The organism is gamma proteobacterium symbiont of Lampromicra miyakona, assembly GCF_059730895.1.
Genome location: NZ_AP035932.1, coordinates 56853 through 172195 on the forward strand (window position 1 = coordinate 56853; position 115343 = coordinate 172195).

At 56.8% G+C, this 115343-nt stretch carries 97 protein-coding genes, 5 tRNA genes, 3 rRNA genes, 1 pseudogene and 1 riboswitch (2 of these 107 cut by a window edge); of the genes and pseudogenes, 53 read left to right on the forward strand and 53 right to left on the reverse strand.

Annotation, left to right across the window (positions count from 1 at the left end; genetic code table 11):
• The 9 genes from AC6I8P_RS00285 to AC6I8P_RS00325 all read right to left on the reverse strand — a co-directional run.
• Window positions 1-549 carry the beginning of a valine--pyruvate transaminase gene (locus AC6I8P_RS00285; protein WP_159377261.1) on the reverse strand. It extends 699 nt beyond the left edge of the window, so the window shows 549 of its 1248 coding nt (coding positions 1-549); it begins with the start codon at window positions 547-549; its stop codon lies off the left edge, out of view.
• Between the two features lie 80 nt (window positions 550-629).
• Complete coding sequence (ghrB, locus tag AC6I8P_RS00290) at window positions 630-1604, reverse strand: glyoxylate/hydroxypyruvate reductase GhrB (protein WP_058758185.1); 975 nt, start codon at window positions 1602-1604, stop codon at window positions 630-632.
• A gap of 66 nt (window positions 1605-1670) precedes the next feature.
• Complete coding sequence (locus tag AC6I8P_RS00295) at window positions 1671-2954, reverse strand: MFS transporter (protein WP_021506893.1); 1284 nt, start codon at window positions 2952-2954, stop codon at window positions 1671-1673.
• A 175-nt stretch (window positions 2955-3129) separates the two neighbouring features.
• Entirely contained in the window at window positions 3130-4077 is a 948-nt protein-coding gene (locus tag AC6I8P_RS00300) for a sugar kinase (protein WP_058758183.1), read from the reverse strand.
• A gap of 10 nt (window positions 4078-4087) precedes the next feature.
• Window positions 4088-4837: a sugar phosphate isomerase/epimerase family protein gene (locus AC6I8P_RS00305; protein ID WP_498027495.1), complete on the reverse strand. Its 750-nt coding sequence runs from the start codon at window positions 4835-4837 to the stop codon at window positions 4088-4090.
• A 158-nt stretch (window positions 4838-4995) separates the two neighbouring features.
• On the reverse strand, window positions 4996-6021 hold the full coding sequence (locus AC6I8P_RS00310) for a LacI family DNA-binding transcriptional regulator (protein ID WP_058770743.1): 1026 nt from the start codon (window positions 6019-6021) through the stop codon (window positions 4996-4998).
• Between the two features lie 58 nt (window positions 6022-6079).
• Entirely contained in the window at window positions 6080-7084 is a 1005-nt protein-coding gene (locus tag AC6I8P_RS00315; protein WP_262264847.1) for a LacI family DNA-binding transcriptional regulator, read from the reverse strand.
• Window positions 7085-7241: 157 nt separating this feature from the next.
• Window positions 7242-7904: an OmpA family lipoprotein gene (locus AC6I8P_RS00320; RefSeq protein WP_498027496.1), complete on the reverse strand. Its 663-nt coding sequence runs from the start codon at window positions 7902-7904 to the stop codon at window positions 7242-7244.
• 109 nt (window positions 7905-8013) lie between these two features.
• Window positions 8014-8574, reverse strand: a complete 561-nt coding sequence (locus tag AC6I8P_RS00325) for a DNA-3-methyladenine glycosylase I (RefSeq protein ID WP_058781878.1) — start codon at window positions 8572-8574, stop codon at window positions 8014-8016.
• A 187-nt stretch (window positions 8575-8761) separates the two neighbouring features.
• Here AC6I8P_RS00325 and AC6I8P_RS00330 point away from each other — a divergent pair, with 187 nt between their 5' ends.
• From AC6I8P_RS00330 to AC6I8P_RS00355, 6 genes are all read left to right on the forward strand, one after another.
• Window positions 8762-9451, forward strand: coding sequence for an autotransporter (locus tag AC6I8P_RS00330; protein ID WP_498027497.1), 690 nt, complete (start codon window positions 8762-8764; stop codon window positions 9449-9451).
• Between the two features lie 78 nt (window positions 9452-9529).
• Window positions 9530-10207, forward strand: coding sequence for a hypothetical protein (locus AC6I8P_RS00335; protein ID WP_498027498.1), 678 nt, complete (start codon window positions 9530-9532; stop codon window positions 10205-10207).
• Between the two features lie 101 nt (window positions 10208-10308).
• Window positions 10309-10845, forward strand: coding sequence for a primosomal protein DnaT (dnaT, locus tag AC6I8P_RS00340; protein ID WP_021506884.1), 537 nt, complete (start codon window positions 10309-10311; stop codon window positions 10843-10845).
• Entirely contained in the window at window positions 10845-11585 is a 741-nt protein-coding gene (gene dnaC / locus AC6I8P_RS00345) for a replicative helicase loader DnaC (protein WP_021506883.1), read from the forward strand. Before dnaT ends, dnaC begins: the two co-directional genes overlap by 1 nt.
• Window positions 11586-11684: 99 nt before the next feature.
• A complete protein-coding gene (locus tag AC6I8P_RS00350; protein ID WP_021506882.1) occupies window positions 11685-12815 on the forward strand; it encodes an ROK family protein in 1131 nt (376 codons plus the stop codon).
• A 79-nt stretch (window positions 12816-12894) separates the two neighbouring features.
• Window positions 12895-13887, forward strand: a complete 993-nt coding sequence (locus AC6I8P_RS00355; RefSeq protein WP_058775602.1) for a LacI family DNA-binding transcriptional regulator — start codon at window positions 12895-12897, stop codon at window positions 13885-13887.
• 48 nt (window positions 13888-13935) lie between these two features.
• Here AC6I8P_RS00355 and AC6I8P_RS00360 read toward each other — a convergent pair whose 3' ends face one another.
• Entirely contained in the window at window positions 13936-14973 is a 1038-nt protein-coding gene (locus tag AC6I8P_RS00360; RefSeq protein ID WP_058758174.1) for an acyltransferase family protein, read from the reverse strand.
• On the opposite strand from AC6I8P_RS00360, the gene AC6I8P_RS00365 reads away from it, so the two are divergent.
• Window positions 14863-15192, forward strand: a complete 330-nt coding sequence (locus tag AC6I8P_RS00365) for a hypothetical protein (RefSeq protein ID WP_498027748.1) — start codon at window positions 14863-14865, stop codon at window positions 15190-15192. The two genes, AC6I8P_RS00360 and AC6I8P_RS00365, sit on opposite strands and share 111 nt — an antisense overlap.
• Window positions 15193-15218: 26 nt before the next feature.
• Here AC6I8P_RS00365 and AC6I8P_RS00370 read toward each other — a convergent pair whose 3' ends face one another.
• Window positions 15219-16295: an EpsG family protein gene (locus AC6I8P_RS00370; protein ID WP_223815726.1), complete on the reverse strand. Its 1077-nt coding sequence runs from the start codon at window positions 16293-16295 to the stop codon at window positions 15219-15221.
• A gap of 490 nt (window positions 16296-16785) precedes the next feature.
• On the opposite strand from AC6I8P_RS00370, the gene AC6I8P_RS00375 reads away from it, so the two are divergent.
• On the forward strand, window positions 16786-17529 hold the full coding sequence (locus AC6I8P_RS00375; protein ID WP_369597188.1) for an alpha/beta hydrolase: 744 nt from the start codon (window positions 16786-16788) through the stop codon (window positions 17527-17529).
• A gap of 222 nt (window positions 17530-17751) precedes the next feature.
• Here the strand turns inward: AC6I8P_RS00375 and AC6I8P_RS00380 are convergent, their stop codons facing one another.
• The gene (locus AC6I8P_RS00380) at window positions 17752-18384 is read right to left on the reverse strand and encodes a response regulator (protein ID WP_058781884.1); all 633 of its coding nucleotides are present in this window, start codon (window positions 18382-18384) and stop codon (window positions 17752-17754) included.
• Window positions 18385-18782: 398 nt separating this feature from the next.
• On the opposite strand from AC6I8P_RS00380, the gene AC6I8P_RS00385 reads away from it, so the two are divergent.
• Window positions 18783-19247 carry an RrF2 family transcriptional regulator gene (locus AC6I8P_RS00385; protein ID WP_498027499.1) on the forward strand — a complete coding sequence of 155 codons (465 nt, stop codon included), beginning with the start codon at window positions 18783-18785 and terminating at the stop codon, window positions 19245-19247.
• Between the two features lie 12 nt (window positions 19248-19259).
• Here the strand turns inward: AC6I8P_RS00385 and AC6I8P_RS00390 are convergent, their stop codons facing one another.
• Window positions 19260-19637 (reverse strand): hypothetical protein, encoded by a 378-nt coding sequence (locus AC6I8P_RS00390; protein ID WP_021506874.1) that lies wholly within the window; start codon window positions 19635-19637, stop codon window positions 19260-19262.
• Between the two features lie 233 nt (window positions 19638-19870).
• Here AC6I8P_RS00390 and AC6I8P_RS00395 point away from each other — a divergent pair, with 233 nt between their 5' ends.
• Window positions 19871-20269: a helix-turn-helix domain-containing protein gene (locus AC6I8P_RS00395; RefSeq protein ID WP_058775597.1), complete on the forward strand. Its 399-nt coding sequence runs from the start codon at window positions 19871-19873 to the stop codon at window positions 20267-20269.
• Here AC6I8P_RS00395 and AC6I8P_RS00400 read toward each other — a convergent pair.
• Window positions 20226-21074, reverse strand: a complete 849-nt coding sequence (locus AC6I8P_RS00400; protein ID WP_498027500.1) for an AraC family transcriptional regulator — start codon at window positions 21072-21074, stop codon at window positions 20226-20228. The two genes, AC6I8P_RS00395 and AC6I8P_RS00400, sit on opposite strands and share 44 nt — an antisense overlap.
• A 653-nt stretch (window positions 21075-21727) precedes the next feature.
• Between AC6I8P_RS00400 and AC6I8P_RS00405 the strand changes: the two genes are divergently transcribed.
• The gene (locus tag AC6I8P_RS00405) at window positions 21728-22054 is read left to right on the forward strand and encodes a hypothetical protein (RefSeq protein ID WP_136546269.1); all 327 of its coding nucleotides are present in this window, start codon (window positions 21728-21730) and stop codon (window positions 22052-22054) included.
• On the opposite strand, the gene AC6I8P_RS00410 is transcribed toward AC6I8P_RS00405, so the two are convergent.
• Complete coding sequence (locus AC6I8P_RS00410) at window positions 22051-22869, reverse strand: DUF4225 domain-containing protein (protein ID WP_150059699.1); 819 nt, start codon at window positions 22867-22869, stop codon at window positions 22051-22053. The genes AC6I8P_RS00405 and AC6I8P_RS00410 overlap by 4 nt on opposite strands.
• 82 nt (window positions 22870-22951) lie before the next feature.
• Here AC6I8P_RS00410 and AC6I8P_RS00415 point away from each other — a divergent pair, with 82 nt between their 5' ends.
• Complete coding sequence (locus tag AC6I8P_RS00415; protein WP_150059700.1) at window positions 22952-23434, forward strand: Hcp family type VI secretion system effector; 483 nt, start codon at window positions 22952-22954, stop codon at window positions 23432-23434.
• 365 nt (window positions 23435-23799) lie between these two features.
• Here AC6I8P_RS00415 and AC6I8P_RS00420 read toward each other — a convergent pair whose 3' ends face one another.
• From AC6I8P_RS00420 to xylF, 8 genes and pseudogenes are all read right to left on the reverse strand, one after another.
• Window positions 23800-24642 carry a hypothetical protein gene (locus AC6I8P_RS00420; RefSeq protein ID WP_498027501.1) on the reverse strand — a complete coding sequence of 281 codons (843 nt, stop codon included), beginning with the start codon at window positions 24640-24642 and terminating at the stop codon, window positions 23800-23802.
• The gene (locus AC6I8P_RS00425) at window positions 24642-26336 is read right to left on the reverse strand and encodes an ORC-CDC6 family AAA ATPase (RefSeq protein ID WP_498027502.1); all 1695 of its coding nucleotides are present in this window, start codon (window positions 26334-26336) and stop codon (window positions 24642-24644) included. The genes AC6I8P_RS00420 and AC6I8P_RS00425 overlap by 1 nt, the downstream gene beginning before the upstream one ends.
• An 883-nt stretch (window positions 26337-27219) precedes the next feature.
• A pseudogene (locus AC6I8P_RS00430) lies at window positions 27220-27727 on the reverse strand (tyrosine-type recombinase/integrase); the annotation flags it as partial.
• 174 nt (window positions 27728-27901) lie between these two features.
• Window positions 27902-27996: transfer RNA gene (locus AC6I8P_RS00435), tRNA-Sec, on the reverse strand.
• Window positions 27997-28056: 60 nt separating this feature from the next.
• Entirely contained in the window at window positions 28057-29235 is a 1179-nt protein-coding gene (xylR, locus tag AC6I8P_RS00440; RefSeq protein ID WP_021506871.1) for a D-xylose utilization transcriptional activator XylR, read from the reverse strand.
• Window positions 29236-29328: 93 nt separating this feature from the next.
• The gene (gene xylH, locus AC6I8P_RS00445) at window positions 29329-30510 is read right to left on the reverse strand and encodes a xylose ABC transporter permease XylH (RefSeq protein ID WP_058758166.1); all 1182 of its coding nucleotides are present in this window, start codon (window positions 30508-30510) and stop codon (window positions 29329-29331) included.
• Window positions 30503-32023 (reverse strand): xylose ABC transporter ATP-binding protein, encoded by a 1521-nt coding sequence (locus tag AC6I8P_RS00450; protein ID WP_058758165.1) that lies wholly within the window; start codon window positions 32021-32023, stop codon window positions 30503-30505. Before AC6I8P_RS00450 ends, xylH begins: the two co-directional genes overlap by 8 nt.
• A gap of 27 nt (window positions 32024-32050) precedes the next feature.
• Window positions 32051-33043: a D-xylose ABC transporter substrate-binding protein gene (xylF, locus tag AC6I8P_RS00455; RefSeq protein ID WP_058758164.1), complete on the reverse strand. Its 993-nt coding sequence runs from the start codon at window positions 33041-33043 to the stop codon at window positions 32051-32053.
• 358 nt (window positions 33044-33401) lie between these two features.
• On the opposite strand from xylF, the gene xylA reads away from it, so the two are divergent.
• The 3 genes from xylA to AC6I8P_RS00470 all read left to right on the forward strand — a co-directional run bounded on the left by xylA (window position 33402) and on the right by AC6I8P_RS00470 (window position 37256).
• Window positions 33402-34724, forward strand: coding sequence for a xylose isomerase (xylA, locus tag AC6I8P_RS00460; protein ID WP_058775593.1), 1323 nt, complete (start codon window positions 33402-33404; stop codon window positions 34722-34724).
• 17 nt (window positions 34725-34741) lie between these two features.
• Window positions 34742-36184: a xylulokinase gene (gene xylB / locus AC6I8P_RS00465; RefSeq protein WP_498027513.1), complete on the forward strand. Its 1443-nt coding sequence runs from the start codon at window positions 34742-34744 to the stop codon at window positions 36182-36184.
• Window positions 36185-36323: 139 nt separating this feature from the next.
• Window positions 36324-37256: a GlxA family transcriptional regulator gene (locus tag AC6I8P_RS00470; protein WP_058770764.1), complete on the forward strand. Its 933-nt coding sequence runs from the start codon at window positions 36324-36326 to the stop codon at window positions 37254-37256.
• Here AC6I8P_RS00470 and AC6I8P_RS00475 read toward each other — a convergent pair.
• On the reverse strand, window positions 37241-38236 hold the full coding sequence (locus tag AC6I8P_RS00475) for an acyltransferase (RefSeq protein ID WP_278707481.1): 996 nt from the start codon (window positions 38234-38236) through the stop codon (window positions 37241-37243). The genes AC6I8P_RS00470 and AC6I8P_RS00475 overlap by 16 nt on opposite strands.
• A 204-nt stretch (window positions 38237-38440) precedes the next feature.
• On the opposite strand from AC6I8P_RS00475, the gene glyQ reads away from it, so the two are divergent.
• Window positions 38441-39352 (forward strand): glycine--tRNA ligase subunit alpha, encoded by a 912-nt coding sequence (gene glyQ, locus AC6I8P_RS00480; RefSeq protein ID WP_021506863.1) that lies wholly within the window; start codon window positions 38441-38443, stop codon window positions 39350-39352.
• Between the two features lie 9 nt (window positions 39353-39361).
• Window positions 39362-41431 (forward strand): glycine--tRNA ligase subunit beta, encoded by a 2070-nt coding sequence (gene glyS, locus AC6I8P_RS00485; RefSeq protein ID WP_241798567.1) that lies wholly within the window; start codon window positions 39362-39364, stop codon window positions 41429-41431.
• Between the two features lie 48 nt (window positions 41432-41479).
• On the opposite strand, the gene selB is transcribed toward glyS, so the two are convergent.
• The 7 genes from selB to fdnG all read right to left on the reverse strand — a co-directional run bounded on the left by selB (window position 41480) and on the right by fdnG (window position 50987).
• On the reverse strand, window positions 41480-43333 hold the full coding sequence (gene selB, locus AC6I8P_RS00490; RefSeq protein WP_241798568.1) for a selenocysteine-specific translation elongation factor: 1854 nt from the start codon (window positions 43331-43333) through the stop codon (window positions 41480-41482).
• Window positions 43330-44709, reverse strand: a complete 1380-nt coding sequence (gene selA / locus AC6I8P_RS00495) for an L-seryl-tRNA(Sec) selenium transferase (RefSeq protein ID WP_498027514.1) — start codon at window positions 44707-44709, stop codon at window positions 43330-43332. Before selA ends, selB begins: the two co-directional genes overlap by 4 nt.
• A gap of 8 nt (window positions 44710-44717) precedes the next feature.
• Window positions 44718-45329 (reverse strand): glutathione S-transferase, encoded by a 612-nt coding sequence (locus tag AC6I8P_RS00500; RefSeq protein WP_021506859.1) that lies wholly within the window; start codon window positions 45327-45329, stop codon window positions 44718-44720.
• A gap of 131 nt (window positions 45330-45460) precedes the next feature.
• Complete coding sequence (gene fdhE, locus AC6I8P_RS00505) at window positions 45461-46387, reverse strand: formate dehydrogenase accessory protein FdhE (RefSeq protein WP_058770768.1); 927 nt, start codon at window positions 46385-46387, stop codon at window positions 45461-45463.
• Window positions 46387-47028 carry a formate dehydrogenase cytochrome b556 subunit gene (fdoI, locus tag AC6I8P_RS00510; RefSeq protein WP_031279592.1) on the reverse strand — a complete coding sequence of 214 codons (642 nt, stop codon included), beginning with the start codon at window positions 47026-47028 and terminating at the stop codon, window positions 46387-46389. The genes fdhE and fdoI overlap by 1 nt, the downstream gene beginning before the upstream one ends.
• Window positions 47028-47927, reverse strand: coding sequence for a formate dehydrogenase subunit beta (gene fdxH / locus AC6I8P_RS00515; RefSeq protein WP_021506856.1), 900 nt, complete (start codon window positions 47925-47927; stop codon window positions 47028-47030). The genes fdoI and fdxH overlap by 1 nt, the downstream gene beginning before the upstream one ends.
• A 12-nt stretch (window positions 47928-47939) precedes the next feature.
• Window positions 47940-50987: a formate dehydrogenase-N subunit alpha gene (fdnG, locus tag AC6I8P_RS00520; protein WP_081049407.1), complete on the reverse strand. Its 3048-nt coding sequence runs from the start codon at window positions 50985-50987 to the stop codon at window positions 47940-47942.
• A gap of 143 nt (window positions 50988-51130) precedes the next feature.
• Between fdnG and fdhD the strand changes: the two genes are divergently transcribed.
• Both fdhD and AC6I8P_RS00530 read left to right on the forward strand, forming a co-directional pair.
• Window positions 51131-51961, forward strand: coding sequence for a formate dehydrogenase accessory sulfurtransferase FdhD (fdhD, locus tag AC6I8P_RS00525; protein ID WP_058758153.1), 831 nt, complete (start codon window positions 51131-51133; stop codon window positions 51959-51961).
• Window positions 51962-52166: 205 nt separating this feature from the next.
• Entirely contained in the window at window positions 52167-53282 is a 1116-nt protein-coding gene (locus AC6I8P_RS00530; RefSeq protein ID WP_159377249.1) for a glycosyltransferase family 9 protein, read from the forward strand.
• Between the two features lie 51 nt (window positions 53283-53333).
• Here AC6I8P_RS00530 and AC6I8P_RS00535 read toward each other — a convergent pair whose 3' ends face one another.
• A complete protein-coding gene (locus tag AC6I8P_RS00535; RefSeq protein WP_498030903.1) occupies window positions 53334-54107 on the reverse strand; it encodes a DeoR/GlpR family DNA-binding transcription regulator in 774 nt (257 codons plus the stop codon).
• Between the two features lie 174 nt (window positions 54108-54281).
• On the opposite strand from AC6I8P_RS00535, the gene AC6I8P_RS00540 reads away from it, so the two are divergent.
• A complete protein-coding gene (locus AC6I8P_RS00540; RefSeq protein ID WP_132466968.1) occupies window positions 54282-55622 on the forward strand; it encodes an aspartate aminotransferase family protein in 1341 nt (446 codons plus the stop codon).
• Window positions 55623-55714: 92 nt separating this feature from the next.
• Here the strand turns inward: AC6I8P_RS00540 and alsE are convergent, their stop codons facing one another.
• From alsE to AC6I8P_RS00560, 4 genes are read right to left on the reverse strand one after another with little or no spacing between them, the layout of a single operon-like run.
• Window positions 55715-56395, reverse strand: a complete 681-nt coding sequence (gene alsE / locus AC6I8P_RS00545) for a D-allulose 6-phosphate 3-epimerase (protein ID WP_021506849.1) — start codon at window positions 56393-56395, stop codon at window positions 55715-55717.
• 49 nt (window positions 56396-56444) lie between these two features.
• Window positions 56445-57707: a PTS ascorbate transporter subunit IIC gene (gene ulaA, locus AC6I8P_RS00550; protein ID WP_150361695.1), complete on the reverse strand. Its 1263-nt coding sequence runs from the start codon at window positions 57705-57707 to the stop codon at window positions 56445-56447.
• A 35-nt stretch (window positions 57708-57742) separates the two neighbouring features.
• Window positions 57743-58009 carry a PTS sugar transporter subunit IIB gene (locus AC6I8P_RS00555; RefSeq protein ID WP_021313417.1) on the reverse strand — a complete coding sequence of 89 codons (267 nt, stop codon included), beginning with the start codon at window positions 58007-58009 and terminating at the stop codon, window positions 57743-57745.
• A 19-nt stretch (window positions 58010-58028) separates the two neighbouring features.
• Complete coding sequence (locus AC6I8P_RS00560; RefSeq protein WP_159377247.1) at window positions 58029-58469, reverse strand: PTS sugar transporter subunit IIA; 441 nt, start codon at window positions 58467-58469, stop codon at window positions 58029-58031.
• A 312-nt stretch (window positions 58470-58781) separates the two neighbouring features.
• On the opposite strand from AC6I8P_RS00560, the gene AC6I8P_RS00565 reads away from it, so the two are divergent.
• The 3 genes from AC6I8P_RS00565 to AC6I8P_RS00575 all read left to right on the forward strand — a co-directional run bounded on the left by AC6I8P_RS00565 (window position 58782) and on the right by AC6I8P_RS00575 (window position 61723).
• Window positions 58782-59807, forward strand: a complete 1026-nt coding sequence (locus tag AC6I8P_RS00565) for a LacI family DNA-binding transcriptional regulator (RefSeq protein WP_021506846.1) — start codon at window positions 58782-58784, stop codon at window positions 59805-59807.
• 158 nt (window positions 59808-59965) lie between these two features.
• The gene (gene sodA / locus AC6I8P_RS00570) at window positions 59966-60583 is read left to right on the forward strand and encodes a superoxide dismutase [Mn] (RefSeq protein WP_021506845.1); all 618 of its coding nucleotides are present in this window, start codon (window positions 59966-59968) and stop codon (window positions 60581-60583) included.
• Between the two features lie 177 nt (window positions 60584-60760).
• Entirely contained in the window at window positions 60761-61723 is a 963-nt protein-coding gene (locus AC6I8P_RS00575; protein WP_159377246.1) for a VirK/YbjX family protein, read from the forward strand.
• A gap of 6 nt (window positions 61724-61729) precedes the next feature.
• Here AC6I8P_RS00575 and AC6I8P_RS00580 read toward each other — a convergent pair whose 3' ends face one another.
• The 6 genes from AC6I8P_RS00580 to priA all read right to left on the reverse strand — a co-directional run bounded on the left by AC6I8P_RS00580 (window position 61730) and on the right by priA (window position 68718).
• Complete coding sequence (locus AC6I8P_RS00580) at window positions 61730-62092, reverse strand: YibL family ribosome-associated protein (protein ID WP_021506843.1); 363 nt, start codon at window positions 62090-62092, stop codon at window positions 61730-61732.
• A 148-nt stretch (window positions 62093-62240) separates the two neighbouring features.
• Entirely contained in the window at window positions 62241-63575 is a 1335-nt protein-coding gene (gene hslU / locus AC6I8P_RS00585; RefSeq protein ID WP_021506842.1) for an ATP-dependent protease ATPase subunit HslU, read from the reverse strand.
• 11 nt (window positions 63576-63586) lie between these two features.
• On the reverse strand, window positions 63587-64117 hold the full coding sequence (hslV, locus tag AC6I8P_RS00590) for an ATP-dependent protease subunit HslV (protein WP_125310719.1): 531 nt from the start codon (window positions 64115-64117) through the stop codon (window positions 63587-63589).
• 142 nt (window positions 64118-64259) lie between these two features.
• Complete coding sequence (gene ftsN, locus AC6I8P_RS00595; protein ID WP_238561379.1) at window positions 64260-65162, reverse strand: cell division protein FtsN; 903 nt, start codon at window positions 65160-65162, stop codon at window positions 64260-64262.
• Between the two features lie 153 nt (window positions 65163-65315).
• Window positions 65316-66353 (reverse strand): DNA-binding transcriptional regulator CytR, encoded by a 1038-nt coding sequence (gene cytR / locus AC6I8P_RS00600; protein ID WP_021506839.1) that lies wholly within the window; start codon window positions 66351-66353, stop codon window positions 65316-65318.
• Window positions 66354-66519: 166 nt separating this feature from the next.
• Window positions 66520-68718 (reverse strand): primosomal protein N', encoded by a 2199-nt coding sequence (priA, locus tag AC6I8P_RS00605; protein WP_058770775.1) that lies wholly within the window; start codon window positions 68716-68718, stop codon window positions 66520-66522.
• A gap of 276 nt (window positions 68719-68994) precedes the next feature.
• Between priA and rpmE the strand changes: the two genes are divergently transcribed.
• The gene (gene rpmE, locus AC6I8P_RS00610) at window positions 68995-69210 is read left to right on the forward strand and encodes a 50S ribosomal protein L31 (protein ID WP_021506837.1); all 216 of its coding nucleotides are present in this window, start codon (window positions 68995-68997) and stop codon (window positions 69208-69210) included.
• A gap of 77 nt (window positions 69211-69287) precedes the next feature.
• Here the strand turns inward: rpmE and metJ are convergent, their stop codons facing one another.
• Window positions 69288-69605 carry a met regulon transcriptional regulator MetJ gene (gene metJ, locus AC6I8P_RS00615; protein WP_007885403.1) on the reverse strand — a complete coding sequence of 106 codons (318 nt, stop codon included), beginning with the start codon at window positions 69603-69605 and terminating at the stop codon, window positions 69288-69290.
• 279 nt (window positions 69606-69884) lie between these two features.
• Between metJ and metB the strand changes: the two genes are divergently transcribed.
• From metB to metF, 3 genes are all read left to right on the forward strand, one after another.
• Window positions 69885-71045 carry a cystathionine gamma-synthase gene (metB, locus tag AC6I8P_RS00620; protein WP_021506836.1) on the forward strand — a complete coding sequence of 387 codons (1161 nt, stop codon included), beginning with the start codon at window positions 69885-69887 and terminating at the stop codon, window positions 71043-71045.
• A gap of 2 nt (window positions 71046-71047) precedes the next feature.
• On the forward strand, window positions 71048-73480 hold the full coding sequence (locus AC6I8P_RS00625; RefSeq protein ID WP_477530345.1) for a bifunctional aspartate kinase/homoserine dehydrogenase II: 2433 nt from the start codon (window positions 71048-71050) through the stop codon (window positions 73478-73480).
• A 214-nt stretch (window positions 73481-73694) separates the two neighbouring features.
• Complete coding sequence (gene metF, locus AC6I8P_RS00630) at window positions 73695-74591, forward strand: methylenetetrahydrofolate reductase (protein ID WP_021506834.1); 897 nt, start codon at window positions 73695-73697, stop codon at window positions 74589-74591.
• 76 nt (window positions 74592-74667) lie between these two features.
• Here metF and ppc read toward each other — a convergent pair whose 3' ends face one another.
• Both ppc and argE read right to left on the reverse strand, forming a co-directional pair.
• Window positions 74668-77319 (reverse strand): phosphoenolpyruvate carboxylase, encoded by a 2652-nt coding sequence (gene ppc, locus AC6I8P_RS00635; protein ID WP_031279588.1) that lies wholly within the window; start codon window positions 77317-77319, stop codon window positions 74668-74670.
• 249 nt (window positions 77320-77568) lie between these two features.
• The gene (argE, locus tag AC6I8P_RS00640) at window positions 77569-78717 is read right to left on the reverse strand and encodes an acetylornithine deacetylase (RefSeq protein ID WP_021506832.1); all 1149 of its coding nucleotides are present in this window, start codon (window positions 78715-78717) and stop codon (window positions 77569-77571) included.
• A 167-nt stretch (window positions 78718-78884) separates the two neighbouring features.
• On the opposite strand from argE, the gene argC reads away from it, so the two are divergent.
• From argC to oxyR, 6 genes are all read left to right on the forward strand, one after another.
• Window positions 78885-79889 (forward strand): N-acetyl-gamma-glutamyl-phosphate reductase, encoded by a 1005-nt coding sequence (gene argC / locus AC6I8P_RS00645; protein WP_282996698.1) that lies wholly within the window; start codon window positions 78885-78887, stop codon window positions 79887-79889.
• Between the two features lie 18 nt (window positions 79890-79907).
• Window positions 79908-80684 carry an acetylglutamate kinase gene (argB, locus tag AC6I8P_RS00650; protein WP_125310725.1) on the forward strand — a complete coding sequence of 259 codons (777 nt, stop codon included), beginning with the start codon at window positions 79908-79910 and terminating at the stop codon, window positions 80682-80684.
• Between the two features lie 14 nt (window positions 80685-80698).
• On the forward strand, window positions 80699-81916 hold the full coding sequence (locus AC6I8P_RS00655; protein WP_021506829.1) for an argininosuccinate synthase: 1218 nt from the start codon (window positions 80699-80701) through the stop codon (window positions 81914-81916).
• A gap of 75 nt (window positions 81917-81991) precedes the next feature.
• The gene (gene argH, locus AC6I8P_RS00660; protein ID WP_104094280.1) at window positions 81992-83371 is read left to right on the forward strand and encodes an argininosuccinate lyase; all 1380 of its coding nucleotides are present in this window, start codon (window positions 81992-81994) and stop codon (window positions 83369-83371) included.
• A gap of 100 nt (window positions 83372-83471) precedes the next feature.
• Window positions 83472-84347: an Ig-like domain-containing protein gene (locus tag AC6I8P_RS00665; RefSeq protein ID WP_481657217.1), complete on the forward strand. Its 876-nt coding sequence runs from the start codon at window positions 83472-83474 to the stop codon at window positions 84345-84347.
• Window positions 84348-84641: 294 nt separating this feature from the next.
• A complete protein-coding gene (gene oxyR / locus AC6I8P_RS00670; protein ID WP_021506826.1) occupies window positions 84642-85559 on the forward strand; it encodes a DNA-binding transcriptional regulator OxyR in 918 nt (305 codons plus the stop codon).
• Here oxyR and sthA read toward each other — a convergent pair.
• Complete coding sequence (sthA, locus tag AC6I8P_RS00675) at window positions 85542-86942, reverse strand: Si-specific NAD(P)(+) transhydrogenase (RefSeq protein ID WP_021506825.1); 1401 nt, start codon at window positions 86940-86942, stop codon at window positions 85542-85544. The two genes, oxyR and sthA, sit on opposite strands and share 18 nt — an antisense overlap.
• Before the next feature lie 193 nt (window positions 86943-87135).
• Here sthA and fabR point away from each other — a divergent pair, with 193 nt between their 5' ends.
• On the forward strand, window positions 87136-87780 hold the full coding sequence (gene fabR, locus AC6I8P_RS00680; RefSeq protein WP_031279587.1) for an HTH-type transcriptional repressor FabR: 645 nt from the start codon (window positions 87136-87138) through the stop codon (window positions 87778-87780).
• Between the two features lie 18 nt (window positions 87781-87798).
• On the forward strand, window positions 87799-88155 hold the full coding sequence (locus AC6I8P_RS00685) for a YijD family membrane protein (RefSeq protein WP_021506823.1): 357 nt from the start codon (window positions 87799-87801) through the stop codon (window positions 88153-88155).
• A gap of 34 nt (window positions 88156-88189) precedes the next feature.
• Here AC6I8P_RS00685 and trmA read toward each other — a convergent pair whose 3' ends face one another.
• A complete protein-coding gene (gene trmA / locus AC6I8P_RS00690; protein ID WP_136547370.1) occupies window positions 88190-89293 on the reverse strand; it encodes a tRNA (uridine(54)-C5)-methyltransferase TrmA in 1104 nt (367 codons plus the stop codon).
• A 112-nt stretch (window positions 89294-89405) separates the two neighbouring features.
• Window positions 89406-89587, forward strand: a riboswitch (cobalamin riboswitch).
• 68 nt (window positions 89588-89655) lie between these two features.
• Here trmA and btuB point away from each other — a divergent pair.
• The 9 genes from btuB (at window position 89656) to AC6I8P_RS00735 (ending at window position 98327) form a co-directional block, all read left to right on the forward strand.
• Window positions 89656-91536: a TonB-dependent vitamin B12 receptor BtuB gene (gene btuB / locus AC6I8P_RS00695; protein WP_150059713.1), complete on the forward strand. Its 1881-nt coding sequence runs from the start codon at window positions 89656-89658 to the stop codon at window positions 91534-91536.
• Window positions 91481-92332, forward strand: coding sequence for a glutamate racemase (gene murI, locus AC6I8P_RS00700; RefSeq protein WP_040679621.1), 852 nt, complete (start codon window positions 91481-91483; stop codon window positions 92330-92332). Before btuB ends, murI begins: the two co-directional genes overlap by 56 nt.
• Before the next feature lie 394 nt (window positions 92333-92726).
• A 16S ribosomal RNA gene (locus AC6I8P_RS00705) occupies window positions 92727-94268 on the forward strand.
• Between the two features lie 74 nt (window positions 94269-94342).
• Window positions 94343-94419, forward strand: a tRNA-Ile gene (locus AC6I8P_RS00710).
• A gap of 149 nt (window positions 94420-94568) precedes the next feature.
• Window positions 94569-94644, forward strand: a tRNA-Ala gene (locus AC6I8P_RS00715).
• A 198-nt stretch (window positions 94645-94842) separates the two neighbouring features.
• Window positions 94843-97747 (forward strand): 23S ribosomal RNA (locus AC6I8P_RS00720).
• A gap of 203 nt (window positions 97748-97950) precedes the next feature.
• Window positions 97951-98066 (forward strand): 5S ribosomal RNA (gene rrf, locus AC6I8P_RS00725).
• Together the 16S, 23S and 5S rRNA genes with 4 tRNA genes alongside form the textbook arrangement of a ribosomal RNA operon.
• Before the next feature lie 100 nt (window positions 98067-98166).
• Window positions 98167-98243: transfer RNA gene (locus AC6I8P_RS00730), tRNA-Asp, on the forward strand.
• A gap of 8 nt (window positions 98244-98251) precedes the next feature.
• Window positions 98252-98327: transfer RNA gene (locus AC6I8P_RS00735), tRNA-Trp, on the forward strand.
• 104 nt (window positions 98328-98431) lie between these two features.
• On the opposite strand, the gene hdfR is transcribed toward AC6I8P_RS00735, so the two are convergent.
• Window positions 98432-99253, reverse strand: a complete 822-nt coding sequence (gene hdfR, locus AC6I8P_RS00740) for an HTH-type transcriptional regulator HdfR (protein WP_031279770.1) — start codon at window positions 99251-99253, stop codon at window positions 98432-98434.
• 121 nt (window positions 99254-99374) lie between these two features.
• Between hdfR and AC6I8P_RS00745 the strand changes: the two genes are divergently transcribed.
• The gene (locus tag AC6I8P_RS00745) at window positions 99375-99713 is read left to right on the forward strand and encodes a MaoP family protein (protein ID WP_021507919.1); all 339 of its coding nucleotides are present in this window, start codon (window positions 99375-99377) and stop codon (window positions 99711-99713) included.
• 28 nt (window positions 99714-99741) lie between these two features.
• On the opposite strand, the gene AC6I8P_RS00750 is transcribed toward AC6I8P_RS00745, so the two are convergent.
• On the reverse strand, window positions 99742-101262 hold the full coding sequence (locus AC6I8P_RS00750; protein WP_481657218.1) for a YifB family Mg chelatase-like AAA ATPase: 1521 nt from the start codon (window positions 101260-101262) through the stop codon (window positions 99742-99744).
• 328 nt (window positions 101263-101590) lie between these two features.
• Between AC6I8P_RS00750 and ilvL the strand changes: the two genes are divergently transcribed.
• The 6 genes from ilvL (at window position 101591) to ilvA (ending at window position 108150) form a co-directional block, all read left to right on the forward strand.
• A complete protein-coding gene (gene ilvL / locus AC6I8P_RS00755; protein ID WP_071813600.1) occupies window positions 101591-101689 on the forward strand; it encodes an ilv operon leader peptide in 99 nt (32 codons plus the stop codon).
• Window positions 101690-101838: 149 nt separating this feature from the next.
• Window positions 101839-103485 carry an acetolactate synthase 2 catalytic subunit gene (ilvG, locus tag AC6I8P_RS00760; RefSeq protein WP_021507917.1) on the forward strand — a complete coding sequence of 549 codons (1647 nt, stop codon included), beginning with the start codon at window positions 101839-101841 and terminating at the stop codon, window positions 103483-103485.
• Complete coding sequence (gene ilvM / locus AC6I8P_RS00765) at window positions 103482-103739, forward strand: acetolactate synthase 2 small subunit (RefSeq protein WP_008106624.1); 258 nt, start codon at window positions 103482-103484, stop codon at window positions 103737-103739. The genes ilvG and ilvM overlap by 4 nt, the downstream gene beginning before the upstream one ends.
• 18 nt (window positions 103740-103757) lie before the next feature.
• The gene (locus AC6I8P_RS00770) at window positions 103758-104687 is read left to right on the forward strand and encodes a branched-chain amino acid transaminase (RefSeq protein WP_021507916.1); all 930 of its coding nucleotides are present in this window, start codon (window positions 103758-103760) and stop codon (window positions 104685-104687) included.
• 61 nt (window positions 104688-104748) lie between these two features.
• Complete coding sequence (gene ilvD / locus AC6I8P_RS00775; protein ID WP_021507915.1) at window positions 104749-106599, forward strand: dihydroxy-acid dehydratase; 1851 nt, start codon at window positions 104749-104751, stop codon at window positions 106597-106599.
• Between the two features lie 6 nt (window positions 106600-106605).
• Window positions 106606-108150, forward strand: coding sequence for a threonine ammonia-lyase, biosynthetic (gene ilvA / locus AC6I8P_RS00780; protein ID WP_058775138.1), 1545 nt, complete (start codon window positions 106606-106608; stop codon window positions 108148-108150).
• Window position 108151: 1 nt separating this feature from the next.
• Here ilvA and ilvY read toward each other — a convergent pair whose 3' ends face one another.
• On the reverse strand, window positions 108152-109033 hold the full coding sequence (ilvY, locus tag AC6I8P_RS00785) for an HTH-type transcriptional activator IlvY (RefSeq protein ID WP_021507913.1): 882 nt from the start codon (window positions 109031-109033) through the stop codon (window positions 108152-108154).
• A gap of 162 nt (window positions 109034-109195) precedes the next feature.
• Between ilvY and ilvC the strand changes: the two genes are divergently transcribed.
• The gene (gene ilvC / locus AC6I8P_RS00790; RefSeq protein ID WP_021507912.1) at window positions 109196-110671 is read left to right on the forward strand and encodes a ketol-acid reductoisomerase; all 1476 of its coding nucleotides are present in this window, start codon (window positions 109196-109198) and stop codon (window positions 110669-110671) included.
• A gap of 385 nt (window positions 110672-111056) precedes the next feature.
• Here the strand turns inward: ilvC and AC6I8P_RS00795 are convergent, their stop codons facing one another.
• The 3 genes from AC6I8P_RS00795 to AC6I8P_RS00805 all read right to left on the reverse strand — a co-directional run bounded on the left by AC6I8P_RS00795 (window position 111057) and on the right by AC6I8P_RS00805 (window position 114632).
• Window positions 111057-112391 (reverse strand): MFS transporter, encoded by a 1335-nt coding sequence (locus tag AC6I8P_RS00795; protein WP_136547211.1) that lies wholly within the window; start codon window positions 112389-112391, stop codon window positions 111057-111059.
• 289 nt (window positions 112392-112680) lie between these two features.
• The gene (yhjD, locus tag AC6I8P_RS00800) at window positions 112681-113682 is read right to left on the reverse strand and encodes an inner membrane protein YhjD (RefSeq protein ID WP_166720081.1); all 1002 of its coding nucleotides are present in this window, start codon (window positions 113680-113682) and stop codon (window positions 112681-112683) included.
• 50 nt (window positions 113683-113732) lie between these two features.
• Window positions 113733-114632, reverse strand: a complete 900-nt coding sequence (locus tag AC6I8P_RS00805) for a LysR family transcriptional regulator (RefSeq protein ID WP_031279769.1) — start codon at window positions 114630-114632, stop codon at window positions 113733-113735.
• Between the two features lie 115 nt (window positions 114633-114747).
• Between AC6I8P_RS00805 and AC6I8P_RS00810 the strand changes: the two genes are divergently transcribed.
• Window positions 114748-115343: the 5' portion of an SDR family NAD(P)-dependent oxidoreductase gene (locus AC6I8P_RS00810; protein WP_264441865.1), read on the forward strand. It continues 163 nt past the right edge of the window; 596 of the gene's 759 nt are visible here — the first part of the coding sequence; it begins with the start codon at window positions 114748-114750; its stop codon lies off the right edge, out of view.

The following is a 115343-nucleotide window of genomic DNA, read 5'->3' on the forward strand; positions in this document are numbered from 1 at the left end:
AATCAGGCCAATCTCATCATTCAGCGGCAGATGGTCGAAATCGACGTGGTATTTGAACTGGCCTTCCGGCAGCAGTTCAATGTTGGGTTTGGCGGAGATGAACAGATCCTCCTCCAGCCCGGCATCGGCATAGCCGAGGTATTCCGGTGCCAGCGGGAACAGCACGCGCTTTTTGCTGCCGTCGGCGCGGCGGCCGGCAAACAGATTAAACAGGTAAAAGAACGCGCTCTGGCTGCCGTTGGTGAGCGCGATATTTTGTGGCGTCACCGGCCAGCCGAGTTCCTCGCGCAGTAGCGTAGCCAGCGCCTCCAGCAGCAGCGCTTTGCCGCGCGGGCCGTCGTAGTTGCACAGCGCTTCGTTCAGCTTGCCGTCCTGATGCATCTGCAGCAGCAGCTGACTGAAATAATCATTGATGGCCGGAATCTGCGCCGGATTACCGCCGCCCAGCATGATCGTGCCAGGCGTGCGCAGCCCTTCGCCCATATCTTCCATCAGACGAGAGATGCCGGAATGTTGCGTAAATTTGTCGCCGAACTGAGAAAAAGCCATAGGAGGTAAAAACATTGTTATCAGGGGGAAGACCACCATAGCGCCCGCAACCGGCAGGCGCAATGGCTAAAGCCGTGGGATCAAGCCTGGACCTGCGGGTTAACGCAGTTTTTCTCCACTTTACCGCTCAGTGCGGCGATCAGGTTGTCGACCGCATCGCGCGCCATGCCGTAGCGCGTTTCATGCGTGGCGGAGCCGATGTGCGGCAGCGCGACCACGTTCGGCAGCGTGAGGATTTCCGCATCGGCCGGCACCGGCTCGACTTCAAACACATCCAGCCCGGCGGCGTGAATAGTGCCGTCTTTCAGTGCGGCGGTCAGCGCCTGCTCATCGACCACCGGACCGCGTCCGGCGTTGATCAGAATCGCGCTCGGCTTCATCAGTTTCAGCTGTTCCGCACCGATCATATGGTGCGTCTGCTCGGTCAGCGGCAGGCTGATGCAGACAAAATCGCTCTCTTTCAGCAGCGTTTCCAGATCGCAGGCGCGTGCGCCAAAGCGGGTTTCCGCCTCTTCATGCTGGCGGCGGGCGTTGTACAGAATGTTCATGCCGAAGCCAAAGTGCGCGCGCTGCGCCAGTGCCAGACCAATGCGGCCCATGCCGAGAATGCCCAGCGTCTTGTGGTGTACGTCGATACCGAAGTGCTCAGCGTCGATACTCTTTTTCCACTCACCGGCTTTGACCCACTTATCCAGCTCGGTGACGCGACGCGCGGTGCTCAGCACCAGCGCCATCATGGTATCGGCCACGGTTTCGGTCAGTACGGTGGGCGTGTGCATCAGCAGAACGTTGCGCTGGTTGAGCGCATCAACGTCAAAGTTGTCATAGCCGACGGAGACGGTAGAACAGGCACGCAGTGCCGGCATGCTGGCCAGCAGCTCATCATTCACTTTGCCGCCGGAGCCCAGCAGACCCTGCGCTGCGGCGAACTGCGCCGCATGTTGTTTCACCGTCTCCGGCGAGACATCTTTCACTTCCGTGACGCTGAAGTGCTGATCCAGCTTGGCACGCAGGTCATCGGGCAGGCTCTTATACAGAATCACAGCAGGTTTCATTATTTGCTCCCTGTAGAACGTGTGACGGGCGACCTGAGTCGCCCGGAAAAGTCATCGCTTACGCTTTCAGGCGTGCTTCGCCCCGTGAATCGGCGGCGGCGTTTTGTTGGCCGCCGGTTTAACAATCAGCGTCAGCCACACCGACGCCAGTAGCGCAGCACCCATAAAGACATAGGAGGCGGCAGGACTGCCGGTCGCCCCATTAAGATAGCCTACGATCCATGAACCGATGAAGGAACCCAGTGCGCCCATACTGTTAATCAGCGCCATGGCACCGCCGGAAACATTGCGCGGCAGCATCTCCGGAATGATGGCGAAGAACGGGCCATACGGGGCGTACATGGCCCCGCCGGCAATCACCAGCAGCGCATACGACAGCCAGAAGTTACTGGAGCCCACCATCCACGAGCCGAGGAACGCCAGTGCGCCAATCAGCAGCAGCGGCCAGACAAACAGCTTACGGTTTTGCGTCTTGTCCGACGCCCACGACACCACCAGCATGGCGATGGTCGCCACCAGATACGGTACCGCCGACAGCCAGCCCGCTTCGACCATGCCCATCTGCGTGCCGTTACGCAGAATCGACGGCAGCCACAGCACGAAACCGTACACGCCGATGCTCCAGGCAAAATATTGCAGGCACAGCAGGATAACGTTGCGGTTGCGGAAGGCTTCGCTGTAGTTGCGCACCGCTTTAATGTTCTCCTGCTCCTTCTGCAGCTGCGCCTGCAGCGCCGCTTTCTCTTCGTCGCTCATCCATTTGGCCTGGGCCGGTTTATCCTGCACCATAAACCACCAGGCAATCGCCCAGATCACCGCCGGGAAGCCCTCGATGATGAACATCTCGCGCCAGCCAAAGGAGTTAATCAGGTAGCCGGACACCACCGACATCCACAGCACCGTCACCGGGTTGCCGAGGATCAGGAAGGTATTGGCGCGTGAGCGCTCAGATTTGGTAAACCAGTTGCTGATGTAGATCAGCATCGCCGGCATCACCGCCGCTTCCACCACGCCGAGGACAAAGCGGATGGCGGCCAGCATCGGAATATTGCTGACGATACCGGTCAGCGAGGCGCAGCCGCCCCACAGAATCAGACACCAGAAAATCAGTTTTTTTACGCTGCGGCGCTCGGCATAGACCGCGCCGGGGATCTGAAAGAAGAAGTAGCCAAGGAAGAACAGGGCACCGAGCAGCGATGACATGCCTTTGGTGATACCGAGATCCTCATTTATCCCTGCGGCAGAGGCGAAGCTAAAGTTCGCCCGGTCCAGATACGCCAGACTGTAGGTGATAAACACGATGGGCATGATATACCACCAGCGTTTTGGCGCGATTGTCTGCGATTTCATGGGTGACTCCTCTGGTTGAGGCGGGCGCATTCTGTGGATGCGTCTCGAAATTAGGGTGTAGAGACAGTTTTAGCGTATTGGCACGGCATCGTAGCGGCGCGATTCATCGCGCGTTGTTGACGTTGCGTCCTGCATGTGCGCAATAAATTGCGCCGCTACGGGTCCGTGCGTTTGTTTAATAATCGCCTAGCGCTGCGCGCGTCGGCAGACCTTCGCTGTCGCCGGCAACCTGAATCGCCAGCGAACCAATTTTGTTACCGCGCAGAATCGCCTGCGGCAGCGATTTCCCTTCCAGCAGCGCGCTGATCAGCCCGACTGCAAAGCCATCGCCCGCGCCGACGGTATCCACCACATTCTCCACGTGGATCGGCGCAATCTGGCCCTGCTCGCCCGCGGCGGTTTTATACCAGGCACCGTCGCTGCCGGTTTTGATCACCACCGCCCGCACGCCTTTATCGAGGTAGAAATCCGCGATCGCTTCAGGCTGACGGTAGCCGGTCAGAATCAGCCCCTCTTTTTCACCTGGCAGCACCCAGTCGGCGTATTCTGCCAGCAAATTCAGCTGCTTACGCATCTCTTCTTCACTGCGCCACAGCACCGGACGCAGATTAGGATCAAAGGAGATGGTTTTGCCGCGGGCGCGCATCTCTTTCGCCGCATGTTTAGCCAGCGCCAGCGAACTATCGGAAAGCGCGGCGGCCACGCCGCTCAGATGCAGATGGCGCGCGCTGCCGAAATAGCTTTCGTCGAAATCATCCGGTGACAGGTGGCTGGCGGCGGAGCCTTTACGGAAATACTCCACTTCCGGATCGGAGCCGTCGTCCACGCGCGCTTTAAGCTGAAAACCGGTGCGATAGCGGTTATCAATGGTCACGCAGCGGTGGTCAACGTGCTCTTTCGCCAGCTGCTGCAGGGTAAAACGGCCGAAGCTGTCGTCGCCGACGCGGCTGACCCAGCCAACCTGCAAACCGAGGCGCGCCAGACCAATCGCCACATTAAGTTCGGCACCGGCAATGCGCTTCGTGAACTGATCGGCTGCGGCGAGATCGCCGGTTTGCCCGGCGATAAACATCGCCATCGCTTCACCAATGGTGACGACATCCAGCTGAGAGGTGTGTGTCATGCTCAACTCCTTACACCGCGCGCAGCAGATCGACGTAGTGGCGGGTCACCGCCAGTAAATCTGCGCCGGCTAATGGGAACTCAATACCGCGCGGTGCATCGGCCGGCAGCGCCTGCAACAGCGTGCGCCAGCTGTCGTCGGCGTCATCCAGCGCAATGGCGCGGAAGCTGTCACCGTGCGGCACCGCCGCCTTAACATGAATGTAGCTCACGTAGCGACTGAGCTGCGCCGCTGCCTGCAGGGCGTCTTCGCCGGTCCAGCGCCAGTTGCCCATGTCGAAAGTCATATCCAGCGGCAGCGCGGCATCGCAGGCGTGATGGAAGAAGTGCAGCATCGGCGTCAGCTTACTGTCCGGCGTCTGATCGTTTTCGATGACCAGCGTGACGCGCGAGCCGGCCAGCACCTCAACCAGCTGGCGATCGGCCAGCGAGACATAGTGACCCAATGCCAGCTTGAGGCGCTGAGCGCCCAGCAGCTCAGCTTCCTGCAGAAACTGCGCCAGACGCGGATTGAGCGCACCATCCGCCTGCCACAGCGCTTCCGGCACTGAATAGCTGACGCTGAGCTGATGCAGACGCAGCGCGTCGCCGAGCGTATGCAGCTGGCACAATTCGTCGTCGCTGAACAGCTCGCGGCGGATCTCGACGCCATCGGCACCGGCCGCTTTAATCAGCGGCAGCAGCGCTGCCTGGCCGCCCAGTTCTGCCACCTTGCGCGCGCCGTAGGCGGCCGTGACCACAATAATTTCCGCTTTCGACATCTTTCCTCCAGCCTGTCTCGCTGTGCTGCCCGCCGCACCGTTATGCGTCGGACAGCACGTTAATGTGCTGTAAAAAGCTTAATGGAACCGGTTCCAAAGGAAAGTAGCAGAGTGCGGAATTATGATCCTGCTCACGAAGTGAGCCGTGAAAAGCGGGATTAGCGCAGCGGCTGGCTGGAGCCGCGCACAATCAGTTCGCCGGAGAAAACCTGCTCGCGAATCGGCTGTTCGCTGCCTTCGATACGCGCGATCACCTGCTCCAGCGCGGCATAGCCGATCTGCCAGGTGGGCTGCTTCAGCGTGGTGATACCGACGCCAGCCAGCGCCGCCCACTCCAGTTCGTCGAAGCCCAGCAGGCCAATGCTCTCGCCCCAGCGCAGCGTCAGGCGCTGTAACGCCCGCGCCACCTGTAGCGTCAGCGCACCGTTGGCCGCCATCACCGCGCAGCGTTTGCCCGGATGGCGCTGATGAAACGCCTGCAGCACCTGTTCCAGCTGCGCCGGCTGATGCAACACCACTTCGGCATTCTCTGCCACCACCTGTGGCGCGCTGCTGATGGTGTCAAAGAAGGCGGCGAGACGTTCGCGGCGGGTGTTGACGCTGCCGAGCGGCTCACTGAGAAACAGCAGCGCTTCGTAGCCATTATCCAGCAGATGCCGGGTGGCGATGCGGGCGGCCTCCGGGTTGTTGAGCCCGACCACGTCGCAGGCGAAGTCGGGAATTTTGCGGTCAATCAGCACCATCGGCAGCATCGACTGCTGCAGACGGTTGAGCACCTCTTCGTGCATCCCAACCGCGTTGACCACGATGCCTTCCACCTGATAGCTGCTGAGCAGCTGCAGGTAGTGCTGTTCGAGATCCACTTCGTTGTTGGTGTTACACATCAGCAGCGTGAAGCCGCGCGCGCGGCAGGCGGCTTCAATGCCGCTCAGCACATCCACCGAGTAGGGATTGGTGATATCGGCAATGATCAGGCCTATCAGCCGGGTGCGGCCGCGTTTGAGTCCGCGCGCCATCTGGCTGGGGCGGTAGTTGAGGTCGGCAATCGCCTGTTCGATACGGGCTTTCAGATCCGGCGAAAGCAGATGTACTTCGCCATTCAGATAGCGGGAAACGCTGGTTTTACCGGTTTTTGCCGTGCGGGCAACGTCACTGATTGTGGCTCGTGGCGGCCTGGTTTTCATCACATACACCTGATTAATTGCATCAGGCGAAGACTATCACAGCGCGGCACCCGCGCAATCACTGTGCGTCAGAAGTGAGGCGCAGCATTGGCTGCCACAGCGTCTGTAACTGCGCGGGCGGCGCGCCTTCCAGCAGCAGCAGCACCATTTCGGCGACGCGTTCGCCAATCCGCTGCTGTGATGATTGCAGAATCGCGTTGACCGGTTGCGTGATAATCGAGTCGTGCGGCAGACCATCGTACACGTACAGGGGAATTGCCTGCGCGCCGCTCAGACGCCCGGCCTGCTGCAGGGCAATCGCTGCGCCTTCGCCGAGCGGGCTGCAGTCGGTGATGATGGCGTCAGGCTGGATAACGTGCGCCAGCCAGGCACGGGTTTGCTGATAGCCCGCTCGGCGCGAGGGCGGCAGCGCGGCCATCCAGCCAGCCTGCTGCGCGCATGGCGTGGCGGGCAGCGCGTCGATAAACCCCTGCCGGCGGTCAAGAATGTAGGTGCTGGGCTCGTTACCACCGAGATAAGCGATGCGCGTATAGCCCTGCTGCTGGCAGTGCTGCGCCGCCAGTAGCGTTCCGGCATGGTTATCATAATCAAACCAGGCGTAAGGCTGCGGCAGCTGACTGCGCCCCAGCGTAAGAAAGCGAAAACCCTTCTGCTGCAGGCGCTGCAATCGCACATCCTGCGGCGTGGTATGGGTGACAATCAGCGCGTCCAGCATGCCGCTGCGCAGCATGCGCAGCAAATTGCGCTGCTGATCCTGCGGTTTGTCGGGGAGCAACAGCAGATCGATCTCGTGCAGGGCGAGACGCTGATCGAGCGTCAGCAGCATTTCACTGTAGTAGCTGTCGTTGAGTGAGGCATTGCTGACCGGAAACACCAGCCCGACCGCATTGGCACGGCCGGTCTTCAGGCGACGCGCGGCGGCATTCGGGCGATAACCGCGCCGGTCGGCTTCCTCTTCGATGCGTTTGCGGGTAGCAGCGGCGACATCATCAAACCCATTCAGCGCGCGGCTCACGGTGGTCACAGAGAGGCCAAGGGCGGAGGCGATAGCTTTGAGTGACATGATGGCTTTCCACTGATCAAATTTTGATCACGCTAGCATAAAGTCATCGCTGGCTCTATCGTGCTGCGACGTTTACGCGTTATCTGCTGCTTTGCGCGTCAATAAGCGCGTAAAAACGCGTCAAAAGCCGGCCTGCAGCGGCAGACCGGCCTGTGCCTTAGCCCAGCGGACTCAGGGTAATTTCGACGCGACGGTTTTGTGCTTTACCGGCTTCGGTGCTGTTGCTGGCGACCGGGTTATCCGGGCCCATACCCTGGGTACGCAGGCGGTTCTTCGCCACGCCCTGCACGATCAGCGCGCTGGCAACGCTTTCTGCTCGCTGCTGCGACAGGCGCATGTTCAGCGCGCGCGTGCCGGTGCTGTCGGTAAAGCCGACCACGTTGACGGCGGTTTTCGGATACTCTTTCAGCACCATCGCCACACCGGTCAGCGTATTTGCGCCGGCCGGTTTCAGGTTGGCGCTGCTCGAGTCAAAGGTCACGTTGTTCGGCATGTTCAGCACGATGTTATCGCCCTGACGCGTTACGCTGACGCCGGTGCCGCGCATCTTGTCGCGCAGTTTGGCTTCCTGCACATCCATGTAATAGCCGACGCCGCCGCCCAGTGCCGCACCGGACGCTGCGCCAATCAGCGCACCTTTACCGCGATCTTTCTTCGACGAAGAGAGCACGCCCACGCCAGCGCCCAGCACCGCGCCCAGACCCGCGCCGATGCCCGATTTCCCGGCCTGCGATTCGCCGGTATAAGGATTGGTGGTACAACCCGACAGCGCCACGCTGCCGCTCATTAACAAGGCCAGCGCCAGTACACGCTTTTTCATGAAAAAGTCCCTCATACGGAAACGGGGAAAATGCCCCAAAACGGCACTATTATGCCGCTCAATGATGGGGAAATTCGTGAGGCGCAGTCTTAATTTGTAAACTTTTGCCTTAAAGATTATCGGGATGGCAGAAACAGCTGGTTTGATGATCGTTTATCAGCCCGCAGGCCTGTAAAAAAGAGTGGCAGGTTGTAGGCCCGACGAATTTAAAACCACGCTTCTTAAGCGCTTTAGACAGCGCAATGGCCGGTTCGGAGGTGGTGGGCGCCAGTTTATAATCCGCATAACGGTGCAAAATCGGCTGGTTATCGACAAATGACCAGATAAAGCGGGAAAAGTCTTCGCCGGTGGCCTCCAGTGCCAGCAGCGCTTTGGCATTATTGATGATGGCTTCCAGCTTGCCGCGATGGCGGATCAAACCGCTGTTCTGCAGCAGGCGCAGCAGATCGGCCTCATCCATCAGCGCCACCGCCTGCGGATCAAAATCATGAAACGCCTGGCGGTAGTTCTCGCGCTTTTTCAGCACGGTGATCCATGACAGGCCAGCCTGTTGCCCCTCCAGACACAGCATCTCAAATAAGGCGCGCTTATCGGTCTGCGGCACGCCCCATTCCGTGTCGTGGTACGCCAGATAAAGCGCATCCTGTGTTACCCAGCCACATCGCTGCATTGCATCACTCCCTAAGCATGAGGAAAAAGCGGTCAGTCGCTTGACGTTTGAAAGAATCGATTAATAGTTAATCAATGGGTGCCGATAATAACGTCATGGACGTTCGCGCTGCAACCGGGTGAACGCTTCAGGATCATCATCAATTTCAAGGCCAACCCGATCCCTTCCGGCTCGTCAGGAGTCTTTCATGTGGCAGAACAGTCAGCGGACCGGCCAGTGTCTCTTTGCGCTGGCCTTTAGCGGTGGGTGGCTACTGGTGGCGGCCCTGCCGGCGCACGCCTGGGATCAGGCCAGCGAGAGCAGCGCGCCGGATTACAATGCGATACTTGCCGAAAAAATTTCCAGTAATCATTTGATGTTGACAGAAAACCGCGACAGCGATCTGCTTGATGCCGCGCTCAATCCGCCCGGCGGCGGCATGGCGCTGCACAGCGAAACGGCCAGCGTCGGCAACTCGCCGCTGGTGAACCGCTACTCGGCAGGCTGGAACCTGCCGATGAATGACCGCCTGCGCACCGGTCCGGTGGCGCAGTTTGCCGTCGATGATTCCACCCTGAGCTGCGCCGCCTGCGCGCCGGTCGATCGTAACAACGCCGAACACATCGCTTCACTGGGCTGGCGCGTGGATTCCAGTTTTGGCTGGATATCGCCGTGGGCACAGGTGAGTTACAGCCATCAGCTCAGCTTTGACGGCACGGCCGCGCCACGCGATCGGCCGGAAGAGATGAACCGGGAAACGAACTGGATGGATGTCAGCGTCGGTGCCCGTCTGCCGCTCGGCCAGAACATGGCGGCGTTCGCCTCCTTCGCCCAGACCGGTGCGGTCAGCAGTGGCGAACAGTTCATTTACAACCTCGGCGTCAGCGCCAGCTTCTGAAGCGGCATGAAATGAGAAGTGGTGCCAGCCAGCGGAAATATAATAAGCGCGCTAATTATTTTCTGATTTGGTATCACAATGCGCGAAAACATTATTCTTATTAGCCGCGAACTGGCGGCCTTTATCATCAGTGGATTGGTGCTGGTCTTTTGTATGGCGATGGTCTACATCGACGTCAACTGGATGAACGATGCACTGCACGAAACCTCTTTCACCGAAGCGACACAGGAGCTGATGCTGGCGGCCATTGCCGCACTGTTCTTCTTCGCCGCCTGGCAGCGACCGCAGCAGCGCAGCGCGCTGATTCTGGTCGGTGGCTTCTTCAGCTGCATGCTGATTCGTGAAATGGATTTTCTGTTCGACGTGGTGCAACACGGCGCATGGCTGTGGTTTGCGCTGGCAACGACCGCGGCCTCGCTGGCGATGGCGCTGCGTCAGCCGCGGCAAATCCTGCCGGGCCTGGCGGCACTGCTGCAGCATCGCAGCTGGCAAATGATGGCCGCCGGGCTGCTGGCGGTGCTGGTGTTCTCGCGGCTGTTTGGCATGCATGAGCTGTGGCAGCAACTGATGCTGGATGGCTATAACCGCGTGGTGAAGAACATGGCGGAAGAGGGCAGCGAGCTGTTTGGCTACAGCCTGTGTCTGGTGGCATCGCTACGCTATCTGTGGCAAACCCGCCCGGCGCTGGCAACGGCCCGCGCCAGCCGTCGCGTGGTCAGCATTGAGGCGGCTGAAGCGCACTTCGCCTCGCGCTAAATCCGCGCGGTTTTATGGCGATCCCCGGTGCTAAAACAGGTACACTGACCGCTTAGCACCGGGTCGCCGGTGCACCGGGTGAGTCAACGTCAGGTTTCTTCATGTCAGTCAAAATCTTATCTTCAACGCTGGTGGGGCTGGACGGCTTTTGCCACGATCCCCTCACCACGCTGCAGCAGGCCGATAACGGCACGCTGGCGGTGCTGCACAACAATGTTCCGGCGTTTTACGCGATCACGCCGCAGCGCCTCGCGCACCTGCTGGCGCTGGAAGCAGCGGCGCAGCAGCCGAATGATGTCACGCTGGACGACAGCCTGTTTCACAGCGACGCCGCGCCAATCGCCGTGCCGGTGGGCAAGTTCGCCATGTATCCGGGCTGGCAGCCGGACAGCGACTTCCAGCGCCAGGCGGCGATCTGGGGCGTGGCGCTGAGCGAGCCGGTGACCGCCGCAGAGCTGGCGGCTTTCGTCGCCTACTGGCAGGCGGAAGGCCGGCTGTTTCACCATGTACAGTGGCAGCAGAAACTGGCGCGCAGCGTGCAGATGAACCGCGCCGCCAACGGCGGTCAGCCAAAGCGCGATATCACTCAGATCAGCAATACTGATTATGATATTCCCGATGGATTCCGAGGTGAGTAATGAAAACGCCGAACGATCTTTTCAGTCGCCTGAAAAAAATTATGCCCGCGGATGTGCAGCCAAAGTTTAAAAACGGCGCCGAGCTGCTGGCGTGGAATCAGGAGCAGGGCCGGCTGCGCTCAGAAGCGATTGTGCGCGAAAACCGCGCCATGAAGATGCAGCGCATCATGGGCCGCTCCGGCATCCGTGAGTTGCACATGAACTGCTCGTTCGACAACTACCGCGTCGAAAATGACGGCCAGCGCAAGGCGCTCAGTCTGGCGCGTGAATACGCCGCCGGGTTCGAGAACAGCATCGCCAGCTTTGTCTTCTCCGGCCGTCCCGGTACCGGTAAAAACCATCTGGCGGCGGCGATTGGTAACGATCTGATTCTGCGCGGTAAAAGCGTGCTGATTGTCACGGTGGCCGATCTGATGTCGAGCATGAAAGGCACCTTCAGCGGCGGCAGCGACCTGACCGAAGAGCGGCTGCTGCAGGATCTCAGCCATGTCGATCTGCTGGTGATCGATGAGATCGGCATGCAGAGCGAATCGCGCTACGAGAAAGTGATCATCAATCAGATTGTTGATCGCCGTTCGTCGTCAAAGCGGCCGACCGGCATGCTCTCCAACCTCGATCCGGCCGGCATGAATACGCTGCTTGGCGAACGGGTGATGGATCGCATGCGCCTCGGTAATAGCCTGTGGGTGCGTTTTGACTGGGAAAGTTACCGCAGCCGCGTGCGCGGCGACGAGTACTGATACGCGGCAGAAGCGCTAAAAACCCGGTTTTACCGGCGATTAACCGCCGGTGCGGGCTGCTAAACTTACACCTATTACTCTTTGTCAGGTGAGGGTGCGATGAAAGCAGCCGGGAAAGGACCAGCGGTACTTCGACTGAACAACCTCAAACGGGTGATGACGCAGCTGCGTACCACCCGCATCACTTCCCGCCAGGATCTGGCGCTGGCGCTCGACCTGAGCAAAAACACCGTTTCCCTGATTATCGATGACCTGCTGGCGCAGGGGCTGATTCACGAGCTTGGCCCGGTCAGCGTGGCGGCGGCCGGCCGGCCCAAAATTGAGATCGAACTGCGCGCGGGTCAGCTGAAAAGCGCGGGCATCATGGTGGAGCGCCAGGCAATTCACTGGCGCGTGTGCGACTACTTTTCGCGCGTGGTGGCCGAGCAAACCTGGCGCACCGAAACGGCCGATGCCGACGGGCTGCTGCACGAGCTGACGGAAGTGTGTCAGACGCTGCGCGCGGCGCATCCGGCGCTGCTGGGCGTCGCCATCGGTTTTCCCGGCATCATTGATTCTCAGCGCGGGCGGGTGCACTTTTCTGCGCCGCTCGGCTGGCAGGATGTCGATGTGCTGACGCCGCTGCGGCGTGGCGTTGAGCTGCCGCTGCGCATCATGAATAACGTCAAAGCGGCCGCGCTGCTGGCGGTGCAGCAGCTGGAGCTCAATAAAGCGCAAAGCCACTTCTATCTGCGCATCGCCGACGGCGTGGGCGGCGCGCTGGTGGAGCGCGGCGAGGTGTTCAGCGGCAGCAGCTGGACCGCCGGTGAGATTGGCCATCTGAGCGTGCAGCCCAACGGCGCGCGCTGCAGCTGCGGGCGACAGGGTTGTCTGGAGACGCTGGTCAGCCTGCCGGCGATCCAGCAGCAGCTGGCCCGGCGTAAGCCCGGCTTACGCTGGCAGTCCGGCGACAGCGAGCCAGAGATCGTGTATGAGCTGATGGCGCAGACCGGCCGCTATCTCGGCCATGCGCTGAGCCAGGTGATGCAGCTGGTCAATCCGGCCAGCATCATCATTGACGGCCCGTGGAATGCGCAACCGGCGTTTGTGCAGGCGGTACAGCAGGCGGCACAGGCCGGCACGCTGGCGTTTACCTTTGCCCATACCGCGCTGCACTTTCTGCCGCAGCGCATCGATCCGGCCAACGGTCTGGCGCTGGCGGTGATTGAGCACTACGAACGAGCGGTATGACCGGCGGAGCAGCGTTTCTTTTTTGACTCGCCAGCGGGCATAATACGTTGATTGACAGGCTCTCTTTGCGGACCGCGCAATGAAAACGCAGCGCATCACTCTGGACGATATTGCGACTCTCGCAGGGGTCACCAAGATGACGGTGAGCCGCTATCTGCGCACGCCGGAAAAGGTCAGGGCGGAAACGGCGGCGAAAATCGCCAGCGTCATGGCCGAAATCGGCTACGTCGCCGAACAGGAAAACACCGCGGCGTCGCGGCACCCACCGCCGCGCATCGGCGTACTCATCCCCTCATTCAATAATCAAATCTTTGCCGATCTGCTGGCCGGTATCGAATCGGTCACCAGCGCCCACGGCTATCAGACGCTGGTGGTCAACTACGACTACAATCCGCAGCGCGAAGAGGAGCAGATTGCCACGGTACTGGCTTTTAACGTGCAGGGATTGATCCTGACCGAGTCGGTGCACACCGTGCGCGCGGAAAAGTATCTTAACGCGGCCACCATTCCGGTCGCCGAAGTAATGGGACTGAGCGAGACGCGCGGGCGCATTAACGTCGGCTTTGATAATTACCGCGCCGGCTACGACATGACCGCGATGCTGCTGGCCAGCGGTAAACAGCGGGTGATTTATTTTGGCTCGATGTCCGATCGCCGTGACCAGCAGCGCTACGCCGGCTATTGCGATGCCGTGGCGGCGGCCGGATTGCCGGCCGGACGCATCGTACCGAACAAAGTCTCTTCGGTGTCGATTGGCACTGGCATGATGACGCTGGCGCGCCAGCTCTATCCGCAGATGGATGCCATTCTCTGTACCAACGATGATCTGGCGGTCGGCGTGCTGCAGGAGTGTCAGGCGGCAGGCATTGCAGTGCCGCAGGCGCTGGCGATTGCCGGATTCCACGGACTGGAGATTGGTCAGGCGACAACGCCGCGGCTGGCCAGTGTGATTACACCGCGCTTCGAGATGGGCAAAGTGGCAACGGAAATTGTGCTGAAGAAGATTAACCAGCAGCCCACCATTGAACAGGTGGATTTGCATTATCAGCTGTCGATGGGCGCCACCATTTGAGCGGTGGCGCTTTGGTGCAGGCGCGACGTGCGCCTGCATAATTAACGCTTAGTCGCGTGCAGCGGTGGGCGGCACAATCGACGGCTGAGCGTGATGGGTGCGCTTCAGGAAACGGCTCTCCAGCAAATTCCACGAGGTGTAAGCCAGCGCCAGCGTCATTACAATTGTCAGCCCCAGTCCAGCAAACGCGTTGGCATCGAACACACCGAAATGCTGCAGCACCTGAATAATCGGCCAGTGATAGAGGTACATGCCGTAAGAGAGATCGCCGTACTGGCTGATTTTAATCTCTTTACACAGGCTGGTGCAGAACAGAATCACTACCGCCGAAAACGCCACCGGCTCAACGATAAACGCATAATCCGTGCTCTTGAACAGCAGGAACACCACCAGCGACACAATAGTGATCTCTTTCAGACGGTCAAAGGTTGGCTGATGCACCGCCAGCAGGCTGCCAAAGAAGAAGTAGGACGACAGCGCAATAAACTGCTTGGCCAGCGTATCGGCTTTCGGCCCGCTGTACAGCGCGGTGAAGTAGAAGTACCAGGCGCAGGAGATAATAAAAATCACGCTCCACACTTTCAGCGGGCTTCGTTTCAGCAACGGCACGATAAAGGGCAGCAGCACGTAGAGCGTCAGCTCGGCTTTGATGGTCCACAGGGAACCATCCAGCGGCTGATTGGGGTTGTTGGTAAACACGCCCGGCAGCGACGGCTGAATAAAGTTAAGAAACGAGAAGTTGGCGACCAGATATTTAAGGGTTTCTTTATTTTTCAGGAAATCCATCAGCGGCAGGGTAGTAAGACACATGCCAATCACAAAACACATGATGATGGTGAAAATATAAGCCGGCAATATACGTTGTGCGCGCTTAATAAAATAGGACGTCAGCGATTTACTTCTTAAGTAACTTTTTGCAATAAGAAAACCACTTATTGCGAAAAATCCTTTGACGGCAAAATCACTATTGAGAAAATGCGCCAGAAAACGGATATCGGCGTTTCTCGTCACCTCAGCGGAATGCACCAGCATTACGATAAAGGCGAGGGAAAGTCGTACGATGTCAAAATTGTTTTTTTCGTTCATGTCAGCATTCTTTCATTGAGTGACGACGTGCCAGGAAAAGCCATGAAAGACTTTGCATGGTTGCTTCGGAATATTCTTATCACAGGTGTTCTGCGTGAGCAGATGCAATCTATTAGAATTTTAATCCACATAAAAAGCAAGCAATGTTCAGGACCAGTAAAATATTCGGATTTTCCCTGGATGACGATGAGAAAGGGCTTATTAATGAAAAAACGCTAACCAGTTGGCTAGCGTTATTTCTGGACCTAACGGAACAGCTGGAAAGTGCGTGACACCTCATAGCCGACAATCGACTGCTTGCTCGATACGGTGTTGTAGTAGAGATAGTACAGCACCATCAGAATGGTGACAGCCACGGCAAGTACCTTCTTCAGCTTTCTGGTTTCCCAGATACACAGCGAAATAAGCACCGGCTCAACCTGCAGCAAATAGTTCGCCAGACGACCACCAGAAGCGTAATCCTGTAGCGCCATCCTCAGGCCACTGCCGATGGCAAAAGTGATCACCAGAATGTAATAGGTATTAAACTTTTCCGGGTCGAAATTTTTAATTTTATCGCTCAGCAACATGTAGCTGAAGATAAAGACGAAGCCGATATTCTTCAGGTTCGACAGGGTCAGAATACCCTGTTCCTGGCGAGAATCGGCATCGGCATAGCCCATGGCCCTGTCGCCCAGCGCACCGAGGTGGCTGGAGAGCGCGGCGATCAGCGCTGAACTGCCGAGAAACGCCAGCGGCAGGCTGGCGACCACGATGGCAATTGGGATATATTTGTTTTTACGCACAATCATCGCCAGCGGAATCAGCAGCGCGACAATCGCGGTGGCGTGGCTGATAAACGACAGGATGAAGGTGGTGATCATGCCAGACTTGCTGCGCCGCGACATGTGCCAGACGAAGCCCATTAAAAACGCCGAACATAAACCGAAGCGAATCTGGTTCATGTCTTTGTTGATAAACAGGTGCGCAGAGTAGACGGCGAGGGCCACCAGCGGCAGCGGTGTCAGCTTACGGAAGTAGTGCGCGTTGACACCAACAGCGATGACCGCGAAGACAAAGATGAAAATGTCCGGATTAGCGGTAAAGATGCGTGTCGCACCGGCTATGGCGTAAATGGCTGGTTCATAACGGAATTCCACGACCGCGCGCCAGAAACCTTCGATAATAATTTTATCGATAAACTGGGCATAGAAGTCGCGATACTGGAAGTCATCAAGGCCGGTTCCCAGGCCACGAATACCGCCAAAAGTAAAAAGTACTACAACGGCAACAAAATAAAGCCACGTCCTGATTTGCGCTGTGTTTTCATTTTTACTTAACATGATTTCGACAATAGCGACGAAAGTCAGGCTAAGACTTATGATCCAGTAAATTCCCATGGTCACAGATTCTTATAGTTTAAAATTCACTTATAACATACGGCCTTGTTAACGTAAACATGAGAAAAGTCTAATTTTTCCTGGTCCGATATTATATTGAATAGGTTTTGCCATATTTATTTGCTACCGTTTCCACAGACATTTTTCGATGAGTATGTTTTTTTCATTATCTCGCGGGGAGCCGGAGCGTCACTGAGCGATTTTATCCGCTCAGTTTGACTTTTGTTACTGTTTTTATTAAGGATTTGGAGCCAGTGCGATGAGAGGGTTGCGGATATTTAGCCTGTTTTTTTTACTGTATCTTCCGGCCGCGTTTGCCAATAAGGAAATTCCGATCTGGCCAGATGAAGTGTCAGCAAATAATAAATTTATTAATTTTAGTAAAAACCCGGCCATTAATAACCGGGCTGTTACCCACGTCGATGCGCCACAAATGATTTATGTTCCGGCAACGGGAAAAAATAATCATGCGGCGGTGCTAATCATTCCCGGTGGGGGTTTTTCTTATATTATGAAAGATCTTGAAGGGCTGGACGTGGCCAATGTGCTCAGCAAGCAGGGCTACGCTTCATTTGTGTTAATTTATCGTCTGCCACACGACGGTTCAGCGCAGTATCGCCAGCAGGCTTTTGCCGATACCCAGCGAGCGCTGCGGCTGATTCGGGCCAATGCGCAGCAGTACCAGGTGGCGCCTGACCGCATTGGCGTGATGGGCTTTTCCGCCGGCGCCTTTCTCGCCGCCAATCTGAGCAACACTCCCGATGAAGCTAACTATCAGGCCGTCGATGCGCAGGATAAGGTGTCGGCGCGCCCGGATTTCAGCGCGCTGATCTATCCGGTGCTGTCGCTGAAACAGGGCGTGACCCACCCGGGCACGCGCGCGGCGCTGTACGGAAAAGATCTCAGTGCGCAGCAAATGGCGCAGCTTTCGCAGGAAGATCGCGTCAGCGCGCACACGCCGCCGACTTTTCTGGTGCAGGCGCTGAATGATGGCACCGCCTCACCGCAAAACGCGCTGGGCATGTTCAGCGCACTGCGGCAGAACAAGGTCAATGTGGAACTGCATCTGTTCCAGCAGGGCGGTCACGGCTTTGGCACCGGCCAGAAGCAACATCTGCCGGTGCAAAACTGGCTCACCCTGTTCCACGCCTGGCAAAGCAGCCTGGTGAAGCGGTAAGCGGGATGCGCCGCGGTAACGTAGATGCCGCAGAGGAAACGGAATTCCTCCCTGGGCAGTTATACGGTATCTGCCAGCTCACCGTCGGTTAGCCTGGCAAGGATTTGATGATAACTGCTGCACGGCAACTTACCGATCAACACACGGTTATGGTTACCGGCCTGAGCGAGAGGGTGAGCGCTACATCAAACGGCTGTGTCTCAATAACTCTTTGCGGACGATTTATGAGGCTTCCATTTGATTGCGGTGCACGAAAGCAAATAAATCACTCATGGTTTTGCAGTGCAGTTTATCCATTAACCGGCTTTTATAAGTGCTGACGGTTTTATTACTGACGCCCATCCGCGCCGCGATGCGCATATTATTCAGGCCCTTAATAATGTGATGGAAAACCTGAAACTCCTGTGGTGACAATGATTCAATCATTTTTTTCTCCGCCAGCGTGCTATCCTGCTCCATTTGCTGCATAAAACCGCCCAGCGGGAAATAACCGTAACCACGTTGTGTCACCTGAATAGCACTGACGATCTCTGGCATATCGGTTTTTTTACTGACAAAGCCATTGGCACCGCTGCGCAGGCTCTGCACGGCATACACGTTTTCATTTTTTCCGGAGATAACAATGATTTTTCCTGGAAAACTCTGCTCGCGCAATGACTTAACCACTTCAATTCCGTCCAGCGACGGCAGGTCGATATCAATGATGACGATATCCGGCTGCTGCTGCTGAATCAGCGTTACCGCTTCCCGGCCATCGGCGCTTTCGGCCAGCACCGTATGTCCATTTTGTTCCAGCAAATAACGAACGGCCATCCGCGCGATCGGATGGTCATCAACCACAACGACCTGAGCCATAGTTAACCTTTTCCTGATGAGTGAATGACAGGTCAAACTTTAGCCGCTCGTTTAATTTTATATATTGCGTATGATCAAGAACAATAAAGTAATTATTTGTAGTCCATGTCCTACAAGATAAATTTAATTTTAAAAGGGAAGGGTTTATTCCGCTCTGGGGCGTTGTCTTTCCTTCTGGGAAATAAATTTTCCCTTTCTGTCACTCAGTTATTTAATTAATTAACCGATGCCCAATCGCCTTTTCACCGTAATTTCTTTTACTGTGGCGGTTTGCCTTTTCCTATTGGCAGCATGATTAACACGAATGTCTGGTCAGGGCGTCATCCACGCTCAGCCGGGATAAATTGTTGCCGCCAGCGTGGTTTGCTACAGTAGCGGGAATTTCAGAGGAAACGTCCATGCCACGCGATAACCGCCTGTCCCGCTCGCTGCACGCGCTCATTCATCTTGATCGTCACGTTAAACGCGCTACTTCCGATGCCATGGCAAAAATGCTCGGCACCAATCCGGTGGTGGTGCGTCGCATGATGTCAGGGCTGCGTGAAAAGGGATATCTGGTGTCGGAAAAGGGGCACGGCGGCGGCTGGGAGCTGCGTGCGGACCTGCACGATATCACGCTGCTGGATGTGTACCAGGCCATCGGCTCACCGGCGCTGTTCAGTATTGGCCCGGCGGCCGATCCTTCGCCCTGCCTGGTGGAACATGCGGTGGACGCCCGGCTTGACCAGGCGCTGGGTGAAGCCGAAGCGTTACTGCTGCAGCGCTTTAGCCAGATTACCGTGGCGGACATCGCCGAAGACTACCTGCAAAAAATGGCCAGCCTTGGGCTGGATCCGCACACCTTTCCGCGCTGCAGCGACTAGCCGGCGCGGCCGTTAATCCTGCTTCTGCAATTTGATCTGCGCGTCATGCTTCATCACATGCGTGGTGACGGCGGCCTGAAACACTTTAAACATCATACCGCTGACAAACGTGGTCAGCGTCAGCGTGATGAAGGCTGTCATGATCCAGTCGACCAGCGGCCAACCGCTGTTCAGCAGCGTCGGGTGGTAAATCAGCATCGCGGCAAACACCACCCAATGGCTCAGGCAATAGAAACAGTGAAACAGATGACCGAGCAAGGCGTGTTTGCGTGCGGTCCAGGCGCGCAAACCGGCAAACAGTTCGGTCTGCGTCATGGTCATCGCGATGCTGGCTGAGGCCAGCGCAATCGCCAGGCACACACCCGTGTCAGAGAGTAAAAAGGCATGCATAGATTTTCTCCTTTGTGACGATTGGCGCAGCGGAAAGAACGGCGGCTTATCTGTCATGTAACTTACAATATTACATGATGTGCGCTGGCGCAACAGCGTCTTCTCCTCGCCAGAGTAGTGATATGTAAATTGGCGAGTTATCGCTATTTATTGGCTTTATGCGCAAACACAGCCAGTCGTCCTGTTTTTACAATGTCGCAGATTGAGTCGCACCACGGCATCAGGAGGAGAGGATGGATATTCACGCAGCCTTTATGCATCAGCTGATGATGTGGATAGAGGCGAATATTGAACAAAAGCTCATGCTGGAGACGGTCGCGCGGCGGGCCGGTTATTCGCAGTGGCATTTGCAGCGGCTGTTCCGCAGCTATACTGGCGTGGCGCTGGGAGCCTATATCCGTGAACGGAAGCTAACGGCTTCCGTCATCACCCTGCTCAGCAGTAACACGTCGCTGATGCAGATTGCGCTGCAGTTTGGCTTCGATTCACAGCAAACCTACTGCCGCACCTTTCGGCGCATGTTTGACCTGCCGCCGGGCGCTTTTCGCCGCAAATACCGGCACAGCCTGCCACCGATTGACGGTCCGGCTAGCCTGCTGATGCTGCATTCGCAGAGTCGGCTGGCGTCGTAAAGTATTTGCCTGGCGTTGAGCCGAAGGCGGCGCGAAACGCGCTGATATAGCTGCTGACGCTGTCGAAGCCCACCTGCCAGGCAACCTGCTGCACGCTGTGGCCTGCCGCCAGCCCTTCCAGCGATTTCAGCAGGCGCGACACCTGACGATATTTACTCAGGCTCATGCCAACCGCGCTGGACCAGTGGCGACTCAGGCTGCGCGCGCTCAGACCAGCCCACTGCGCCAGCTCCGGCCCGGTGCGTGTATCAGCCGGATCGTCCATCAGCAGGCGTGCAATCTGCCGCAGCCGCGGCTCATCCGGCAGCGGCAGGGTGAGTTCCTGCGGCGTGGATTCGTACAGTTCATCAAGAAACACCTGACCCAGTCGGGTATAGCGCGCGCTGCTCCACAGTTCAGGCTCCAGCACCGCCAGCCGTTCTGCCAGCGGCTCCAGCACGGTCGGGCAGGAGAGCAGCACCGGCCGATCCGGCAGCGGCGCAGCCAGCGCTTCGTCAATCAGTACCGTCCAGCCCAGCACGCGCCCCGGCCCGACAAGGGCATGGTCAAACCACGGCGGAATCCAGCCAACCAGCCGCGGCGGATTAGCAAAAATGCCCGACGAGGTGTTCACCGTCATCAATCCCTGGCGCAGACAAAACAGCTGACCGGCGGCATGACGATGCGTGCGTCGCTCGCGATCCAGCTCCTTCGACAGTGACACGGCAATGACTTTGGGCGCATCCGGCCGCAGCAGCCGCTGGCGCAGTTCTTCCTTACGCGGATCGCCAGAGAACGGAAGATTGTCGGATGGATGGATGAGCATGGCTGGGCCTGAGTGGTGAGTGGCGGAAGATCACCGATGTAGGGTGATGTTTTTAAATTATGAATTTAAGAGATTCATAGCTACTGGTTTTGACCGGAGAGTTGAACCTGATACAAGAACCGGGCAGCTCTCACATTCATACTACCGATCAAGTCATTCAGCACAAGCCGGTTTACTGAATCTGGCAGCAGATCGCAGCAATAACTAAAAACCTGAAAAATTATGAGCGTTCCGAGCAAAGACAGTGTTGCCCTTTTGGTCTGATGACTTTATGAATTTGAGGGTGGTGATTCCGGTTTCATTTATGCTTAATTGATACCGGATTTGCAGGCAGCACATCAAACTTGAGTTTCGTGCAAGTTTTCTAATGATTCATATCTAACGAGTCTGAGTGAGAGCGTATAAGCCAGAAGCTACTTTAAATCCTCAGGCTTGGTTGTTAATATCAAAACTTATTAATTCATTGATTTATATGACGAAGAGTGGATTGATGTATTTTTTATTTTATAAATTGAGATGGGTATTGGAGCCATGCCACTTTGTATTCATATTTCAATCAAACTGGCGTGGCATACCTGGATTTCATGTGGCTTTTCATCATTGGATTGTGATATATTTGATTCGGAACAGGATGTCTAATCGGGATGATTTATATGAACGAATATGAGAAAAAGCTGTTTGATAATGGTTTCACTACTAAAGATATCGGCAAGCTCAGGAGTATCGTAAAAAAGGATGAGTCCCAATCTGATACCCTTAAAACTCTGGTTATTGATTTAAGCAAACGTTTTTGGGGAGGTGTTATCGGAGTATCTATATTGATCCTCATAGGATTATATGGTGCCCTTAATGCCGATAAATCAGATTTCCTCTCTTATGTGATTGTCCTTGGCTTCGCTTTTTTGATTATCTATTTCGTTACTCCATTGAGATTATCCTGGAAAGCCTATAGGTTTATTAAGAAGAACGATAATAGTTAATTATTTGCAGGGTTGTTTTGCATTTGATAAAGATTCAAACCTATTCCAGTCCCTTTGATCGCCGCTCCTGCACCTTTTATAGCAAGGGCGGGCTTGCTCATAGTCTGAACTTTGCGATAATAATCAGCAGGAAGATATTTGTATAATCTCCAGGCTTCCGGCTTTAATGTAAGTTTGAAAATACCATAATAAGAGGTGGTTAAATCAACTACCTGATATGCAAGTAATCCCAGCCTTTGGTCAAATCCAAAAAACTCAGCTATATCCTCATATGCGTCTCTGACCGGATTTGAAGGGTTAGGTACACCTCTCAGCTTTCCAATTCCTTCAATACCTGAACCTACACCATTCATAATGAGTGTTGAACCGGCGATTACGCCTAGCACATTGCCTGTTGCTGCAGACCCGACTAATACACCCGCCCCTGCCACAATTTGTAAGCCACTTAGGACAACGCTTATACCGTCAATAACATAACCGATGACCTTTTCATTATCATGGTAGAACTTTACTGATGAGGATATCGTCGCCTGGCCGGTTCTGAGCATTCTGTCCTGAATTGAAAGGTTATGAGACTCTTTCTTAAGATTCTGAATGCACTCCTGACATTGTTCATCGCTGGTAGCAGAACGGATGGTATTAAGTTGAAGATTAATGAAGTCCCGTACTTCATCATGAAATCGCATCCTAAGCATTCCATCTTTCAGATGAATGAGAGAAAGATTGTTAGCTAAGCTTACTAGTTGATTTGCCTGAAGATTACCCATTGTGAGGAAGTAATCTGAAAATCTGTTCTTATTCCAGTAGTTGTCCATAACGATACCTTTGTGTAAACATAGCTTTCAATTAACAGGGCTAATCAGATCCTAAAATAACTGGAGTCGAAAAGGAAGACAAATGAGCATTGATATTTTTCTCAAAATTGAAGGCATCACAGGCGAATCTCAAGACTCGAATCATAAGGGATGGATTAATGTTGATTCTTTTACCTGGGGTGCCAGTCAGCCAGGCAACATGAGTGTGGGTGGCGGTGGTGGTGCAGGAAAAGTGCAGTACCGGGACCTAACAGTTCAGACTCATATCGACAAAGCCACACCAGCAGTGATGAAGTATGTCTCGAACGGCAACCATATTAGTAAGGTGGAACTTTCCGCCTGTAAGGCAGGGGGCAGCCAAACTGAATATTGCAGGATAACATTGGAAGATGTCCTTATTACCAACGTTCTCTTCAATGGAGCAAACCATTCAGAGCTTTTAGCCTTATCTTATCAGTTTCAGGCTTCAAAAGTTAAGATTCAGTATTGGGAACAGTCTTCCTCTGGCGGTAAAGGTGCTGAGTCGCAGTCGGGATGGGATATTAAAAGTAATAAGGAAGCTTGAATGAGTACGTATCTGAAAGGCACCCTGTAAATATTTAAGGTAGTTCTGTCAGATGCGTTCATTAGCGTTAACGAAAGATTAGAGTTAGCGCTAATTACAGGTTGTAAAAATGATCACCTGAAGCGGTGGAATTCAGAAAAAGCAAATTGGCGGAAGATAACATGAGTGTCAATTTGTTAAAGTCCATTATTTTGTAAGGGCTTCTGGGGTTGGGTGTAAAAATATACCTCCAAAAATATTCCAAAAAAATAATATTGTGTGAATCAGTGCTTTAATTTCCTAACCTAGCTTATTTAAGGAAGCATGCCTAGGTACTGATATGTACCCAGACTCTTATCAATTTATGTAAATAATATTCTATTTTATTATGTCAGCCCATATGTCTTTTTAACAAGATTTCGACATTTTATCATGCTCATATTTTCAGGTATTCTGCCTTGAGTTTCATCAACATTTGAATGTAGTAAATTCCATATCTTTTTGAACTTTTCATGTTGATGCTCTGATCTCCAAGAAGGTAGGCGTCTCCACTCAATAGCCCACCTATAGCATAATTGTTCAAATAGGTAAGTATTTACCGAGCTAACTAAACTATTACATATCGCTAATATTTCTTGAAGTTCGTCAAAGTTTATTACGATGCAGCTCTTATTAACTGAACTGTTAATCCCTAATTTTATTGCATTTTTCCCAGCTATTATCCTGCTAGAGTGCACAATGCCATGTCTTAATTCGCAAATGTTGTCAAAGTTTTCAAATACAGTGTTCAGCTCGGGGGTGTTAAAATCAACTTTAATATATTTTTTAGCTGTATTTTTTATCACGTTAGCATCAGCGAATGAGAAGTTTTCAAAAGCTCCGCGAGGATAGTCAGTGGTTGGATGCCATAAAAGAGATCCTAGATTTATTTGTGATTCGGCTGCTGACTTTTGAGATGATGGGCATAAGAATAATATTTCTGAAAACATTTCTCTAAAGTAGTTTTCTGTAGATGAGAAAATTCCTAGACTTAAAAAGGAGCCTAACCACTCACAGTCATCATATTCGCGGGGAAGAAACTTACCCTGGATAGCTCGTGTTTCACTATAAAAAGTGTCAATTGGTGCTTCTCCATTACGAGCTTTATGAACAATACAATTTTGTATCAGTGTCGGTGTTATGGTGCCAGCAGAGCCATTAACGCTCTTTTTCCATCTAACTAAAGACATTATACAATTACCTCTTCAGCATAGGATTTTATCTTCTTACACCAGAAAGGGCCAATCATTGTTACGCTTTGCAACTCACTGTTGTCATAGTCCATCAATATATCTTTTATTGTTCTTATTTTGCTGTGTTTCTTAATCGTAGCTGCTCGTTCCTTCGTGATAGGTAATACCTCAATATCCTGTTGTACTATTCCCTCAAATACTGAGGCTTCTGTTAAAAATGCACCACAGTGCGAGCAAAACTTAGCATTTTCAGAAACTCGTGGAGTTTTACAAACAGTGCAAGGGGGGAGTGATAGATGAAACATTTTGGGAATATCATCCCCACCTACTAATGCTTCAACAGAATGTTGAGGTGTTTGACGCGTTGTTTTATTACTGAAGGCTTGGCAGTAATCTTCTTTATTTATTGATGTTCTGCTGAAAAATACATTTCTATCAATAATCGCAGCGCTATGAATTTCAAAGTATTCGTATATTCCTTTCTCGCCTCTATTATTTGGATTCATAGGGGAAATAAGACCTGCGTACTGGAAAAAACCAAAAACTTTTTCAAGTTCAGACGGTATATGCCGACGGATAGCAATTATAGAGGATTGTTTTTGAGGTGATCCTCGATGATTTCTATTGAAGTCTTTTAGTATGGATAACATTTTTTCAAAAACCTTATCCCCCACATCTATAAATTTTGAATACATAGGGAGTTTCACACGAAGCGATTCATATACATTGTAGGTGTTTCTAAATGAATCCTTTATAGATCTAATTACTTTTTGGCTATTAAAATCAGTTATCTTGATATCTTCCTCACCATCTCCAGTATCTTTACACAAACGTGATATCATATTTAAGAGAAGACGCGGGGAACCATATGATGAGTAGCATACAAGATTTAATAAACTTAAATCACTGGTTAGTTTCTCATAAATCTTTTGGCTAAACCTTGCTTTAAGTATTGAGTGCATGAAGTCAATATAGCCATCGCTATTAGGACGCATCCATACATCAATTTCTTCTGCATCATGCCCAATATGAAATGAAGGTGAATAGTTAGTTACACCAGGGTAAACTGCAGCTTTCGGCGAAATATTTTTTCTTCTTATTTGCCTAAAGAATTCAAAAAAATCTTGCTGTTGTTGATTAGAAAATGCATGAGCGGCGTCATCTAATAAGATAACGCATCTTTTTCTTTTAGTCTGCTCAAGAGAAAATTCGATTTCAGTTACGATATCTTCAATAGTAATTATACTTTCACTTTTGAATAAGTCTATTCTACCCATTTCAAGTAAATTTAAGGATCGAGAAACTAACTTTTGTGAAAACTTGCCTTTCCATCCTCTCCTCTTATTTATACTATCTAAAGTCTCATGTAAGCCTTCAATAACTTTTAATAACATCCATTGATTGAACCAGAATTGAGCACTCGATTCTTTTTTATAGAGCGGTTCAAGCTTAAGTGATGATTTAAAGTTAACGTAAATTCCAAGGGTCGCTTTAGTCTTTAAACAACTGTAATATGTTTTAAGCATCAAAGTTGTTTTGCCACAGCCCCTTGGGCCAACAATTAACTTAGCCCCACCTTGACTTAATTTTTTTATGTAAAGTTCTTCGTCAATATGAGTAGTTGTCCACTTTTCGAAAGCATCCTTTTCTATATACTCAGCCTGCTCAGTAAAAAGATCAAGTTCTTGCATAAAGAGTTACCATTGAGATCTGTTTAAGTTACTTGTGAAAGATTGCTGCATCTATTTAATCATAATTTTCTTCATTACCGCACCAAAATCTAGTTTTAGCCTGCGCGCAATGCTATCCCCACCACGCCTGTCCGCTTTATGCATAGCTTTTCATGCAGGTGCATGATGGCATTTAGGCCGTGCCATATGGGCTTCTAAGTATGCTGCTACCGAGCGAAATCTGCATGCAAATCCATGCACCCTATGTATGCATTCCTCTTTATACTCGCCAATGTCCAGAAAATCTTTAGAGTTGAGACAAAAAAATCCCCGCCAATTGGCAGGGATTGCAGAGTATTTGTTATCAATGTCGGAAGGCAGAGCCGTGCGCCCCAGCGTCTGCGGTTGCCGTTGCGGAGTTAGTTGCGGCGGGGCGGTAATCTGTTCTGGCTCGGGTAGGCAGGTGATCATCTTCACGATGTTCTTATTAGTTTTGAACGTGTTGGAACACACCAGATTCGTGCATTGATGATAAGCTTACTTCACCTGTTTAGACAGATAGTAGCTGCTTTTAACGTGCGACGAATGGCGGCAGAACGGGCAGCGCATCATTGTTTATTCTCCTTCTGCGCGCACTTTTCTTTCAGCTCATGTCGTAGCTTATGAACGACTACCGGGCTGTTATAGAGACCCATATCAACGCCGGTCAGCGCAAGGCGATGAAGTCCTATTTGTGCTAACACTGGCTCACCCTCCATATCAAATCGCACGCCAGCAGCCGCTTTTGTCAGCGTTTCACCTGTTAGGCGACTCAATATCACCTCTGGTTTTTCGTGCGTTAGTGACGAGTATTCTCACAGATCACTGAGTTTTAGCGCCATAAGCTTGAGCTTGATAATCCGCAGCAGCGTTGGCGCACTTTACGTATCTTTTCTAATGAACCATGCTTTTCCATTCTTTTAAGTGTTTCAGCAGTTCCAGCGGCTCGATGTCAGCAATCAATTTCATGTCTATAAAGGTAAAGATATCCTCTTTGAACGTGCTTAGAATCTCCTCACGATAACGAAGTGACCAGCGGTCAGCTTTAGCTTTGTGCCATTCTCGCGCAATTGCCTCGAAAGTTTTTGCGGTAGCGATTTTCCTAGCTTGCCTTTGTACCTTCTTAATCGCGCCGGATCATCTTCGGCTGTAAAGCTGTGTCCGGCTTCATCTCGTTTCTGACGTGCCATAGCAAGCGGCATCAGGATAAACACCGATAGACAGTAACTTTCACGTCCTAAAACGCGTTACTTCATTCGCCAATAGCGAGAACCGTTGGGATTTATCAGCAAGTACAGACTACCGCCATAAGCGAGCTTGTAAGGTTTATCGAGGGGCTTTGCAGTGCGCACCTTGACGTCAGTTAAGTGCATTCCATCCCCTCTAGGGGGATCAATTTTGTGGGATAATTTTAAACCCCCCTTAAATACCCCGTTATGGGAGTTGAATTGAGTAGATTTAGAGTGACATCAGGAGAGTACGAGTTGAACCTAACTTGCAGATTTTAAGATTTTTATTGATGTAGCTTGAATTGAAAGGAGTAAGAGTGGCGGAAGATCACAGGAGTCGAACCTGCCCGGGACCGCTGGCGGCCCCAACCGGATTTGAAATCCGGCCGCCTCACCGGAGACGACGATCTTCCTTTGAAGATGCCGCGCAGTATAGCGGCAATTGGCGGCAAAATCTTGATCGCAGCGGGGCGTTACTGCACCTTCTCGCCGTGATGCTGTCGATACTCCTTTGGCGTGGTGGCGTAGCTTTTCTTAAACACCGAATAGAAGTACTGCAGGGAAGGATAGCCGCACATCTGCGAAATTTCATTAATATTCAATGAAGAGCAGGCCAGCAGTTCACGCGCTTTCTCCAGCTTTTCGCGGTGAATCATGGCGTGAATGGTGTCGCCGGTCTCATCGCGAAAACGCTTTTCCAGATTGGAGCGCGACATGCCAATCGCATCCAGCACCTGTTCGACCTTGATGCCTTTACAGGCGTTAAAGCGGATGTAATGCATCGCCTGAATCACCGCCGGATCGCGCAGCGAGCGAAAATCGGTAGAACGGCGGGCAATGACTTTCACCGGCGGCACCAGAATGCGTTGCAGCGGCAACGTTTGCCGATCGAGCAGACGATGCAGCAGTTTGGCGGCCTGATAACCCATCTGGCGCGTGCCCTGGGCTACCGAAGAGAGCGCCACGCGGGACAGATAGCGCGTCAGCTCTTCGTTATCGATACCGATTACGCTGAGCTTCTCCGGCACCGGAATTTTCAGGTGTTCACAGGCCTGTAGCAAATGACGCGCACGCGCGTCGGTCACCGCGATAATGCCGGTCTGCGGCGGCAGCGTTTGTAGCCAGTCGGCGAGGCGGTTTTGCGCGTGCTGCCAGTTTTCCGGCGCGGTTTCCATTCCCTGATACACTACGCCCTGATAGCGCTCGCGCATCACCAGCTGGCGAAACGCCTGCTCGCGCTCCTGCGCCCAGCGTTTGCCGCTGGCGGCGGGCAGGCCGTAAAACGCAAAGCGATGAATGCCTTTCTCTTTCAGGTGCAGAAAGGCACTCTCCACCAGCGCAGCGTTGTCGGTGGCGATATAGTGCACCGGCGGATAATCCTGCTGCCGGTGATAAGAGCCACCAACGCCGACAATCGGCACCGGCACATTGCTGAGCAGGCTCTCGATCGAGCTGTCGTCGTAATCCGCAATGACGCCGTCCCCCAGCCATTCGCGGATGTTGTCGATGCGGCAGCGGAAATCCTCTTCAATGAAGATATCCCAGTCGGTTTGTGAAGCCTGCAGATACTCGCCGACCCCTTCCACTACCTGGCGGTCATACACCTTGTTGGCGTTAAACAGCAGCGTAATACGGTAACGTTTTTCGTGCATCGTGGCGCGCTCCCTTAAACCTGTTGCGCATTGCATAGCACGGCGGAAAAGGCAGCAGAAATTGTTTGCGCCACATTGTGATCGCCCACGCGATTACACCCGGCGGCGCGTGGCCGTATCCATCCACACCGCCAGCAGTAAAATCGCCCCTTTGACGATGTACTGCCAGAAGGTCGGCACGTCCATCATGCTCATGCCGTTATCCAGAGACGCCATGATGAAGGCGCCCATCACCGCGCCGGCCACCGAACCGACGCCGCCGGCCAGACTGGTGCCGCCAATCACGCAGGCAGCGATGGCGTCCAGTTCGGCAATATTACCCGCTGAGGGCGAGCCAGCACCAAGACGTGAACTGAGGATCAGGCCGGCAATAGCCACCATGACGCCGTTGATGGCGAACACTGCCAGCTTGGTGCGCGCCACATTGATGCCCGACAGGCGCGCTGCATCAATGTTGCCGCCGATGGCGTAAATCCGCCGTCCGAAGGCGGTGCGCGTGGCCATAAACATGCCGCCGAGCAGCAGCAGTGCCAGCAGCAGGACCGGTGTCGGCACCCCGCGGTAATCGTTCAGTAACCAGATGGCACCCAGCACCAGAACGGCGGTAATCGCCTGGCGTGCCACCGTGCCGCTGGCGGCTGGTTGTGATAACCCCAGCTGCTGGCGACGCAGCCGCAGCCGCCATTGCCAGAGAATAAACAGTGCCAGACCGGCGAAGCCGAAGCCAAAGCCAACACCGCCCGGCAAATAGCTTTGCCCGATCTGCGACATCGCCGGCGTCGTTGGCGCTACGGTGGTGCCATCGGTAATACCAACCAGAATGCCGCGAAACGCCAGCATGCCCGCCAGCGTAACGATGAACGAGGGCACTTTACGGTACGCGACCCACCAGCCATTCCAGGTGCCCAGCAGCAGGCCAAGCACCAGCGTTACCACGATGGTCAGCGGCAGCGGCCAGCCGAGCCAGACGTCAAAGATGGCCGCGGCACCGCCCAGCAGGCCCATCATCGAACCGACGGAAAGGTCGATTTCCGCCGAGATAATGACAAACACCATGCCCACCGCGAGGATGCCCGTGATGGCGGTCTGGCGCAGCAGGTTAGAGACGTTGCGTGGGCTAAGCCAGGCACCGTCGGTGGTCCAGGTGAAGAACAGAGCGATAAGCACAATCGCTCCCAGCATCACCAGCACCTGCAGATTGAAGCGCGGAAACTTGCCCGGCGCTGGCTTGCCCGGGGTACCGGACAGGCTCTGGCTACTTTCAGTTTTAAGCATAATGTTCGCTCCGCAGGGCAGCTTCCATGACCTGCTCCTGAGTCAGGTTGTCGTTAATCAGATCGGCTTTGATTTGCCCTTCGTGCATCACCAATACGCGGTCACTCAGACCCAGCACTTCAGGCAGTTCGGAGGAGATAACAATCACCGCGATGCCCTGCTGCACCAGCGCGTTAATCAGCAGATAGATCTCCTGGCGAGCGCCGACGTCGATGCCGCGCGTCGGTTCGTCCAGAATCAAAATGCGCGGATTGAGCAGCAGGCATTTGGCGAGGATCGCTTTTTGCTGATTGCCACCGCTGAGGCGGCCAATCGCCAGCTCGGGTGAGGAGGTTTTGACACGCAGACGGCGGATAGCATCGTTGATCGCCTGCTGCTCCTGGGCTTCATCCAGCGTGGAGAAGCGATGGCTGTATTGATCCAGCGCGGCCAGCGTGATGTTTTTCCCCACGCCCATCAGTGGCACGATGCCATCTTTTTTCCGGTCCTCCGGCACCATGGCGATGCCGTGCGCAATCGCTGCCCGGCAATCGTCAATCTTCACCTGCTGACCATCAATCCAGATTTCGCCCTGCCAGCGACCGGGCCAGACACCAAACAGGCACTGGACCGTTTCGGTGCGTCCTGCACCCACCAGCCCGGCAATACCGAGAATTTCGCCGCGCTTCAGGCTGAACGACACATTATTAACGCGGCGCACGTGGCGGTTGACCGGATGCCAGGCGGTAAGGTTTTCGACTTTCAGTACCGTTTCGCCGATCTCGTGCGGCTGGTGCGGATAGAGCGCGGTGAGCTCGCGGCCCACCATCATCGTGATAATGTCATCTTCACTCAGCCCGGCCGCTGGCCGTGTGGCGATGTGCTGACCATCGCGGATCACACAGATGGTGTCCGAAATTGCTTTGACCTCATTAAGCTTGTGGGAGATGTAGATGCAGGCAATACCGTGCTCGCGCAGGTTAGTGATAATCCCAAGCAGCACTTCGGTTTCCTGTTCGGTGAGCGACGAGGTCGGCTCATCGAGGATCAGCAGTCGCACCTGCTTATTCAGCGCCCGCGCGATCTCTACCAGCTGCTGCTGGCCGAGGCCGAGCTCGCCAACTTTGGTGGCAGGCGAAACGTTAAGTTTGACCCGCTCCAGCAGCTGCTGGCAGCGCAGCGTCATGGTTTCATCATCGACCATACCGAAGCGACCGAGCTCGGCACCGAGGAAAATGTTCTCCATGACCGTAAGCTGCCGCACCAGCGCCAGCTCCTGATGAATAATCACAATGCCTTTGCGCTCGGTGTCGCGGATGGTTTGCGCCTCGATGCGATCGCCGGCAAAGCGAATTTCGCCGTCAAATTCGCCGTGCGGGTAAAGCCCGCACAGCACTTTCATCAGCGTCGATTTGCCCGAGCCGTTCTCACCGCACAGCGACATGACTTCACCGGCTTCGAGCCGCAGGCTGACGGCGTCCAGCGCTTTCACCGCGCCGAAGCGCTTGGTGATGTTGTTCATTTCCAGCAGCATCGATCTGCTCCTTCGCGTTTCAGGCGCTTAGAGTTCGCTCTGTTTATGGAAGCCGTCTTTCACCACGGTGCTTTCGATGTTGTCTTTGTTGACCGGAATCGGCTTCAGCAGGCGCGACGGCACCTCTTTCAGGCCATTATTCAGCTTGCTGTTGCTGGCGGGCGTTTTGCCATCGCCCAGTTCCACCGCAATTTTTGCCGCTTCGGTGGCGAGTTCGGTGATGGGTTTGTACACCGTCATGGTTTGCGTGCCGTTCATGATGCGTTTGATGGCGGCGAGATCGGCATCCTGACCGGAAATGGCGACTTTGCCCGCCAGTCCCTGCGCGCTCAGCGCCTGAATGGCCCCACCGGCGGTGGCATCGTTGGAGGCAACGACGGCATCAATGTGGTTGCTGTTAGCGGTCAGCGCGTTTTCCATGATTTTCAGCGCATTCTCTGGCAGCCAGGCATCAACCCACTGATCGCCCACCACTTTGATGCTGCCGTTATCGATGTAAGGTTTTAACACTTTCATCTGGCCGGCACGGAACAGACGTGCATTATTATCCACCGGCGATCCGCCCATCAAAAAGTAGTTCCCTTTAGGTACCTGTTTAACCAGACTTTCGGCCTGCAGTTCGCCGACTTTTTCATTATCAAACGAGATATAAAAATCGATGTCGGCATTATTAATCATGCGGTCATAAGCGAGCACTTTAATGCCTTCGCGTTTCGCTTCGGCCACCACATTACTCAATACCTGACCGTTATAAGGAATGATGACCAGCACATCGACACCGCGATTGATCATATTTTCAATCTGCGAGATTTGCGTCTCTTCATTGCCGTTGGCCGACTGGACAAATACTTTGGCCCCAGACTTTTCCGCCTGGCTGACAAAAATGTCCCGGTCTTTCTGCCAGCGTTCCAGACGTAAATCATCGATCGCCATACCAATTTTCACTTCTTTCGCCAGCCCGGCGTGGCTGAACAGGGCCAGTGCAGCGCTGAGGGCTAACAGCGTGTGTCTCATTTTCATCATGGTCATCCTGTAGGTTGAGGCTATTGTCGTTGTAAGGCTATGAACCAGGGCGGATGAATTGTTGCCCCGCGACGTGAACAACATCAATTACTGATTTTTATCCTGCTATTACGTTTTTTTGTTTATTTGTGATTCTTTGAGCGCGATCGAAATTTTACGCGGCCATCTGTTAAATCTTGCAGCGGCGCTGCGCGCCGGCACGCGATGTAATTAAATACATGGATTTGCGAGCTGCCGCACAAATAATAATTATCTTAAGTTCAGTGTGAAATATCGTAATTGAGCTGAACGCTTACGCCTCCGCAAAATAACGCTTCACTGCTGACCATTCGGGTCTGATGCTAAGGAGCACAACATGCACGCTTATTTCGACCAGCTTGAGCGCGTTGGTTATGAAGGGGCCAATACCACTAACGCACTGGCGTTTCGTCATTACAATCCGCAGGAAGTGATTCTGGGTAAAACCATGGCGGAACACCTGCGTTTTGCCGCCTGTTACTGGCACACGTTCTGCTGGAACGGTGCGGATATGTTCGGCGTGGGGGCCTTTGATCGCCCGTGGCAGAAAAATGGCGATGCGCTGCAGCTGGCGAAGCTCAAAGCGGATGTCGCGTTCGAGTTCTTTTACAAACTCAACGTGCCTTATTACTGCTTCCATGATGTCGATGTGTCACCGGAAGGTGATTCGCTGCGCAGCTACCAGGAAAACCTGGCGGTAATGACCGATAAACTGCTGGAAAAACAGCAGGAAACCGGCGTCAGATTGCTGTGGGGCACCGCGAACTGCTTTACGCATCCCCGCTATGCGGCCGGCGCGGCGACCAGCCCGGATCCGGAAATTTTCGCCTGGGCAGCCAGCCAGGTGTGCAGCGCGATGCAGGCGACGCAGACGCTGGGCGGTGAAAACTATGTGCTGTGGGGCGGACGCGAAGGATACGAGACGCTGCTGAATACCGATTTGCGGCAGGAGCGCGAGCAGATCGGGCGCTTCATGCAGATGGTGGTGGAGCACAAGCATAAAATCGGTTTCCAGGGGATGCTGCTGATTGAGCCGAAGCCGCAGGAGCCGACTAAACATCAGTATGACTTTGATGTCGCGACGGTCTACGGTTTCCTCCGCCAGTTTGGCCTGGAAAAAGAGATCAAAGTGAATGTGGAAGCCAACCATGCCACGCTGGCGGGTCACTCTTTCCATCATGAAATTGCGACGGCGATTGCGCTGGGCATCTTCGGTTCGGTCGATGCCAACCGCGGTGACAGCCAGTGCGGCTGGGATACCGATCAGTTCCCGAACAGCGTCGAAGAAAACGCGCTGGTGATGTACGAAATCCTCAAAGCGGGCGGGTTCACCACCGGCGGCTTAAACTTTGATGCCAAAGTACGGCGCCAGAGCACCGACAAATACGATCTGTTTTATGGCCACATCGGCGCGATGGATACCATGGCGCTGGCGCTGAAAGTGGCGGCGCGTATGGTGAGCGATGGTGAGCTGGATAAGCGCGTGGCGCAGCGCTATAGCGGCTGGAATGGTGAGTTCGGCCAGCAAATTCTGAAAGGCGAGTTTTCTCTTGCCTCGCTGGCGGCGCATGCTCAGCAGCAGCAACTCAATCCGCAGCATCGCAGCGGACGCCAGGAGCAGCTGGAAAATCTGGTGAATCACTATTTGTATAATTTCTAATCCATCGGGAGCTAAGCATGGTTATCGGGATCGATTTAGGCACCTCCGGCGTTAAAGTGGCGCTGCTGGATGCGCACGGCCAGGTTCAGGCAACGGCCAGCGCGCCGCTGCAGGTGACGCGTCCGCAGCCGCTATGGAGCGAACAGGATCCCGAAAGCTGGTGGCAGGCCACCGATAGTGCCATGCAGGCGCTGGCGCAGCAGCACGATTTACGCCACGTCAGCGCCATCGGCTTTAGCGGCCAGATGCACGGCGCGACGCTGCTGGACGCCGCGCATCAGGTGCTGCGTCCGGCGATCCTGTGGAACGATGGGCGCAGCAGCGCGCAGTGTCACGAGCTGGAGCAGCGCGTGCCGACGTCGCGTCAGATTACCGGCAACCTGATGATGCCGGGTTTTACCGCGCCCAAATTGTTGTGGGTGCAGCAGCATGAACCGGCGATATTTGCGCAGGTAGCAAAAGTGCTGCTGCCGAAAGATTATCTGCGCTGGCGGATGAGCGGCGATTTCGCCACCGATATGTCAGATGCGGCGGGAACAATGTGGCTGGATGTGGCACAGCGCGACTGGAGCGATGCAATGCTGGCGGCGTGCGGGCTGAACCGCAGCCACATGCCGCAGCTGTTTGAAGGCAACCAGATTACCGGCACGCTGCTGCCGGAAATTGCGGCGCGCTGGGGGATGGAGCCGGTGCCGCTGGTGGCCGGCGGCGGCGACAATGCGGCTGGCGCCGTGGGCGTTGGCATGGTTGAGCGAGGGCAGGGCATGCTGTCGCTCGGCACCTCCGGCGTCTATTTTCTGGTGAGCGAAGGCTATCTCAGCAATCCGCAACGCGCCGTGCACAGTTTCTGTCATGCGCTGCCGCAGCGCTGGCATCTGATGTCGGTGATGCTGAGTGCCGCCGCCTGTCTGGACTGGGCCGCTGCGCTGACCGGCTGCGATGATGTGCCGCACCTGCTGGCCGAAGCTGAACGCGCCAGCGCGCAGGCCACGCCGGTATGGTTTTTGCCTTATCTTTCCGGAGAGCGCACGCCGCACAATAATCCGCAGGCACAGGGGGCTTTCTTTGGCCTGACGCACCAGCACGGCCGGCCGGAACTGGCGCGCGCGGTGCTGGAAGGCGTGGGCTTTGCGCTGGCGGAAGGCATGGATGCGGTGCATGAGTGTGGCGTACTGCCCAACACGGTGATGCTGATTGGCGGCGGTGCGCGCAGCGCGTACTGGCGGCAGATGCTGGCGGACATCAGCGGACTGACGCTGGATTATTGTCACGGCGGCGAGGTGGGACCGGCACTCGGTGCCGCGCGCCTGGCGCAGCTGGCGATGGACCCGACCAGCGAATGGCCGGCACCGGCGTTAGTGCAGCGCCATCAGCCGGATGCCGCGCAGCATCAGGCCTATCAGCCGCGCCGTGCGCGCTTTGCGCAGCTATACCAGCAGCTGTTGCCACTGATGTCCTGATTTGGCTGACGCATGGCCGGATGAGGTCGTAAGGCGTGAGCAGAGTCGGGTATGATGGGAAGAATCGATGAAGATACGTGGCCGGATTTGGCTGCGCATCTTCGCCCATCGTTACCCTTCATCGCCTGAGGAACCCACCATGCCGCAGCCCGTCTATTTTCTTGTCCTGCCGGGCGTCATGGCGCTCGACCTCACCGGGCCGGCAGAAACGCTGCAGCTGGCGGGCGGACATTTTGCGCTGCACTACATCGGCCCGCAGGCGAGCGTCACCTGCTCGACCGGCATGACCATTGCTGATATTGCACCGCTGCCCGCCACGCTACCCGATAACAGTCTGCTGATTGTGCCCGGCGTGTTCGATTCCCGCATCTGGTTCGATACCGGGGCAGCCGGGCAGGCGCGCGACTGGCTGCGCCAGCAACACGGCGCGATTCATACGCGGCGCATTACCCTCGTGTGTATTTGCTCCGGCGCGCTGCTCTCCGCGCAGGCTGGTCTGCTGGATGGCGTACAGTGCACCACGCACCATGATGTGTTGCCGCGCCTGAAAGCTGCCGCGCCGGCTGCGCTGGTGAAAGACAACCGCGTGTTTGTGGAAGATGCCGGCATCTGGACCAGCGCGGGGATTACTGCGGGTATCGATCTGGCGCTGCACCTGATCAATCGTCTGTGCGGCGCGCGGCAGGCGCTAACGGTGGCGCGGGAGATGGTGGTGTGGTTCCGCCGCTCGGGTGACGATCCGCAATTGTCGCCGTGGCTGCGTTATCGTAATCATCTGCATCCGGCGATTCATCGCGCGCAGGACGCGATGATTGCGCATCCGGAACATGACTGGTCGCTGGGCGCGCTGGCCGAACGTGCCCACGTCAGCGAGCGCCATCTGACGCGCCTGTTTCGCCAGCATCTGGGTATCAGCGTGCGGGAATACCACGAGCAGCTACGGCTGGTGATTGCGCGCCAGCGCCAGCAGCAGGGGGAAGCGGCGGAGAAAGCGGCGCTGGCCGCCGGCTTCTCCTCGGCACGCCAGCTGCGCCGCGCCCGGCAGCGCTGGGACGATCAGCTCACCAGATGATGCTTGTCCACGCGTTTCAGCACCATTGCCAGCAGCAGGCTGCCCAGCAGGGTTACGCCAAAGACCCACGGCAGATCCAGCCACGGCCGCGACATATCGTCGTAATGATGGGTACGCAGATAGTGAATGAACAGCGCATGGAAACCATAAATCGGCAGCGAATAGCGTGAAATGGTCGCCAGCAGCGGCAGCGGCCGGTGGTTCAGCACATTTTTAAACAGCACCAGCAGGCTTATCGCCGCGATAAACACCAGTGGGCCACAGTAAAGATACCAGGTGTCATTAAACGCGCCGTTAATCTTCAGCATCTGTCTGGTGCCGAGCGCGATACCGATGACGCAGGCGATAAAACTCAGCCCTGCCAGCCAGCTGATGCCGCGCCTGTCGGTATCCATCACGCCAATCGCCCGTCCAAGCAGCGCGTACAGCAGGTAGTAAATCGAGTCGCCGCTGACATACAGATTGACCGGCAGCCAGTGGAACGGCCCCAGCGACTGGCTGACGGTGTTCGGATTAGCGATCACCGCGAGGATCAGCACCAGCAGCGCCACATAGCGCGGCGGCACGTTTTTCACCTGAATCAGCGGAGACAGCAGGTAGATGCCGATAATGGCGAAGAAGAACCACAGATGGTAGAACACCGGCTTCTGCAACAGCTTCAGCAGCGATCGGCCTTCGCTGATCGGCGTCAGCCAGGTGATGTAGGCCAGCGCGACGGCGCTGTAGAACAGCAGACACAGCACAATGCGCAGCAGATGACGGCCCTGCGCGCTGCGTTCGCCAAAGAACAGATAACCGGAAATCATGAAGAACAGCGGCACGCAGACGCGCGAAGCCGAGTTAAGCAGATTGGCGACGTCCCAGCTGGGTCCGGTGACTGCCATCGGTCCGGTGATGTACCAGGTGGTGGTGTGAATGACGATCACCATCAGACAGGCGACCGCGCGTAAGTTATCAATCCAGCAGATTTTTTGCGACATGGCTTCCTCGTGCGTACTCCGTGCGAAGAAGGGTAGCCAGTGCACAGCGGGCCAACAACCCCCGCAGCCTGGATTTCGGAGCTCTCTGTTAACCGCCGCATAACCGCACCCGCCTGCGCCAGGATTTCCGGCTGCACAATGCGCGGTCAAAGGGTATACTGTCGCACTCTTTTTAAATCCACCCGTATCGCGTGCGAATTCAACATGCAAAAGTTTGATACCAAGACCTTTCAGGGCCTGATCCTGACCTTGCAGGATTACTGGGCGCGTCAGGGCTGCACCATTGTCCAACCGCTGGACATGGAAGTGGGCGCTGGCACTTCTCACCCTATGACTTGCCTGCGTGCTCTCGGGCCAGAGCCGATGGCGAGCGCCTACGTGCAGCCATCGCGCCGTCCCACCGATGGCCGCTACGGTGAAAACCCGAACCGTTTACAGCACTACTACCAGTTCCAGGTGGTGATTAAGCCGAACCCGGACAACCTTCAGGAGCTGTACCTCGGATCGCTGAAAGAGCTCGGTATCGACCCTGGCGTGCATGACATTCGCTTCGTCGAAGATAACTGGGAAAACCCAACGCTGGGCGCCTGGGGACTCGGCTGGGAAGTGTGGCTGAACGGCATGGAAGTCACGCAGTTCACCTACTTCCAGCAGGTCGGCGGCCTGGAGTGTAAGCCGGTGACCGGCGAGATCACCTACGGTCTGGAGCGCCTGGCGATGTACATCCAGGGCGTGGACAGCGTGTACGATCTTACCTGGAGCGACGGCGCGTTCGGCAAAACCACCTACGGTGACGTGTTCCACCAGAACGAAGTGGAGCAGTCGACCTACAACTTTGAGTACGCCGACGTCGATTTCCTGTTCAGCTGCTTCGAGCAGTATGAAAAAGAGGCACAGCAGCTGCTGGCGCTGGAGAAACCGCTGCCGCTGCCGGCCTATGAGCGCATTCTCAAAGCCGCGCACAGCTTCAACCTGCTTGATGCGCGCAAGGCGATCTCGGTCACCGAGCGCCAGCGCTATATCCTGCGTATTCGCACCCTGACGAAAGCCGTGGCGGAAGCCTATTATGCCTCCCGCGAGGCGCTCGGCTTCCCTATGTGCAACCGTAATAAGTAAGAGGCAGCCATGACCGATAAAACTTTCCTGGTGGAAATTGGCACCGAAGAGTTGCCTCCGAAAGCCCTGCGCAGCCTGGCAGAAGCCTTTGCTGCGCACTTTACCGCTGAGCTCGACAGCGCCGGTCTGGCGCATGGCGACGTCAGCTGGTTTGCGGCACCGCGTCGTCTGGCGCTTAAGGTGGCACAGCTGGCGGCCGCGCAGCCCGATCGCGAAGTAGAAAAGCGCGGCCCGGCTGTCGCTGCGGCGTTTGATGCCGAAGGCAAGCCGACTAAAGCGGCAGAAGGCTGGGCACGTGGCAACGGCATCACCGTAGAGCAGGCTGAGCGTCTCAGCACTGACAAAGGCGAGTGGCTGGTGCATCGTGCTGCGGTAAAAGGCGAAAGCGCGCAGGCGCTGCTGCCGGCGATGGTCGCGACCGCGCTAAGCAAGCTGCCGATTCCAAAACTGATGCGCTGGGGCGCCAGCGACGTGCAGTTCGTGCGTCCGGTGCACACCGTGACGCTGCTGCTGGGTGATGAGCTGATTCCGGCCACCATCCTCGGTATTCAGTCCGATCGCGTTATTCGCGGCCACCGCTTCATGGGCGAGCCGGAGTTGACGCTGGATAATGCCGATCAGTATCCGCAGCTGCTGCAGGAGCGCGGTAAAGTGATCGCCGATTACGCCACGCGTAAAGCCAAAATCAAAGCCGATGCCGAAGCCGCCGCGCAGCAGTTGGGTGGTAAAGCCGACCTGAGCGACAGCCTGCTGGAAGAGGTGGCTTCGCTGGTGGAGTGGCCGGTGGTGCTGACGGCGAAGTTTGAAGAGAAGTTCCTCGCGGTACCGGCTGAAGCGCTGGTGTACACCATGAAAGGGGATCAGAAATACTTCCCGGTTTACGCCGAAGACGGCCAGCTGCTGCCAAACTTCATCTTCGTCACTAACATTGAATCGCGCGATCCGCAGCAGATCATTGCCGGTAATGAAAAAGTGGTGCGTCCGCGTCTGGCCGATGCCGAGTTCTTCTTCAACACCGACCGCAAAAAGCGTCTGGAAGATAACCTGCCGCGTCTGGAAACCGTGCTGTTCCAGAAAGAGCTGGGTACGCTGCGTGACAAAACTGACCGCATTCAGGCGCTGGCCGGCTGGATTGCCGCGCAGATTGGCGCTGATGTCAATCACGCCACGCGCGCCGGCCTGCTGTCGAAGTGCGACCTGATGACCAATATGGTGTTCGAGTTCACCGACACCCAGGGTGTGATGGGCATGCACTACGCGCGCCACGATGGCGAAGCGGAAGATGTGGCGGTCGCACTTAACGAGCAGTACCAGCCGCGTTTCGCCGGTGACGATCTGCCGTCCAGCCCGGTGGCCTGCGCCGTGGCGATTGCCGATAAAATGGATACCCTGGCCGGTATCTTCGGCATCGGACAGCATCCGAAAGGCGATAAAGACCCGTTTGCGCTGCGTCGTGCCGCGCTGGGCGTGCTGCGTATCATCGTTGAGAAGAACCTGCCGCTCGATCTGCAAACCCTGACGGAAGAAGCGGTGCGCCTGTACGGCAGCAAGCTGAGCAACGCCAACGTGGTTGATGATGTCATCGACTTCATGCTGGGCCGTTTCCGCGCCTGGTATCAGGAAGAGGGCCACAGCGTTGACACCATTCAGGCGGTGCTGGCGCGTCGTCCAACCCGTCCGGCCGATTTCGATGCACGTATGAAGGCGGTTTCGCACTTCCGTACGCTGGAAGCGGCTTCGGCGCTGGCGGCGGCTAACAAGCGCGTGTCGAATATCCTGGCGAAAGCCACCGAAACCCTGAACGACAGCGTGCAGGCGTCCCTGCTGAAAGAGAACGCTGAAATTCAGCTGGCGACCTTTGTCACCGCGCTGGGCGACAAGCTGCAGCCGTACTTTGCGGAAGGCCGCTATCAGGATGCCCTGGTGGAGCTGGCGCAGCTGCGCGAAGCGGTGGATAACTTCTTCGACAACGTCATGGTGAATGCCGATGACGAAGCGGTGCGTATCAATCGCCTGACGCTGCTGGCGCAACTGCGCAAGCTGTTCCTGCAGGTGGCGGACATTTCGCTGCTGCAGTAAGCGATGGGCAGAAGTGAACCGAAGGGACGAGCAATCGTCCCTTTTTTTTCACGCAGCAGAAGGGGTGAACAGGCGCGCGTCGCGCAGCAGGTGATCGTTACCGCGACGGCGGGTAAAGCCGCTGCGGTCAAAGAATTCCAGAATCTGCACCGCGACTTTGCGGCCGGTACCCAGCTGGTTGCGGAAGTCGGCGGCGCTGGTGCTGCCTCCGGCGGCCGCGCGCTGACGAATCAGATCGGCGAAGATCTGGATCTGAGCGCTGCGGTAGTAGCGATCGCGCACGATCGCCGTGATATGGCCGAGACGCGCCGCGGTGAGCAATAAACCGCGAATTTGCTCTTCATCCTGCTGCAGCGCATCGGCAATGTCGCGCACCCACAGCGGCTGATCGCTGAACAGCGGCTCGACCTGCTGCCACAGCGTGGCTTCCTGCGGATTAAAGCGCGGCGCGAAGTCGGGCAGGTGCAGCCAGCCCTGTTTCTGCCGCAGCTCGCCTTGTGCCAGCATCTGGTCGATTAATCCCGGCACCAGCGGTGCCGGCGCATGCGGCAGCGCCACACGGCGCAGGCGATCGTGGCCGATGCCCGGCAGCTCCGGATGCTGCTGGTGGAAGGCGCTCAGCGCTTCCCGTAAACGCTGCTGCCAGGCGCTGGCCATTGTGTCGCTCATCAGGCTGGTCCCCAGCCGTACCGGATTCAGCGGCAGCAGCAGCGCGTCCAGCGCCGGCGCAGTGAGCTGGCGCGCCCAGCCGAGCTCGTCATACGCGGCTGGTTGATACGCCAGATGCGCCTGCAGGCTGGCGCTGTCATCCCGCGCCGCGGCCAGTTGCTGTAGCCACTGCAGGTAGTCCGGCTGGCGTTTACCGCGCTTTTTGCTGTCGCACAGCAGTACGCGTCCGCCGCCCAGCGTGTGCTGCGCATTGCTGTCGCGGATAATTATCCGATCGTTTTCCGCCAGCCACAGCGGCTGGCTGAGCACCAGTTCAGCCACATCGTCCGTGAGCTGCGTTAAGCGGCCGGTGACGTGGCTGGCCGCTTGATGCAGATGCACCGGCTGTGAGGCCGTTTTCAGCGGTTGCAGCAGGCGCAGTGCAACGATCAGCCGCTGCGTGCCGGCGAGACGCGGCTGCGCCAGCAGCCAGTCGCCGCGCGTAATCTGTGCCTTCTCCACGTCACCGACGATATTCAGCGCGATGCGCTCGCCCGCCTGCGCGCGCGTCACTGGCTGGTTCTGCGCATGCAGCGCCCGCACGCGCAGCGGCAGGTTCAGGCTGCTGAGCCACAGCGTGTCGCCCACCCTGACTTCACCGCTCAGCGCGGTGCCGGTGACTACCAGCCCGGTGCCTTTCAGCGTGAAAGCGCGGTCGATGGCGAGCCGGAAACGGCGGCCAGGCTCAAACGCCGGTGCGTTCAGGCTGCTGAGGTGCTGGCGCAGCGTTTCAATGCCCTGCTGCGTATGGCTGCTGGTAACAAACTGCGCTGCCGCTGGCCAGCCGAGCTGCTGCGTGAGCTGCGCGACCTGCTGCTGCACCTCCGCGATGCGTGCGGCATCGACGCGGTCGGCTTTGGTCAGCGCCACGCTCAGCGGCGGCTGTCCGGCGAGGCTCAGCAGCTGTAAATGCTCACGGGTCTGCGGCATCACGCCATCGTCACAGGCCACCACCAGCAGCGCATGATGAATGCCGCCGATGCCGGCCAGCATGTTGGCGAGAAATTTTTCATGGCCAGGCACATCAATGAAGCCCAGCGTGCGGCCATCGGGCTGCGGCCAGTAGGCATAACCGAGATCGATGGTCATGCCGCGCCGTTTCTCTTCCGGCAGGCGATCGGCATCAACACCGGTCAGGGCCTGCAACAGTGCGGTTTTACCGTGATCGACATGTCCGGCCGTGGCAATAATCATGGTACTAAGGTCCGTATCAGGGCGGCTTCGTCATCAAGGCAGCGTAAATCCAGCCACAGTTTGCCCTCCTGCAGGCGGCCAATCACCGGGCGTGCCAGCTGGCGCCAGCGTTGCGCCAGGGCGTTGAGCTGGCTGCCGTGACCGTCGCGTGGCGTGAAGGTGATAGCAAAGCTGGGCAGACGTTCGACCGGCAGCGAACCGCTGCCAATTTGCGAGGAACAGGCGGCGATCGCCAGCGAAAAATCGGCGCTAAAGGCGTGCTCCAGCGCCGGCATCAGACGTTCAGCCTGTTGCAGAATATCGTGCGCGCTGCGCGTCAGCAGGCGCAGTGTTGGCAGCGCTTCATGCAGGGTTTCCGGCTGACGGTAGAGCTGCAGCGTGGCTTCCAGCGCCGCCAGCGTCATTTTATCGACGCGCAGTGCGCGCTTCAGCGGATGCTGTTGCAGCTGGTCAATCAGCGCTTTTTTGCCGACGATAATCCCGGCCTGCGGGCCACCCAGTAGTTTGTCACCGGAGAAACTCACCAGGCTCACGCCGGCCGCAATCAGCTGCTGCGGCATCGGTTCAGGCGGCAATCCGTACGTCGTCATATCCACCAGCGAACCGCTGCCGAGATCGCTGATCACCGGCAGGCCGTGCGCGTCGCCTAACTGCACCAGCTCGGCTTCAGGCACGGCATGGGTAAAGCCCTGAATCTGGTAATTACTGGTATGTACCTTCATCAGCAGGCCGCTATCCCCGCCGATGGCGCCGCGATAATCCTTCAGATGGGTGCGATTGGTGGTGCCGACCTCCACCAATCGGCAGCCCGCCTGGCGCATCACGTCAGGGATACGGAATGCGCCGCCGATCTCCACCAGTTCGCCGCGAGACATAATCACGTCGCGGCCCGCTGCCAGGCTGGCCAGCATCAGCAGCACCGCAGCGGCGTTGTTATTGACGATACAGGCAGCTTCGGCGCCGGTTAGTTCGCACAGCAGTGCGCTGACTGCGCGATCGCGATGGCCGCGCGCCGCGTCGTCCAGCGCATACTCCAGCGTTACCGGCTGGCGCAAACAGGCGCTGACCGCCGCGATTGCGCGATCGCTGAGCTGCGCGCGCCCGAGATTGGTGTGCAGCACGGTGCCGGTCAGGTTAAACACCGGGCGCAGCGCGCTTTGCTGCTGCTGCTGCGCGCGGCGCAGCGCTTCATCCGGCCAGCTGGCGTGCCAGTGCGGTAACGATTGATGTTGCTGAATGTGGTCGCGCGCCTCCTGCTGCATGCCGCGAAGCTGGCGCGTGATAAAGGCGGTACCGGATTGTGCCAGCAGCGTCTGCAGCGCCGGATCGCGCAGCAGGCTGTCGATGGCAGGGAGCTGACTGTAGAGGGCTTTCATCACATCACTTAGTGGGTGGGCGGAACCGTACGGGCAAAGCTTTCCCGCTCGAACAGCGTTTCTGCCAGTTTAACCAGCGCCGGGCGATTGACGCACCAGTTGGGCAGCACGCGGCGAAAATTGAGATAGCCCAGGGTGCAGCCGGTGGCGATATCGGCGAGGTTGAGCGTGCCGCTGTTGAGCAACTCGCCCTGCGCGGCGGCGGTTTCCAGAGCGTCGAGGCCGCGCGCGATTTTCTCGCGATTACGCAGCAGCACCTCTTCCGATTGCCGATCACCGGGACGCATCTGTTCGCGCACGATCATCACCGCCGCATCATTGATGCCGTCGGCCAGCTTCTCCAGCTGGCGGATCTGCAGGGCGCGCAGTGCGTCGTCGGGCAGCAGGGCAGGGGCATCGCCACGCAGTTCAATCACCTGAGCAATGATCGAGGAGTCAAACCAGGTCAGCTGCTGGTCATCAATGAAGGCCGGCACTTTACCCAGCGGATTGTACTGCGGGACGTGGCTGTCAGGCTCCCACGGAGAGTGGTTGACGAATTCAAACACCAGGCCCTTTTCCAGCAGGATCACTGAGATTTTGCGCACAAACGGGCTGGTATAGCTGCCAATCAGTTTCATCAGATGTCTCCGTTGCGATAAATGCCAGGCTCCACATTGTAGCGGCGCGATTTATCGCGCAGGGTTTGATGGTGCAAAACCGCGCGATAAATCGCGCCGCTACAAATCGCAGAATGAGTAAATTTACTGCATCAATCCCCGGGAAACATAAACGGATTCAGGCTGCTGCGCGCGAATCCTTCCTGCTCCATGCGGGCATCCAGCACCAGCGAGGCGAGATCGTCGGCTACCGGTTCCAGCGCCGGATCTTTCTCCTGGTATAGCATCTTCAGATAGGTACCGCAGTCGCCGCAGCTTTCGGCTTTCACGGCGGCCTGCTCGCTGTCCAGCGACCAGTAATGCAGATCGCGCGTTTGCTCGCAGTTCGAGCACTTGCTGCGCACCACGTACCACTCGCTTTCGCACAGGTTACAGTGCAGATAGCGCAGACCCTGCTGGCCAACGTCCATGTGCACCACGCTGGCGACCGGCACGCTGGCACACACCGGGCAGAACTGACGGTGCTCGCCATATTCGGCCCGCGCTTTGCCGGGGATCATCGCCGCCATCTGCGCCCAGTAAATTGACAGCGCCGCCCAGATGAACGGGGCTTTATCACTGCTGACCTGGGCGAATTCGCCTTCCAGCAGCGCGCTGGCAAGGGTTTCCAGCTCGGTGGACGAGGCCTTCTCCAGATTCTCCAGCACCGCCAGCGCCTGGCCGCTCATCTCTGGCTTCAGCTCGGCGATCAGCGAATGCAGCAGCCGCTGCCAGTGTACATCGCGCGGATAAGTGTGGATATCCAGCGGCGGTTTGCCCTGCTGCGCGCTCTCTGCCAGCCGCTGATGCAGATCGATCTGCAGCGGATGGTCATACAGCACGATTTCCTGGGCCTGCGCGATCACTGCGGCAAAACGCAGGTAGTCGCCCAGCGGATTTTTCGCCGCCAGATCACGCAACCGCGCCGCACGGCGGCTGTAGAGATTTTTCAGCCGGGGGAAAAGTAACGGCGGAACTTGCTCCGCCGTGTTCTTTTCGCTCTTCTCCAGCTGCTCCTGCGGGATGATGCGAATACTCATCAGGGACGTTTTTCCTGTTGTGTTTGGCGTTGGCGCTGCTCGCGATACCAGCGTGGGTGATGTTTCTTCGCCCACGCGGCCGGTACCCAGCCCTCAACCATGGCGGTAATGGTGCCTTTCACCCACAGGGCGGCATAAATATGCACCATAATCGTCATGATCAGTGCCACAGCCGAGACCGAATGCACCACCAGCGCGGCGCGAATCAGCGGAATGGTGAAGTACCCGGCGAACCAGGGGCGCCAAATGACAATTCCGCTCGCCAGCAGCAAGACTAAGCTGATGATAGCAGCCCAGAACACACACTTCTGCCCGAAGTTGTATTTCCCGGTATCGCCCACCTCTTCATTACGCACGATTTTGCGGATATTTTTCGCCCATACCAGATCGTCGCGCTGGATAAGATTGTGCTTCCAGTAGCGTAAGAACATGATAATAAAGGCTGCAAACATCACCACGCCGACGAACGGGTGCAGAATACGCGCCAGCTGTGGCGTACCGAGCACGTGCATCAGCCAGTTAAACGACGGGAAAAAGAAACCCAGTCCGCTGAGCGCGGCAAACACAAAACAGAACGCGACAATCCAGTGATTGATGCGTTCCGGCGCGCTGTAGCGCACCAGACGATCGCGCTTTTTCATCATTCGCGCTCCTCTTTTTCATGCAGGTTTTCGTCGTCGTCCTCTTCCACCCGGTTCGGACCGACACCAACGTAGTGGAACACCGCGGCGGCGAAGGTGGCGGCAAAGCCGATAGCAGCCAGCGGTTTCCAGACGCCTTTCCAGAAGGTGACCGCCGGGCTGATGCTCGGGTTGGCCGGCAGGCCGTGATACAGCTGCGGTTTGTCGGCGTGGTGCAGCACGTACATGACGTGCGTGCCGCCGACGCCAGCCGGATCGTACAGCCCGGCGTTGGCATAGCCGCGCGTGTTCAGCTCAGCGACGCGATCGGCAGCCAGCTGCTGCATATCACTTTTGCTGCCGAAATGAATCGCCCCGGTCGGACAGGTTTTCACGCACGCCGGTTCCTGACCGACGTTAACGCGATCAACGCACAGCGTGCATTTATACACGCGGTTGTCGTCTTTATTCAGCCGCGGCACGTCAAACGGACAGCCGGCGATGCAGTAGCCGCAGCCAATGCACTGTTCCGACTGAAAATCGACGATCCCGTTCGCGTACTGAATAATCGCGCCTTCCGACGGGCAGGCTTTCAGACAGCCGGGATCGGCACAGTGCATGCAGCCATCCTTGCGGATCAGCCACTCCAGCTTGCCGTTCTCCTCGACCTCCGAGAAACGCATCACCGTCCAGGATTTGGCGGTCAAATCCGCCGGGTTGTCATACACCCCGACGTTATGACCGACTTCGTCGCGGATGTCGTTCCACTCTGAACACGCGACCTGACACGCCTTACAGCCGATGCAGGTGGTGACGTCGATCAGTTTCGCCACTTCCTGCTGATGGTCACGCGCCTGCGGGGCAGGCGTGAAACCATTGGTGGCGGAGCGGCGGATAATGTCTTGCGATTGATAAGCCATATTCGTTCTCCGTTACACCTTCTCGACGTTAACCAGGAACGCCTTAAACTCCGGCGTTTGCGTGTTGGCGTCACCGACAAACGGCGTCAGGGTATTGGCGATAAAGCCTTTTTTCGCCACGCCCTGATAGCCCCAGTGAATCGGGATGCCAATGGTATCGACAGTTTTGCCATCGACGTTGAGCGGACGCAGGCGCTTGGTGACCACCGCTTTGGCTTTGATATAGCCGCGGTTGGAGCTCACTTTCACCGTATCGCCCTGGGCGATGCCGAGCTTGTTCGCCAGCTTCTCGCCAATCTCCACAAACTGTTCCGGCTGCGCGATAGCGTTGAGCAACGCGTGTTTGGTCCAGTAATGGAAATGCTCGGTCAGACGATACGTGGTGCCGACATACGGGAACTGCTCCGCTTTGCCCATTGCCGCCAGATCGTCTTTGAACACGCGCGCGGCCGGGTTGGAGACCACGTCAGGATGCAGCGGGTTGGTGCCGAGCGGCGTTTCAAACGGCTCGTAGTGCTCCGGGAACGGTCCTTCTGCCATTTTGTCGATGGCGAACAGGCGGCCCATGCCTTCCGGCTGCATGATAAACGGCCCGACGTTACTGCCCGGCGCGGCCGTGCTGTAGTCCGGAATATCCATACCGCCCCACTTGCTGCCATCCCATTTGAGGATCTGGCGTTTCGGATCCCACGGGTTGCCCTGCGGGTCGGCGGAGGCGCGGTTATACAGGATGCGGCGGTTCAGCGGCCACGCCCAGCTCCAGTTCAGCGTATTGCCCAGCCCGCTCGGATCGGTGTTATCGCGGCGCGCCATCTGGTTACCGTCCGGTGTCCAGCTACCGGCAAAAATCCAGCAGCCGCTGCTGGTGCTGCCGTCATCTTTCAGATGGGCAAAAGTGCTGAGCTGCTGGCCTTTTTTCACCAGCAGCGTGCCTTTGTCATCGTAGATATCCGCCAGCGCCTTGCCGTTGCTCTCCATCGCCACCTCTTCCGAGGCCGGATTGTCGGGCGTCAGGTAATTCCAGGTCATGTTCAGCACCGGCTCTGGCTGCGCACCGCCTTCGCGCGCATACATCTCACGCAGACGCAGATAGATACCGGAGAGAATTTCACCGTCGTTGAGCGCTTCGCCCGGCGCATCCTGACCTTTCCAGTGCCACTGCAGCCAGCGGCCGGAGTTAACGATTGAGCCGTTCTCCTCGGCAAAGCAGGTCGATGGCAGACGGAACACTTCGGTCTGAATCTGCGCCGGATCGACATCGTTAAACTCGCCGTGGTTTTGCCAGAAGGTCGAGGTTTCGGTGTTGAGCGGGTCGATGGTGACGAGGAACTTCAGCTTCGACAGTGAATCGATCACTTTGCGCTTGTTCGGGAACGACGCCACCGGGTTAAAGCCCTGGCACAGATAGCCGTTGACCTTGCCCTGCGACATCATCTCGAAGTACTGCAGCACGTCGTAGCCTTTGTCCCACTTCGGCAGCCAGTCAAAGCCCCAGCTGTTCTCCGCCTGCGCTTTATCGCCAAAGAAGGCTTTCATCATGCTGACGAAGAATTTCGGGTAGTTGCCCCAGTAATTCACCTGGCCCGGCAGCGTCGGCTTCGGCGTGTTCGCCGCCAGATAGCTGGTGAGATCGGTTTGTTTTTCCGACGGCAGCGTCATATAGCCCGGCAGGCTTTGCGACAGCAGGCCGAGATCGGTCAGACCCTGAATATTGGAGTGTCCGCGCAGCGCATTGACGCCGCCGCCGGCCATCCCCATATTGCCCAGCAGCAGCTGAATCATCGCCATGGTGCGAATGTTCTGCGCCCCGACGGAGTGCTGTGTCCAGCCCAGCGCATACAGGAACGAGGTGGTGCGGTCGCGCGCGCTGGTTTCGCCAATCAGCTCACAGACGTGCAGGAAATCCGCCTTTGGCGTGCCGCAGATGCGCTCGACCATTTCCGGCGTATAACGGCTGACGTGCTGCTTCAGCAGATTCCAGACGCAGCGCGGATGGCTCAGGCTGTCATCGCGTTTGGCAAAGCCGTCGTCGCCCAGCTCGTAGTTCCAGCTGGTTTTGTCATATTTGCGATTGGCTTCGTCGTAGCCGCTGAACAGGCCGTCGTCGAAATGGTAATCCTCTCGCACGATCAGGCTGGCATTGGTGTACGCCTGCACATATTCATGCTGGATTTTGTCATTCTGCAGCAGCCACAGCAGTACTCCCGACAGGAAGGCAATGTCGGTGCCGGGGCGGATAGGCGTGTAAAAGTCTGCCACCGATGCCGTGCGCGTGAAGCGCGGATCGATAACAATCAGTTTGGCTTTGTTGTGAATTTTGGCTTCCATCGCCCAGCGGAAACCGACCGGATGCGCCTCAGCAGCGTTTCCGCCCATCACCACAACCAGATTGGCATTACGGATGTCGACCCAGTGGTTGGTCATCGCACCGCGACCAAATGTTGGAGCAAGACTTGCTACCGTTGGTCCGTGTCAGACGCGTGCCTGGTTGTCGACCGCCAGCATACCGAGCGATCGGGTAAATTTTTGCGTTAAGTAGCCGGTTTCGTTGCTGGAGGCCGAAGCGCACAGCATGCCGGTGGAGAGCCAGCGGTTTACCGTCACGCCGGCGGCGTTCTGCGCGATAAAGTTGGCGTCGCGATCGGCTTTCATCAGCTGCGCGATGCGCGTAAAGGCGTCATCCCAGCTGATGCGCTGCCATTTGTCGGAGCCTGGCGCACGGTATTCCGGATATTTCAGACGGCTGTCGCTGTGGACAAAATCAAGCAGGCCCGCGCCTTTCGGACAGAGCGCGCCGCGGCTCACCGGATGGTCCGGATCCCCTTCGATGTGGAAAATGGTCTCTTTGGCGTTTTTCGCGCCATCGCCGAGGCTGTACATTAACAGGCCACAGCCGACTGAGCAGTAAGTGCAGGTATTACGGGTTTCGCGGGCACGCAGCAACTTATACTGCCGTGTTTCCGCCAGCGCGGCTTCCGGCGTAAAGCCGAGCAGTGCTGCCGTGGTTCCTGCCATACCGCCAGCGCAGATCTTGAAGAATTTTCTTCGGCTGACGTTCATGGGTAATCCTTGAGTCGACATTGCTGTAATAATTTTTTTGCGCTGGATGGAGCCGGGGTTCAGAATGGCTCCACGCAGGATTGCGTCAAAAGCGACCTGATATTACCACTACTTTAATGTGGTTGTTATGCGAGACGAGAGAAGTGAAAGCGAAACAGCAAAAAAGTAACCAGAATGTGAATGAGATCGCAGGACTGAGCCAGACCACCGTATGGCAGCGCCACGCGATTACTGAAGCGGAAAGCGACTGGCTGGCGCAGGAAGTGCCGGTGGCGCTGGTCTACAACGGCATTTCACACGTGGTGATGATGGCGACGCCGGATAATCTGCAGGCTTTTGCGCTCGGTTTTTCGCTCTCCGAAGGCATTATTGAGCAACCCGGCGAGATCTATGGCATGGATGTGGTGCCGGGCTGCAATGGGTTCGAAGTGCAGATCGAACTCTCCAGCCGGCGTTTTATGGCGCTGAAGGCGCAGCGTCGCGCCATGGCGGGCCGCACCGGTTGCGGCGTATGCGGGGTGGAGCAGCTGGATCAAATCGGCAAGCCGGTGCAGCCGCTGCCGTTTACGCAGACCTTCGATCTGGCCTGCCTTGATAACGGGCTGGCACAGCTGCGCGATTTCCAGCCCATCGGCAATCTGACCGGCTGTACGCACGCCGCCGCGTGGATGTCGCCGCAGGGCGAACTGCAGGGCGGCTGCGAAGACGTGGGTCGCCACGTGGCGCTGGATAAGCTGCTGGGTCAGCGCAGCCAGCAGCACTGGCAGCAGGGCGCGGTGCTGGTTTCCAGCCGCGCCAGCTATGAGATGGTGCAAAAATCTGCCATGTGCGGCGTAGAGATCCTGTTTGCCGTCTCGGCCGCCACCCAGCTGGCGGTTGAAGTGGCCGAGCGCTGTAACCTGACGCTGGTCGGTTTTTCTAAACCGGGACGCGCCACGGTGTACAGCCATCCGCAGCGTCTGATCAACGGTTGATGTGCGATACATGCCGGGAATCTCACCGTTCGCGGCATGCGGCGTACCGGGAGGTGTCAGGCAATCTTATATTACGCTGCGCTTTTTCTGGTTAGCCTGCTAAATAATATGCATGCAATAGTTTTTAATGTGACATTCTTTTCGATAGGAATGAAGAAGTTGATGCGCTATCATTAACGTCTCAATCAATAATAATATATTCATTATGGCTTTAATTAAAAAGCTGCGGCAGCTGAATCGCAGGCGTAATTATTTAAAGAAAGAGATTAAATATTCTCTTGATCTTTATTTTGCAGCAAGGAAATGGAAAAAGACTTCAAGCCACAAACAGAATAGACAGGATATCAAATCCATTCTGCTGGTTCGCAATGAAGGTAAAATCGGCGATGCCATCGTTTCTACGTGTTTTCTCAGAGCGCTGTTTGAAGCCGGGTATCGTGTAGATATTCTGGCGGTAAAGGAGAATGAGAGCCTTTTCCGGCATAACCCGTATATTCACAACATCTATCTCTCGGAGAGTTTCAGCGATTGTCATCAGCGCGATAAATATGACACCGCCATCGGGAGTGAGGTCGTTACCCTCCTGAGAGACAATGCTTACGATTTATTGATCGATACGGCTATCTGGCAAACCGCGCTGTATATGCCCAAAATGATTGCCGATATCAATCCTAAAATGACGCTGGGTTTCAACAAGCCTGGCTGGCTTAAACCCTACGATATCAACATTCAGTTCGATCACCTTAATAACCACGTTAAAAATATCTATCGTGCGGTTCTTGACTATCTTCAGGTTGAGACGGTTGATGGGCTGAATTATGAAATATTTTATCCTGAGCGAATTGATGCCGAAATTCACCAGTCCGGCATGTTTTCCGCTGATGAGCACAATATTTTAATCAATATTTATGCCAGTCATGCCGATCGTGACCTCTCTGAGCAGCAGCTGAATGAGCTAATCGGGGCGATTGTCAGGCACAATGCGGCCACCAATATCGTGGTGCTCGATCACAAAGGCGCGCTGGAACAGGCGTCGCTGCACCCCGCGAAGTTATACCGCGTTCCCTCGCTGTATCACGCTTTCGCTGCGGTTAAGCAAAGTGATTGCGTGATTACTCCCGATACCGCCGTGGTGCATATCTCGGCGGCTTATAACAAAGCCCTGGTTGGCATCTATCAGGACTCCCTGAAAAATAATCAGCTGTGGTCGCCTGGCTACAGTAACGGCCATCAGATATTTTCCGATGAGTTTGTTTTTAAAAATGACGGACGGCTGGTTGAGAAAATAAGCCAAAAAATCCACACGCTGGTTCAGCCATAATCGATGAGGTCACTGTGCCGTCAGTACGGTGACCGTGCATCGGGCAGTTCCTTACACCACCTGCACCGCTAACGCCTGCTGCAGAGCGCTGAGCGCACCGGGCTTTGCCGCGCCGCCGTCGCAAATCAACAGATCGATATCGCCGACAGGGGCGTACTGGGTACGGCTGATCACGCCGAGTTTGCTGTGATCCGCCAGCAGCAGGGTGCGGCTGGCCTGCTGTACCATGGCGTGCGCGATGGCGGCTTCATGCGGATGGAAACTGCTGGCGCCGTTTCGGGCGTCGATGCCGACCGGTGACAGCAGCGCCACGTCGGCGCGATATCGATAAATTTCCCCCACCGTCATTTCTCCCCGCGTCTGCTGCGCGCCGGCCATCATCATGCCGCCCAGCAGCAGCACCTGGTTATTCAGGGTTTCATGCTCTTCGGCCGCGGTGAGCGCCAGTGCCGCCTGCAGACTGTTGGTGATGATGGTCAGGCCGGACATGGTGCGCAGCTCTTCTGCCAGCAGCGTGGTGGTGGTGCCGGCATCGAGGAACAGCGTCTGGACGGGCTGCAGATGTTGTACCGCGGCGGCGGCAATCGCGCGTTTCTCTCTGGCCTGTGCGTTACGGCGCACCTGCAGCGGTGGCTCCGGCGGGCTCTCCAGCGCCACCAGACCGCCATGTACGCGGCGCGCCAGCCCCTGCGCCTCAAGCGAAATGATATCGCGCCGTGCCGTTTCCCGCGAAATACCCAGCTCTTTAATGATGCGTTCAGTGCTGAGCTGATATTGCGTGCTCAGCAGCGCGCGGATGCGATGTAAACGGGTTTCCTGCAGCATGACGTTTCCCTGTGGCAGAGCGAAGCTGGGCCTAAGCTTACCTGAGTGTCATCGTGGCGTCATGTGTATTTGGTTGTATTTGTGTATTTGGTTGCATTTTTCACTAAAGCAGGCATGATGTTCGCAGAGATCAGGCTGCAAACACCCCCTTTCACCTTCGCAACGGGAGTTACCATGGTTACACGTTCCACCATCATGGATACCAACAGTTTTCGCGCCGAACACGCCGACGCGCTGGATCCGGCCACCCGCACTCTGACGGACAAGCGCAGCAAAGTGCTGGGCGAATCGTATCGTCTGTTTTATCGCAAGCCGGTGCATCTGGTGCGCGGCGAAGGGCAGTATTTGTGGGATGCGGCGGGTAATAAATATCTGGATGTGTATAACAATGTGGCGAGCATCGGCCACTGCCATCCGGCGGTCATTGAGGCGGTGAGTCAGCAGATGAAGATGCTGAACACGCACACGCGTTATCTGCACGAGCGCATTCTTGACTACAGCGAAGCGTTGCTGGCGACCACGCCGGAAGCCATCGATCGCGCCATGTATATGTGTACCGGCTCAGAAGCCAACGATTTGGCGATACGCGTGGCGCGCGCCTGGAGCGGTGGCACCGGTATTATTGTCTCGCAGGAGGCGTACCACGGTACCAGTGATTTGACCTCTGGCGCGTCACCGGCGCTGGGTAGCGGTCAGCCGCTGGCCGCGACCACCCGCCTGGTGCCACCACCGGATGCTTATCGTGTCGATGCGCCTGACCTCGGGGCATGGTTCGCCGACCAGATTCAGCAGCAGATTGATGACATGAAAGCGCACGGCATTAAATTCGCCGGTTTCCTCGCCGACTCGATCTTCTCCTCCGACGGCGTGCTGCCTAATCCGCGCGGATTCCTGCAGCAAGCGGTGGATGTGGTGCATGCTAACGGCGGCATTTTTATCGCTGATGAAGTGCAGCCCGGCTTTGCCCGCACCGGCGATGCCTTCTGGGGCTTTGCCCGTCACGGCGTGGTGCCGGATGTGGTCACCACCGGTAAGCCGATGGGCAACGGTATTCCGGTTTCCGGCCTGCTGGCGAAAAGCGACGTGCTGGCCGCGTTCAGCGACGAGATCCCTTATTTCAATACTTTCGGCGGCAATCCGGTGGCGATGGCCGCTGCGCAGGCGGTGCTGACGGTGATTCAGGAAGAGGGGCTGCAGGAGCATAGCCGCGTGGTCGGCGCACAGCTGCTGGCGGAGCTGCAGAAGCTGATGGACCGCCATGACTGCATTGGTGATGTGCGCGGTGCCGGGCTGTTTATCGGGTTTGAGCTGGTGCAGGATCGCAGCAGTAAGACGCCGGACAAAGCGCTGGCGCTGGACTTGATCGAGAAGCTGCGCGATCACCATGTGCTGACGTCGGTGGCCGGGCCGTACGGCAACGTGCTGAAACTGCGTCCGCCGCTGGCGTTCCAGAGCGGTGATATCGACTGGCTGGTGGGAGCACTGGATAAGTCGCTGACCGAGCTGGGGCGTTAATTACTCAGATATCAGGTCGCCATGAATGGCAACCCGACAGCATAATGTGCCAGATGCGCGTTGATGCGCATCTGGCAGGGCGCGAAAGGACATCACGCCGCGGCAGTTTCCTGCGCAAAAATCTGCTCCATCTTCTGCCACGCCTGCGCCACATCATCGTCGAGATTGAACAGGCCGGAGGTGCCGACAATAAACACGTCGACGCCCGAGGCGGCAATCTGCTTAAAGGTGCGCGCATTGCACGACCCATCGATTTCGGTCAGATAGTGATAACCGTGCGTTTCCCGCATGGCGATCAGCTGGCGAATTTTGTTCAGCGTTTCCGGAATAAATTTCTGCCCGGCGAAACCGGGATCGACTGACATCACCGTCACTTTATCCAGCAGATGCGCATATTCACGAATGCTGTCGGCTGGCGTCGCCGGATTCAGCACCACGCCGCAGCGACGACCAGCCTCTTTAATTTGTGTCAGCAGGCGAAAAATTTTGTTATTCGCCGTCTCCGGATGGAAACTGATAATATCCGCACCGGCATCAATGCACATCGGAATAATATCTTCCGGGTGGTTCACCATTAAATGCACATCAATCGGCACATCGGTAATTTTACGCAGGTTCTCAATAAAGAACGGCGACAGCGTAATATTCTTAACATAGCTGCCATCCATAATATCGACATGATAGAACGAGGCGCTGGCGTTCATCGCTTCGATCTGCTCGCGGAAGCGGGTCAAATCCATGCACATCAGGGACGGTGAAAAGCGGGCGTTCATGCTGATTTCCTCATTACGCAAACAGCGCCCGCAGGCGCTGTCTGTGACATCAATGGAAGAACGAAATAATATGGCCGAGCACAATGCCGACGATACCGAAGTCCGCATCACCAAAGGTGGTGGACGCGAAGCCAAGGTCACCCATCAGCGGCAGCAGAATGGCGGGCAGGAAGGAGATCAGCAGCCCCTGGACAAAGGAACCGATGATGGCACCGCGCCGTCCGCCGGTGATGTTGCCGTAGACGCCAGCGGTCGCGCCGCAGAAGAAGTGCGGCACCAGGCCCGGCACAATCACGCTCAGACCGAACAGCGGGCACAGGAACATGCTGATCAGACCGGCGGCGAAGCTGCACAGGAAGCCGATGATCACGGCGTTCGGCGCGAACGGGAAGACCGTCGGGCAATCCAGCGCTGGTTTTGCGTTCGGCACCAGTTTATCGGCGATGCCTTTGAACGCCGGGACGATCTCGGCAATCACCATGCGTACACCGGCAAGAATGATGTAAACACCCGCAGCAAAGGTGATTGACTGGATAATGGCAAAGACGATGAAGTTCTGGCCGCCGCTCACCTGGCTTTCGGTAAACTCTTTACCGGCGACCAGTACCAGCGCGATAAACAGAATCATCATGGTCAGCGAAATTGCCACGGACGAGTCGCGCAGGAAGTTGAGGGTTTTGGGTACTTTCAGCTCTTCAATTGACGGGCTGCCTTTGCCCACCGCTTTGCCGACCAGCGCCGACAACAGGTAGCCGGTGGAGCCAAAGTGGCCCAGCGCCAGATCGTCCGAGTTGGTGATTTTGCGGGTGAACGGCTGCAGAATCGCCGGGCATACCACCATCATGGTGCCGAGAATCAGCGAGCCGATCAGCACCAGCCAGAAGCCGTGCACGCCGCCCACCGACAGGATCACCGCCAGCATGGCCGACATATACAGCGTATGGTGCCCGGTCAGGAAGATGTATTTCAGCGGCGTGATGCGCGCCAGCACAATATTCACCAGCATACCGAACACCATGATCATCGCGGTTTCGGTACCGTAGTTTTTCTGTGCCAGCGCGGCCATTGCATCAGTATTCGGCACTACGCCCTGAATATTGAACGAGTGCTCGAATAGCTGGCTGAAGATGGTCAGGGTGGCCGCAATTAAGTTGGCCCCGGCGATAAGAATAACAAAACCCATGATGGTTTTTAGCGTACCGGAAATCACATCGGACACCGGTTTCTTTTGCAGTAATAAACCAATCAGGGAAAAAAGGCCGACAAGTATAGCGGGTGTTCCAAGAACATCCTTAATTATAAACTGCAGCATAAATTACTCCGTGTGAGTAAATTTCGTCGGGTCAATTACAGGTTGTCGGCGAGAATTTCTTTGATTCTGGCGTTATCCAGTAAATTGCTCAGGCCAAATACCTGTGCGCTGTGGCTCGACAGCTGGTCAGCGATATCTTTAGCGCTGATGATAATATCGGCCTGCTCAGATTTGGCAGAGGTTAAATCGGTATGACCCACTTCAGCCTCTTTACCCAGCTCCTTAATAATTTTCTTCACGTTCATTTCCACAATGAAGCTGCTGCCTAAACCGTTTCCACACACAATCAGTACTTTTTTCATTTTCAGGTTTCTCTGGTGATTAATTTTTAATGACAGCTTCAATCGCTGGCAGGGTCGATGCCGACAGCAACTGCTGCAGGCGGGATTCGTCGCTGAACACCTCAGCCAGCGCGGTGATCATCTGAATATGATCGTCGCCAGACAGGGCGCACAGCATAATAACGACAAACACCGGGTCGTTTTCATCGGCGGCAAAATTCACACCTTGTTTTACGTGCAGCAGCGACAGGCCGTTTTTGCGCGCACCCTGTTCCGGACGTGCATGCGGCATCGCCAGCCCCGGCGCCAGCACATAATAGGGCCCCAGCTCAGCATGCGAGGTAAAGATCGCATCCAGATAGGCCGGGGTAATTGCCCCCTCCGCCAGCAGCGGCTCGGCCGATAAACGCACCGCTTCCTGCCAGTCGCTAACGTCGTCTATTACCCGGATATGTTGCGGTGTCAGCCATTGAGTGAGCATCAGTAATTCCTGTTTATTCGTCGATGCGGTGCACTGTAGGTGATTTTATCGCCTGGGTTCTGTGATGCTGCTCGCAAAAGTTAGCGCTAACACGAATGATGTTAAAAAGTGTGTTAGCGATAACATTTTTGCGTGCGCGGTTTGTCACGCTGAGGCCGGGGTGACATGCTCAGGCCAGCGAAAATCACGCAGCCAATGAGACATGCCCGATTCTGTGGTTTTTAACATGGCACCAATTTGCTTTTGGTTTTAAGCTGCGTGCGGATAAATCGAGCGCTACCCGGAACCAGCAGGGTAGAGACAGGAGAACGCATGACAGAAAAACGACGGCGCAGTACCGGCAAAAGCACGCTGGCCGATGTTGCCCGTTTGGTCGGTGTCAGCGCCATGACGGCGTCGCGCGCTTTGCGTATGCCGGAGAAAGTGTCGCCCGAAATTCGCGCAAGGATCGACGCGGCCGTCGCGGAACTGGCCTATGTGCCCAACGTGCAGGCGCGTAACCTGGCGTCGGCCTCGTCGCGGCTGATCACCATGGTGGTACCCTCATTTGCGACGCCGGGCAGCGCGATTGTGTCAGAGGCACTGCAGGAGGTGCTGCGGCCGCAGGGCTATAACATGATGCTGGCCGAAGCCAATCATTCGGCGGCGGAGGAGAGCGAGCTGATCGAGATGCTGCTCTCTTACAACCCGGCCGCGATGGTGCACTTCAATTTCGATAATGCCGCCGAAGCGCAGCGCCTGCTGAGCAACTCCGGCCTGCCGGTGATGGACATCGGCGGCGTGCATCAGGATTCTGCCGGCATCAGCATCGGCGTGGACTATGCGAAAGCCATTCGCCAGCTGGTAAACAGCCTGGTGGAGCGCGGCTATCGTCATCCCGGCCTGCTGTGCACACAAACACACAGCACTATTTTCCGTCAGCTGCTTAATGGCTGGCACAGCGGGATGCTGGCGCTGAATCTGGCACCGCACCGCGTGGTGACCTCACCGAAAATGCCCACCTTTGCCGCCGGCCACAGCCTGCTGGCAGAGATCCGTCTCACCTGGCCGGAACTGGACGTCCTGATCTGTACCAGCGATGAAGTGGCGTGCGGCGCCATCATGGCCTGTCACGCAGCCGGCGTCTCGGTACCCAGCCAGCTGGCAATAGCCAGCATCGGCGGTGGCCCGCTGGCGGCGGTATGTTCGCCGCCGCTGACCAGCATTGTGCTGCCGTACGAGGAGATGGGGCGCATGGCCGGTAAACGCCTGCTGGCGGCGCTCAACGGCGACGAGCCGCCTGCCATAAATGAGTTGCCGGTGCAGCTTAAGCTGCGCGCCAGTACGCACAAGGTGTAGCCGTGTGTGCGCACCTTTTGCCAGATTGATCAAATCCTTATCATTCCTAAGGCATTGATAACCCTTTTCCGGATCATGATTTTAACTATAATGATCCGACTGCTTATGCGGCACACCAGCTAGGTTGTGCTGCCAAACACTAAATGGAGAGGAAGAACATGAGTTATTCACTGCCATCCCTGCCGTACGCCTACGACGCACTGGAACCGCACTTCGACAAGCAGACGATGGAAATCCATCACACTAAACATCACCAGACCTACGTTAACAACGCCAACGCGGCGCTGGAAGGTACCGAATTCGCAAACCTGCCGGTTGATGAACTGATCACCAAACTGGATCAGCTGCCAGCAGACAAAAAAGGCCCACTGCGTAACAACGCTGGCGGCCACGCTAACCACAGCCTGTTCTGGAAAGGCCTGAAAACCGGCACTACGCTGCAGGGCGACCTGAAAGCGGCAATCGAAAAAGATTTCGGTAGCGTTGAGAAATTCCAGGAAGAGTTCGAGAAAGCGGCCGCGACCCGTTTTGGCTCTGGCTGGGCGTGGCTGGTGAAAAAAGGCGACAAGCTGGCGGTCGTTTCAACCGCTAACCAGGACAACCCACTGATGGGCGAAGCCATCGCTGGCGTGTCTGGTTTCCCAATCATCGGTCTGGATGTGTGGGAGCACGCTTACTACCTGAAGTATCAGAACAAGCGCCCTGACTACATCAAAGCGTTCTGGAACGTGGTGAACTGGGACGAAGCAGCAGCACGTTTCGCCTCGGCAAAATAAGTTCTGGCTTACGCTATGTGAATAACCGGTGCCTGCGTGCACCGGTTTTTTTATCGCCATCCTAAACCGCAGCTCAACAAACACCACATCATGGCCAGGCTAAAGTGGTTATTAACGCGCCGTTGATAATTTGGGGCATACAGTAGCCTTCAGTTATCTCGCGACGTAAAAATAATCATGTCTATTATTACACATTCTGAGCCGGACTCCGTTTCGTCGGCCGCGCTGTTTATACCTTTAGTCAGTGGAAAGCTGCGGCCAAATAAGCTGTGGAATAGCCAGCAATTTCGCCTGAAATTTGCCTTAAGGTCAGCGGTATTTCCACTGACCACCTTTAATTATCTCCATCAGCTGGCCAAACTCTCTTTTCTGCCGCAGCTGTTAAACAGCCAGGGCTTACTGCCGGCTAAGCCGCATCGTCCCTATTTGCGCGCCGGTTTCAGCGTGGCGCAGCGTGCGCAGGCGATTCTCGATCATTATCAATTAATGGATCGGCTGGCGAATAATCAGCTGCGCCAGTTGCTGCTGAGCCCGAGCGGTAATCTCCTTGCCCGTTTCGACGGCAAAAACGAGGAGCAATTTGCGCTTTATTGCTGCTCCGGCCATTACGACCGGGAAGGGGAAATTACACTGCTGCTTAATTATCAGGATATGACGCTGGCCTCGCTGTCATTCTCTATTATTCAGGAACAGCAGCAGCGCACGCTATTAATTGGGGGCTTGCAGGGGCCGCGGAAACATATTTCCAGTGACGTTATTCGCGATGCCACCAAAGCCGCGCACGGCGTATTTCCCAAGCGTCTGCTGATGGAAGCAGTATTTATTCTGGCGGCACAGTGCGGCGTACAGGCCATTACCGCCGTCGGCGATACCACCCATGTTTTCCGCAGTCTGCGCTACCGTCACAGCAAAGGTGATAAATTCTTTGCCAGCTATAGCGAGTTCTGGCTGTCACTGGGCGGGGAAATGCGGGGTGATGAGCTGTTTACGCTGCCGCTGAGCATGGCACGTAAAGATCTGGAAGAGATTGCCAGCAAGAAGCGCGCGGAGTATCGCCGCCGCTATGCCTTGCTGGATACGCTGGCGCAGCAGGTGCTGCAGGCTGCCGGGGCAGAACGCGACGTGGCCCACGCCGCGTAACGGCAATCAGAACGGCTGCTTCGCGTAGCCGGTCATCACCTTCAGCCCCATCTCACGTCCCAGCGCGGTCATCGGGTGTACCACTACCAGGCCGCGCACGCTTTTCTTCAGCGCGCCCATGTTCGCCTGCTCTTTTTTGGTGATTTCACGGCTGAACGGCAGCTTTTTCAGCTGCTGGGCTTCTTTGCTCAGCTTCTCTTCGCGCACGTTGCGCAGACGCTCAATTTCCTGCACCAGCGTCTCTTTCTCTTTCAGCAGCGCGCCAAGCTTTTCGGCATCGCCCGCTTCCAGCAGCTGCGGTTCTTTGCGATTCAGCGCGTCCAACTGGTCGCTGAGACGTTTAATCTCGGCTTTTTCTTGTTCTTTCATTGGGAAAACTCATTAAGGAAAACAGGCAAAGGATACATCAAATCCGCCCGCTTTTGCAGCGCAGCGACAACAGAGGCAACGGGATAATCGGGTGCAGCGGGCGGGCGGGCAAAAAAATACCCAGCGCAAGGCTGGGTATTGACTGGAATTACAGAATGAAGCGGCTGAGATCTTCGTCGGCCACCAGTTCATCCAGATGCTGACCAACGTATTCGGCATCGATGGTGATCGATTCGCCGTGGCGATCGCTGGCGTCGTAGGAGATATCTTCCATCAGACGCTCCAGCACGGTGTGCAGACGACGTGCACCGATGTTCTCGGTGGTTTCGTTCACCTGCCACGCCGCTTCGGCGATGCGACGGATGCCGTCTTCAGTGAATTCAACGTTAACGCCTTCGGTGCCCATCAGCGCTTTGTACTGTACGGTCACGGACGCGTTCGGCTCGGTCAGGATGCGTTCGAAATCATTGACCGTCAGCGCCTGCAGCTCAACGCGAATCGGCAGACGACCCTGCAGCTCCGGAATCAGATCCGACGGGCTGGCCACCTGGAACGCACCGGAGGCGATAAACAGGATATGGTCGGTTTTAACCATGCCGTGTTTAGTGGACACGGTGCAGCCTTCCACCAGCGGCAGCAGATCGCGCTGTACGCCTTCACGTGACACATCCGGGCCCGACGACTGGCCGCCGCGCTTACAGATTTTGTCGATTTCGTCGATGAACACGATACCGTGCTGTTCAACCGCGTCGATGGCGTCCTGCTTCAGCTCTTCCGGATTCACCAGCTTGGCTGCTTCTTCTTCAATCAGCAGCTTCATCGCATCTTTGATTTTCAGCTTACGCGGTTTCTGCTTCTGGCCGCCGAGGTTCTGGAACATCGACTGCAGCTGGCTGGTCATCTCTTCCATGCCCGGAGGCGCCATGATTTCAACGCCCATCGGCGCAGCAGCCAGATCGATCTCAATCTCTTTGTCATCCAGCTGGCCTTCGCGCAGTTTTTTGCGGAACGACTGGCGCGCAGCGGACGGCTCAGCGCTCTGCTCCGGCTGGCCCCAGTTGTTTTTCGCTGGCGGGATCAGCACATCCAGAATGCGATCTTCTGCCATCTCTTCAGCGCGGTATTTGTTTTTCTCGATCGCCTGGCTGCGCACCATCTTGATGGCGGAGTCCGTCAGATCGCGAATAATCGAATCCACTTCTTTCCCGACATAGCCCACTTCGGTGAATTTGGTGGCTTCAACTTTGATGAACGGCGCATTGGCCAGCTTCGCCAGACGGCGGGCGATTTCGGTTTTACCGACGCCGGTTGGGCCGATCATCAGGATGTTTTTTGGGGTCACTTCATGGCGCAGCTCTTCGTCAAGCTGCATGCGGCGCCAGCGGTTACGCAGCGCAATGGCGACCGCTTTTTTGGCGCCGTCCTGGCCGATGATGAAGCGGTTAAGCTCGCTGACAATCTCGCGTGGAGTCATCTCAGACATGGTTTTGGTCCTTACGCCTTAGACGGTAATTCTTCGAAGTTAATGTTGTGGTTGGTGTAGATGCAGATATCACCGGCGATATTCAGCGCTTTGGCTACGATATCGTGCGCACCCATCTCCGTGTTCTCCAGCAGCGCGCGGGCGGCTGCCTGGGCGTAAGGCCCGCCGGAACCGATGGCAATCAGGTCATTTTCCGGCTGAATCACGTCACCGTTACCGCTGATGATCAGCGAGGAGTTCTCATCGGCAACCGCCAGCAGCGCTTCAAGGCGGCGCAGCATCCGGTCAGTACGCCAGTCTTTCGCCAGTTCGACCGCGGCTTTCACCAGATGGCCCTGATGCATCTCCAGTTTGCGTTCGAACAGTTCAAACAGGGTAAAGGCATCTGCGGTGCCGCCAGCAAAGCCCGCGATCACTTTGTCGTTGTAAAGACGACGCACCTTTTTAACATTGCCTTTCATTACGGTATTGCCGAGCGTCGCCTGGCCATCACCGCCGATCACGACCCGGCCGTTGCGTCGTACACTTACTATTGTTGTCACGGGCAGACCCCTTGTTGCAGTGGAAAAAAGACACCGCGCAGCGGGCGCGGCGTATCATGCAACCAGATATGGGGTAATCCTGTGGGGTTTCAACCCCCGGCAATATCTGATGCTGCAAATTGCCGGGGGCGAGCAGGGAGGGTTAAGGCAGGGCGAGCGGGATACAGCTGCTGTGGCCGGAGCTGTGCAGGCGCTTCACGGTGCTGTCTGTGCTGCTGCGGTCTTTAAACGGCCCAATCACCACGCGATTCCAGCCGCCGCCAGTCGTGATGCGGCTTTCGAAACCTTCAAACGCCAGACCGGCGCGTACCGATTCCGCCTGATCGGTGCCTTTAAACGAGCCACACTGCACCATCCAGCGCTGGGTGCTCGCTTTCTCTTCCGTTTTGGCTTTGGCGCTCTCCTGCGGCTTCGCCGGCTCGCGAGTGATCGGCGCGGCCTGTTGCTGCTGCTGGCGTGCCGCCTGCTGCTGCAATTCCTGCTGGCGTTGCTGCTGCAACTGTTGCTGACGCTGCTGCTGCTGTAACTGCTGCTGCTGACGCTGCAACTGCTGTTGTTGCTGTTGTGCCTGCTGCTGACGCTGCAGCGTTTGCTGGCGCTGAGCCGGGGTTTGTTCGTTCCACGGCACTTCATTCAGCTGGGTCGGCTGCTGGCGCATATCGGCCTGCATCTGCTCCAGCAGCTGACGCTGTTCGTCGGTCAGCTGGGTTTGCGACTTGATTTCGCCACCGGCAGACGGCTCGGTGGGCGACGGCACGGTCACCTGACGATTTTCCAGCTCTTTGATGTACTTCCAGCGCTCTTCCGGCTTCGGCGGCAGGCCATTACCGTTGGCTTTATGATTCGGAATCACCGGTGTTTCTTCTTTTTTGTGATGCGAGATGAACCATAAACCACCGGCAAAGGTCACCAGCACTGCCACGGCCAGTACTATCATCAGCTTTGAAGTGCCGGAGCCGCCTTTACTTTTCTTGCTGCGGCCTGCGGGTTTTTTGCGACGCGTCCCTGTTGAACGCCCGCGGCCTACGTAATCTCTCTGTGCCACTTTCGTTCTGATACCCTTCAAAAAAATGCCACTGGGCGTGTAAATGGGGTGTTAATTTTGCCCGGCAAGGAATGCGTCATGTTACTCAAGGGCTGGAACTTTGACCAGCACAGTCTGCCTTCAGAATCTGCTGAAAATGCAGGGTTCCCGCATTCATTTTTCGCGTTTTGCTGCCGGTGCGGTACTGCCGCGGACGCGGAGTTCGGCGTCGAGCAGGCGTGAACCGTTATTGACCCGTTTGCCCTGCAGCTCATCCAGCAGCAGCAGCATCGCTTCGCGGCCAATGGCAAAACGCGGCTGTGCCACGGTGGTCAGGGGCGGATCGTAGTATTGCGCCAGCTCGATATCATCAAAGCCGACCACCGACAGATCCTGCGGAATACGCATTCCCAGCTTACGCGCCTGGTTCATCGCGCCCAGCGCCATCAGATCGCTATGGCAGAACAGGGCTTTCGGCGGCTGCGGCAGGCTCATCAGCTGCTTCAGCGCGCTGGCACCGGCTTCAAAGGTAAAGTCGCCGTGCACAATCAGCGTGGGATCGATGGCGATATTGCTGCGGCGCAGCGCCTGGATGTAGCCCTGCAGCCGATACTGGCTGAGCGGGATATGTTCCGGTCCGGTGATGCAGGCGATCTGCCGATGGCCCAGCTGTAACAGGTGATTCACCGCTTCAAAGGCCGCGGTCAGGTTATCGATATGCACCGTGGGCAGCGCCATCTCCGGCGCGAACTCGTTGCCCATCACCATGGGCGGCAGATTACGCTGATCTTCAATGCCGGCGTCAAACGGCAGCTGCGAACCCAGCAGTACCATGCCGTCAATCTGGCGCGTCAGCATCAGGTTAAGGAAGGTTTTCTCCTGCTGATCCTGGTGCGCGCAGTCACCAATCAGCACCAGATAGCCTTCCTGCGCGGCGGTCACTTCCACGCCGCGGATAATCTCGCTGAAGAAAGGGTCACAGATGTCCGGCACAATCACCAGAATGGTTTGCGTGTCGCCGCGTTTAGCGTTGCGCGCCAGACCGTGCGGCGCATAGCCGACCGCCTGCACCGCCTGTTCCACTTTCTGCCGGGTCGCGGCGGAGACTTTTTCCGGATTCATCAGCGCGCGCGAAACCGTGGCGGTGGAGACGCCAGCCTGCTCGGCCACATCTTTCATGGTGGCTGCCGATGAGGGTTGCTTCTGATCCAACGTTAACTCCTGACGCGGTACAGCGCATAGATATTCACATATAGCCGGCCCAGTGCCGGGACGGGCACTATTGTTAACCCAACGCCGTGTGAGGTTGTTACTTAATTTGCATAAAAATTGTGACTTGTGCGACTTTTTTCGATCTGGCTCGCAGATGTGGCGCGGCTTAACTCTCGGTGGGGTCGATATCCAGCGTCCATTTGACTTTGCGCGCGGCGGGCAGGGTGGTGACCAGCGGCAGTGAACTGCTCAGCAACTGCTGCAGCCGCTTGCGCGACGGATGCTGTAGCAGCAGTTGCCAGCGCCAGCGTCCGCTGCGCTTCGGTGCCAGCGCCGGCACCGGCCCCATCAGCCACATCGCCTCATCTTTGAGCGGGCTGGCTTCCAGCAGGTTACGCAGCTGAGTAAGGAACTCCGCCGCCTGCGCGTTATCCAGATCTTCAGCGCGAAACAGTGCGTGGCTGGTCCACGGCGGCAGCTGCACTGACTGGCGCTCCAGCAGCGTCTGATCGGCAAACGCAAAATAGCCGCGATGCAGCAGCGTTTGCAGCAGTGGATGCTCCGGATGGTGCGTCTGTAGTAACACTTCGCCCTGCTTACCGGCGCGGCCGGCGCGGCCGGCGACCTGTGTGTAGAGCTGGGCAAAGCGCTCGGCGGCACGGAAATCGGCGGAAAACAGCGCGCCATCGACATCCAGCAGCGATACCAGCGTCACGTCCGGGAAGTGATGGCCTTTGGCCAGCATCTGCGTGCCGACCAGAATGCGCGCTCCGCCGCGATGCACATCGGCCAGATGCTGCTCCAGCGCGCCTTTGCGGCTGGTGGTGTCGCGATCGATGCGCGACACCGGTACGCCAGGAAACAGCGTGCTGAGCTGCTGCTCCAGCTGTTCCGTGCCCACGCCGACCGGCAGCAGATGGGTGGAACCGCAGCCCGGACACTGATGCGGCAGCGGACGCTGGCTGTCACAGTGGTGACAGCGCAGCTGACGATGCTGCTGATGCAGCGTGTAATAACTGTCGCAGCGCTGGCACTCCGCCAGCCAGCCGCAGTCGTGGCACATCAGCGCCGGCGAAAAGCCGCGGCGATTGAGAAACAGCAGAACCTGATTATCCGCCTGCAGGTGCTGGCGCATCTTGCCCAGCAGCGCCGGCGCAAGACCGCCTTTCAGTTGCTGTCCCTTGAGATCGATTAGCTGCTGCAGCGCCGGTTTGGCGTTACCGGCACGTTTGGTCAGGTTGAGCTGGCGATATTTACCGACACGCACGTTGTGCAGCGTCTCCAGCGCCGGCGTCGCCGAGCCCATCACAATCGGCACATCTTCTTCGTGAGCGCGGAATACCGCCAGATCGCGCGCCTGGTAGCGCCATCCCTCCTGCTGTTTGTAGGAGCTGTCGTGTTCTTCATCGATGATGATCACGCCCGGCCGCGCCAGCGGTGTGAATAGCGCGGATCGTGTGCCGATGACAATGGCGGTCTCGCCGCTGCGCGCGCGCAGCCATACCGCCAGACGCTCGCTGTCATTGAGCGCCGAGTGCAGCACATCAATCGGCGCATCGAAGCGTTCACGAAAGCGGGCGATGGTTTGCGGCGTCAGGCCAATTTCCGGCACCAGCACCAGCGCCTGTTTGCCGCGCGCCAGCACATTCTCCAGCACGCTGAGATAGACCTCGGTTTTACCCGATCCGGTGATGCCTGCCAGCAGCCACGCGGCGTAATGCTCGTCCTCGCTGCGAATGGCGCCCACCGCCATCGCCTGATCGGTATTCAGCCGCAGCCGTTCACCTTTCACCGCGAAACTGGTGCGCCAGTCGTGCTGCTGTGGCGCATGTTCGCGCAGGTCGCACAGCCCTTTGGCACGCAGCGCCTGCAGCGCGGCATCGGTAAAATCCTGCTCGCCGATCTGATGCCGATACAGCGGCCGCTGACGCAACGCCGCCAGCGCCTGCTGCTGTTTCGGCGCGCGCTTCAGGCTTTCCAGCGCCACTTCGCGCCCGGCTTCGTTCACCACCCACTGCCACAGCGGCGCTTCCTGGGCCGGCTTGCCCTGACGCAGCAGCACCGGCAGCGCATGGCTGAGCACTTCGCCGAGCGGAGAGTGATAGTAGCCGGCGGCCCAGTTGAGGATGCGCCACAGCGCGGGTGAGAACAGCGAGCGGTCGTCGAGCAACGCATCAATCTGCTTCAGCTGGGCAAGGGGGAGATCGCTGGTTGCGCGCGTGCTAACCACGATGCCCGTCATTTTCCGGTTGCCGAACGGTACGCTCACGCGCGCGCCGGCCACCGGCTGCGGCGCATCGGCGGGCAGCAGGTAGTCAAACAGGCGAGGCAGCGGAACGGGCAGGGCAACCTGAACAACGGGCATGTCGATCTCTATCCGGTTCTGTAAAAAGGAGAAGTAGTGTACACGCTGGCGTCACCCCCGTCATACTTCAGCGCGCGGCGGCGCTGGCTGCAGGCGTTTCCCCGGCATGGCAGAGCACGGCGCATTGCGCGGATTTGATCAATGCGCTCATTTTCTGTATACTATGCCGCCTTTGATGAGATGACTCGTCAAAGATACACCATTTATTAACCGCGTGTGGTGCTGTGCAGGTTCGCCTGGCACGGAGAGCGACACGGCCTTTTATGAGGTTCTCCCATGAAACAAGGTATTCACCCGAAATACGAAGCTGTGACCATCACCTGCTCTTGCGGCAACGTGATCAACACCCGTTCAACCATGACTGGTACCCTGAACCTGGACGTGTGCGGCAAATGCCACCCGTTCTACACCGGTAAGCAGCGTGTTGTTGACTCTGGTGGTCGTGTTGATCGCTTCAACAAGCGTTTCAGCATCCCAGGCAGCAAGAAATAAGATTATTTGCCGGCGAATCTTCACGATTCGGTTGCAAGAAAAAACCCAGCCTCGGCTGGGTTTTTTTATTTCTGGCCTCAGTATTCCCAGCTGTCGGGATCGATGCCCATCTCTCGCATAATCTGTTTTGCTTCTTCCGGAATCTCGTCGCTGCGCTCTTTACGCAGATCAACATCATTCGGCAGCGGTTGCCCGGTGAAGGCATGCAAAAAGGCTTCGCACAGCAGTTCGCTGTTGGTGGCGTGACGCAGATTGTTCACCTGACGGCGGGTACGCTCATCCGTTAAAATCTTCAGCACTTTCAGCGGGATAGAAACTGTAATCTTCTTAACCTGCTCGCTCTTCTTACCGTGTTCAGCGTAAGGGCTGATATATTCGCCGTTCCATTCAGCCATGGGTTACCTTAATCAATAAAAAGTTGAATATGGGGAAATCCGTTGATTATGCCCGATTTTTCGATGCCTGACCGCTTAAACTGCCGGTTTTATGCTTACACATCGCGTTTCACAGGAAAGCGCGCTGAACACCAGGCGATGACGCGTAATTTTAGCGGGTATTGCGGCTTTGCTCAATCTATACGCAAAGACATTTAGATGTCCAGATGTATTGACGTCCAGTTGCGGAATGTTATTCTGTTGCCACTTTTTTATTACACTTCAGGAACAGTAAGCACCATGACGCGTAAACAGGCAACCATCGCAGTACGCAGCGGTTTGAATGATGACGAGCAATATGGCTGCGTTGTCCCACCGATTCACCTCTCCAGCACCTATAACTTCCTCGATTTCAACGAGCCGCGCGCGCATGACTATTCACGCCGCGGTAATCCGACGCGCGATGTGGTCCAGCGCGCGCTGGCTGAGCTGGAAGGCGGCGCGGGCGCGGTGCTGACCAACACCGGGATGTCGGCGATTCATCTGGTGACGACGGTGTTCCTGAAGCCAGGCGATCTGCTGGTGGCGCCGCACGACTGCTACGGCGGCAGCTATCGTCTGTTTGACAGCCTGAGCAAGCGTGGCGCTTACCGCGTGAAGTTTGTCGATCAGGGCGATGAAGCGGCGCTGGCGGCGGCGCTGGCGGAAAAACCAAAGCTGGTGCTGGTCGAAAGCCCGAGCAATCCGCTGCTGCGCGTGGTGGACATTGCGGCCATCTGCGCCGCCGCGCGTGCTGCCGGTGCGGTGAGCGTCGTGGACAACACCTTCCTCAGCCCGGCGCTGCAGAACCCGCTGGCGCTGGGTGCCGATCTGGTGATCCACTCCTGCACCAAATACCTCAATGGTCACTCGGACGTGGTGGCCGGTGCGGTCATCGCTAAAGATCCGGCGCTGGTCACGGAACTCGCCTGGTGGGCGAATAACATTGGCGTCACCGGCGCGGCGTTTGACAGCTACCTGCTGCTGCGCGGCCTGCGCACCCTGGCACCGCGCATGGCGGCGGCGCAGCGTAACGCCCTGGCGATTGTTGATTACCTGAAGCAACAACCGCTGGTGAAAAAGCTGTATCATCCGTCTCTGCCAGAGAACGCCGGCCACCAGTTTGCCGCGCGTCAGCAGCGCGGTTTTGGCGCCATGCTCAGTTTTGAACTCGACGCCGATGAGGCGCGGCTGCGCCGCTTCCTGAAAGCGCTGCAGCTGTTTACGCTGGCGGAGTCGCTGGGCGGCGTGGAAAGTCTGATTTCGCACACCGCCACCATGACGCACGCCGGCATGTCGGCGGACGCGCGTGCCGCAGCGGGCATTTCCGACTCGCTGCTGCGTATTTCTGTCGGAATTGAAGATCACGAAGATTTAATCGCCGACCTGGATAATGCATTCAGGATCGCAGCCGAGGGGTAACCATGACGATTTCAGCAGGCGCGGGAACGCCGATCAAGCAGTTGCATAAATTTGGTGGCAGTAGCCTGGCCGACGCGCGCTGTTATCAGCGCGTCGCCGGTATCATGGCCGATTACAGCCAGCCGGGCGACTTAATGGTGGTCTCTGCCGCAGGCAGCACCACTAACCAGCTGATCAGCTGGCTCAAGCTGAGCCAGAGCGATCGCTTATCGGCCCATCAGGTGCAACAGGCGTTACGCCGTTTTCACAGCGAACTGATCGCTGCACTGCTGCCTGCTGAATATGCAGAAACCCTGACCGCAGCCTTCATCCGCGATCTTGAACGCCTGGCGGCGCTGCTCGACGGCGCCATCACCGATGCGGTATACGCCGAAGTGGTCGGCCACGGCGAAATCTGGTCGGCGCGCCTGATGGCGGCGGTGCTCAGCCAGCGCGATATCGACGCGGCGTGGCTGGACGCGCGCGACTTTCTGCGTGCCGAACGGGCGGCACAGCCGCAGGTAGATGAAGGCAAATCCTGGCCGCTGCTGCAGGCGCTGCTGGCGCAGCATCCGCATAAGCGTCTGGTGGTGACGGGTTTTATCAGCCGCAGCGAAGCGGGCGAAACCGTACTGCTCGGCCGTAACGGCTCTGACTACTCGGCAACGCAGATTGGCGCGCTGGCGGGCGTGAACCGCGTCACCATCTGGAGCGACGTGGCTGGCGTTTACAGCGCGGACCCGCGCAAGGTCTCTGATGCCTGCCTGCTGCCGCTGCTGCGGCTGGATGAGGCCAGCGAGCTGGCCCGACTGGCGGCGCCGGTGCTGCACACGCGTACGCTGCAGCCGGTCTCCAACAGCGACATCGATTTACAGCTGCGCTGCAGCTATCAGCCGGAGCAGGGCTCAACGCGCATTGAGCGCGTGCTGGCGTCCGGCACCGGCGCGCGCATTGTCACCAGCCACGACGATGTCTGCCTGGTTGAGATTCAGATTCCTGATAGCCACGATTTTGCTACCCAGCAGAAAGAGATCGATCTGCTACTGAAGCGCGCGCAGCTGCGTCCGCTGGCGATGGGTATCCATCCGGATCGTCGCCTGCTGCAGCTGTGTTACACCTCGGAAGTGGTCAACAGCGCCTTTAACCTGCTGCAGGACGCGGCGCTGCCCGGTCATCTGCAGCTGCGCGACGGTCTGGCGCTGGTGGCGCTGGTCGGTGCTGGCGTAACGCGTAATCCGCTGCACAGCCATCGCTTCTGGCAGCAGATCAAAGACCAGCCGGTCGAATTCGTCTGGCAGTCAGAAGATCACATCAGCCTGGTGGCGGTGCTGCGCGTCGGACCGACCCAGCACCTGATTCAGGGACTGCACCAGTCGCTGTTCCGCGCCGAGAAGCGCATCGGCCTGATTCTGTTCGGCAAAGGCAATATCGGCTCACGCTGGCTGGAGCTGTTCGCGCGCGAGCAGGAGACGCTGTCGGCGCGTACCGGGTTCGAGTTTGTGCTGGCGGGCGTGGCGGACAGTAGCCGCAGCCTGCTGAGCTATGACGGTCTCGACGCCAGTCGGGCGCTGGCCTTCTTTGATGATGAGGCCGAAGCGCGCGACGAAGAGTCGCTGTTCCTGTGGATGCGCGCACACCCGTTTGACGATCTGGTGGTGCTTGACGTCACCGCCAGTGATTCGCTGGCGCAGCAGTATCACGATTTTGCCAGCCACGGCTTCCACGTCATCAGCGCCAATAAAGTGGCCGGCGCTGCCAGCGGCCAGAGCTGGCGTCAGGTACGCGATGCCTTTGCCAAAACCGGTCGCCACTGGCTGTATAACGCGACCGTGGGTGCCGGACTGCCGGTCAATCACACGGTGCGCGACCTGCGCGAAAGCGGCGACAGCATTCTGGCGATCAGCGGTATCTTCTCCGGCACGCTGTCGTGGCTGTTCCTGCAGTTTGACGGCACGGTGCCGTTCAGCGAGCTGGTCGATCAGGCGTGGCAGCAGGGCTTAACCGAGCCCGATCCGCGCGTTGATCTCTCCGGTCAGGACGTGATGCGCAAACTGGTGATTCTGGCGCGCGAAGCCGGTTACGACATCGAACCGGATCAGGTGCGGGTTGAATCGCTGGTGCCGTCACAGTGCGAAGGCGAATCCATCGACCACTTCTTTGAAAACGCTGACGAGCTGAACGAGCAGATGCTGCAGCGCTTCGAAGCCGCACAGGAGATGGGTCTGGTGCTGCGCTACGTGGCGCGTTTCGATGCCAACGGTAAAGCGCGCGTCGGCGTGGAAGCGGTGCGTCCGGAGCATCCGCTGGCGGCGCTGCTGCCGTGCGATAACGTGTTTGCCATTGAAAGCCGCTGGTATCGCGACAATCCGCTGGTGATCCGCGGGCCGGGTGCCGGCCGGGATGTCACCGCCGGTGCGCTCCAGTCTGATATCAATCGTCTCGCCCAACTGCTGTAAACCTGCTGCGCAGACGGCGTCCGCTGTCTGCGTTTTTCCCTCTGCTTCCCCGTCAGGTGAATCCCTTTCACTTTGGTTGAATATTTGTCACGCCCGGCAAGCAATTTTATGTTGACGCTAAGCTGAAGATCGTTCATTTTGTGCATCTGGACGTCTAAACGTATGGATGTTCGCGGTTCGCAAATTAATCGATATGTGATGATGAGGTAACAGGATGAGTTTCTTTCATGCCAATCAGCGCGAAGCGCTGAACCAGAGCCTGGCTGAGCTGAACGGGCAAATTAATGTCTCTTTTGAGTTTTTCCCGCCCCGCACCAGCGAAATGGAAGCAACCCTGTGGAACTCCATCGACCGCCTGAGCAGCCTGAAACCCAAATTCGTCTCGGTCACTTACGGTGCCAACTCCGGCGAGCGCGACCGCACTCACAGCATCATCAAAGGCATTAAAGAGCGCACCGGACTGGAAGCGGCACCGCATCTCACCTGTATTGATGCGACGCGCGATGAACTGCGCGCCATTGCGCGTGACTACTGGAATAACGGCATTCGCCATATCGTGGCGCTGCGCGGCGATTTACCACCGGGTGGCGGCAAACCGGACATGTACGGCAGCGATCTGGTGTCGCTGCTGAAAGAGGTCGGTGATTTCGACATCTCGGTAGCGGCCTATCCCGAAGTGCATCCGGAAGCGAAGAGTGCGCAGGCGGATCTGATCAATCTGAAGCGAAAAATTGATGCCGGCGCCAGTCGCGCGATCACCCAGTTTTTCTTCGACGTGGAGAGCTATCTGCGCTTTCGCGATCGCTGCGTGGCCACCGGTATCGACGTGGAGATCGTGCCGGGCATTCTGCCGGTCTCCAACTTTAAACAGCTGCAGCGTTTCGCCACCATGACCAACGTGCGCGTACCGGGCTGGATGAACGCCATGTTTGACGGGCTGGATGATGATGCGGAGACGCGCAAAATGGTCGGTGCCAACATCGCCATGGACATGGTGAAAATCCTGTCGCGCGAAGGGGTGAAGGACTTTCATTTCTACACGCTAAACCGCGCCGAGATGAGCTACGCCATCTGCCACACGCTGGGTGTTCGCCCGACGCTGGCGGCATAAGCGTGAAAGGATAAAAAAGAGAAGGGGGCCTCAGGGCCCCCTTCTTGCTGTGCAAGGCGTGATGCGCCGCCAGCCGTTAGCCGGTGTTACGCATGCCGGCCGCGACGCCAGCGATAGTGACCATCAGCGCCTGTTCTACGCGCGCATCAGGTTCATCGCCGCGCTCTTCCTGCGCACGCGCACGCTGCAACAGTTCCGCCTGCAGCACGTTAAGCGGGTCGGTGTAGACGTTACGCAGCGCGATGGACTCGGCGATCCACGGCTGGTCCGCCATCAGATGCGCATCGTTCGCGATGGTCAGCACCGCTTTGATGTCGGCATCGAGCTGATCGCGCAGCTGTTTGCCGAGCGGCCACAGCGATTTATCCACCAGACGCTGATCGTAATACTCCGCCAGCCACAGGTCAGCCTTCGAGAACACCATCTCCAGCATGCCGAGGCGCGTGGCGAAGAACGGCCATTCGCTGCACATGGTTTCCAGCTGATCCTGATGGCCTTCGTCCATCGCTTTCTGCAGCGCCGCGCCGGCCCCCAGCCACGCGGGTAGCATCAGGCGGTTCTGCGTCCAGGCGAAGATCCACGGAATGGCGCGCAGCGACTCAACGCCGCCGGTCGGACGCCGTTTCGCCGGACGCGATCCGAGCGGCAATTTACCCAGCTCCTGCTCTGGCGTCGCCGAGCGGAAGTAGGGTACGAAGTCCGGATTTTCACGCACATAGCCACGGTACATGGCGCACGAATAGGCTGACAGGCCGTTCATGATCTCCTGCCATTCGCGTTTTGGTTCTGGCGGTGGCAGCAGGTTGGCTTCCAGAATCGCCCCGGTGTAAAGCGACAGGCTGGCGATGGTGACTTCCGGCAGGCCATATTTGAAGCGAATCATTTCGCCCTGTTCGGTCACGCGCAGGCCGCCTTTCAGGCTGCCCGGCGGCTGTGACAGTAGTGCTGCATGCGCCGGTGCGCCACCGCGGCCAATCGAACCGCCGCGTCCGTGGAACAGCGTCAGGGTAATGCCGGCTTTGTCGCAGGTTTTAATCAGCGCATCCTGGGCCTGATACTGCGCCCAGCTGGCTGCCATCACGCCGGCATCTTTTGCCGAGTCGGAATAGCCAATCATCACCATCTGCTTGCCGTTGATGAAGCCGCGATACCAGTCGATATTCAGCAGCTGGCTCATCACGTCATTGGCGTTGTTGAGGTCGTCGAGGGTTTCAAACAGCGGCGCCACCGGCATTGCGTAAGGGATGCCGGCCTCTTTCAGCAACAGATGCACCGCCAGTACATCAGACGGCGTTTTGGCCATCGAAATCACATAGGCGGCAATCGAACCCTGCGGCGCTTCTGCCGCCACTTTGCAGGTATCCAGCACTTCACGCGTGTTGTCGCTGGGCTCCCACTGCCGCGGCAGCAGCGGCCGCTTGGAATTCAGTTCACGGATCAGGAACGCCTGCTTGTCGGCTTCTGACCAGCTTTCGTAGTCGCCCAGTCCGAGATAGCGCGTCACTTCGGCAATCGCTTCGGTGTGGCGGGTGCTCTCCTGACGGATATCGATACGCACCAGCGGCACGCCGAAGCACTTCACGCGGCGCAGCGTATCAAGCAGCTGGCCGTTGGCGATGATGCCCATGCCGCACTGCTGCAGCGACTGGTAAATAGCAAACAGTGGCTGCCACAGCTGATCGTTAGAAACCAGCAGATCGGCCGGACGCGGCAGGCGCTCACCCTTCAGACGGCGCTCCAGATAGCTCTGGGTGCTCATCAGCTGGCTGCGGATACGTTTCAGAATTACACGATACGGCTCCAGCGCCTCCGCATCGCCACACAGTTCGCGCACTTCGTCGCTGCACTCGGACATCGACAGCTCGGACACCAGCACGCCGATGTCGCGCAGGAACAGGTCGGCGGCTTTCCAGCGGCTTAGCTGCATCACGTGGCGGGTAATCGGTGCGGTGACGTTCGGGTTACCGTCACGGTCGCCGCCCATCCACGAGGTAAATTTGATTGGCACAAAATCCACTGGCAGCTGGATGCCGAAGCTCTCTTCCACCTGCTGGTTTAGCTCGCGCAGAAACGCCGGTACGCCTTCCCACAGGCTGTTCTCCACCACCGCGAAGCCCCATTTGGCTTCATCTACCGGCGTCGGGCGATATTTACGGATCTCATCGGTGTGCCACGCCTGCGCTACCAGCTGACGCAGACGGCGCATAACCTGGTTGCGTTCGTAGTCGGTGATGTCACTGTGGTCGAGCTGCTGCAGACAGCTGTTCACTTCGCCCAGCTTGTGGATCAGCGTGCGGCGGGTAATTTCGGTCGGGTGAGCGGTGAGCACCAGCTCCAGCGACAGCTCCTCAATCGCCTGGCGGATGGCCGGCTCGCTGAGATCGCTCTGCTGCTTCAGGCGCTCGAAGGTTTTTTTCAGCAGCTCCGGATGGTTAGCACCGTCGCCGCTGCGCGAAATGGTTTGATACTGTTCTGCCACGTTGGTGAGGTTAAGGAACTGGCTGAACGCGCGTGCCACCGGCAGCAGCTCGTCGTTAGACAGGTTTTGCAGCGTGGAGAGCAGTTCCTTACGATGAGTGTCATTTCCTGCACGGGATGACTTAGAGAGCTTGCGGATGGTCTCCACCCGATCGAGGATGTTCTCTCCCAGTGCATCCTTTATCGTATCCCCGAGCAGTTTGCCGAGCATACTGACATTACTTCGCATTGCGGAATATTGTTCGTTCATGTGACCCTGACACCCTTATCGTCTTAAATATAAAACCTCTATACCCAACGGGCATAACATCGTCTTTTATCTAGCCACGGTTCTTCCTGTTCGTCAATTGACTTAAATTGCCGGTATCGTGCTGCTAACTATCGGAAATTCATCGAATTTAATTGACAGGAGGTGGGATAAGTTATTCTTATTATCAAATCCCGGATAATGACGGGGCAATTTGCTGATTTCGCAGTGAAATGCCCCATCTTTTAATCATCAATGGCAAAAATGCTGCACAACCTGAGTGATAAGCGCATGAGTCGGCTTAATAAATGCGGTATCAATAAACTCGTCTGGCTGATGCGCCTGATTGATGGATCCAGGCCCTAACACCAGCGTCGGGCACAACTGCTGGATAAACGGCGCTTCGGTGCAGTAATTCACCACTTCTGTCGGCACCCCCAGCAGCTTCTCCACCACCTTCACCAGTTCATGATCGGCCGGGCATTCGTAGCCGGGAATCGGCGGATGCAGCTCACCGACAGTCAGACGGCCCGGCCAGCGCGCGCTCACCGGTGCCAGCGCTTCATTGAGTAAACCGTCGAGATCGCTCAGCGTCAGTCCCGGCAGCGGACGGATATCCATATGCAGCTCACAGCAGGCGCAGATGCGGTTCGCCGCGTCGCCGCCGTGGATATGGCCAAAGTTCATGGTCGGATATGGAATGGCGAAGCCGTCGTGGTGATAGCGCTCTTTCAGCGTATTACGCAGCTGCATCAGCTGAGTAATGGATTCATGCATCAGCTCGATCGCGTTCACGCCGCGCGCCGGATCGCTGGAATGACCGGACTGACCCTGAATGCGGATGGCGTGCGACAGATGGCCTTTGTGGGCGCGCACCGGTTTCAGCGACGTCGGTTCGCCGATGATGGCGCAGTCCGGCCGCAGCTGGGTCGATTCAGAGAAGTATTTCGCGCCGGCCATCGTGGTCTCTTCATCGGCGGTGGCAAGGATGTACAGCGGTTTGCTGAGCTTCGTCACGTCAACGTCACGCAGCGCATCAAGAATAAAGGCAAAGAAGCCTTTCATGTCGGCGGTGCCTAAGCCGTACAGCTTGTTGTCGTGTTCGGTCAGGGTGAAGGGATCGCGCGTCCAGCGGCCGTCGTCGTACGGCACGGTGTCGGTATGGCCCGCCAGCAGCAGGCCACCTGCGCCGCTGCCGCTGCGCGCCAGCAGGTTGAATTTGTGGCGCGTGCCCGGCACCGGCTGGACTTCCACGCTGAAGCCGAGATCGCGGAACCAGCCCGCCAGCAAATTGATTAAAGTTTCATTGCTCTGATCCAGCGCGCTGTCGGTGGCGCTGATCGACGGTGTTGCAATCAGCTGGCGGTAGAGTTCGATAAAAGGTGGAATTTTTGTCTTCACTGTTGACGGTCCCTGGGTTAGGATGTATCAATATTAATGCATTAATAGTGAATAAAAATACATTAACGTCGTCTGCATGTGAACTGAAAAAAGCTGCAAACGGCATCGTGGGCAACGGGGCAATGCCGCGACCCGATACGTGTGACTGTAATAAGGTATACAGCCTGATGTTGAATACGCTGATCGTTGGTGCCAGTGGTTATGCTGGCGTAGAGCTTGCCACCTACCTGAATCGCCACCCGCATATGAACATAACCGCTTTGGCGGTTTCAGCGCAAAGCCCGGATGCCGGAAAGTTACTCTCCGATCTCCATCCGCAGCTGAAAGGCAGGGTCGATTTGCCATTGCAGCCGCTGGGTGACGCCGCAGAGTGGGCCGGCAAGGTCGATGTGGTGTTCCTCGCCACCGCACACGAAGTCAGCCACGATCTGGCCCCGGAATTCCTGAAAGCCGGCTGCGTGGTGTTCGACCTCTCAGGCGCGTTCCGCGTTAACAACGACGGCTTTTATCAACAGTATTACGGTTTCAGCCATCAGCACCAGGCGTGGCTCGACAAAGCCGTTTACGGCCTGGCCGAATGGAACCACGAGCAGATTAAAGACGCGCAGCTGGTGGCGGTGCCGGGTTGCTATCCGACCGCCGCGCAGCTGGCGCTTAAGCCGCTGATTAAGGCTGGCCTGCTTAATCCGGCTCAGTGGCCGGTCATCAATGCCACCAGCGGCGTCAGCGGTGCCGGACGTAAAGCCAGCGTCACCACCAGCTTCTGTGAAGTCAGCCTGCAGCCGTACGGCCTTTTCAATCACCGTCACCATCCGGAGATTGTGGCCCATCTCGGCACGCCGGTGATCTTCACGCCGCATCTCGGTAATTTCCCGCGCGGCATTCTGGAAACCATCACCTGTCGTCTGAACGCCGGCGTGAGCCAGCAGGATGTGGCGGCGGCGTTCCACAGCGCCTACCACGACAAACCGCTGGTGCGGCTGTACGACAAAGGCGTACCGGCGCTGAAAGCGGTGGTTGGCCTGCCGTTCTGCGATATCGGCTTTGCCGTGCAGGGCGAGCACCTGATTGTTGTCGCAGCGGAAGACAACCTGCTGAAAGGCGCCTCCTCACAGGCGGTGCAGTGTCTCAATATTCGTTTCGGCTTCCCCGAAACGCTGTCTCTGATTTAACGGACGGATAACCTGACCATGAGCAATCCTCTGATCATTAAGCTGGGCGGTGTACTGCTGGATAGCGAAGAAGCGCTGGCGCGTCTGTTTGATGCCCTGCTGGCGTACCGCACGCAGCACCAGCGTCCGCTGATCATTGTCCACGGCGGCGGCTGCCTGGTGGACGAGCTGATGAAGAAACTGGCGCTGCCGGTGAAAAAGAAGAACGGTTTGCGCGTGACGCCGGCCGATCAGATCGACATTATTACCGGTGCGCTGGCTGGCACCGCCAACAAAACGCTGCTGGCGTGGGCGAAGAAGTACGGCATCGGCGCGGTGGGTTTGTGCCTTGGCGATGCGGACCTGGTGAATGTGGCGCAGTTCGATGAAGAGCTGGGTCACGTGGGCAACGCCACGCCGGGTAATCCGCAACTGCTGAATACGCTGCTGGACGCGGGCTATATGCCGGTAATCAGCTCGATTGGCATCACCGACGGTGGTGAACTGATGAACGTCAACGCTGACCAGGCTGCGACTGCACTGGCCGCGACCATCGGTGCCGATCTGGTGCTGCTGTCGGACGTCAGCGGTATTCTGGACGGCAAAGGTCAGCGTATCGCCGAGATGACTGCAGCCAAAGCCGAGCAGCTGATTGCCCAGGGCATTATTACCGATGGCATGATTGTGAAAGTGCATGCGGCGCTCGACGCGGCGCGTACGCTGGGCCGCCCGGTGGATATTGCCAGCTGGCGTCATGCTGAACAGCTGCCAACCCTTTTCAACGGCGTGTCGATTGGCACCCGGATTCTCGCATAATCAAGGATTACGACATGAGCACGCAAAACATCAAAAAAATCGTTCTGGCTTACTCGGGCGGTCTGGATACCTCGGCCATCATTCCCTGGCTGAAAGAGAACTACGGTGGTTGTGAAGTGGTGGCGTTCGTGGCCAACATTGGTCAGGATCCGGCCGATCTGGAAGGCGTAGAGAAGAAAGCGCTGCAGTCGGGCGCGTCTGAGTGCCACGTGGTCGATCTGCGTGAAGAGTTTATCAGCGAATACGTTTACCCGGTGCTGCAGACCGGTGCGCTGTACGAAGGCACCTATCTGCTGGGCACCTCAATGGCGCGTCCTATCATCGCCAAAGCGCAGGTTGAACTGGCGCTGAAAGTGGGCGCAGACGCGCTGTGCCACGGCGCAACCGGTAAAGGCAACGATCAGGTGCGTTTCGAAACCACCTATACCGCGCTGGCACCGCAGCTTAAAGTGGTGGCGCCATGGCGTGAGTGGAACCTGCGTTCGCGTGAAGCGCTGCTGGATTACCTGAAAGAGCGCAATATCCCGACCACCGCGTCGCTGGAAAAAATCTACAGCCGTGATGAGAACGCCTGGCACATCTCGACCGAAGGTGGCGTGCTGGAGAGCCCGTGGAACGCGCCAAACAAAGATTGCTGGGTGTGGACCGTCGATCCGCTGGAAGCGCCGGATCAGCCAGAAAACGTCACTGTCAGCGTGGAGAAAGGTCAGGTTGTGGCGGTGAACGGTGAGAAACTGAGCCCGTTCCAGTGTCTGGAAAAACTCAATGCGCTGGGAGCGAAACACGGCGTGGGCCGGATTGATATCGTGGAAAACCGTCTGGTGGGCATTAAATCACGCGGCTGCTACGAAACCCCTGGCGGCACCATTATGGTCAACGCGCTGCGTGCGGTTGAGCAGCTGGTACTGGATCGCGACAGCTTCAAATGGCGTGAACAGCTGGGTCAGGAGATGTCTTACGTGGTGTATGACGGCCGCTGGTTTGCACCGCTGCGTCAGTCAATCCAGGCCGCTGCCGCATCGCTGGCAGAGCTGGTGAACGGGGAAGTGGTACTGCAGCTGTATAAAGGCCAGGCCACGGCGATCCAGAAAAAATCGGCGAACAGCCTGTACTCAGAAGAGTTTGCCACCTTCGGCGAAGACGAAGTGTACGATCACCGTCACGCGGGCGGCTTTATCCGTCTGTTCTCGCTCTCTTCACGCATTCGCGCGCTGAACGAGCAGAAGAAGTAATACCGGCGGCAGGCGACATATTTTGCAGGGGCGGCTTCGGGCCGCCCTTTGTTTAACAGATTCAGGAGCAAACAGATGGCACTTTGGGGCGGACGTTTTTCGCAGGCGGCAGATCAACGGTTTAAACAGTTCAACGACTCACTGCGGTTTGACTACCGCCTGGCGGAGCAGGACATCATCGGTTCGGTGGCCTGGTCAAAAGCGCTGGTCACGGTAAACGTGCTGAGCAGTGAAGAGCAGCAGCAGCTGGAAGCCGCGCTGAATGCGCTGCTGGAAGAGGTTCGCGCCAATCCGCAGCAGATTCTGCAGAGCGATGCCGAGGATATTCACAGCTGGGTGGAAGGCAAGCTGATCGACAAAGTCGGCGCGCTGGGCAAAAAGCTGCACACCGGGCGCAGCCGTAACGACCAGGTGGCGACCGATCTCAAACTGTGGTGTAAAACGCAGGTGGCACTGCTGCTGGAAGCCACGCGCGAGCTGCAGTCAGCGCTGGTAGCCACGGCTGAAGCCAATCAGGATGCCGTGATGCCGGGCTACACCCACCTGCAGCGGGCGCAGCCGGTGACGTTTGCCCACTGGTGTCTGGCCTACGTTGAGATGCTGGCGCGCGACGAGAGCCGTCTGCAGGATACGCTGAAGCGGCTGGACGTCAGCCCGCTGGGCTGCGGCGCGCTGGCCGGCACTGCTTATGAGATCGACCGTGAGCAGCTGGCCGGCTGGCTCGGCTTCGCCTCTGCCACGCGTAACAGCCTGGATACCGTGTCAGACCGCGATCACGTGCTGGAGCTGCTGTCTGATGCCTCGATTGGCATGGTGCACCTGTCGCGCTTCGCTGAAGACATGATCTTCTTCAACACCGGTGAAGCCGGCTTTATTGAGCTGTCCGATAAAGTGACGTCAGGCTCATCGCTGATGCCGCAGAAGAAAAATCCGGACGCGCTGGAGCTGATCCGCGGCAAGTGCGGTCGTGTGCAGGGCGCGCTGACCGGCATGATGATGACGCTGAAAGGGCTGCCGCTGGCGTACAACAAAGATATGCAGGAAGACAAAGAAGGGCTGTTCGATGCGCTCGATACCTGGCTTGACTGCCTGCATATGTCAGCGCTGGTGCTGGATGGCATTCAGGTGAAGCGTCCGCGCTGTCAGGAAGCCGCCGAGCAGGGTTACGCCAACTCGACCGAACTGGCCGATTATCTGGTAGCCAAAGGCGTGCCGTTCCGCGAAGCGCACCATATCGTCGGCGAAACCGTGGTGGAAGCGATCAAACAAGGCGTCGCGCTGGAAGCATTAAGTCTGGCGCAGTTTAAGCAGTTTAGCGCGGCGATCGGGGAAGATGTTTATCCGGTGCTGTCGCTGCAGTCTTGTCTCGATAAGCGTAACGCGCGCGGCGGCGTAGCACCACAGCAGGTGGCGCTGGCGATTGGCGAAGCGAAGCAGCGCTTAAACCTGGCGTAATGCGCGCCAGGAAATTTCTTTCGTAAAAAAGAGACAATTCTTGATCGGCCTGGCGTGAAGAGTTCTTAAAGTGTGCTCGCAGTTAATTTGGAGAACATAAATGAGCACTTCACGCTTTGGCTACCCTTTCTTTCCTCTGGAGCCGGCCGTTGAAAACCAGGTTCCTGTCACCTTCGATTCCGCCTCGGTGAATGACGGCGGTTTTATTGTCGATGGCGAGATCACCCGCGATACGCGCCCTGCGCTGAACGGCTATGCCGGCCGTGGCGTCACGCTTGAGTGTTACCATAACGGCGAGTTAGTGGGCAGCACGCTCAGCGATGCTCAGACCGGCTACTTCAGTTTTACGCTGCCTGCCACGCTGGCGGGCGGGAGTCATCAGTTCGTGGCACAGGTGGCGGCAATGCCGCAGAGCGCAAGCGCACCCTTCACGCTGATCGTCGAAGACGCCGGTTTTGTGCCGGTCACGCTAACCGCCATGCACAGCGGTGCGCAGTTTATCTGGCCGGAAGAGAGCACCACGCAAACCCAGCCGACCTTTTCCGGTAAAGGCCAGCCCGGCAGCCGGGTTGAGCTGTTTGATAACGATGAGCCGCTCGGCAGTGCGCTGGTCGATAGCGATCACAAATGGACCTTTACGCCATCTCATGCGCTGGCCGCTGGCGAGCATCAGATCGTGGTGATATGCGGCGCAGGGAATGTCAGTGCGCCGGTCAGCCTGATCGTCGCGGATGATGTTACGGGAGGTGCGGCCCGGCCGGAGGCGCTCAGCGGCCTGCATCTGCACGACCTGCTGGCCAGCGTGCCGGTTAACCTGTTCCAGGACGCGGAGCTTAACCCGGCCACGCAGCAGTATGAGCTGGTGCTGAATAATGACGATCTGCAGCAGGAGCTGACGCAGTCCGGTATCGTCGGCCACTCCCTGGTGCTGACGGAGCAGGATTTGCAGCAGTTGCTGGGTGATGTGCCACTGTGATGCAGAGGCAAAAAAAAGCGGGCTTTAAGTAGCCCGCCAACCTCTAGCTTCGGAATTACATATAGTTATAGGCACATCATCAAAGGGCTGGCACTCCCGGCCAACTCAGTGATTTCGTGAGCAGGTTGCAGGTGCTGCTCCAGATTGTTGTTGTTGCGTGTCTGCATTAGCCGCTTTAACAATCTGTGGTCTTAATCAGATGGCCGGTATTATTCCTGTTCACCGCTTGATAGGGCTAATCGTTCATTGCTATTCTATCTATCGCCACGGGCTATCGTGGTTTGGAGGCTATCAATGAACATTCGTGATCTGGAATATCTGGTTTCGCTGGCGGAACATCGCCACTTTCGTCGTGCCGCTGATGCCTGTCATGTCAGCCAGCCGACCCTGAGCGGGCAGATTCGCAAGCTGGAAGATGAACTGGGTGTGATGCTGCTGGAACGGACCAGCCGTAAAGTGCTGTTTACTCAGGCTGGACTGCTGCTGGTGGATCAGGCGCGAACCGTGCTGCGTGAAGTGAAGGTACTGAAGGAGATGGCCAGCCAGCAGGGTGAAACCATGTCCGGGCCGCTGCACATTGGTCTGATTCCGACCACCGGTCCCTATCTGCTGCCGCATATTATTCCGATGCTGCATCAGACCTTCCCGAAACTCGAGATGTATCTGCACGAGGCGCAAACGCAGCAGCTGCTGGCGCAGCTCGACAGCGGTAAGCTCGACTGCGCGATTCTGGCGCTGGTAAAAGAGAGCGAAGCTTTTATTGAAGTGCCGCTGTTTGACGAGCCGATGAAGCTGGCGATCTACCAGGATCACCCGTGGCACGATCGCGATCGCGTGCCGATGTCGGATCTGGCCGGTGAGAAACTGCTGATGCTGGAAGATGGTCACTGTCTGCGCGATCAGGCGATGGGCTTCTGCTTCGAAGCCGGCGCTGATGAAGATACCCATTTCCGCGCGACCAGCCTGGAAACGCTGCGCAACATGGTAGCAGCCGGCAGCGGTATCACTTTGCTGCCGTCGCTGGCGGTACCGAATGAGCGCGTACGTGATGGCGTGTGCTATCTGCCGTGTTACAAACCGGTGCCGCAGCGCACCATCGCGCTGGTGTATCGTCCGGGATCGCCTCTGCGCAGCCGCTATGAGCAGCTGGCAGAAGCAATTAAAACCCACATGCAGGGTTACCTGGACCGTTCGTTAAAACAGGCGGTTTAAGCCGTTTAACGCCGCCACGCGGTAGGCTTCGGCCATGGTGGGGTAGTTGAAGGTGGTGTTCACGAAATACTCAATTGTGTTACCGCCGTTCTTCTGCTCCATGATGGCCTGGCCGATGTGAATGATCTCCGCCGCACGCTCGCCAAAGCAGTGAATACCCAGAATCTCTTTGGTTTCGCGGTGGAACAGGATCTTCAGGCTGCCGACGTGCATGCCGACAATCTGCGCGCGCGCCAGATGCTTAAACTGCGCACGACCCACTTCATACGGCACTTTCATCGCCGTCAGCTGCTGTTCGGTTTTGCCGACAGAGCTGATTTCCGGAATGGTGTAAATCCCGGTCGGGATATCTTCAATCAGGTGCGCGGTGGCTTCCCCTTTGATGATCGCCTGCGCGGCAATGCGGCCCTGATCGTAAGCGGCAGAGGCCAGGCTCGGGTAACCAATCACGTCGCCCACCGCATAAATGTGCGGCTGCGCGGTCTGATACATGCTGTTCACTTTCAGCAGTCCACGGCCATCGGCTTCCAGCCCGACGTTTTCCAGCGCCAGTGAATCGGTATTACCGGTACGGCCGTTAGCGTACAGCAGGCAATCGGCTTTGACCTTTTTGCCGGATTTGAGGTGCATGATGACGCCATCGCTGACACCTTCAATCTTCTCAAACTCTTCGTTGTGACGAATCACCACGCCGCTGTTCCAGAAGTGATAAGAGAGCGAATCAGACATCTCCTGATCGAGGAACGCCAGCAGGCGATCGCGGGTGTTGATCAGGTCAACCTTGACGTTAAGACCGCGGAAAATCGACGCATATTCACAGCCAATCACGCCCGCACCATAAATGATGACGTGGCCGGGTTCATGATGCAGGTTGAGGATGGAGTCGGAGTCGTAAATGCGCGGATGGGTAAAATCGACGTCCGCCGGATGATACGGGCGGGAACCACAGGCGATGACAAACTTCTCTGCGGTTAAGCGCTCGCGCGTGCCGTCTGGCTGTTCCACTTCGATGGTGTTGGCATCAACAAAATGGGCGTCGCCCTGATAAAGCTCACAGCGGTTACGCTCGTAAAAGCCCTGACGCATGGCAGTCTGCTGGCTGATGACGTTCTCAGTATGATTCAGAATGTCGGCGAACGAGGAGCGCAGGAGTCGGGTGTGATCGCTATAAAGAGGGTTTTGATTGAACTCGATGATACGGCTGACAGCGTGACGCAGAGCTTTGGAAGGGATGGTTCCCCAGTGAGTACAACCGCCGCCGATGTTGTGGTAGCGTTCGATCACTGCAATGCGCGCTCCCTGCTTCACCAGCCCCATCGCCGCACCTTCGCCGCCCGGACCGGAGCCAATCACAATGGCATCGTAATCGTAAGACTTTTGCATACCAGTACGTCCTATGTTTCTATACATTTTTACAACGAGATTCTAACATCTCGCCGCGCACATCTGAATTCTAACAGCGTAAATTGGCAAAGTTTGACAATCAGTGAGGTTAACAGGCGGTCACAAACTTTGCGCCGCTGTACGCTGAAAAGTTTGTTATAGTGCCTGCCTGATTACTCACAAGGCCGGGAAAATGGGCGTTCGAGCGCAACAAAAAGAACGTACACGACGTTCACTGATTGAAGCGGCATTCAGTCAGTTAAGTGCAGAAAGGAGTTTTGCCAGCCTGAGTTTACGCGAAGTGGCACGCGAAGCCGGCATTGCACCGACCTCGTTTTACCGTCACTTTCGCGATGTGGATGAACTCGGCCTGACGATGGTTGATGAAAGTGGCCTGATGCTGCGCCAACTGATGCGCCAGGCGCGCCAGCGCATTGCCAAAGGCGGCAGCATCATCAAAACCTCGGTCGCCACGTTTATGGAGTTCATCGGGAACAATCCCAACGCTTTTCGTCTCTTACTACGCGAGCGCTCCGGCACGTCAGCGGCTTTTCGTGCGGCGGTCGCGCGGGAGATTCAGCACTTTATCGCTGAACTGGCCGACTACCTTGAGCTGGAAAACCGCATGCCGCGCAGCTTTACCGAAGCGCAGGCGGAAGCGATGGTGACGATTGTGTTCAGCGCCGGCGCGGAAGCGCTGGATGTGGATATCGAACAGCGGCGCAAACTGGAAGAGCGTCTGGTGCTGCAGCTGCGAATGATCGCCAAAGGCGCTTATTACTGGTATCGCCGGGAGCAAGAGCGCCTGGCGGTTACCCTGGAAACCCCCGAAGAGTAATGTGATAAGGATAATGAAATGATTGAGCAAAACCCTCGCGATAAAGGAACGCTGTTACTGGCTTTTATCACCGGTTTAGCTATCAACGGCTCCTTTTCGGTGCTGTTCAGCACCTTTGTTCCCTTTTCGATTTTCCCGCTGATCGCCCTTGGCCTTGCCGCGTGGTGTCTGCATCAGCGCTATCTCAACCGCAATATGCCGGACGGCATGCCTTCGCTGGCGGCGGCATTTTTTCTGCTGGGGATTCTGGTGTACAGCGCGCTGGTGCGTGCCGAATATCCGGATATCGGGTCTAACTTCATCCCGACCATTCTGATGGTGGCGCTGGTGTTCTGGATCGCCATGCGCTTCCGCCGCAGCAAGAACAAGCACTGAAAACAATCACGGGAACCGCAGGGTTCCCGTTTTTTTAGGCTTTGCGCGTCAGTAACACACCGCATTCCATATGGTGGGTGTAAGGGAACTGGTCAAACAGCGCCAGCCGCGTGATGTTATGCGTGGCACTCAGTACGCTGAGGTTGTCGCACAGCGTTTGCGGATTACAGGAAATATAGAGAATACGCGGATAGGCCTGCACCATCTTCACCGTCTCATCATCCAGCCCGCTGCGCGGCGGATCGACAAAGATGGTCTCGCACTGATAGCTGTTGAGATCGATGCCTTCCAGACGGTTGAAGCTGCGCACGCCGTTCATCGCCTGGGTAAACTCTTCGGCTGCCATACGAATAATTTGCACGTTGTCGATGTGGTTGGCCGCGATGTTGTACTGCGCCGAAGCCACCGACGGTTTGGCGATTTCCGTCGCCAGTACGCGGCGGAAGTTACGCGCCAGCGCCAGCGAAAAATTGCCATTACCACAGTACAGCTCCAGCAGATCGCCGCGCGAATCTTGCGTCACGTCCAGCGCCCACTCCAGCATCTGAATATTCATCGCCGCATTCGGCTGGGTGAAGCTGTTCTCCACCTGACGATAGATCATCTCCTGACCGGCCACCGGCAGGCGCTCATCGACGTAATCGCGATCGAGGCAGATTTTGGTTTTCGTGGCACGGCCAATCAGTTGCACATCAAACCCTTCTGCACGCAGGCTATCGCGCAGCGCAGTCGCGGCTTCGGTCCAGTCGGCTTCCAGCTTGCGGTGATACAGCAGCGAGATCACGATCTGGTTGCTCAGGGTGGAGAGATAATCGATCTGGAACAGTTTGAAACGCAGCGCGCGATTATCGCGGATCGCGGCGATCAACTTTGGCATCAGCGTGTTGATCAACTGGCTGGCCGCCGGAAACTGATCGACGCGGATACGCTGTTTGGTCTCTTGATCGAAGATGATGTGATAGAGCTCGTCACCGTCGTGCCAGATGCGGAATTCGGCGCGCATACGATAGTGGCTGACCGGCGAGCGGAACACCTCCACGTCGGGCGCTGCGTAGGGGGCCATCATCGCCTGTAAGCGGCTGACTTTTTCCGCCAGTTGCGCGTCGTATTGTTCAATCGGGAGTTGTTCGGGTGTCATCTTCAATCCTGGTGTTAAGCCTGCCTGCCGGGCGATTGTAGGCATTCACCTGCTGATGTCCAGTCCCGGACAGTGCAGGAAGGCTGGCAGTCTGGATTTCCGGCCTTCTTAAACGTAGACTGCGGCTGCCGGCCTCCTTGAGTTAAAAGGGAATCCAGTGTGAATCTGGAGCTGACGCGCAGCGGTAAAAGAATGTCGTGGTGATCGCAATTGCAGACACTGTCCTCGCGGATGGGAAGTCTTCACCACTTATGATTCCCAGCCCGAAGACCTGCCGGTGTGACGTCGCAACTTCTGAGATCATCGCGTGCTATCGATCCCGGACCTGCGGCATCCTGCTTCGTCTTTTGGATGCTATAACAATGAAAACAACACATGCTTCGCTGTTTGCCTTTAGTGCAACGGCGTTGTCGCTCTGGGCGCAATCTGGCTACGCGCAGCAGAATGATGATACGCAAATCGTTACCGCCAACCGGTTTTTGCAGCCGGTTTCCTCCGTTCTCGCGCCGACGACAGTCGTGACCCGCGACGATATCGATCGCTGGCAGGCGAAAAGCCTGACGGACGTCATGCGTCGCCTGCCTGGCGTGGACATCGCGCAGAACGGTGGCCTCGGCCAGTTGAGCTCGCTGTTTGTGCGCGGCACCAACTCCAGCCACGTACTTATACTCATCGACGGTATCCGGCTAAACCAGGCGGGTGTGTCCGGATCGTCTGATTTAAGCCAGATTCCGCTTTCTCTGGTCCAGCGCATCGAATATGTGCGCGGTGCGCGCTCGGCGGTGTATGGTTCCGATGCGATTGGCGGCGTGGTGAACATCATCACCGGTCGTGATAAGCCGGGCACGACGCTGAGCGCGGGCGTGGGCTCGAAAGGCTATCAAAACTATGAAGGTTCTACCCAGCAGCAGCTGGGCGCAGCCACGACGCTGACCATGGCGGGCAACTACACCTATACGCGCGGCTATGATGTGGTGGCAAACCTGCCGGATGTGTATGGCGATCCGGCGCAGAAAGATCGCGATGGCTTCATGAACAAGACACTGTATGGCGCGCTGGAGCACCAGTTCAGTGACGGGCTGAGCGGCTTTGTTCGCGGCTACGGTTTTGACAACCGTACGGCCTACGACGGCACCTACAGCTACGATAACAGTTTTAACATCAACGGATTAAACGATACCCGCCAGCTCTACAGCCAGACCTGGGACAGCGGCTTGCGTTACAGCAACGACATTTATTCGACGCAGCTGATCGCCAGCTACAGCCGCAGCAAAGACTATAACTATGATCCGCGTACAGGCCGCTACGGCCCGTCGACCACGCTGGATGACAGCAAGCAGTACAATGTGCAGTGGGGCAATACGTTGCAGGTGGCGCAGGGCAGCGTAAGCGCGGGTGTGGACTGGCAGAAACAGACCACGGAACCCGGCACCGCTTACGTGGCTGACAGCACCGAACTGCGTAACACCGGCATCTATGCCACCACCCAGCAGCAGCTGGGCAGCGTAACGCTGGAAGGCGCGGTACGCGGTGACGACAACAGCCAGTTTGGCTGGCACGGCACCTGGCAGGGCGGGGCGTCGTGGGCGTTTGTTGATGGCTATAGCGTGTTTGCCAATTACGCGACGGCGTATAAAGCGCCTCGTCTCGGCCAGTTGTATGGTTCTTATGGCAACAGCGACCTGAAGCCGGAAGAGAGTAAACAGTGGGAAGCGGGCTTCTCTGGCCTGACCGGGCCGGTAAACTGGCGCGTATCCGGTTATCGTAACGATATCGATAATCTGATTGATAGCGATCCCACCACCTATATCTATTACAACATCGATAAAGCGCGCATTAAGGGCGTAGAAGCCACGGCGTCGTTCGATACCGGTCCGCTTAGCCATCAGATTTCTTACGATTATGTTGATGCGCGCGATGCTGAAACCGATCAACCGCTGGTGCGCCGTGCGAAGCAGCAGGTGAAATACCAGCTCGACTGGACGATTTATGAGTTTGACTGGTCACTGACCTATCATTATCTCGGCGATCGCTATGATACGGATTACAACCACTCCTTTACCCCGCAGCGCGTCAAACTGGGCGGTGTAAGTTTATGGGATCTGGCAGTTTCGTATCCGGTCACATCACAGCTCACCGTTCGTGGTAGAATTGCCAACCTGTTCGATAAAGACTACGAGACAGTGTATGGCTATCAAACTCCAGGAACGGAGTACTATCTCAGCGCCAGCTACAGCTTCTGATCTGCGCCCCACCGTGCTGGTGTTTGACTCCGGTGTCGGTGGGCTCTCCGTCTATGATGAGGTCCGGCAACTGCTGCCGGGCCTGCACTATCTCTATGCCTTCGATAATGCCGGCTTCCCTTACGGTGAAAAAAGCGAAGAGTACATTGTTGAGCGGGTCGTAGCGGTGGTGGAGGCTATCGTGCAGCGCGTGCCGCTGGCTTTAGTGGTCATCGCCTGTAACTCCGCCAGTACTGTATCCCTGCCAGCATTGCGTCAGCGCTTTGAGTTCCCGGTCGTTGGCGTCGTGCCGGCGATTAAACCGGCGGCCCGTCTGACGCGTAACGGCGTGGTCGGCCTGCTGGCCACGCGCGGCACGGTGAAACGGCCTTACACCCATGAGCTGGTGGCGCAGTTTGCGCGCGAATGTAAAATCGAAATGCTGGGCTCGGCGGAACTGGTTGAACTGGCGGAAGCCAAACTGCACGGAGAAACGGTGTCGCTGGACGATGTGCGTCGCGCAGTACAACCGTGGCTGCGTATGAAAGAGCCGCCGGATACCGTGGTGCTGGGTTGTACCCATTTCCCGCTGTTACGTGAAGAGCTGCAGCAGGTGTTGCCTGATGGCACCCGGCTGGTGGATTCGGGCGCAGCGATTGCACGGCGCACCGCCTGGTTGTTAGAGCACGAAGCGCCTCAGGCGCGTTCCAGCGGACAGAATGTGGCATTTTGTACGCGTATGGATGACGAAGTGGTGCAATTATCACCGGTTTTGCAGCGTTATGGCTTCCCGCTGCTGGAAAAACTGGCGATTTGACGGGCTTTCGCCGAAAAAAACAGCACTCGAAAATTAATTTGCATTTAGCCCTTGTCAGCCCGAAAGAACTCCCTATAATTCGCCTCCACTGACACGGCACAACGGCTTACGAAGCGCCCTGTTAGTGAGGTGGCCTTTCACGGCAACCTTCAGAAAAGCAAAAATAAATGCTTGACTGAGAAAGCGGAAAGCGTAATATACGCATCCCGCGCCGCTTGAGAAATCGCGGCACTGCTCTTTAACAATTTATCAGACAATCTGTGTGGGCACTCGCAGGATTGATATCAGCGTCTCCGGACGTAAAAAATATCAAGTCTTTGCTGAGTGAACACGTAATTCATTACGAAGTTTAATTCACAGAGCATCGCTGCACTGGTTGCAGCAAATCAAACTTAAATTGAAGAGTTTGATCATGGCTCAGATTGAACGCTGGCGGCAGGCCTAACACATGCAAGTCGAACGGCAGCACAGAAGAGCTTGCTCTTTGGGTGGCGAGTGGCGGACGGGTGAGTAATGTCTGGGAAACTGCCCGATGGAGGGGGATAACTACTGGAAACGGTAGCTAATACCGCATAACGTCGCAAGACCAAAGTGGGGGACCTTCGGGCCTCACACCATCGGATGTGCCCAGATGGGATTAGCTAGTAGGTGGGGTAATGGCTCACCTAGGCGACGATCCCTAGCTGGTCTGAGAGGATGACCAGCCACACTGGAACTGAGACACGGTCCAGACTCCTACGGGAGGCAGCAGTGGGGAATATTGCACAATGGGCGCAAGCCTGATGCAGCCATGCCGCGTGTATGAAGAAGGCCTTCGGGTTGTAAAGTACTTTCAGCGGGGAGGAAGGCGGTGAGGTTAATAACCTTGCCGATTGACGTTACCCGCAGAAGAAGCACCGGCTAACTCCGTGCCAGCAGCCGCGGTAATACGGAGGGTGCAAGCGTTAATCGGAATTACTGGGCGTAAAGCGCACGCAGGCGGTCTGTTAAGTCAGATGTGAAATCCCCGGGCTTAACCTGGGAACTGCATTTGAAACTGGCAGGCTTGAGTCTCGTAGAGGGGGGTAGAATTCCAGGTGTAGCGGTGAAATGCGTAGAGATCTGGAGGAATACCGGTGGCGAAGGCGGCCCCCTGGACGAAGACTGACGCTCAGGTGCGAAAGCGTGGGGAGCAAACAGGATTAGATACCCTGGTAGTCCACGCCGTAAACGATGTCGACTTGGAGGTTGTGCCCTTGAGGCGTGGCTTCCGGAGCTAACGCGTTAAGTCGACCGCCTGGGGAGTACGGCCGCAAGGTTAAAACTCAAATGAATTGACGGGGGCCCGCACAAGCGGTGGAGCATGTGGTTTAATTCGATGCAACGCGAAGAACCTTACCTGGCCTTGACATCCAGAGAACTTAGCAGAGATGCTTTGGTGCCTTCGGGAACTCTGAGACAGGTGCTGCATGGCTGTCGTCAGCTCGTGTTGTGAAATGTTGGGTTAAGTCCCGCAACGAGCGCAACCCTTATCCTTTGTTGCCAGCGGCTCGGCCGGGAACTCAAAGGAGACTGCCGGTGATAAACCGGAGGAAGGTGGGGATGACGTCAAGTCATCATGGCCCTTACGGCCAGGGCTACACACGTGCTACAATGGCGCATACAAAGAGAAGCGACCTCGCGAGAGCAAGCGGACCTCATAAAGTGCGTCGTAGTCCGGATTGGAGTCTGCAACTCGACTCCATGAAGTCGGAATCGCTAGTAATCGTAGATCAGAATGCTACGGTGAATACGTTCCCGGGCCTTGTACACACCGCCCGTCACACCATGGGAGTGGGTTGCAAAAGAAGTAGGTAGCTTAACCTTCGGGAGGGCGCTTACCACTTTGTGATTCATGACTGGGGTGAAGTCGTAACAAGGTAACCGTAGGGGAACCTGCGGTTGGATCACCTCCTTACCTGAAGATACCTTCCCGCGAAGTGCTCACACAGATTGTCTGATAGAAAAGTAACGAGCAGAAAAAACCTCTACAGGCTTGTAGCTCAGGTGGTTAGAGCGCACCCCTGATAAGGGTGAGGTCGGTGGTTCAAGTCCACTCAGGCCTACCAGATTTCTTCTCATGCCGCGTTATGTTTCCGGCTCGCATAGTTCACTATGCTTCGCGAAAACATGCCTTGCCTGAGACGAAATCACATTTCCCGTGTGAGAAACGTGACTCCTGGTGAGTGGATGTAGATGGTCTCTGCAGTGACTGTATGGGGCTATAGCTCAGCTGGGAGAGCGCCTGCCTTGCACGCAGGAGGTCAGCGGTTCGATCCCGCTTAGCTCCACCATTACAGTACTGAAACTTACTTCAGAGTATACCGGCGACGGTGTGCTGCGAAGTATTTGCTCTTTAACAATCCGGAACAAGCTGAAAATTTGAAACGACGCGTCGTATTCATTCTCCGTAATAAGAATGAAATCACGATGCGTTCGGGTCTCTCAAATGCTTGCAGTCCGCAGCGTTGCAAAACGCCTGTGGGTTGTGAGGTTAAGCGACTAAGCGTACACGGTGGATGCCCTGGCAGTCAGAGGCGATGAAGGACGTGCTAATCTGCGAAAAGCGACGGTAAGGTGATATGAACCGCTACAGCCGTCGATGTCCGAATGGGGAAACCCGGTGCACTCTGTGCATCATCGTTTGATGAATACATAGTCAAACGAGGCGAACCGGGGGAACTGAAACATCTAAGTACCCCGAGGAAAAGAAATCAACCGAGATTCCCCCAGTAGCGGCGAGCGAACGGGGAGCAGCCCAGGACCTGAATCAGCTTGTGCATCAGTGGAAGCGTCTGGAAAGTCGCGCGATACCGGGTGACAGCCCCGTACACGAAGATGCATGAGCTGTGAGTCCGACGAGTAGGGCGGGACACGTGGTATCCTGTCTGAACATGGGGGGACCATCCTCCAAGGCTAAATACTCCTGACTGACCGATAGTGAACCAGTACCGTGAGGGAAAGGCGAAAAGAACCCCGGCGAGGGGAGTGAAACAGAACCTGAAACCGTGTACGTACAAGCAGTGGGAGCCTACCTGTTAGGTGACTGCGTACCTTTTGTATAATGGGTCAGCGACTTATATTCTGTAGCAAGGTTAACCGCATAGGGGAGCCGAAGGGAAACCGAGTCTTAATTGGGCGTTAAGTTGCAGGGTATAGACCCGAAACCCGGTGATCTAGCCATGGGCAGGTTGAAGGTTGGGTAACACTAACTGGAGGACCGAACCGACTAATGTTGAAAAATTAGCGGATGACTTGTGGCTGGGGGTGAAAGGCCAATCAAACCGGGAGATAGCTGGTTCTCCCCGAAAGCTATTTAGGTAGCGCCTCGTGAACTCATCTCCGGGGGTAGAGCACTGTTTCGGCTAGGGGGCCATCCCGGCTTACCAACCCGATGCAAACTGCGAATACCGGAGAATGTTATCACGGGAGACACACGGCGGGTGCTAACGTCCGTCGTGAAGAGGGAAACAACCCAGACCGCCAGCTAAGGTCCCAAAGTCATGGTTAAGTGGGAAACGATGTGGGAAGGCACAGACAGCCAGGATGTTGGCTTAGAAGCAGCCATCATTTAAAGAAAGCGTAATAGCTCACTGGTCGAGTCGGCCTGCGCGGAAGATGTAACGGGGCTAAACCATGCACCGAAGCTGCGGCAGCGACACTATGTGTTGTTGGGTAGGGGAGCGTTCTGTAAGCCGCTGAAGGTGTGCTGTGAGGCATGCTGGAGGTATCAGAAGTGCGAATGCTGACATAAGTAACGATAAAGCGGGTGAAAAGCCCGCTCGCCGGAAGACCAAGGGTTCCTGTCCAACGTTAATCGGGGCAGGGTGAGTCGACCCCTAAGGCGAGGCTGAAAAGCGTAGTCGATGGGAAACAGGTTAATATTCCTGTACTTGGTGTTACTGCGAAGGGGGGACGGAGAAGGCTAGGTTATCCGGGCGACGGTTGTCCCGGTTTAAGCGTGCAGGTGTGAAGACCAGGCAAATCCGGTCTTCTTTAACACTGAGGCGTGACGACGAGCCGCCACGGCGGTGAAGTAACTGATGCCCTGCTTCCAGGAAAAGCCTCTAAGCTCCAGGTAACACGAAATCGTACCCCAAACCGACACAGGTGGTCAGGTAGAGAATACCAAGGCGCTTGAGAGAACTCGGGTGAAGGAACTAGGCAAAATGGTGCCGTAACTTCGGGAGAAGGCACGCTGGCGCGTAGGTGAAGGGACTTGCTCCCGGAGCCGAGGCCAGTCGAAGATACCAGCTGGCTGCAACTGTTTATTAAAAACACAGCACTGTGCAAACACGAAAGTGGACGTATACGGTGTGACGCCTGCCCGGTGCCGGAAGGTTAATTGATGGGGTTATCCGCAAGGAGAAGCTCTTGATCGAAGCCCCGGTAAACGGCGGCCGTAACTATAACGGTCCTAAGGTAGCGAAATTCCTTGTCGGGTAAGTTCCGACCTGCACGAATGGCGTAATGATGGCCAGGCTGTCTCCACCCGAGACTCAGTGAAATTGAAATCGCTGTGAAGATGCAGTGTACCCGCGGCAAGACGGAAAGACCCCGTGAACCTTTACTATAGCTTGACACTGAACATTGAGCCTTGATGTGTAGGATAGGTGGGAGGCTTTGAAGCGTGGACGCCAGTCTGCGTGGAGCCAACCTTGAAATACCACCCTTTAATGTTTGATGTTCTAACGTAGGCCCGTAATCCGGGCTGCGGACAGTGTCTGGTGGGTAGTTTGACTGGGGCGGTCTCCTCCCAAAGCGTAACGGAGGAGCACGAAGGTTGGCTAATCCTGGTCGGACATCAGGAGGTTAGTGCAATGGCATAAGCCAGCTTGACTGCGAGAGTGACGGCTCGAGCAGGTGCGAAAGCAGGTCATAGTGATCCGGTGGTTCTGAATGGAAGGGCCATCGCTCAACGGATAAAAGGTACTCCGGGGATAACAGGCTGATACCGCCCAAGAGTTCATATCGACGGCGGTGTTTGGCACCTCGATGTCGGCTCATCACATCCTGGGGCTGAAGTAGGTCCCAAGGGTACGGCTGTTCGCCGTTTAAAGTGGTACGCGAGCTGGGTTTAGAACGTCGTGAGACAGTTCGGTCCCTATCTGCCGTGGGCGCTGGAGAATTGAGGGGGGTTGCTCCTAGTACGAGAGGACCGGAGTGAACGCACCGCTGGTGTTCGGGTTGTCATGCCAATGGCACTGCCCGGTAGCTAAGTGCGGAAGAGATAAGTGCTGAAAGCATCTAAGCACGAAACTTGCCCCGAGATGAGTTCTCCCTGACCCCTTGAGGGTCCTGAAGGGACGTTGAAGACGACGACGTTGATAGGCCGGGTGTGTAAGCGCAGCGATGCGTTGAGCTAACCGGTACTAATGACCCGTGAGGCTTAACCTTACAACGCCAGAGGCGTTTTAAGCCGAGAGACAGAAAGAATTTTCAGCTTGTGACGGAAAAATTAGCGGAAACGAAAGATTTTGCGCTGAGGCGAGGCGGCAGGGCGAAGAAAAGGAAGGAGCATACACGAGTATGTGACTGACTTTGCGAGCGCGGCCAACGCGGCATCAGTGAAAAAGATTCGTTTCGTGCACCAGAATTTGCCTGGCGGCAACAGCGCGGTGGTCCCACCTGACCCCATGCCGAACTCAGAAGTGAAACGCCGTAGCGCCGATGGTAGTGTGGGGCCTCCCCATGCGAGAGTAGGGAACTGCCAGGCATCAATTTAAGACCCCTAATCGGGTCATGACCTTCCCGGTGACGCGGAAAGGGCGAAACACCTGAAATCAGCGACGGTCTGATATCAGTACAGAATCGGTGGAGCGGTAGTTCAGTTGGTTAGAATACCTGCCTGTCACGCAGGGGGTCGCGGGTTCGAGCCCCGTCCGTTCCGCCACCCTAATTAGGGGCGTAGTTCAATTGGTAGAGCACCGGTCTCCAAAACCGGGTGTTGGGGGTTCGAGTCCCTCCGCCCCTGCCAGAAAATAATCCTTTGCTTCGGCAAAGGATTTTTTTTGCCTGAAATTCGGCACAGGCAAGAGCCTGAGTTTCATTTCTTCCACTCAAACTCCCTCAATTATTGCTTCAGTGAGTCAGGACCGGATATTTAAGCAGCTGCCGAATGTGTGCCTGTTGATCGCTATTCTGCAGCCATACCGCATATAACGGTCGCACTGCGACAGGTGTGTCTGGAATAACCATCAAATCGCTGTAAATGCCGTGCCAGAAATCAGGTAAAAAAGCGCAGGCTCCCGTGGTATGCAGCAATTCGCGGGTCACATGTGCTGAAGTGGTAGTTAATACCGGTACGTCATCACTGGAAAGATAACTTTCATGCTGATGGAAATCCGCGCCCCACTCGAGTTTGATGTAATCATATTTTTCACGCTTTTCAGTTTTGCGTGCGCGAAAGAGCGCGAGTGAAATATGACCGATCTGCTGACTGGTGAGTTCATCCATTTTTGGCGCTTCGGTGGTGATCAGCAAATCGAGTTGGCGCTCATGTAACTGCTTGACCAGCAAATGGCGCTGAGCAATACGTGCTTCCAGATGCAGGCTCTCCCGGTTCTCGTATAGCGTCTGCAGCCAGGGCGTAAGATACGCTTCCCAGAGCGATGCACTGGCACCGATTGATAGCTCATGGTGCTGCTGGGTATGCGAAACCTCCTTCTTTGCCATCAGCCATGTACTCATCAGGCTCTCAGCGTAGGGCAATAAGCGCTCGCCTGCTGAAGTCAGCCGGATATTATTGCGGTGACGGGTAAAAAGATTAACGCCCAGCTGATTTTCCAGCTGACGGATGCGAAAACTAACGGCAGATTGCGTGAGGTAAAGCGCTTCAGCAGCACGCCCGAAATGACGCGTTCTGCTCACTTCGAGGAAAGTTTTCAGTAATTCCGTATCCACAGCATTCTCCCAAAAAATGTTTGTCGTACTGATTTAAATGTTTTGTTTTACACTCTGTCAAGCCTATCTAATACTCCGCGCCATAAATAGCACGGCCATATGAGAATCAGGAGCGTGTAAGATGGCGGACAGCTTCGCAACAACTAATCGTTTCTTTGATAACAAACATTACCCTCGTGGTTTTTCGCGTCATGGTGACTTCACCATTAAAGAAGCTCAGCTTCTGGAACGCCACGGATACGCTTTCAACGAACTGGATCTCGCTAAGCGCGATCCGGAGACCGAAGAAGAGCGTCTGTTTATTGAAGTCTGTCGTGGTCTGCGTGAGCCGCAGACTGAGGCTGAACGTGTCTGGTCAAAATACACTGCACGTATCAAGCGTCCGAAACGTTTTCATACCTTGTCCGGCGGTAAACCGCAGATGGACACGGTGGAAGACTTCAGCGATAGCGACGATTAACATGACGGGGCTGATTTCAGCCCCGTTGTCATTCCAGGCTTTTATGCAGGTAAATCAGTAAACGATCGATACTGCGATATCCCACCGCCTCCTGCAGATGCTGACGCGTAATCTGCCGTTCACCCGCTAAATCTGCGATGGTTCTCGCCACCTTTAAGATGCGCTGCCATGCACGCACCGATAATCCCAGTGCATTCAGGATCTCCTCCAGCCATTCCGCGTCCTGCTGCTGTAACACACAATCACGGGCGATCTCCGGATTCGACAGCTGCGCATTCACTTTGCCCGCGCGTGCCATCTGTATCGCCCGGGCGGCCAGTACGCGGGCGCGCACCTGCGCGCTGGTTTCGCTGTGCTGCTGCTTCTGGCTAAGCGAGCCGCCCGGTAGCAGCGGAATCTCCAGCGACAGGTCGAAGCGATCCAGAAACGGGCCAGACAGCCGGCTGAGATAGCGCAGCACCTGCTGCGGCGTGCAGCGATTATGATTCCCCTGATAATGGCCCGTCGGGCTGGGATTCATTGCACCAATCAGCTGAAAGCGCGCAGGGAAAGTGACTTTGGCGCGGGAACGGGAAATGGCGATTTCACCGGCCTCAATCGGTTCGCGTAACGCATCCAGCGCTTTGCGCTCAAACTCGGGCAGTTCATCAAGAAACAGCACCCCATTGTGCGCCAGCGAAATTTCGCCCGGCCGCGGCAGGGATCCTCCGCCGACCAGCGCATACAGCGATGCGCTGTGATGAGGCGCTCTGAACGGCCGTCTACGCCACTGATGATGTAGCGTACCGCTGCTGACCAGGCTGGCAATTGCGGCGCACTCCAGCGCTTCCTGGTCATCCAGCGGCGGCATAATGCCGGGCAATCGGGTTGCCAGCATGGTCTTACCGGTGCCGGGCGGGCCCAGCAGCAACAGGTTATGGCCACCGGCGGCGGTGATTTCCAGCGCGCGCCGTCCCTGCTGCTGGCCAATAATATCGCTCAGGTCCTGCTGCTCGTGCGGCACCGTTTCAGGCTGGTAATGGGCGACCGTCAGCGCCGTCTGGTTATGCAGGAAAGCGCAGATCTCCACCAGATGCTTGCCCACCAGCGTTTCACCCTGTTGTATCAGGCCGACATCCTGTTGATTCTGCTCCGCTAAGACCATCTGACGTCCGGCCTGCAGCGCCGCCATGGCAGCAGGAATCGCGGCCTGAACGCCACACAGCGCGCCGTTTAGCGCCAGCTCACCCAGGAACTCATAATGGGCCAGCTTATCGCCTGGCAGCTGCTCTGAGGCCGCGAGAATGGCGATAGCGATCGGCAGGTCGTAGCGCCCACCCTCTTTAGGTAAATCAGCTGGTGCGAGATTAATGGTGACGCGCTTCGCCGGAAAGGTGAAACCACTATTAATAATGGCGCTGCGCACGCGTTCGCGGGCTTCTTTGACGGTGGTTTCCGGCAGACCTACCAGTGTCAATGCTGGCAGACCGTTGCTGATATGCACTTCAATCGTCACCAGTGGAGCCTGCACTCCGAGCGCCGCGCGTGTTAATACTTTCGATAAAGACATAACCGCTCCTTGTTGCCTTTATCCTTGCTGAAAAAAATCCACACGGCGACCGCTGAAACTATCATCCTGAAGCGGTATTCAGGAAAATCGCTGCGCTTTTCATCCTGTTCATTAATTTTCGCAGCCAGATCGCAAAAGCAAAATAACGGTTGCGTCGCGGGCGTAATGAATAATTATCACAAATGCGAATAACCTTTTACTTACAAAGCGATAACGCACGTCAGCTGCGCGCGTCATAAAATTTTCCGATGAAAATTATTGTAAATCCCCTGCTAACTATGGTAACTCTGTAGGTATTACTTCGAACTAACGAAAAAACAGACGACACATGAAAGCCCTTCTACAAGTGATTAGCCTAGTCGTGATTAGCGTGGTGGTGATTATTAACCCACCGTGCGGGGCTACGCTTGGAGAAAGAAAGGCTTAAAAATCAAGCCTGGAATTCGAAAAACCCCCGCACCGTAAGGTCCGGGGGTTTTTTTTCGACCAGACGAAATATCAGCGAATCAGCGAGGAACAGATTATGAGCAGTAGCATAAAATTCTGTTGTTCCAGCAGGAATACAGGAGAATAACCATGACAGGTGCACAGTGGGTAGTTCAGGCTTTACGCGCGCAGGGTGTCGACACAGTGTTTGGTTATCCTGGCGGAGCAATCATGCCAGTGTACGATGCGCTCTACGATGGCGGCGTGGAACATCTACTGTGTCGTCATGAACAAGGTGCGGTGATGGCAGCGATCGGTTATGCGCGTGCGACCGGCAAAACCGGGGTTTGCATTGCGACTTCCGGACCGGGCGCCACCAACCTGATCACCGGACTGGCCGATGCGATGATGGATTCCGTTCCGGTTGTCGCCATCACCGGGCAGGTCTCTTCAGCGTTTATCGGTACCGACGCCTTTCAGGAGATCGACGTTCTTGGCCTGTCATTAGCCTGCACTAAACACAGCTTCCTCGTTGAATCGCTGGATGATTTACCCTCGGTGATGGCGGAAGCTTTCGCCATCGCGCAGTCCGGCCGTCCGGGACCGGTACTGGTCGACATCCCCAAAGATATTCAGATTGCCAGCGGTGACCTGACGCCGCACCTGCTGCCGGTTGAAGAAGCACTGAGCCACTCACCGCAGCACATTGCCGAAGCGCGCGCGCTGATGGCGCAGGCGCAAAAACCGATGCTGTATATCGGCGGCGGTGTCGGCATGGCGCAGGCCGTCCCGGCGCTGCGGGCTATGGCGCAGGAGACCGGCATCCCGATGGTTTCTACCCTGAAAGGACTGGGCAGCGCCGAAGCCAGCAGCGATCTCTACCTCGGTATGCTCGGCATGCACGGCACCAAAGCGGCCAACCTGGCGGTGCAATCCTGTGATTTGCTGATTGCCGTCGGCGCACGCTTCGACGACCGCGTCACCGGTAAGCTGGATACCTTCGCGCCGCACGCCAGCGTCATCCATATTGATATCGATCCGGCGGAATTGAACAAACTGCGTCGCGCTCACGTTTCGCTGCAGGGCGATCTCAACCAGGTGTTGCCGGCGCTGAGCATGCCGCTGCAGATCGACGGCTGGCGTACTGAAGTTAAAGCGATGAACGCGGAGTTCGCGTGGCGTTACGACCATCCCGGCGAGGCGATCTACGCGCCGCTGCTGCTGAAGCAATTGTCAGATCGTAAACCTGACAGCGCGGTGGTAACCACCGACGTTGGCCAGCACCAGATGTGGGCGGCGCAGCACATGCGCTTCAGCGCGCCGGAAAACTTCATCACCTCCAGCGGTCTGGGCACCATGGGCTTTGGGCTGCCGGCTGCGGTGGGCGCGCAGGTTGCCCGTCCGGATGACACCGTTATCTGCGTGTCCGGTGACGGCTCAATCATGATGAATATTCAGGAGCTGGGCACCATCAAGCGTAAGCAGCTGCCGGTAAAAATTCTGCTGCTGGATAACCAGCGTCTTGGCATGGTTCGCCAGTGGCAGCAGCTGTTCTTTGATGGTCGCTACAGCGAAACCATCCTCACCGATAACCCCGATTTCCTCACGCTGGCCAGCGCCTTTGATATTCCGGGCCAGCGCATTAGCCGTAAAGATCAGGTCGACGCCGCGATTGATGCTCTGCTGAACAGTGAAGGTCCTTACTTCCTGCATGTTGCGATTGATGAGCATGAAAACGTCTGGCCACTGGTACCGCCGGGTGCCAGCAACGCAAACATGATGGAGAAAACCGTATGAACCAGCATCAATTGTCTATCGAAGCCCGCTTTCGCCCTGAAATATTGGAGCGCATTTTGCGCGTCGTGCGTCACCGTGGCTTCCAGGTCTGCGCGATGAATATGGCGTCCGCCGTCAATGCGGAGAACATTAATATCGAAATGACCGTTGCCAGCCAGCGCTCTGTCGATTTACTGTCTTCGCAGTTAAGCAAACTTATGGATGTCGCCTGTGTCGAGATCCAGCAACAGACAACACAACAAATCCGCGCCTAGTCGCCAAAGGAAATAACAATGAGTACGAAGAAAGCAGACTTTATCTGGTTCAATGGAGAGATGGTTAAGTGGGAAGACGCCAAGGTTAGCGTTATGTCTCACGCACTGCATTACGGCACCTCTGTGTTCGAAGGCGTTCGCTGCTACGACTCACACAAAGGTCCGGTGGTGTTCCGTCACCGTGAACACATGCAGCGTCTGCACGACTCCGCCAAAATTTACCGTTTCCCGATCAAAGCCAGCGTGGATGAGTTGATGGAAGCGTGCCGCGAAGTCATCCGCGTCAATAAACTGAAGAGTGCCTACATTCGTCCGCTGGCCTTTGTCGGCGACGTGGGCCTCGGCGTTAACCCGCCAGACGGCTTCACCACCGATGTGATCATCGCTGCGTTCCCGTGGGGGGCTTACCTGGGCGCCGAAGCGCTGGAGCAGGGCATTAACGCCATGGTTTCTTCCTGGAATCGCGTGGCGCCAAATACCCTGCCAACCGCGGCGAAAGCAGGCGGTAACTATCTCTCTTCCCTGCTGGTTGGCAGCGAAGCGCGCCGCCACGGCTATCAGGAAGGTATCGCGCTGGATACCCAGGGTTATATCTCCGAAGGGGCTGGCGAAAACCTGTTTGAAGTGAAAGACGGCATCCTGTTCACCCCGCCGTTCACCTCTTCAGCGCTGCCGGGCATCACCCGCGACGCAATCATCAAGCTGGCGAAGGATCTCGGTATCGAAGTGCGCGAGCAGGTGCTGTCACGCGAATCGCTGTACCTGGCGGATGAAGTGTTCATGTCCGGTACTGCCGCAGAAATCACGCCGGTACGCAGCGTGGACGGCATCCAGGTGGGTGAGGGCAAACGTGGTCCGGTGACCACCAAAATCCAGCAGGCGTTCTTTGGCCTGTTCACCGGCGAAACCGAAGACAAGTACGGCTGGCTGGATCAGGTGAATCCATAACAAGACAGTAACGCGGGTGCAGCAGCGCCCGCGTCATTTTTCAGACTGGAGTAAATAGAGCATGCCTAAGTACCGTTCCGCCACCACCACCCATGGTCGTAACATGGCGGGTGCCCGTGCCCTGTGGCGCGCCACCGGAATGACCGACGACGATTTCGGTAAGCCGATTATCGCCGTGGTTAACTCCTTCACCCAATTCGTACCGGGCCACGTGCACCTGCGCGATCTTGGCAAACTGGTCGCTGAGCAAATCGAAGCCGCGGGTGGTGTAGCCAAAGAGTTCAACACCATCGCGGTGGATGACGGTATCGCCATGGGTCATGGCGGCATGCTGTATTCACTGCCTTCACGCGAGCTGATTGCCGACTCCGTGGAATATATGGTGAACGCCCACTGCGCCGACGCCATGGTGTGTATCTCCAACTGCGACAAAATCACCCCCGGCATGCTGATGGCTTCGCTGCGCCTCAACATTCCGGTGATCTTTGTCTCCGGCGGTCCGATGGAAGCCGGTAAAACCAAGCTGTCAGACAAAATCATTAAGCTGGATCTGGTGGACGCGATGATTCAGGGTGCGAACCCGAACGTCAGCGATGCCGACAGCGAACAGATTGAGCGTTCCGCCTGCCCGACCTGCGGCTCGTGCTCCGGCATGTTCACCGCCAACTCCATGAACTGTCTGACCGAAGCGCTGGGCCTGTCGCAGCCAGGCAACGGCTCGCTGCTGGCAACTCACGCCGATCGTAAAGACCTGTTCATCAACGCCGGCAAGCGCATCGTTAACCTGACCAAACAGTACTACGAGCAGGATGATGCGCGCGTGCTGCCGCGTAACATCGCCAGCAAAGCTGCGTTCGAAAACGCCATGACGCTGGATATCGCCATGGGCGGTTCCACCAATACCGTGCTGCACCTGCTGGCCGCCGCGCAGGAAGGCGAGATCGATTTCAACATTTCCGACATCGATCGCCTGTCACGTAAAGTGCCGCACCTGTGCAAAGTGGCGCCGAGTACACAGAAATATCATATGGAAGATGTGCACCGCGCGGGCGGGGTAATCGGTATTCTTGGCGAGCTGGATCGTGCTGGCCTGCTGCACACCGACGTACGCAACGTGCTGGGCCTCAACCTGCGCGAAACGCTCGATCAGTACGACATCATGCTGACCAAAGACGAAGCGGTGAAGAAGATGTTCCGCGCCGGCCCGGCGGGCATCCGTACTACCCAGGCGTTTTCACAGGATTGCCGCTGGGATACGCTGGATGACGATCGTCAGGAAGGCTGTATCCGCACGCGCGAACACGCATTCTCTCAGGATGGCGGTCTGGCAGTGCTGTACGGCAACATGGCGGAAGATGGCTGCATCGTGAAAACCGCCGGCGTCGACAAAGAGATCCTCACCTTTAAAGGTCCGGCAAAAGTGTATGAAAGCCAGGACGATGCGGTGGAAGCGATTCTCGGCGGCAAAGTGGTCGCCGGTGACGTGGTGGTCATCCGCTACGAAGGGCCGAAAGGCGGTCCGGGCATGCAGGAAATGCTCTATCCGACCACTTATCTGAAATCGATGGGCCTTGGCAAAAGCTGTGCGCTGATCACTGACGGACGCTTCTCGGGCGGCACCTCGGGCCTCTCCATTGGCCACGCATCGCCGGAAGCGGCGAACGGCGGCACCATCGCGCTGGTTAAAGATGGCGACATCATTGAAATCGATATCCCGAATCGCGGCATTAAGCTGGCGGTACCGGATAACGAACTGCATGCCCGCCGTGAAGAAGAGGAAGCGCGTGGCGAAGCGGCTTATACGCCGCACGGTCGCGTGCGTCAGGTCTCCTTCGCACTGCGTGCTTATGCATCGCTCGCCACCAGCGCTGACAAGGGCGCGGTGCGCGATAAGTCTAAGCTGGGAGGCTAATCTCTGATGGCTGAGTCTCAACCGCTTTCCGCGTCGCCCAATGGCGCGGAGTATCTGCGCGCGGTGCTGCGTGCGCCTGTGTACGAAATTGCCCAGGTAACGCCGCTGCAAAAAATGGAAAAAATTTCGTCGCGTCTTGGCAACACCATTCTGGTGAAGCGCGAAGATCGCCAGCCGGTGCACAGCTTCAAGCTGCGCGGTGCCTACGCCATGATCGCCGGGCTGACGGAAGAGCAGAAAGCGCGCGGCGTGGTTACTGCTTCGGCGGGTAACCACGCGCAGGGCGTGGCGCTCTCGGCCAGCACGCTCGGCATCAGGTCACTGATTGTGATGCCAGTGGCGACGGCGGACATCAAGGTTGATGCAGTGCGCGCGTTTGGCGGTGAGGCTTACCTGTTTGGCGCCAATTTTGACGAGGCAAAAGCCAAAGCGATTGAGCTGGCGGAGCAGCAGGGTTACACCTTCGTGCCGCCGTTTGATCATCCGGCGGTGATTGCCGGTCAGGGCACGCTGGCGATGGAGCTGTTGCAGCAGGATGCGCATCTCGATCGCGTGTTTGTGCCGGTAGGCGGCGGCGGCTTAGCGGCGGGTGTGGCGGTACTGATTAAACAGCTGATGCCGCAAATCAAGGTTATCGCGGTCGAGTCGCAGGACTCTGCCTGCCTGAAGGCGGCGCTTGATGCCGGCGAGCCGGTGGATTTGCCGCGCGTCGGGCTGTTTGCCGAAGGCGTGGCGGTCAAGCGTATCGGCAGCGAGACCTTCCGCCTGTGCAAGGAATACCTCGACGACATCATCACCGTGGACAGCGATGCCATCTGCGCAGCGATGAAGGATCTGTTCGAGGATGTGCGAGCGGTGGCGGAGCCTTCCGGCGCGCTGGCGCTGGCGGGCATGAAGAAGTACATCCAGCAGCACGACATCAAAGGCGAGCGGCTGGCGCACGTGCTGTCGGGCGCCAACGTCAACTTCCACGGTCTGCGCTACGTCTCCGAGCGCTGTGAACTGGGTGAACAGCGTGAAGCACTGCTGGCGGTCACCATCCCTGAGCAGCAGGGCAGCTTCCTGCGTTTCTGCCAGACGCTGGGCGGCCGCGCGGTAACCGAGTTCAACTACCGTTATGCCGATGCCGACAACGCCTGCATCTTTGTTGGCGTGCGTTTAACGCGCGGCCTTGAGGAGCGCAGCGAAATCATCAGCCAGCTGGCTGAAGGCGGCTATCAGGTGGTGGATTTGTCAGACGATGAGATGGCGAAGCTGCACGTGCGCTACATGGTGGGCGGACGCCCGTCAAAACCGCTGCGCGAACGGCTGTTCAGCTTCGAATTCCCGGAAGCGCCGGGCGCGCTGCTGAAGTTTCTGCAGACGCTGGGCGCGCACTGGAATATTTCACTGTTCCACTATCGCAGCCACGGCACCGATTTTGGTCGCGTGCTGGCGGCGTTCGAGATCAACGACAAAGAGCCGGATTTCGACACCCACCTCAACGCGCTCGGCTATGAGTGGCACGACGAGGCCAGCAATCCGGCGTTTCGCTTCTTCCTCGCCGGCTAAACTACAGCAGGTGCCAGAAAGCATTGATCAGCGGCTCCCCGAGCCGCTTTTTTTGTACGCATACGCCGAGCTCCAGCGGCGCCACCGACTCGACATTCTCCAGCGTCAGCACGCGATTGCGCACCGGTTCCGGACTGTTTTCCAGCACCACATCCGGCAGCAGCGCGATGCCGCAGCCGAGCGCCACCATCGACACAATCGCCTCATGGCCAGACACCGTGGCGTAAATCTGCGGGTTGGCAATGCGGTGGCGGCGAAACCATAAATCAATACCGCGCCGCGCCGGCCCCTGATCCGGCAGGATAAAGGGAATCTGCGACCAGTCCGGCTGTTCCTGCGTCGCCTGGCTGCGCACCGGGCAGGGCAGCGCCGGGGCGATCAGCACCAGTGGGATCAAACCCAGTGGTGTAAAATCGATACTGGCGGGCAGCGACTCCGGCCGGCCGGCGATGGCCAGATCCGCTTCGCCGGACTGCACCATTTCAATGGCATCGGCGGCATCGCCGGTGGTGAGTTTGATCTCCACCTGCGGATGCTCCGCGCGAAAGCGGTCGAGAATCGGCGGCAGATGGCTGTAGGCGGCGGTTACCGAGCAGAACAGGCGCAGCTCGCCGCTCAGCGACGGACCGTTGAGGTCCATGACATGGCGCAACTGCTGATACTGCAGCAGGGTCTGCTGGGCGAACTGACGCAGCCGCTCGCCGGCTTCGGTCAGCGTCACGGTGCGGTTGTCGCGCAGGAACAGCGCGTGTCCGACATCCTCTTCCAGCCGCTGGATCTGGCGTGACAATGTCGACGGGCTGACGTGCATGGCGCGCGCGGTGCGGCCAAAGTGGCAGCTTTCCGCCAGGTGAAGAAACAGTTTCAGGTCTCGTAAATCCATGCGCGTTTTGCCCTCAGCGTGATGTTGCAAATTCTGCAATGTGACGTTGTTAATATATCAATTTAAGCAACAGATTTCCTGTCATATGATGGGGTCATTCGCGGCGCTAAATCCGGCGCCGTTACTGAACAAAAGCAAACACAACATCTGAGCGGAGTACCCATGGCTAACTACTTCAACACATTGAATCTGCGCAATCAGTTAGCGCAGTTAGGCAAATGTCGCTTCATGTCGCGCGATGAATTCGCGGATGGCGCTAGCTTCCTGAAAGGTAAGAAAGTGGTCATCGTCGGCTGCGGCGCGCAGGGCCTGAACCAGGGTCTGAACATGCGTGACTCTGGCCTCGATGTGTCTTACGCACTGCGCGCTGAAGCCATCGCTGAGAAGCGTGCGTCGTTCCGTAAAGCCACCGAAAACGGTTTTAAAGTGGGTACTTACGAAGAGCTGATCCCGCAGGCGGATCTGGTGGTTAACCTGACGCCGGACAAGCAGCACTCTGCCGTTGTGCAGGCCGTTCAGCCGCTGATGAAAGACGGTGCCGCGCTGGGGTACTCTCACGGTTTCAACATCGTCGAAGTGGGCGAGACCATCCGTAAAGACATCACCGTGGTGATGGTGGCACCGAAGTGCCCGGGTACCGAAGTGCGTGAAGAGTACAAACGTGGCTTCGGCGTTCCAACGCTGATCGCTGTTCACCCGGAAAACGATCCAAAAGGAGAAGGCATGGCGATTGCCAAAGCCTGGGCTGCAGCCACCGGCGGCGACCGTGCAGGCGTGCTGGAATCGTCTTTCGTGGCAGAAGTCAAATCAGACCTGATGGGCGAGCAGACCATTCTGTGCGGTATGCTGCAGGCCGGTTCACTGCTGTGCTTCGACAAGCTGGTGGCCGAAGGTCACGACGCGGCGTATACCGAGAAACTGATTCAGTTCGGCTGGGAAACCATCACCGAATCGCTGAAGTTTGGCGGCATCACGCTGATGATGGATCGTCTGTCTAATCCGGCAAAAATCCGCGCTTACGCACTGTCTGAGCAGCTGAAAACCATCATGGCACCGCTGTTCCAGAAGCACATGGATGACATCATCTCGGGTGAATTCTCTTCCGGTATGATGGCTGACTGGGCGAACGACGACAAAAACCTGCTGACCTGGCGTGAAGAGACCGGTAAAACCGCGTTCGAAAATGCTCCTCAGTTCGAAGGCAAGATCGACGAGCAGGAGTACTACGACAAAGGCGTGGTCATGGTCGCGATGGTGAAAGCGGGCGTTGAGCTGGCATTTGAAACCATGGTTGACGCGGGCATCATCGAAGAGTCAGCTTACTATGAATCCCTGCACGAGCTGCCGCTGATTGCCAACACCATCGCCCGTAAGCGTCTGTATGAAATGAACGTGGTAATTTCCGATACCGCAGAATACGGTAACTACCTGTTCTCCTTCGCAGCCGTTCCGCTGCTGAAAGAGTTCATGACCACGTTGCAGCCTGGCGACCTGGGCAAAGCGGTAGAAGGCACGCAGGTGGATAATGCGCAGCTGCGCGACGTGAACGAAGCGATCCGCCAGCATCCAATCGAAGCCGTTGGCCGCAAACTGCGTGGCTATATGACCGACATGAAACGCATCGCCGTCGCGGGCTAAGGCACGCGAGACACAGTTTTCAGCCCAGTCAAACCCCGGCTTGCCGGGGTTTTTTTATGTCTTATGTCTGGGGGCAGAAGGGTTTTTCTCACCCTCACCCTAGCCCTCACCCCGGCCCTCTCCCGTAAACGGGAGAGGGAGCGTCCGCGCGGTGTTGATGGATAAGTGCAGCAACATCAGCCCGCACCAAACGGTTCCCTCTCCCGCCAGCGGGAGAGGGAGTATCTGCGCGGTGTTGATGGATAAGTGCAGAAACATCAGCCTGCACCAAACGGTTCCCTCTCCCGCCAGCGGGAGAGGGCCAGGGTGAGGGAAACACCGTACCATCCCCACACCGCCAATAAAAAAACCCGGCCGGAGCCGGGTTCTGTCAACACGCAATCAATCACACCGCTTCATACAGCGTCTGGTGGCGCGTCTCTTTACAGGCAATCAGTGCGATCAGCGTCAGCACCGCCATGGAGGCCAGATAGAAGCCCACCGCCTGCAAGCCGTAGTTCGCATTCAGCCAGGTCGCAATATAAGGCGCCACCGAGGCGCCAAGAATCGACGACAGGTTGTAAGAGAACGACGCGCCGGTATAGCGTACTTCGGTCGGGAACAGTTCTGGCAGCAGCGCGCCCATCGGGCCGAATGTCAGACCCATAATACTCAGGCCGAGCAGCAGGAAGCCCATCACCAGAATCTGCGAGCCGGAGCCGAGCAGCAGCGGGAACATCAGCGCAAAGGCGATGATAATCAGCGTAATGGTGATCATCGTTTTGCGACGGCCAAAACGGTCCGCCAGCAGGCCGGCAATCGGCACCATCACGCCAAAACCGATGACCGCCACCATCAGCATCCACAGGAAGCTGTTACGCGAATAGCCGAGACCAACCGGCGCCGGCGCAGTGCCATAGCTCATCGAATACACCGTCATAATGTAGAACAGCGTGTAGGTCGCCAGCATGATAAACGTGCCGAGAATGGTCGCCGTCATATGCTTGCTCAGCAGCGTACCGATGGGGATCCGCACCTGTTTCTTCTCTTTCTGCACTTTGGCAAACACCGGGCTCTCATGCAGCGATACGCGCACATACAGACCGATAATCACCAGTACCGCAGAAAGCACAAACGGCACGCGCCAGCCCCAGTTCATGAACTGCTCATCGGTCAGCAGCCACGAGAGCAGCAGGAACGTGCCGTTTGCAAAGAAGAAGCCAATCGGTGCGCCCAGCTGCGGGAACGAGCCGTACAGCGCGCGTTTCTTCGCCGGGGCGTTCTCGGTGGCCAGCAGCGCTGCGCCGCCCCATTCGCCGCCCAGTCCCAGGCCCTGACCAAAACGCGCCAGCGCCAGCAGCAGCGGTGCCGCCACGCCAATGGTCTGATAACCCGGCAGCAGGCCGATCAGTACGGTAGAAACGCCCATGGTCAGCAGCGAGGCAACCAGCGTCGCTTTACGGCCCACGCGGTCGCCAAAGTGACCAAACAGCGCGGAGCCAATAGGGCGCGCAACAAAGGCGATAGCGAAGGTCGCCAGCGATTGCAGTGTGGCAACCGTAGCGTCACCCTGCGGGAAGAAGATATGCGGAAAAACAATTACCGCGGCGGTGGCATAGATATAGAAATCGAAGAATTCGATCGCAGTGCCGACCAGTGAGGCAACTACCACTTTACTGCGTGAGTTAACCGGTGTGCCGTCGTGTGGTTGGTCGGGTGTTTCGGAGATGGAGGCTTGCATAACTGTTTCTTAATTGTAAATGTAAACAAAGAATCTTACGCACCTGTTTTGCCGCATTCAATGACGAAAAACCGCGTCACACCGGGCTTTGGCGGCGAAAAAGAGGATAATTTCTGAGTTACGGCAATCGGCGGCGGATGGGAAGGGGAAGCGCGGCTTTTCTGGCGTGATTCTCTGCAAAAGGGCCAAATAAAAGTGACCCTCCAGCGTTTCCTGCTGGTTTTTGCTGCTTTAGTAGCCAGCAGGAAACATTTTTTGCTGTTGCGGCAAATGTAACTGAATTGTCGCGTTACGCCGGGTGATGCGGCTGCGACATCTCGGGATCATCCTTGTATTTTGCGGTGGCGATCCACGCAGCGCAGAACAGCGTCAGACGCGCGAAAAAGTAGAAGAAGGCCATCAGCCCCAGCACCGATCCAAAGGCGGCACCGGAGGGCGACGTCGCCAGCTTCGGCAGCGTCAGCGTCATGACAAACTTGATCACCTCAAACCCTATCGCCGCCAGCAGCGTACCGCGCAGCAGCGCTTTTTTGCGTGGCTTGTGGCGCGGCAGAATCCAGAAAATCCACAGGAACAGCAGATAGTTGGCGAAGATGGAAATCGACAGCGCGATGATGGTCATCGCCGGCCGCAGCCACTCGATATCGCCCAGCCCCAGCGCATTCACGATCGCCGCCTGCGCTGCGCCGGCAATCGAGGTCAGCGACAGCGTAATCACCAGCGCCAGCATCAGACCCAGCAGCGAAACCAGGTCGCGCAGATATTTCTTCCACCACTTCTCCTGGTCATCCGGCTTGCGTTCCCATACGTCACGCGACTGGGCGCGTACCGCTTCGCGCAGGTTACCCATCCAGTTAATGCCGGAGTAGAGCGCCAGCAGCAAACCGGTCAGGCCGACAGTCGCGCGCTGCTGAATCGCGGTATTGACGGTATTTTTCAGCGTGGTCGCCAGCGTCGGGTCGCTGATGCTGTTAACGATTTTGTTGATCAACTCGGAAAGCAGGTCCTGATTGGACGCCAGCACAAAGCCGACCGCCGCAAAGGAGACCATCAAAATCGGTATCAGCGAAAGAAAGGAAAAATAGGTGATCGCCGCACCAAACTGGCTGCCGAGGCGATCGTTAAAGCGCTCAAGCGCGCGCAAAAAGTGCGCCACTGCCGGGATCGCCTGAAACCAGGCGGCAAAGCGTGAGACGCGCCGGATTGAGCCATCTACGGTTTTGTTCCCGGTTTTGATATCAATCAGCGGCTTAGCTTCAGCCGCTGAGGCTTTTGTGGTTTTGTCCGTCATAGACCTTCTGCATCCTGTTCACAGCGAAAATAAAATTATAGCCTGCCCGTTCAGGTCACGTATTCCTGCAGCACCTGACTCAGCCACTCCATAAACACCCGCACGCGGCGCGCCACGTTGCGACGGTGAGGATAGAGCAGGGAAATCGGCATCGGTTTGGCCGGGAAATGGTGCAGCACTTCGACCAGCTGGCCGGATTCCAGCAGCGGCTGCACGCCAATCGCCGGTACCTGAATAATGCCCAGCCCGGCGATACAGGCGGCGCGATAGGTCTCAGTGCTGTTTACCGTCACCACGCCGCCGGTCTGCACGTAGTGGCACTGTTTGCCATCAAAGTACTCAAAGCCCGGCGAGGGCTGCCCCAGCTGTTGGGTATAGTGCACCATGGCGTGCTGGCCGAGATCGTCCAGCCGCACCGGCATGCCGAAGCGGGAAAGGTAGCCAGGGCTGGCGCAGTTGATCAAGGCGTGCGAGCCAATTTTTCGCGCAATCAGGCCGGAATCTTTTAGTTCGCCAACGCGCAACACACAGTCAAAGCCCTCGCGAATCACATCAACCTGGCGATCGCTGCTGCTCAGCTCAATCTCCACGCCCGGATAGTGCTGCAAAAACTCCGGCAGGCGCGGCAGGATAAAACCGGTTGCCATCGCCACCGACATATCGACGCGCAGCTTACCGCTCAGCGTGGCAGGATCGTGCTGGAACAGGCTGTCCATATCATCCAGCATCGACAGCAAATCCAGGCAGCGATCGTAATACACCAGCCCATCCTGGGTGAGATGCACACGGCGCGTGGTACGGTGCAGCAGGCGTGTGCCCATCTGATTTTCCAGCGCCTGCAGCTGGCGGGACACGCTGCCCTTGGGTAAACCCAGACTCTCAGCCGCGCGGGTAAAACTGCCCATTTCTGCCACCCGCACAAACACCTGCATAGCGTGAATTTTATCCATGTTGTTCACCGATTGTTGTTGTTAGTGAAACAGTGCTGTGTATTCCCCTGCGTTTATAGATCAATTATTCGCGAATATCCTTAATCCGTGTTCAATTTTCCAACCGGAGCGAAACATGTCTCATAAAATTGCATTGATTACCGGCGGTAACCGCGGTCTGGGCAAGAATGGCGCGCTGAAACTGGCCGCTAAGGGCGTCGATATTCTGTTTACCTGGCGCGGTCATGCTGAAGAAGCGCAGGCGGTCGTGAAGGAGATTGAGGCGCTGGGCGCGCGTGCGGTGGCGCTGCAGCTGGATGTGGGTGACAGTAAGCAGTTTGATGACTTTGCGGCGCGGGTCAAAGCAACGCTGAACGAGACCTGGCAGCGCGATAGCTTTGATTATTTAGTGAACAACGCTGGCCACGGTCATTACAAGCTGCTGGCCGAAACCAGTGAAGAGGAGTTTGATGCGCTGGTGAATGTGCATTTTAAAGGGCCGTATTTCCTGACGCAGAAACTGCTGCCGCTGATCGCCGATGGTGGACGCATCCTGAACATTTCCAGTGGTCTGACGCGCATGACGCTGCCAGGTTCAGGTACTTACGCCGCCATGAAAGGGGCGATGGAAGTGCTGACGCGCTATCAGGCGAAGGAGCTGGGCGAGCGCCGCATTCGCGTCAACATTCTGGCGCCAGGGGCGATTGAAACCGACTTTGGCGGCGGTCGTGT

Coding starts and splice junctions, on each gene's coding strand:
- ghrB (WP_058758185.1), bottom strand. CDS start 1,604: ATGAAACCTGCTGTGATTCTGTATAAGAGCCTGCCCGATGACCTGCGT.
- AC6I8P_RS00295 (WP_021506893.1), bottom strand. CDS start 2,954: ATGAAATCGCAGACAATCGCGCCAAAACGCTGGTGGTATATCATGCCC.
- AC6I8P_RS00300 (WP_058758183.1), bottom strand. CDS start 4,077: ATGACACACACCTCTCAGCTGGATGTCGTCACCATTGGTGAAGCGATG.
- AC6I8P_RS00305 (WP_498027495.1), bottom strand. CDS start 4,837: ATGTCGAAAGCGGAAATTATTGTGGTCACGGCCGCCTACGGCGCGCGC.
- AC6I8P_RS00310 (WP_058770743.1), bottom strand. CDS start 6,021: ATGAAAACCAGGCCGCCACGAGCCACAATCAGTGACGTTGCCCGCACG.
- AC6I8P_RS00315 (WP_262264847.1), bottom strand. CDS start 7,084: ATGTCACTCAAAGCTATCGCCTCCGCCCTTGGCCTCTCTGTGACCACC.
- AC6I8P_RS00320 (WP_498027496.1), bottom strand. CDS start 7,904: ATGAAAAAGCGTGTACTGGCGCTGGCCTTGTTAATGAGCGGCAGCGTG.
- AC6I8P_RS00325 (WP_058781878.1), bottom strand. CDS start 8,574: ATGCAGCGATGTGGCTGGGTAACACAGGATGCGCTTTATCTGGCGTAC.
- AC6I8P_RS00330 (WP_498027497.1), top strand. CDS start 8,762: ATGTGGCAGAACAGTCAGCGGACCGGCCAGTGTCTCTTTGCGCTGGCC.
- AC6I8P_RS00335 (WP_498027498.1), top strand. CDS start 9,530: ATGCGCGAAAACATTATTCTTATTAGCCGCGAACTGGCGGCCTTTATC.
- dnaT (WP_021506884.1), top strand. CDS start 10,309: ATGTCAGTCAAAATCTTATCTTCAACGCTGGTGGGGCTGGACGGCTTT.
- dnaC (WP_021506883.1), top strand. CDS start 10,845: ATGAAAACGCCGAACGATCTTTTCAGTCGCCTGAAAAAAATTATGCCC.
- AC6I8P_RS00350 (WP_021506882.1), top strand. CDS start 11,685: ATGAAAGCAGCCGGGAAAGGACCAGCGGTACTTCGACTGAACAACCTC.
- AC6I8P_RS00355 (WP_058775602.1), top strand. CDS start 12,895: ATGAAAACGCAGCGCATCACTCTGGACGATATTGCGACTCTCGCAGGG.
- AC6I8P_RS00365 (WP_498027748.1), top strand. CDS start 14,863: ATGCGCCAGAAAACGGATATCGGCGTTTCTCGTCACCTCAGCGGAATG.
- AC6I8P_RS00360 (WP_058758174.1), bottom strand. CDS start 14,973: ATGAACGAAAAAAACAATTTTGACATCGTACGACTTTCCCTCGCCTTT.
- AC6I8P_RS00370 (WP_223815726.1), bottom strand. CDS start 16,295: ATGTTAAGTAAAAATGAAAACACAGCGCAAATCAGGACGTGGCTTTAT.
- AC6I8P_RS00375 (WP_369597188.1), top strand. CDS start 16,786: ATGATTTATGTTCCGGCAACGGGAAAAAATAATCATGCGGCGGTGCTA.
- AC6I8P_RS00380 (WP_058781884.1), bottom strand. CDS start 18,384: ATGGCTCAGGTCGTTGTGGTTGATGACCATCCGATCGCGCGGATGGCC.
- AC6I8P_RS00385 (WP_498027499.1), top strand. CDS start 18,783: ATGCCACGCGATAACCGCCTGTCCCGCTCGCTGCACGCGCTCATTCAT.
- AC6I8P_RS00390 (WP_021506874.1), bottom strand. CDS start 19,637: ATGCATGCCTTTTTACTCTCTGACACGGGTGTGTGCCTGGCGATTGCG.
- AC6I8P_RS00395 (WP_058775597.1), top strand. CDS start 19,871: ATGGATATTCACGCAGCCTTTATGCATCAGCTGATGATGTGGATAGAG.
- AC6I8P_RS00400 (WP_498027500.1), bottom strand. CDS start 21,074: ATGCTCATCCATCCATCCGACAATCTTCCGTTCTCTGGCGATCCGCGT.
- AC6I8P_RS00405 (WP_136546269.1), top strand. CDS start 21,728: ATGAACGAATATGAGAAAAAGCTGTTTGATAATGGTTTCACTACTAAA.
- AC6I8P_RS00410 (WP_150059699.1), bottom strand. CDS start 22,869: ATGGACAACTACTGGAATAAGAACAGATTTTCAGATTACTTCCTCACA.
- AC6I8P_RS00415 (WP_150059700.1), top strand. CDS start 22,952: ATGAGCATTGATATTTTTCTCAAAATTGAAGGCATCACAGGCGAATCT.
- AC6I8P_RS00420 (WP_498027501.1), bottom strand. CDS start 24,642: ATGTCTTTAGTTAGATGGAAAAAGAGCGTTAATGGCTCTGCTGGCACC.
- AC6I8P_RS00425 (WP_498027502.1), bottom strand. CDS start 26,336: ATGCAAGAACTTGATCTTTTTACTGAGCAGGCTGAGTATATAGAAAAG.
- xylR (WP_021506871.1), bottom strand. CDS start 29,235: ATGCACGAAAAACGTTACCGTATTACGCTGCTGTTTAACGCCAACAAG.
- xylH (WP_058758166.1), bottom strand. CDS start 30,510: ATGCTTAAAACTGAAAGTAGCCAGAGCCTGTCCGGTACCCCGGGCAAG.
- AC6I8P_RS00450 (WP_058758165.1), bottom strand. CDS start 32,023: ATGCTGCTGGAAATGAACAACATCACCAAGCGCTTCGGCGCGGTGAAA.
- xylF (WP_058758164.1), bottom strand. CDS start 33,043: ATGAAAATGAGACACACGCTGTTAGCCCTCAGCGCTGCACTGGCCCTG.
- xylA (WP_058775593.1), top strand. CDS start 33,402: ATGCACGCTTATTTCGACCAGCTTGAGCGCGTTGGTTATGAAGGGGCC.
- xylB (WP_498027513.1), top strand. CDS start 34,742: ATGGTTATCGGGATCGATTTAGGCACCTCCGGCGTTAAAGTGGCGCTG.
- AC6I8P_RS00470 (WP_058770764.1), top strand. CDS start 36,324: ATGCCGCAGCCCGTCTATTTTCTTGTCCTGCCGGGCGTCATGGCGCTC.
- AC6I8P_RS00475 (WP_278707481.1), bottom strand. CDS start 38,236: ATGTCGCAAAAAATCTGCTGGATTGATAACTTACGCGCGGTCGCCTGT.
- glyQ (WP_021506863.1), top strand. CDS start 38,441: ATGCAAAAGTTTGATACCAAGACCTTTCAGGGCCTGATCCTGACCTTG.
- glyS (WP_241798567.1), top strand. CDS start 39,362: ATGACCGATAAAACTTTCCTGGTGGAAATTGGCACCGAAGAGTTGCCT.
- selB (WP_241798568.1), bottom strand. CDS start 43,333: ATGATTATTGCCACGGCCGGACATGTCGATCACGGTAAAACCGCACTG.
- selA (WP_498027514.1), bottom strand. CDS start 44,709: ATGAAAGCCCTCTACAGTCAGCTCCCTGCCATCGACAGCCTGCTGCGC.
- AC6I8P_RS00500 (WP_021506859.1), bottom strand. CDS start 45,329: ATGAAACTGATTGGCAGCTATACCAGCCCGTTTGTGCGCAAAATCTCA.
- fdhE (WP_058770768.1), bottom strand. CDS start 46,387: ATGAGTATTCGCATCATCCCGCAGGAGCAGCTGGAGAAGAGCGAAAAG.
- fdoI (WP_031279592.1), bottom strand. CDS start 47,028: ATGAAAAAGCGCGATCGTCTGGTGCGCTACAGCGCGCCGGAACGCATC.
- fdxH (WP_021506856.1), bottom strand. CDS start 47,927: ATGGCTTATCAATCGCAAGACATTATCCGCCGCTCCGCCACCAATGGT.
- AC6I8P_RS00530 (WP_159377249.1), top strand. CDS start 52,167: ATGGCTTTAATTAAAAAGCTGCGGCAGCTGAATCGCAGGCGTAATTAT.
- AC6I8P_RS00535 (WP_498030903.1), bottom strand. CDS start 54,107: ATGCTGCAGGAAACCCGTTTACATCGCATCCGCGCGCTGCTGAGCACG.
- AC6I8P_RS00540 (WP_132466968.1), top strand. CDS start 54,282: ATGGTTACACGTTCCACCATCATGGATACCAACAGTTTTCGCGCCGAA.
- alsE (WP_021506849.1), bottom strand. CDS start 56,395: ATGAACGCCCGCTTTTCACCGTCCCTGATGTGCATGGATTTGACCCGC.
- ulaA (WP_150361695.1), bottom strand. CDS start 57,707: ATGCTGCAGTTTATAATTAAGGATGTTCTTGGAACACCCGCTATACTT.
- AC6I8P_RS00555 (WP_021313417.1), bottom strand. CDS start 58,009: ATGAAAAAAGTACTGATTGTGTGTGGAAACGGTTTAGGCAGCAGCTTC.
- AC6I8P_RS00560 (WP_159377247.1), bottom strand. CDS start 58,469: ATGCTCACTCAATGGCTGACACCGCAACATATCCGGGTAATAGACGAC.
- AC6I8P_RS00565 (WP_021506846.1), top strand. CDS start 58,782: ATGACAGAAAAACGACGGCGCAGTACCGGCAAAAGCACGCTGGCCGAT.
- sodA (WP_021506845.1), top strand. CDS start 59,966: ATGAGTTATTCACTGCCATCCCTGCCGTACGCCTACGACGCACTGGAA.
- AC6I8P_RS00575 (WP_159377246.1), top strand. CDS start 60,761: ATGTCTATTATTACACATTCTGAGCCGGACTCCGTTTCGTCGGCCGCG.
- AC6I8P_RS00580 (WP_021506843.1), bottom strand. CDS start 62,092: ATGAAAGAACAAGAAAAAGCCGAGATTAAACGTCTCAGCGACCAGTTG.
- hslU (WP_021506842.1), bottom strand. CDS start 63,575: ATGTCTGAGATGACTCCACGCGAGATTGTCAGCGAGCTTAACCGCTTC.
- priA (WP_058770775.1), bottom strand. CDS start 68,718: ATGCCCGTTGTTCAGGTTGCCCTGCCCGTTCCGCTGCCTCGCCTGTTT.
- rpmE (WP_021506837.1), top strand. CDS start 68,995: ATGAAACAAGGTATTCACCCGAAATACGAAGCTGTGACCATCACCTGC.
- metJ (WP_007885403.1), bottom strand. CDS start 69,605: ATGGCTGAATGGAACGGCGAATATATCAGCCCTTACGCTGAACACGGT.
- metB (WP_021506836.1), top strand. CDS start 69,885: ATGACGCGTAAACAGGCAACCATCGCAGTACGCAGCGGTTTGAATGAT.
- AC6I8P_RS00625 (WP_477530345.1), top strand. CDS start 71,048: ATGACGATTTCAGCAGGCGCGGGAACGCCGATCAAGCAGTTGCATAAA.
- metF (WP_021506834.1), top strand. CDS start 73,695: ATGAGTTTCTTTCATGCCAATCAGCGCGAAGCGCTGAACCAGAGCCTG.
- ppc (WP_031279588.1), bottom strand. CDS start 77,319: ATGAACGAACAATATTCCGCAATGCGAAGTAATGTCAGTATGCTCGGC.
- argC (WP_282996698.1), top strand. CDS start 78,885: ATGTTGAATACGCTGATCGTTGGTGCCAGTGGTTATGCTGGCGTAGAG.
- argB (WP_125310725.1), top strand. CDS start 79,908: ATGAGCAATCCTCTGATCATTAAGCTGGGCGGTGTACTGCTGGATAGC.
- AC6I8P_RS00655 (WP_021506829.1), top strand. CDS start 80,699: ATGAGCACGCAAAACATCAAAAAAATCGTTCTGGCTTACTCGGGCGGT.
- argH (WP_104094280.1), top strand. CDS start 81,992: ATGGCACTTTGGGGCGGACGTTTTTCGCAGGCGGCAGATCAACGGTTT.
- AC6I8P_RS00665 (WP_481657217.1), top strand. CDS start 83,472: ATGAGCACTTCACGCTTTGGCTACCCTTTCTTTCCTCTGGAGCCGGCC.
- oxyR (WP_021506826.1), top strand. CDS start 84,642: ATGAACATTCGTGATCTGGAATATCTGGTTTCGCTGGCGGAACATCGC.
- sthA (WP_021506825.1), bottom strand. CDS start 86,942: ATGCAAAAGTCTTACGATTACGATGCCATTGTGATTGGCTCCGGTCCG.
- fabR (WP_031279587.1), top strand. CDS start 87,136: ATGGGCGTTCGAGCGCAACAAAAAGAACGTACACGACGTTCACTGATT.
- AC6I8P_RS00685 (WP_021506823.1), top strand. CDS start 87,799: ATGATTGAGCAAAACCCTCGCGATAAAGGAACGCTGTTACTGGCTTTT.
- trmA (WP_136547370.1), bottom strand. CDS start 89,293: ATGACACCCGAACAACTCCCGATTGAACAATACGACGCGCAACTGGCG.
- btuB (WP_150059713.1), top strand. CDS start 89,656: ATGAAAACAACACATGCTTCGCTGTTTGCCTTTAGTGCAACGGCGTTG.
- murI (WP_040679621.1), top strand. CDS start 91,481: ATGGCTATCAAACTCCAGGAACGGAGTACTATCTCAGCGCCAGCTACA.
- AC6I8P_RS00745 (WP_021507919.1), top strand. CDS start 99,375: ATGGCGGACAGCTTCGCAACAACTAATCGTTTCTTTGATAACAAACAT.
- AC6I8P_RS00750 (WP_481657218.1), bottom strand. CDS start 101,262: ATGTCTTTATCGAAAGTATTAACACGCGCGGCGCTCGGAGTGCAGGCT.
- ilvL (WP_071813600.1), top strand. CDS start 101,591: ATGAAAGCCCTTCTACAAGTGATTAGCCTAGTCGTGATTAGCGTGGTG.
- ilvG (WP_021507917.1), top strand. CDS start 101,839: ATGACAGGTGCACAGTGGGTAGTTCAGGCTTTACGCGCGCAGGGTGTC.
- ilvM (WP_008106624.1), top strand. CDS start 103,482: ATGAACCAGCATCAATTGTCTATCGAAGCCCGCTTTCGCCCTGAAATA.
- AC6I8P_RS00770 (WP_021507916.1), top strand. CDS start 103,758: ATGAGTACGAAGAAAGCAGACTTTATCTGGTTCAATGGAGAGATGGTT.
- ilvD (WP_021507915.1), top strand. CDS start 104,749: ATGCCTAAGTACCGTTCCGCCACCACCACCCATGGTCGTAACATGGCG.
- ilvA (WP_058775138.1), top strand. CDS start 106,606: ATGGCTGAGTCTCAACCGCTTTCCGCGTCGCCCAATGGCGCGGAGTAT.
- ilvY (WP_021507913.1), bottom strand. CDS start 109,033: ATGGATTTACGAGACCTGAAACTGTTTCTTCACCTGGCGGAAAGCTGC.
- ilvC (WP_021507912.1), top strand. CDS start 109,196: ATGGCTAACTACTTCAACACATTGAATCTGCGCAATCAGTTAGCGCAG.
- AC6I8P_RS00795 (WP_136547211.1), bottom strand. CDS start 112,391: ATGCAAGCCTCCATCTCCGAAACACCCGACCAACCACACGACGGCACA.
- yhjD (WP_166720081.1), bottom strand. CDS start 113,682: ATGACGGACAAAACCACAAAAGCCTCAGCGGCTGAAGCTAAGCCGCTG.
- AC6I8P_RS00805 (WP_031279769.1), bottom strand. CDS start 114,632: ATGGATAAAATTCACGCTATGCAGGTGTTTGTGCGGGTGGCAGAAATG.